Consider the following 96,481-nt stretch of genomic DNA (forward strand, 5'->3'; position numbering starts at 1 on the left):
TTATTAAATGACAAATTAGTTGTAAGCCCAGAAGGTAATGTAACTGCTAAATTTACTGATATATATGCTGGAATATGCAATCCAAGCTTAGTATTAGCACCAAAGGTTTCTGTATCATACAAACCAGTAGATGCATTAAAAGTTGCAGGTTCAGTTGAAGTACCAGTTAACTTTGGAATAAATACATTAGGAGATTTCGGTTACCAAAGCACAAGCATTAAAGGTGCTTTAAACATGAAATATGAATGGAAATAAGTTATCAAACGAGTTTGATATATAATTGTTTTTTCTACCCCCTGGATTAGTCACCAGGGGGTTAAATTTTTATTAATAATCTAATCTTCTATAATATCTTCTAATTTCCATAGGATGTCTTGTTTCTCTTTCCATATAGGCATCTATTCGATTAGTAACACCATGCATAACTAGGTGCGATATATGTTTTCTAAATTTTTCTTTTATTCCTTTTAATTCATAGTTTTTAGTATCAATTATTGTATAATTTTCACATATTCTTGGTAAAAATTTAGCTACTCTTTCTGATAAATATCTATGATTATCTTCACCTATAAATACTGTAACTGGTGTTTCTTTAGTAACAATTTCAAACATTCCATGGAAAAATTCACTAGATCTTATTGACTTTGTTTTTATCCATAGTTGTTCTTCCCAGTAACACATTGCATATGAATATGTAGCACCCCATTGATTACCACTACCTATGAAATAGTGTAAGGGATCATTACAATGTTTTTTAGCAAATTCTTTTGCAAATTCATCTGCTTCTTTTTCAACGTCAACTAGAACTTGTGGTAAATAGTTTTCTAGATTTTCATATAATTCTTCATATTCATTAAACTCATTATTGTTATACATAAATCTATCTGCAATCATGAAAAATTTTAATTGTTCATTTGCCTTATATGTAATTACACTACTACATAATTTGTGAAGTTGTGTATTTTCATTATCAATAAATCCAATTATATTTGATCCAATTTCTTTTATTCTTTTAATTGCTTTTACTAGTTCTTCTGTACTTCCTGTTACTGAAGAAAAAATAACTATGGTTTTATCTGTAATTCTTTTATTAGGTGTAGCTAAGTATTCAGCAGCATTTTCAACAATTACCTCTATACTTGAATACTCTTTCATATGTTCAAATGCTTGCATACTAGATGCCCAAGTACCACCTATGCCTATAAAGCAAATATTGTCGTAGCCTTTTTCACAAGCATTATCCACTATTTTATTTATATCGCTTCTTAATTTTAGTGCTCCTTTAACACTTTCTTTTTGTTTTTCTTCATTAAATTTTAGCAATTTTACCCTCCTTATATTTTGCTTTTTAATACTTTATCGAAATCGTCAAATATTCTTTTTCCAAGATCTATTGATTTTAATTGTGAAATTCTATAGCTTAAAACTTGTATTATCGTTGCCATATATATGCTTACAAACACAGTATTTTTTTCAAAACTAAATGTTTTCATAACATATTTTTCCATATATTCTTGTAACATCTTGCTTCTTATTTCATTACTATCTTCAATATTCAAAAACAATAATATATGGTCTTTATTAGCTTCTAAATATGGTCCATGCATATATTGTTCTAATTCATAACCAATTGATGGAACTCTTACTGTTTCAGTGAATTTAGTTTCAAATTCTTTAGAAATGCCATATAAATCCCCATATGCGATGCAACTAAATCTAGAACATTTTTTTAATTTTTCTCTTTCTTTATCACATAATGAATTAGCTATTTGAATAGCATTTGGTAAATCATTAATTATATCACTTAGTTCCTTCTTATATGCAATTTTATCCACACTATTTGAATTTTCTATTGCCAATAGGTATAGATTTAAGACTGTTGAACTAAATCCTTTTGTAACAAAACCAACTGTTTCTTCTCCCATATTTAAATTCAAAAAATATTCACTTTCTTTTGCTAACTTACAGTTATCATTGCTTGTAATAGTTAAAATTTCTATATTTGTATTAGCTCTAATATATTCATATGCTTCTACGATAGAAGCACTTTTACCACTTTGTGTTATTAAAATTACTAAATCTATTTTTTTATCAATTTTTGAATAATGTACATAATTAAATGGTTCAACAATTGTAATAATAGCATTTAAAGTATTTTGCATAAAATATTTTGTTGCTAGTGCTGCATTTTTTGATGATCCTGTAGCTATTATTAATATATTCTTTTTATTTTGTATATCAATATTTTTAAATTCTTCTAAAATTTTTGATAATACATTTTTTTCTTCTAAGATGTAGTCGTACATTGTCATATTATAGCACCCCTAAAAATGCCATTATTATTCCAAAAATTGCAATTCCTAAAATAATAGATACTGGCTTGAATTTTTTACCTAGTAAGTAATATATTACTCCAAATGCTAATACTTGCGGAATACCTGGCATAATATCATTTAATATATCTTGTAATACAAATGGATTTGTCTTTCCTATTGTTAAAGGTATATTAATATCTATTAAACTTGCGGCCATACTTCCAACTACAAATACACCTAATATTGATGCTCCATATGTTAATTTTGATAAATTACCTGATTTTTCAATATTTTTTAAACTACCTATTCCAAATTTGTATCCTACAAAAGTTAATAAGTATCTTACAATTATATGTGGTATATTGAAGATTAATAGGAATAATATAGGTCCTAATATATTACCTTTAAGTGCTAGTGATGTCCCTATACCTGTAGCTACTAATCTTAATGTTCCCCAAAAGAATGAATCTCCTATACCAGATAAAGGTCCCATAAGTGCTGTTTTTATATTATTTACTGAATTTTCATCTAAGTTATTTTCCTTTTTATTTTCTTCTTCCATAGCTGCACTTATACCTAGCATAAATGTACAAATATGTGGCGTAATATTGAAAAATTCTAGATGTCTTTTTAATGCTTTACTTAATTCTTCTTTTTTTGTATATATTTTTTCTAATACAGGTATTAATGCATATACATATGCTAAGCTCATTTGTCTTTCATAATTCCATGAAAATTCCATTTGAAATGATCTCCAAAATACTCTTTTAAGCTCTTTGTCTGTAATTACTTTATTTTCATTTTCATTAAAAGTCTTCATCTGCTACACCTCCATTATTTGTTGCAATTCCATTTTTATTAATATTTACCATTACAACTGCTATAATAGCCCCTAAAATTGCCATACCTGTTAATGGTATCTTTAAGTACACAGTTATTACAAATCCTAAGAATAGGAATGGTGTTATTTCTTTGTTTAATAGTAATCTTGCAAGCATTGCAAATCCTAATGCAGGCATTATACCTGTTGCTACTGCTAATCCGTGTTTTATAAACTCAGGTATTGCATTAACTAATCCTGATACAGCTTCACTTCCAACTAAATATGATATAGTAACTATTAAACCTAACATTAATGATAGACCAAATCCTGCAAGAAGTTGCATTCTTTCTATACCTCTTACATTTGCTTCTTTTGCATAATCATCTGCCTTATGGTTTAATATTGGTATAAATAATCCTAAATAAACATTTTTCAAAATTAGTGTAAATGTAGCTATAGGTAATGCAAGAAGTAGTGCTGTTTCAACACCTGCTCCTGATGATATTGCAAACGCAACACCTAGTATACCTCCAGTTACTGGATCTGGCGGTATAGATGCTCCAACTGAAAATGAACCTATAAACGCTAATTCTAATGTTGCTCCCATAATAATACCCATCTTTATATCACCTAGTATTAGTCCTGTAATCATTCCAGTTACTAATGGACGTGATATTAGTGATGTTCCTAATGCATATTCGCATTGTGCAACAAAGGCAACTAAGCCTAGTAAAACTGCTGTCATCATATACTTTTATCCTTTCTATATATTTGTTTTTTATCTAATGGTAATTGTCGTATTTCAACTTCTATAGATTTTTCACATAATTTATCTAATAACTCTATTTCCTCTTCTGTTACATTTACAGCTTTAGAAATATTCTGTGTATTTTCAGTTGCTTTCGTACCACCTAAATTTATACTTTTCAAATTACAATTAACTGCAAGTTCATATGCATCCTTTATATTACTTACGATTATAATCAAATCATATTTAGAGGTTACTCCACTATTTATAGCATTAATAGAATCTGTTATGTTCTTTATAACCAACTTACAACCTTCTGGTTTTGCTAATTTTAATGTAGTCTTATACACTTCATCATTAACTACTTTATCGTTTGCAATTAAAATACAATTACTCTGTAAATTTTTAACCCATGAAAACGCTACTTGACCATGTAATAACCTATGATCTACTCTTAGTAGTTGTATCATCAAAAATCCTCCTCACTTTCTTCTAATAATATTTTCTTACATTGTTTTAATTGATTTCTAGCTTCCATTACAGATAACTCTAATAATTCATTACAATTATCATTTTCTTGATCTGATACTAGTTCTATTAATAGTGAAAGATTTATACCTGTTACTAAAAATTTATCAACATCATTTACAAGACTAGATAAGTAATTGTTAACACTGCCACCAAAAATATCTGTGCAAAATACTATTTTCTTATCCTTATACTCTTCAATAATATTTTTAACTGTTTTTTCTAAATTAAATTTTTCATCAACATAACAAGATACTGCAATTAAATTTTCTTGCTTACCTATAAGCATTTCAAGGCTATTCTTTATACCTTCTGCAAATTTACCATGTGTAATTACTACAAATTGTTTATCCATATACGCCTCCTTTACTAGTATCATACTTGATATAAAAATGAAGTCAAATATACTGTTTTTTTCGTTAATTAATTTTTTTAATATCTTCTTTTTACCAATATTCATGGTATACTATGAATAACAAACGAATTTACATATATATTTTTTTCGTTTTATTCAACTAAATTTTGAGGTGTTTTAATTATGAATAATACAAATTACAAAATATTTTTTCCATTTTCTTACATAAAACTTTTTTACAACAGAAAATTTTCTAAAAATGATATTATCCTAAAAAACTATATCATAAAACAAATAATTACGAATCAAGAAAAAGAAATAACTCTTACACAAAAAGAAATAAATAAAATTCTAAAGCTAAATACATATGAAACTGTCGATGAATTTATGGATAAATTTAAAATTAAGCACTACACATTCCACATAGAAACTGATAATACCTATGATGGTTTCTTTAACATTCTAGATGGATTCATAAAAACTAACGATGTTTACAAACTAATAATTTCTTCTACTTTTTTCGATATATTCACAAACCCAACTACAGAATTAAAAGAATATAAGCTAGATACATTATTAAAATTTTCTAATACAAATATTTCTAGTCTTTACAGCTTTCTACAAAATTTTACAAAAGATGGTAAAGTTAGAGTAAACTTACAACAATTAAAATATATTATAGATATTGAAGAAAACAAATATACACGATTTTTTGATTTTGAAAAATTAATTTTAAAACCTTGCATAAATGAAATTGAAAAATATACAAATTTAAAGATTACATATTCTAAATTAAAGCAAAATAATAAAAGAAATGAAAAGGTAATGGGAATACTCTTTAACATTAAAGATTTAACTTCTGAAATTCTAGATAGAAGAATAAATAAAATTGGTGAGTTAATAAAAGTACACTGCAAAAATTATGATATAATTCTAAAATTCATAAAAAAGGAATTAGAAGAAAAAACGTTCAGCTATATTTTAGAAAACACTCAATATGCACTAATGCATCCTAAAAATAATTTTGAGCTTTCTTTAATATCAGCTATAAAATACAATTCCTACAAAAATGAATTCAATAAAAAAGTTCAAAGCTATTTGAATACATATAAAATAATTACATATGAAACATTACTATTAAACAATAAAACAGACTTCTATAATCTCTTCATTAAAGAACTAGGTAAATATGATATAAAGCAACTATCTAAAATTATACCCTTTTTGAAGCAATTATTTGATCTATATGACTATTCTGTTACTCTTCCTTCTAGCATAAAGGAAAATAGATTCTATAACGAAATATTTTTAAGTTTAGATAAAAAAAATGAATTCATATTTAAAGAAGGTGATATGATAATTTTAGGAGAATATAACGGAACATTAAATAGCAATTTTTGTATATTACTAAAAAATTACTCACAAAGTTAAAAAAGTGCTTAATTCGATTTTTGAATATATAATACATTAAATTCGTTAAGTCTAATTGTGGTTAAAAAATAAACTTTTATTTATTTCCAAACCACTTTTTTTTTTTTTTTTTTAGCTAAAATATACTTGACTACTATAGAGATATTAAAAAATCTTTTTAAAAAGGAGAAAAATTATGAAAAAGACATTATTACTAACTAGCTTAGTTGCATCAATGGTTGCAATAGCTGGAACAACTGGATCAGTTGAAGCATATAACGAAAATGAAGCTACATTTGTAAAAGGTGCAAAACCAACTTTCGTAGCAAAGAAAACAGGAGTTAAAACAGAAGTTAAAGTAAATGGAACAGGATTTAGCTTTGGTGGAGAATTTAAAGCCGAAGATTTAGAATTAGGTAATGTTACAAAAGCTAACTACTTAAATCATTCAAGTGTATGGGCTAAATATGAATTACCTGAAATAAAAGGAGTTAAATCATATGTTAAATCAACTGTAAGTCCTAAGTTTGATGAACAAATAAAGACATATGATTTAGCAGGATTACAAACAAAATTATCTAATGCACAATCAGAACTTGCTGAAGCAGAAGCTAATTTTGACAATGTTGCAGATACTGAAGATAATAGTTTAATTCAAGAAGCTTTTAATAAAGTTATTACTGCAAGAAAAAATGTGAAAAATCTTGAAAGTGAAATACAAAATGCTAATAATTTAAAAACAATACCAGCTTATATCGATAAAGGAAGTGCAGAATTAGAAGGACAAGTAAGTTATAAATATAATGAATTTACATTTGGTCTAAATTCAAAGACTAACTTCCCATTGAGTAATGAAGAATATACATATGATGGATCAAAAACTCATAAGTCATCTGTTAAAGATTATGGAAAATTAGTTAAATCAACTCACAAACTATTCGTTGAAAGCGAAGAAGGTAAAGACGTATTCGTTAAAGGATTAAAAGACGTAAAAGCAAACGTTGAAATTAAGCATAACTACGCTAAAACAGTTACAAAAGCTGGAGATAGAGTAGACTATGTTTCAGGTGAAGTATCAGCAAAATATGATGCTGTAAAAAATCTTGAACTTGAAGGTAAAGTTGCATTTAAGAAGAATATATCTGCTGAAAAGATTGGAGAATATGAAGTTTTAGGAACCAAACTATTTAAAGAATCACCAGCTAGATACATACACTCATATGAATTAAAAGGAACATACACAGGTGTTAAACACTTAACATTATCTGCAAAACCTTTTGTTGCTCATGTAAATCTTTATAAAACAGTTACAGCTAACAAATTACAAAGATCTGACGTTGCTTTATACGGTATAGAACTTGGTGCAGAATACAAGATGTTAAATGACAAATTAACATTAACAGGTAAATCATTACTTGCAGGTAAACACGGTAAAACAATAAATGAAGCAGCAATAGCTGATGCTGACAAATTAGTTAAAATAAATGCAGGTGTATTTGTATTTGATACAAATGCTAAATATGACTATAGTGTAACAGATAAATTCACAGTAAGTCCTGAAGCTAATGTTAACTTAAAATTAGATGTATTTAAGTTAGGAAATTCTTTAGTTACTTTACCAGAATTAACACTAACACCAAAAGTATCAGCTGAATACAAACCAACTGACACATTAACATTAAAAGGTAGCGTAGAAGCACCAGTTAAATTTGGAGTAAATGCAATAAGTAAAAAGTTTGAATACAAACAAACACAACTTAAGACAAGCTTAAACTTAAAATATGAATGGAAATAGTTATCAACACGTTTGATATATAATTGTTTTTTCTACCCCTTGGGATTAGTCACCCGAGGGGTTAATTTTTTCTTTTTTTTAGTATCTAAAAAAAGAGGAGTCACATAAAAAATGTAACTCCACTTTTTCTACATATCTTCACCATTTGATTGTATTACTTTATTGTACCAATAGAAACTATCTTTCTTTATTCTTAATAAATCCTTTATATCTTCATTATCTCTATTTACATAGATAAATCCATATCTTTTATCAAATCCTTGGTGTGTTGAAATTAGATCTATTGCAGACCATGTACAATATCCAAATACGTCTACTCCATCATCAACGGCTTTTTTCATGTATTCTATATGTTCTCTTAAATAGTCTATTCTATAGTCATCGTGTACTTTACCATCTTCTAATTTATCATAAGCTCCTAGACCATTTTCAGTAACAATAAGTGGTAGTCTATATCTACCATATATTTCATTTAGTGTAATATAGAATCCTAGTGGGTCTACTTGCCATTTAAATTCAGTAAACTTCAAATACTCATTTACATATGACTTGTAATATCCTTTTTCTAAAAGAACACTGTCTAAGTCTTTTAACTTATCACTTTTTGCATCTGGATCTTCAACAGTGAATGAGTTATAGTAATTAAAGGCTATGAAGTCTGGTTTAGCTGCCTTTAGTATTTCCATATCACCTTTTTTAATATCTAACACATAGTTTTTATCATGTATATACTTTAACGCCATGTTATTATACACTCCAAAGCATGTAGCATCTAGATAAAGCCAATTTCGTATAGCATTACAATATTGACTAGCCAATACATCTTTAGGATTACATGATTTAGGATAAACTACTCCCACATTAAGTGCAGGCCCTATCTTTGCTTTAGGTAACATTTTATGGCATAGTATCATTGCTTTTGCTTGTGCTAAAAGCATATGGTGATTCTTTTGATAAACCATCTTATTTGACTTACCACCATCTATTTGTTCTGAATGAATTATCATAACATTTTGTTCATTTATTGTTAGCCAATATTTAACTTTATCTCCAAAGTGTTCAAACAATATCTTTGCATATTCTTCAAAGTATGATACAATTTCAGGATTTTCCCAACCACCTTTTTTTTCTAATTCATATGGTAAATCAAAATGATACATAGTAACTATTGGTTCTATACCATATTTTAATAGTTCATCTATTAGGTTATTGTAAAAATCAAGACCCTTTTGATTAATTTTTCCAAATCCATTTGGCAATATTCTTGACCATGATATAGAGAATCTATATGCCTTTAATCCTAATTCACTAAAAAGTTTTACATCTTCTTTGTATCTATGATAGTGGTCAGAACATACTTTAAAATCTGGTGTACCTTCTGGTACTTTTTTTACATCTTGTACACTAAGTCCTTTACCATCTTCATTGTATGCACCTTCTACTTGATAAGCACTAGTTGATGATGCCCATAAAAAGTCTTTTTTAAAGCTCATTTTTTTCACCTTTTTCTCCTTGTTCCTTTTTGTATGCTTGTCTATCTAGACTAATTATGAATGGAGCATAAATAGCTACTGAGATAATTATGATAACTACTTGAAGTAATGCTGTTCTTGGACCTCCAGAAATTAATCCTGATATGATAGGTGGTGTTGTCCAAGGTGGATTTACTCCTCCAAACAATGGTACTAGTCCAGATTTTATTGCTAAGTATGAAACAACTGATGAAATAACGGGAACTAATACAAACGGTATGAATAGTATAGGGTTATACACAACTGGAACACCAAATATTACTGGTTCATTAATATTGAATATTGCTGGAATAATACTTAATCTACCTATTTGTTTGTATTGTTCAGACTTAGCTCTAAATAGCATAGTTAACACCATACCTATAGTAATTCCTGATCCTGTAACAGTAACTAATAGGTTATGGAATTGATATGTAACAATATGTCCACCATTTGCTAATGTTAGTGCTTTACCTGCTTTTACAATATCTAAGTTTGTAGATACAGCTGATAACCAAATTCCTGTCATAACTCCACTTACAACATTATTTCCATGTATACCGAACCACCATAGTAATGATACAGTAAATCCTATTACTATTACACCACCTAATGAATCAGTTAGATTCATCAATGGAACTTGTACTAAGTGGTAAACACAATCAATTAAGTCACCATTACTTACAACACGAATTATTGCATAGATTATCATTGATAATGTTAGTATCAAAAAGCTTGGTATTAGTGCTGCAAATGAGTTTTGAACACCCATAGGAACGCTATCTGGCATCTTAATAGTAATTTTCTTATGTATACATAAGCAATATATATATGATGAAATTAAAGATACAATGATAGCAGCTATCATTCCACGAGAGCTTAAAATATTTGCTAATGATAGTACACCTTCAACTTTTTTACCACCATCCATTACAAATTGATCAGATAATATTAAAAAGGCCATTATTGATGTTACTATGTTCCCGATAGGATCTACCTTGTCGTTTTTTGCATAGTAATATGATATAGTCGCAACGCATATTAATGCTAGCACATTAAATGTTGAATTAAAAACTTGATATAGATAAAAACTTATCCCCATATTTGCTAGTGCTTCTTTAATAGGTGTATAAGGGAATTCTGCGATTAATAGGAATACTGACCCAACTACTGTAGCTGATAGTATGGCAGTCATACCATCTTTTAATGCTACTACACCTTTTAAGTTAGAAAACTTATTTACTAATGGGATAACTTTTTTCATGAAAAACTCTTTCACTTTTTAGCCTCCTCTACTAATTTTAATGCTAATTTAAGAACATTTGCCCCGTTCATCATTCCATAATCTTGCATTGGTATAACGGCAACGGGAACACCGTTTGCTACTTTCTTTAAATCATCAAGCATGTATTCTATTTGTGGTCCCAAAAGAGCAACATCTGTATCTTTAACTTCATCTTCAAATTGTGTTGAAGAATATGCAGATATTTCTGCATCTATGTCTTTTTCTTTAGCAACTTGCTTCATTTTATTCATAAGCATTGATGTTGACATACCTACTGCACAAAATAGTTTAATTTTCATATTTTTTCCTCCAATTCTTTTATTTTTTTATATACATCAATAATTTCTATTGCATTATCTTTTAGCATTAATGCCATGCTTAAATGGTCTTGAGCATGAACCATTAATATATTTGTTAAGCTCTTACCTGTCTTAGTTTCTTCTGTTAAAAGTTCATTTTGTATCTCGTGAGCATTTGAAAAGGCTTTATTTGCTTTTTTTATTTCTTCTTTAGCTGTATCAAAATCATATGCCTTTGATGCTTTAATTGCATTCATTGAATGAACTTTCGATTCCCCTGAACACATAATTAACTCCATTGCCTTTTCAGATATTTCTTCATATGTCATTTAGTATCTTCTCCTTCTTTAAGTAAATTCATGAAATTAGAATATGTTGGATTTTTTTGTAATCTTTCTAATTTCTCTTTAGAACAAAACAAATTGAAAATATTAGAATAGATAACTTCACTATATCTATCAAAATCATTTATACAAACTAGAAGCACAATATTTACAAATTTTTTATCCCACTTTATCTTATTATCCAATACTGCAATCGCTACCTTATTAAAATTAAAATCCTTTGTCATTGGATGAGGAATTGCAATATTATTTAAAATCTCTGTAAATCCTAATTTTTCTCTTTCTAATACCTTTTGGTAAATAGGGAAAGTTGTGTTAGTGTGTTTTTTTATCATATTACATAATATTCTTATCACCTCATCTTTAGTAACAGTCTTATCTATATGTACAAAAAGATCTGAAGAGATAAAGAATTTTGCCTTATCATCACCAATGAATAACTTCCTTATTTCATTTATTTCTTTTTCACTTAAGAAACAATTTACCTTATATACTTTTTTACCAACATCAACATCTAATTTCGTTGTTGTGAATAGTAAGTCATACTTATTTAAGTCTATAGATTTTAGTTCCATAACACCTACCGTATGTATACATTCTATATATTCAGAAAAAAGCTTCATGTACATATATTCCAAAAACTTAGAAGTTCCCCTACCTAATGGGCAGATTATTAGGACACGCTTTTTGTTTAATCTCTCATTTTTTTCTATATACATCTCAAATATTACTGCCAAATAGCCTATTTCATCTTCAGCTATATTACAGCCTATCTTTTTACTCAATATATTTGCCATATACAATGCTATATTATATGAAAAAGGCATATTCTCCTTTATTTCATCTAAGATAGGATTAGTAAATGGTATATTAAATCTAAGTCTAATTGCTAATGGCACCAAATGTTTGTATAGATTGTCGTATAGCTCCTCATTTATTTTCAAGCTATATGTTAAATCAATATACTTAATTACCTCATCAATTAATTCATCTATTTCAATCGATCTTTTCTCACTTAACATAAAAGTTCTCTTTGAAAAGAAATGCAAAAGTATATATGAAATTTCATTCTCTGTTAACTTATATTTTGGATAATACTTCTTGTTTAGTGAGGTTATAAAGGAGATGATATTATCTGAATCTTTATATATTATTGAGTCATTTATAAAGGTGGTTAGATACTTACCTTGTTCTATTCTTTTAAAGACTACATATATGGTAATCACTAAGTTTATATATGCAACATCAGAAAACACTAAATTATTATTTTGTATAAATTTCAATACATCTTTAGAAATTAGATTAAATTTTTCAGAAAATATATTCTTATGAAAGATATTTTTATTTAATTTTTCTTCAAAGAATCTTACAATATATCTTCTTATATCTATTTCTTCACCACATATGCTAAGACCATAATATGGTGTTGATTTTAAATCTAACTTATACTTTTTTAAGTTTTGCTTTATACTCTTTATATCACTAGATATTGTCCTATTAGATATATCTAATTCATAACTTAAATCATCAATTTTAATATATTCATTTGTTATTAATTTTGAAATTATGTAATTAGTCCTATCTAAGCTAGTATTTTGTATTTTTTTATTAAATTTATCTGTATAATCTACTTTATTATTTTTTAACCTATAACCAACTCCTTTTTTTACATCTACATCTAGAATATTTCGCATATTATTTATTTTCTTTCTAACCGTTTTGTCAGAAATACCTAATATTTTTGCGAACTCATCGGATGTATGATAATTACCATCTTTTAAGATCTTATAAATTTGTAATTCTACATTCATACTTTCAACTTCCTTTTCTAAAACTAGTATAGCTTTATTTATTTTAAACTCCATAAAGTATATTCTGTTACCCTAACGGTAATTTTTTCATGTAAACAAAAAAGTGCCCCTTGGAGGCACCCATCTAGTCCTTATACACATACTTATTATCCGCACTCACACTTATCTTTATACCCTTATTTTCAAAGTGTTGGCGTATGTTTTCTATTTCGTTTTTATCTTCTAGTTCTATAGCATTGCCTCCGCATGCATCTCTAAAATGTAATTTTGTTTTAATATTTTTTTGAAGTTCCAAAAACTCTTCTATAGTGAAATTCCTATTTCTCATACTTAGTTAACACCTCACAACCTTCTTTTGTAACTACAACATCATCTTCTATTCTAACACCTGCAATGCCTGGTACATATATACCTGGTTCTATAGTAAACACCATATTTTCTTCTAGTATGTCGTCAGTCTTTTCTGAAACATCTGGATATTCATGTACATCAAGTCCTAAACCATGACCTAATCTATGAGTGAAATATTCACCATATCCCGACTCTTTTATTATATCCCTTGCTACCTTATCTACTTCACTGAATTTAACACCAGGTTTTGCAAATTTAATAGCTTCCATATTGGCTTTTTTTACTGTTTCATATATCTTTTCTGCTTCTTTACTAATTTGCCCAAATTTTAAAGTTCTTGTTTCATCTGACGCATAACCTTCATAATATACTCCAAGGTCAAATAATGCTAAATCACCTTTTTGTAATTTAGTCATACCACTTTCTCCATGAGGATCAGCTGCATTTTTACCAAAAAGTACTATTGTATCAAATGACATTGCTTTTGCATATTTTTTCATTTCAAATTCTATTATTGCTTTTAATTCTAGTTCTGTTATACCTTCTTTTAGATTTTCTTTTGCTATACTAATAGCTTTATCAGCTAAGCTTGCAGCTACTCTCATTTTTTCTAACTCAGAACTACTTTTGTACTTTCTCATATCCTTTATATCTTCATCTATTCGTACACATTCTTCTATACCAAATATTTTTGATATTCTTTCTAATCTATCTACAACTAAATGTTCTTTTTCTATACCTACAGCTTTCAATTTACCTACTTTATTCATTAATAGCATATATCCATCTTCTGTATCTAGGTATTTCACAATTTCTATACTCTTGTCTACACTTCTTTTAGCATTTTCATATTCCATAGCTGGAACTAACATACTTACCCTATTTTTTTGTATGACTACCATAAGTAATCTTTCATGTGGGTCACAGCTCATATGTGTTAAATAGTACACATTAGTTGGATTTGTAACTAATATTGCATCTAAATTCTTTTCTTGTAATTTTTCTTGTATTTCCTCTATTTTTTTCATATTATCACCTATTCATATTATATCAAAAATTTGATATAATGAAAATGTATATTTAAAGAAAAAGGAATTAGAAATGAAGAAATTATTAATACTAGACACAAGTGCAATAATGTACAGATCATTTTATGCACTACAAAATTTGATAAACAAAAAAGGTATGCCTACAGGAGCAATATTTGGGTTTGTAAAGCAATTAAATATGGCTATAGAAGAAGTTAATCCCGACTATATTGCTGCTGCATATGACGTAAAAAAAACTACTCTAAAAAGAAGAGAAATTTTTAGTCAATACAAGGAAAATAGATTAACTATGCCAGATGAATTACTTTGTCAAGTTGATATTATTAAAGACATTATTGGATACTTTGGAATAAGATCTTTTTTTAAAGAAGGTTATGAAGCTGATGATGTAATAGCTTCACTAACTGAATTTGCACTAAAAAACTCTATAGAAGTACATATTTATACTGGTGATAAAGACATACAACAATTAGTGACTAAGGATAATAACGTATTCATACATTTACTAGGTAAAAATGAAGTTGTTTCTACCTATGAAGATGTTAAAAATATGCTCTATGTATACCCTAACCAAATACCTGATTTTTTTGGACTTAAAGGCGATAAATCAGATGGTATACCTGGTGTAATGGGTATAGGTGATGTCAGTGGTAAAAATCTAATTGAAAAATATGACACCCTAGAAAATATATATATGAATATTGATGATATTCGTGGCAAATTAAAAGAAAAATTAATTAAAGATAAAGAACTTGCATTTATCTCACGTGATTTAGCAAGAGTAAAAAAAGACATAGACTTTAATATTTCATTATCTGATTTAATTAAAGAAAAAGATGATGTGCAAAAATTAAAGGAAGTCTTTACTGAACTTGAATTAAATACTCTACTTCCTCTAATTAAGGAAGAAGAAATTAAAATTAGTTATACAAAAACAGATTTTAATAATATATTAGAGCTTTGTAAGAATGCTAGTATATTAACAATATACATGGATGAAAACTACTTATCTATTCTTGTAGATGATAAGGTATATATCTGCAAAAATGAAAATGAAGATACCCTATTTTCTACTAAAATTGACTTAAAAAAGATTAATACTACTGCCAAAGTCATCATATTTGATGCTAAAAAGTATATGCATCTTGGTCTTAACTTAGTTAATTACTTTGATATTTTAATAGCTTCTTATGTAATAGATACACAAGATAAGTTTGAAGTTGAATTTATTATCGAAAAATACGCTAATATTCATACTGAACAATTTGACAAAAAAGCTCTAAAAAATATTACTGAAGAAAAATTAGAAGAAAAAAGTGCAAAAGTATGTTATGGGTTGTATAAAAGCTATGCTACCCTAGAAAAAAAATTAAAAGAAATTGATATTAATAATACATATGAAACAATTGAAAAGCCTTTAATTCCTGTCCTATACTCCATGGAAACAAATGGGATAAAAATAGACAAAGGGGCTTTTGAAAAATTAAATTCTAATTTTAGTAAGATTTTAGAAACTGAAAAAGAAGCTATTTACAATCTTAGTGGAGAAGAGTTTAATATAGACTCACCTAGTCAGTTGGCAAATATTTTATTTAATAAGTTAAATATACACGGAGTCAAAAAGACAAAACGTGGTTATTCTACTGATGCAGAAGTTCTTGAAATTTTATCTAAAAGAGGTATAGAAATTGCTGATCATTTAATAGTCTTTAGATACTACAAAAAATTACTTTCTACCTATGTTGAGCCACTACCTTTATACGCTGATAGTAACAATTTGATACATTCTAGCTTTAACGGTACAGGTACTGCTACTGGTAGACTATCATCACAAAATCCTAACCTACAAAATATACCTACTAGAACTACTGAAGGTAATATGATTAGAAACTGCTTTATTGCAAACGAGGGTATGAAATTAGTTTCTTTTGACTACTCACAAATTGAATTAAGAGTATTAGCTGAACTATCTAATGACCAACACTTAGTTGATTCGTATAACAATGATATTGACCTACATACACATACAGCTAAAAAATTATTCCCTAATTGTGAAATCACAAAAGAAATGAGAAATATAGGAAAAGTAATTAATTTTAGTGTGCTATATGGTAAAACACCTTTTGGTTTATCTAAAGAATTAAATATTCCTTTATCTGATGCTAAGCAATATATAGAGACATATTTTAAAACATACGATGGTGTGACAAAGTATCTAGATAGTATTGTAGAATTTTGCAAAAAGAACTTGTATGTAGAAACTCTATTTGGAACTAGAAGATATATCTATGATATACGTTCTAGTAATGCAAAAGTATTTGAAGAAGCAAAGAGAAAGGCAATAAATACCGTTATACAAGGAACTGCAGCTAATATTTTGAAAATTGTAATGATAAAACTACATAAATTAGGGTTTAGAATGTTATTACAAGTACATGATGAATTGATTTTTGAACTACCTTCTAGTGAGGCAGAAAAATTAAGTCTTGAGATTAAAGATATTATGGAAAATACCATAAAATTTACTAAAGTCAAATTAAAGACAAATTACAGTATAAGTGATAAATGGGGTGAATTAAAATAAATGATAAATAAATTTTTTAAAGGTATGAAAAAAGGTCTACCCATAGGAATAGCATATTTTCCATTTGCCTTCACATTTGGATTTATAGCTACAAATGTAGGAATTAATGCATTCAAGTCTGGTGTAATGAGCTTTTTATTATACGCTGGAACTAGTCAAGTATTAATAGTGAAATTATTAGAACAAAACTCTAACATGTTTCAAATTATACTTGCTAGTACTGTAATAAATGTAAGGTATATATTAATAAATATGCCTATATTAAAAAGGCAGGAAAATGAAAGTTTAATAAAAAGATTTATTAATGCCTTCTTCCTAACTGATGAATGTGTTTCATATATGATATTAAACAACATATATGATATACACGAAACAATAGGTTTTGGTTTTTGTGCATACTTATCTTTTGGTATTTCAACAATACTAGGGTCTATATTAGGTAGCTACATGCCACCACTATACACTCAATCACTAAACTTTATACTTTACGCAATATTCCTTTACCTATTGGTACAAGTTTTAATGAATAACTTAAAATATATCTTTGTTGTTATAACAACAATAATATTAAAGTGTATTTTAGTATATATTGGACTTAGTGCATCGCTTTCAATATTATTAAGTATAATATTAGGTGCTTTAATTCCATTACTATTAAAGGAGGAATATTATGGGGAATAAGTTATACATCTTAATAGGTATAATCACAGTAATTACAATATTTTTTAGAATATTACCTATATTCATACGTATACCAGATAACAAAAAAGTAAGTAAATTCTTTGAATTAATGCCTGTATCCATACTTACAGTGCTTGCATTCCCCGATATATTTACTTCTATTGGGACAAAATTAAGTGATATATTAATTTGTCTAGTTGCCATTGCTCTTGTAATATTCATGGCTAAGAAGAGAAAAAGTATGGGATTAACACTATTCTTATCTTTCATTTTGATAATACTACTAAAGGAGGTTTTCGTTGGAAAGTTTTGAAATTAAGAAAAATGTATCAAGCATTTTTTCTGATATTAAAGAGACATTTAAATTAGATGCCAGAAAAGAAGAATTAAAACAATTAGAAAATACTATGATGGAACCTGATTTTTGGGACAGAAAAGACAATCAAGAAATTTTACAGAAAATAAATATAATAAAATCTACTATAGACCATATTAATACAATTATAGAAACACATGATAATATTGAAGTATTAATTGACTTTGTTGAAAGTGGTGATGAAGGTTCAGTAAAAGAATTAGATAATCTATATGAAGAATTTGTAAAAATGACTAAAGATTTTTCTAACACTATGTTACTAGATGGTAAATATGATACATACAATGCTATAGTCAATATTAACGCTGGTGCTGGTGGAACTGAAGCTTGTGATTGGACTAATATGGTGTTTAGAATGTATGAAAGATGGGCTAACAAGAAGGGATTTAAGTGCGAAGTACTTGATTTACTAAATGGTGAAGAAGCTGGTATTAAGTCTATAACCTTCAATGTTAAGGGAGAATATGCCTATGGCTTATTAGCCTGTGAAAAAGGTGTACATAGACTAGTTAGAATATCACCTTTTGATTCTAATGCAAGACGTCACACTTCTTTTACAGCCGTTAATGTCATACCCGAAATTGAAAATGACTTGGATATAGACCTTAACATGAATGATCTTGAAATAGATACATATAGATCTTCTGGTGCTGGTGGGCAACACGTTAATACAACAGATTCTGCTGTACGTATAACTCATAAACCTACAGGACTTGTAGTTACTTGCCAAAATGAAAGATCACAAATAAAGAACAAGGAATCTGCTATGAAGGTCTTAAAAGCTAGATTATTTGAATTAGAACAAGAAAAGAAAAGACAAGAAATGAAGGATATTAAAGGTGAAGAGAATAAGATTGAATGGGGTAGCCAAATTAGATCTTATGTAATGCAACCGTATAAGCTAGTTAAAGATCATAGAACAAAGTATGAAGAAGCAAATGTTGATAAAGTCTTAGATGGCGATATAGATGAATTTATAGGAAGTTATTTAAAATTTAAAAAAATGAGCTAGGCCCAAAGCCTAGCTTATATAGTCATTACCCTCTATTTTTTTACCTAATCTTTCAGGATTTTTAGCCTTATCCATATTATACTTATACATAAATGCTTCATCTATCTTTTTCATATTCTTATCATACACTTCTACAACTACTCTATTATACTCATTATTTTTTAGATTTTTTTCATCATATCCTTCAAGTTCATCCATTTCTTTAAAATCATCCATAACTTCATATAGCTCACCTACTGAATATTCTGTATCGCTATCTAAAAGTGCAGGATATCTCTTATCTTTTAATGTATATAGCTCACCACTAACATAGTAAGTTCCTAAATATTTTGCCTTACCTTCTAAATAATGATGATTATACCCTTTTTTTCTTAATGATCCATAAACAAATAACTTTTCTAACATATTGTACCTCCACTTATCTTTTTATCACTACCATTTTCTATTATCGCTTCTAATGCTAGTGTTAATGCTTTTACTATTGTAGAAATAGACATAGATGGTGTATTAGGTCTACTTATTACTTGTTCTGGTAAAAATGGTATATGTATAAATCCTGATTTCTTATTAGGATATTTTTTGTCTAATAAATATTGTACTCCGTATAGGACATGATTGCATACAAATGTACCTGCTGTATTTGAAATAGATGCTGGTATATTATTTTTTCTAATATTTTCAACTATTGCTTTTATAGGTAAATTTGAAAAGTATGCATTTTCTCCATCGTCATATATTTTAGTATCTATGGGTTGATTCCCTTCATTATCTTTTATTCTATAATCATCTACATTTATACCTACACGTTCAACAGTAATATCTGGTCTACCTCCTGCTTGCCCTATTGATAATATTACATCTGAATTGTATTCCTTTATTGCTTCATCTATCTTTTCAAGTGATTTCATATATACTGTAGGTATTTCTAATTTAATAATTTTAACTCCTTTAATTTCATCTGGTAATTTTTTTACAGACTCTATTGCAGGATTAATTTTATCTTCTCCGAATGGATCAAACCCTGTTACTAATATCTTCATATCTATGTATTCCCCCTTTTAAATTAAAATGCTAATGCAAGTATTAATAATATATGTACTACTATTAGTGCTAATGCTATTGGTAATTGTGCTTTAATAACTCCGTATTTATCCTTCATTTCTAAAATTGATGCTGGCACTATATTAAAATTAGCTGCCATAGGTGTAATTAAAGTTCCACAAAATCCTGCTGTCATTCCTAATGCACCTACTACTGTAGGGTTAGCACCATGGTTAATAACAAAAGGTATACCTATACCCACAGTTATTACTGAAAATGCTGCAAAACCATTACCCATTATCATTGTAAATATTGCCATAGCTATTACATAAACTATTACACCTAAAACTATATTCCCTTGGGGTATAATAGTTGAGACTAAGCTAGATATTACATCTCCTACACCTGCTTTTGTAAATATTGAACCTAAGGCTGCTAAAAGTTGAGGTAATAGTGATGCTGCTCCAACTTGCATTACTAATTTTGTTGTATCCTCTACTGTATCCCCTACATTTGGTTTGAATATTATTAATGCTAAGACTATTGCTATTATTGAACCTCCACCTATACTAATTACTGATGGTATCTTGAATTGTAATAGTAAAAATGAAGCTATACCTATTGCTAATGCTGGTATAAAGATCAAATTTCTAAATTTTTCACTATTAGCCATTCTAAGAGATTCACTAACATTTTTAAATTGTCCCATAGTTAATTTGTTAGTTACTGTTATTATCCCTAGAACGATAAGAAGTATACCTGTATATTCATAAGGAATATATTTACCAAAGATAAAAGTAATAGCTAAAATATTCCAAAATAGGAAGGTAGTAATCTTATTCTTTTCATTTTTTAAGCCTCTAAACCCAGTTAGTATACATACTATTCCACACAGCACATACATTAATTCAGATAAAATAACTTTCATTACTTTTTACCTCCCTTTTGTATCTTTTTATCAAATAATACAAATTGTATTATAGCTAAAATTACTGTAACTATACCTATAGGGATAGAATAAAAGGCTAGGCCCTTAAGTGTTACTTCTATACCTGCTTCTTTTAATGTTCCAAGGATTAATAGTAATCCTGCTGAACCAACAAAGATATTTTGTGCAAAGAAATTAGCGTAATTTTCTACTCCTGCATTTAATCCTTTTAATTCTTCTTTTTCTTTTTCAGTTAATTCTCTTCCAACAGCTGCTTCACTCATAGGTAATATCAATGGACGTATAAATTGTATGTGCCCACCTATTCTAATTGATAATGCTGATGCAATTGTTCTTATAACCATATAGATACTAAGAATTTTACCTGCTGTTGCATTACTTAATTTAGATATTAGTTTTGCACTTCTTTCTTTTAGTCCATTTCTTTCAAGCAATGCTATTACTGGTAATGATATGAAAAATATTGACATAAGTCTATTATCTATAAACGCCTTACCAATTATTCTCAATATCTCTAATATGTTCATTTTGGCTAATAAGCCTGTAACTATTCCTGATAGTAGAACTACTGCTAATACATCTAGCTTCAAACTAAATCCTACTACTATTATTACTATTCCTATAAGGACTAAATAATTCATAGTTATTCCTCCTTTTTATCTAAAAAACATTCTAATAAATATTATTAATTTTAATATTGTGTATACAACACTAAGTTCAATAGAGTCATATATACCATTATTATTAAAATTCCTATATTCACTATATGTTATTCCTATTATCGACAATACATATGTTATTAAATGTAAAATCCCAAATTTAAAAAATGATAAAACTAATATATCTAACGTTATGAAAATGAAGGGTAAAAGTATAAATTTACCTTCTTTAAAGTATAGCTTAATTAAAATATAGCTTAAAAGTATACTAGATAAAATTAATAGTATCTTAAATATATCAAACTTAAATGATAATATATATGTTAGTATGAATAGTATCATAGAAATTTGTATATTTGATTCATTACCTAAATATTTAAATATCTTTATCTTCATCTTCTTCTCCCAATTGTATTCTATCATAAATAGATTTTAGCTTTGATTTTTCTACGTGAGTATAAATTTCTGTAGTAGTTATACCTGCGTGACCTAATATTTCTTGTACAGTTCTAATATCTGCTCCATTTTTCAATAATATTGTAGCAACTGTATGTCTTATCATATGGGGATGTACATGTTTTTGTATATTACACATCTTTGCATGTTTAACTAAGCTTATATAAAAGCCTTGTCTAGTTGTTTTAGGAAAAACTTTAAAATCTCTTTTTCCATTTAAAAGCATTTCTCTTTCTTTGTATATATATTCTTTTAATATTTCTCCCATTTTTGGGTATATTGGTATATATCTATACTTACTACCCTTACCTAGAACTCTAATAAATTTGTATTCACTATCTTCTACATCTTTAATTTCCAAATTAATTATTTCTGATATTCTAGCACCTGTTGCTATTAATAATTCTAGTATAATTCTATCCCTAACATTTTTAGCTTCATGATTGTATGTATCAATTAGTCTTTTTAACTCATCTTCATCTAATATATCAGGAAGTCTTTTTTTCTTTTTCATAGAACGCACAGTATTAGTTGGATCTTTTTGTATATATCTATTGGTGTATAGGAATTTATAGAAAGACTTTAGTGATGATATCTTTCTTTGTGTAGAATTATACTTATATATCCCTTTTATCTTTTCTATATATCCATATATATCATCTTTTTGTATTACATTGTATTTCATATCTACTAATTTAAAAAAAGTCTTTAAATCTGTCCTATAGCTTTCTATAGTGCGTTCTGAACTACCTTTTTCTAGTCTAAGATAATCTAAAAATTCATTTACATATACTAGATTTTCGTTATCCATTCTACTCACTCATCATTTCTTTTACGTGTTCTACTAAGGCACTAGTAATATTATCTCCAGCAACTATTCTTGCAATTTCTTGTACTCTTTGTTCTGAATTTAATTTTTTTATCTTTGTTTCTGAATTTTTCTTGTATATCATAAATTGTTCTCTAGCTTTTGCTGCTATATTAGGTGAATGTGTTACACATATGACTTGAACGTTATTTGATAATTGTTTTAACTTATCAGCTACAAGCTTAACAGTTTGTCCTGAAATACCTGCATCAATTTCATCAAAAACTAAAGTTTCAAGCTTATCAACCCTAGAAAATACTATCTTTAATGCTAACATTATTCTTGATATTTCACCACCAGATGCTATCTTAGCTAATTTTTGATAATCTTGATTCTTATTTGTTCTTATCATAAATTCTACATCATCTATACCTGAGGTATAGAATCCATCTTTGTTTTTAAAGTATATTTTGAATGAAGCTTCCTTCATATTTAGTTCTTTCAACTCAGTATTTACCATTTCTTCTAATTTTTTAGAAAAATCTTTTCTAAACTCGCTTAATTTTTGTGCTTCTTCTATATATTCTTTTATGTATTCTTCTTTTTCTTGTTTAAGCTTTTTTATATTCTCATCTGAATATTCAAAATTAATTAATTTTTCTTCTAAGTCTTTCTTATACTTCAAGATGTCAGTAATACTTCCAGCATACTTAAACTTTAATTTGTTAATTTTATTTAATTTATCATTAATTTCTTCTATATCATCTTCTTCTTCTGGAATATATATTTCAGAATCTACTTCATTTAGTAATTCTCTAGCACTTTCTACTTTTTCTAATAGCTCTTGTATATTTTCATACTCACTTACTCCATGTAGTGGTCTTATACATTCTTTTAAACTAGGCAATATCTTCTCATTTAGATTACCTTGTAATATACTTAGTGCTTCTGTTATTCTACCTATGTCAAAGCTTTTTTTATACTTATACTCTAATTCTTCATCTAATCCTTCGTATAGGTCTAATTCTGAAATTTCATTTATACTAAATTCGTATAAGTCCTTTTTTTCTAAAATAGCTTTCTTTTCTTCTTCTAAGTCTTCAATTTTTTTATTAACATCATGTATCTTATTAACTATGCTTTTTAAATTAATTTTATTAGGTAAAAATTCATCAAGTAAAGACAAATGATATGATCTGTCTAATAGATATTGGTTTTCATGTTGACCAACTATATCAACTACTTGTTTTGTAATACTAGCTAGTGTTGCTAATGTTACTCTTTTGCCATTTATATTTATCTTTGTCTTACCATCTTTTGTAATTTTTCTGTATATTATTAATTCATTATCGCTAAAATCTATATCATCTACAAGTGTTTCTAAATTAGACTTTAAATTATCACTTATTTCAATAACACCCTCAACAGTTAAACTGTCACAATCTTTCATTATGTCATTTACATTAGATCTTTTTCCTAATAGTAAGGATATACCATCTAATACTAGTGACTTCCCTGCTCCAGTTTCACCTGTTATTACTGCGAAATTTGTATCAAACTCCATTTGCACATTCTTTATTATCGCTAAATTATTTATCGTCAACTCTTTTATCATTATATATTTCCTCCAAGAATCTTGAAATCTTATTTATCGAATCTTTTGTTTCTTTAAATATATTAAATAATTGGAAATTATGTTGCATATTCTTATACCCTTTTATTCTTGCATCTACATTATTTTTTATCATGTTATTATACACTAATATTGAATCATCACTCAATATTTCATTTGCACCATAATGTATTAATGTTTTAGGGAAGTTATAGTAATCACCATATACTGGGGAAACATATGGATTTGTTAAATCTTTAACTTCACTTACATATGGATTATTATTTAAATATCTTGGATGCCAACTTACACCGAATAAGACATCATCTTCAAATTTATTAACCCTACTTTTTACCTTATTACTCAAATCTGTAAAAGGTGATAAAAGAACTATACCATCTACTAAAGGTTTATTCTCATCTCTTCTTTTTAAAAGTGTTGATAGTATTAAATTTCCTCCAGAACTATCTCCCATTATTACTACTTTATCATAATGATTTAGTGCATAGTCTATGACATTATTAACTTCTATTGATTGGCTAGGATATTTTTTACCCTTATAGTCTACAAGTAGAATCTCATAATTGCTATTTTTTGTATTTTCGAGTATTCTTTCATTAAATTTAAAATATGTTGACTTTATATACTCAACTCTAAAAGCTCCACCATGTACATAAACTAGTGCATTTTTGCTATCTTTTTTTCTATATCTATAAAAGACGGTATTTCTAAATTTGTATGCATTTATACTATACCCTGGCTTATAGTCTACTGTATTTATTAATTTATCAACTGTATCATATATATCTATAACTTTTTCTTTATTGGTTATGACATTATTAATTAATATATCTGTAATCTTTAATATTGAACAAGATAACAGGGTAAAATTTAGGAAAATTATTAAAAATATTTTCTTTATCACTTATATATCCCTCCTAAAAATTTTGATACATTTTTTAATGCCTCATCTGTCCTATCGAATATACCGAATAATTGGAATACATGAACCATATTATCATATATTTCTAGTTTAGCATCAACCTTATTTTCCTTCATATTTTCATAAACTATTCTTGAATCATCTAGTAAAAGTTCTGTACTTCCACACTGTATTAATGTCTTAGGAAAATTATGATAATCTCCATACACTGGTGAAATATATGGATTAGTTTTATCTTTTACATCTTCTATATATGGATTATTCAATAATAGTTTAGGATAAGTCTTACCAAATAGTACATCCTTTGTGAAATTTTCTTTTCTACTCTTTACCGTATTAGTTAAATCTGTCCATGGTGATAATAGTACTAGTCCATCTGGTAACTTTTTGTGTTCATCTCTTCTTTTTAAAACTTGAGATAATATTAAATTACCTCCTGAACTATCTCCCATTAAAACTATTCTATCATATCTTTTTTGAACATAATCTAGTACATTTTCTAATTCCTTATTTTGTTCAGGATATTTTAACCCCTTATAATCCAACAATATTATTTCATAATCCTTTGGACAATTTTCTAAAATCTTTTCATTCATTGTATAGTAAAAACTATTTATCGTTCTAATGTAAAATGCTCCTCCGTGTACATAAACTAAAACATTTTTACTATCCTTCTTCTTGTAGTTAAAAAATAGTGTATCTTTATACTTATACGGCACCAATGTATAGCCATACTTTTTATCTATTGTTTCAATTAAGCTATATGCATACAATATATTTTTTAAAAATTGATCCTTATCTTGGACTATATCATTACTTAATATATCCAGTGACTTTATAGTCAAACTTGTACATGATGATAAAAGTAATAGCACTAAAAGCATTTTAATTCTTTTCATTTTTTACCTCTCCAATCGAGTTTTTTTCTTAGTATATAGTAAAAATTTTTATCTTTTGGTTCTATTAATTGAACATATTTATCAGAGTATTTCACATTAACTTGGGGGCAAAAATGTGATTTTTGCTTACCATCTATATATATTTTTGCATTTGATTTTACTACTAGATTTTTTTCTGGCAATATTAATGGTCTTGTTCCTAGATATTGAGGTGCTATTGCAACAATATTCATAACCTTTACACTAGGATGTATAATGCTACCACCTGCTGACATTGCATAAGCTGTTGATCCTGTTGGAGTTGAAATGATAAGTCCATCGCCTCTAAATCCACTAATTTCCTTGTCTTCGTCATATAGGACTAATTCTCCAACCCTATCAAATTTAAATGCTATTTCATTTAGTGCATAGTATTTCTTGTCATTTATACTACATTCTAATAAGTATCTCTTACTTAAGTTAAAGTTGTTATCCAATAGCTCTTCTATTCTAGTTCTAAAATACTTACTATCTATGTCAGCCATATATCCAACTCTTCCAAAATTTACAGCTAATATCGGAACCATATACTTTATTGCATATTTTAATGCCCTTAATATTGTTCCATCTCCACCAAATGTTAGTATATACTCTGGATATTCGTCTACAATTTGTATGTCATACTCTTTTAATATTTCTAGTTCTTTTTCTATTTTAATACCATCTTTTTTTACTATTAAAACTTTCATTTTATCCTCTTTATTGTTTCATCTAATACTTCTTTTGCACTGTCAACATAGCCCAAAATTTCTAAAAAGCCATGCCCCATTCCTTTATACTCTATGCACTCTATATTAAACTTATTACAAAAATCATCTATATCTAAGTTAAAATAATCATATTCAGCCTTAACAACTAATATTTTAGGTAATTTAATAAAGTCTTCCTTTTTAATATTTAATAGATTAATATACATAGAATCTTTGTCATACTCTTTGGAGAGATACAACTTTTTCATAGTGTCTATAGAATATTTAAGTTGCATTATACTTGCCTTTGCATAAGTACAAGGTTCTTTTAGGTTATATTCTTTTATACTCCAATTAGCTCTTTTTTCTATTTGTATAACTGGGTAATACATAAAAACATATGAAAATATGTTAGGATTTAATAGCACTACATCTAGTGCCAACATTGCACCTGCACTATCCCCTGATATATATACTGTTGTATAACCATATTTTCCTATATTTTCCCTTATTGTATCATATATTTCGTACATTATATACGGATATTGTTTTGTAGGTGCTAGTGTGTAGTCTATTGATATAACATCTATGTTGGTGTTATTCGCTATGTATTTATTACAATTTTGAATAAAAGTTACATCTCCAGCATAAAAGCCTCCACCATGTATTGAGAATATGACCCTATTTGTCTGACCTTTTGAGTATATATATACATTTTTTTCTTTTCTTACTTGTATATTTGGTGCTAAATCAATGCTACTATACCCTCCTACCATAGAACGTATCTTAGAAACATTTATACCCTCATACACAAATTCTTCATACTCTTTTTTTACTCTATTACTGAATGCCTTAATCATTTTTTCATCAATATCCATTTTTCACCTACTTTTATTAATTATACTATATCCAAAAAAAAAATACTAGAATCATTGTTCTAGTATTTTTTCTATATTATTTTTTCTTTTTTGTTTCTTTCTTTTCATGTGCATTAGTCATATCATACATTTTTTCATATTCTTCTGCACCATAGTAAGCTCTTAGATAAATTTCTTTTAATTCAGAAATTAGTGGGTATCTAGGGTTTGCTGGTGTACATTGGTCATCAAATGCTTCTAATGCCATTTGGTCAACATGTTCTAAGAAGTCTTTTTCAGGTACTCCCCAGTCTCTAATTGTCTTAGGTACTCCAACTCTTTCTTTTAATTCTTCTATGTGTTTAATTAATTTTTCTACTTTTTCTTCTCTAGTTTCTCCACCTAATCCTAAGAAATCAGCTATTTTTGCATATCTATTCTTAGTATCTGGATATCTGTATTGAGGGAATACTCCCATCTTAACTGGAGCATCAGTAGCATTGTACTTAATTACTTCTGTTAATAGCATACCATTACAGATACCATGAGGTATGTGGAATTGTCCACCTAATTTATGTGATAATGAGTGAACTATACCTAGGAATGCATTAGCAAATGCCATACCTGCTATACATGAAGCGTTAGACATCTTTTCTTTAGCCTTAACAGCTTTTACTCCTAATGCAACTGATTCTGGTAAGTATTGGAATACTAATTTAATAGCTTCTAATGAATATGGTTTAGTATATTCAGTAGCCATTATTGATACATATGATTCAATTGCGTGAGTTAATGCGTCAACACCTGAAGCTACTGTTAATCCTCTTGGCATTGTTAACATTAATTCTGGGTCATTTATTGCTACATCTGGTGTTAATTCATAGTCAGCTAATGGATATTTTATTCCAGTTTCATCGTCAGTTATAACTGAGAATGGTGTTACTTCAGATCCTGTACCAGCTGATGTTGCTATAGCTATGAATTTAGCCTTTATACCCATCTTAGGGAATGCAAATATTCTCTTTCTTATATCCATAAATCTCATTGCAAGATCTTTAAATCTAATATCTGGATATTCATAAAGTACCCACATAATCTTAGCAGCGTCCATTGCAGAACCTCCACCTAATGCAATAATTACATCTGGTTGGTATTCTCTTGCTAATTTAGCTCCTTCTCTTGTACAACTTAAAGTAGGATCTACACCAACTTCAGAGAATATTCTGTAATCTATTCCTATTTTTTCTAAAACAGTTGTAATATGGTTTGCATAACCTAGTTCAGCTAAAGTCTTGTCTGTAACTATCATTGCTTTTTTATGTTCACCTTTTAATTCTTCTAGTGCTTGAGGTAAACATCCATACTTAAAGTAAATCTTTTCTGGAACTTTGAACCAAAGCATATTTTCCCTTCTTTCTGCAATAGTTTTAATATTTAATAAGTGCTTAACTCCAACGTTTTCTGATACAGAGTTTCCACCCCATGATCCACAACCTAATGTCAATGATGGTTCTAATTTAAAGTTAAATACGTCTCCTATTGCTCCAAGAGATGCTGGCATATTTATTAATGTTCTTCCAGTTTTCATTCTTCTTCCGAATACTTCAATCTTTTCTTTTTCAGCTGGGTTTACATACATAACTGATGTATGTCCTAATCCACCTAATTCAATTAAAGCTGCTGCTTTTTCTATTGATTCATCGAATCCTTCTGATTTATACATTCCTAAAATTGGTGATAATTTTTCATGTGCTAATTCTTCATCAAATGTTGCTTTTTCTATTTCTGCAATTAATACCTTAGCTAATTTAGGAACTTCGAATCCTGCTAATTTTGCGATTGCATATGCACTCTTACCAACTATTTCTGGGTTTAATGCTCCTGCTACACCATTTTTAAATAATGTCTTTCTTAATTTATTTTTTTCTTCATCAGTTAAGAAGTATGCTCCTCTTAATTGGAATTCACTCTTAACTCTGTCATATATATTCTTATCTACTATTAATGATTGTTCAGATGCACATATTACACCATTATCAAATGTCTTAGATAATAGGATGTAGTTTACAGTCATCTTTATATCACAAGTTTCATCTATTATTACTGGTGTATTTCCAGATCCAACTCCTATAGCTGGTGTACCTGATGAATAAGCACTCTTAACCATTCCAGGACCACCTGTAGCTAAAATTAAGTCTGATTCTGCCATTAATTCTTTAGATAATTCTAGACTAGGTTCATCTATCCATCCAATAATATCATCTGGAGCTCCATATTCTTTAGCAACTTCTAATGCTATTTTAGCTGTGTATATAGTTGCATTTTTTGCTCTTGGGTGTGGTGATATTATTATAGCATTTCTTGTTTTAAGTGCTAATAATACTTTAAATGCTACTGTTGATGTTGGATTTGTTGTAGGTATAACCCCTGCAATTACTCCTATAGGTGTTGCAATTTTCTTAATACCATATGCTTTATCTTCTTCTAAAACTCCACAAGTTTTTTCATCCTTGTATTTATTATAGATGTATTCTGATGCGAAATGATTTTTTATAACCTTATCTTCTACAACTCCCATTCCTGTTTCATCATGTGCAAGTTTTGCTAAAGTTATTCTTTCATCATTAATTTTTTGAGCTACTTTTCTGAAAATCTTATCAACTTTTACTTGATCAAATGTTGAATATATTTCTTGAGCTTTTCTAACTCTACTCATAAGTTCTCTCAAACTTTGAATATCATTAACCATAATTCAAATCCTCCTAGTTAGTTATTTTTTTAACATACTTATTATATTACAAATATCTATTATTGTCAACTTATCAATTAACTTTAAATCTTTCCTTATTTAAAACTGAAATAACAAAACCTATAATTGATAATACAACTGCAAAAAGTAGTATTGCTCTTACTCCACTATTTTCAACTAAATATCCTGTAATTGTTGAACCTATCATAATTGAAAAATTAAATGATGATGATTGTAATGAATTAGCAACTTCAACTCCATTTGTAACTTGATGGGCTGTTGCAGTTTGAAATATACTACTTAATGATCCAAATTCTAGTCCCCATAAGAAGAACAATGTATGTAATACTATTAAATTTCTATTAAAGATAAATACTAGAAATACTACTGCTGTTATTGCAAACAAAATTAGGACCATAAGGTGTAGATGTTTATCAATAAATTTCATAGTTAGAATTACAGAAATTATTGACCCTATCCCTATAAACAACTGTGCTGTTGCAATACTAGGATATGATGTATCTTTTATTAGATTAGTAATAAAGGTGTAGACTCCATAGTTTGCACCTACTCCTAAAAATGTTAGGACAATAACTAAAAATACACCTGGATTTGTAAGCATGGTAAGAATTGAATTACTTTTATCCTTTTTTTCACCTGCTATATCAGGTAATTTTAAATAACATAAAAGAGCTATTAAAAGTAAAGCAATTCCTAATATTAAAAATATTGCTCTATAACTTAAAAGATTACCTATAATAGTCATAATAGGTAATCCAACAGACATTCCTATTGTTATACCCGACATAATTATTGTAACTGCTCTTCCTTCTTCATCCTTATTAACTAATTTTATTCCATAACCTGTTATCATAGGCCAAAGTGTTCCTGCACAAAGTCCACCTAATAGTCTACCGAATAGCATAACATTAAAAGAAGGTGCAAAACCTACAATTAAATTAGAAATAGAAAAACCTATTAGAAGTATAGTTAATAGTTTTTTTCTATTCCACGAAACAGTATATGAAATTAAAGGTATTCCAAAAATAGCAGATGCTAATGCATAGATACCTACTAATCTACCTGTTTCTGATATACCTATACCATACACGCTTCCTATTTGTGGTAAAAAACTAGTTGGCATAAGTTCACATAATATTGCCATTAAAGTTATACACGACATGAGTATAAGTAGTGGCAAACTTTTTTTATTTTTTTCCATAAAAACCCCTATTTTGTATTAAGTAACAAAAGGATTAACAAAAAGTTAATCCTTTACTTATCAAATTTGTTATCAATATATATGCACATAAATACAAACGAACACGAACATATTACCGTTAACATAAGTGCATTCCATTCCATTGGTAATATATTAAAGTACAAAACTACTGAAACAAAAATAAATAAAACAACTCCTAAAATCACTGATATTTTCCCGCAAAGCATATTTATTCTCTTCCAATTCTCTTGATTCTTCATCGAATTTTTAGTTCTTATACCACATGCGTTGTTTATAGGACCATTTGCTATTTTTTTCCAATACGGATATGAAATAATCAACAATATTGGTATTAAGTAATCAATTACTAAAAAGAAGTATTTCATAAATCTCTCCCATCATTTGTTATCGCAACATATTATATTATATTTCACATATATTTTCAACTTGATAGGTTTTTATTTTTCTCTATGTAATTTTGCTGTGAACTTAAATTCTGCCATATCAGGTATTTTATATCCAGATCCCATTGGTTTTGGTATGTATAAATAAGTGAACTTACCGTCTTTTTCTTTATACATTACAGATTTATCATAAGGCCCTACTGGATCAAATTTAACTACTTCATAGTCTTTATCTTCAATCTTTATCTTATTTTCACTTAATTTTGGATATACATGTGAGTGTAGGTATCCATATGTTGAATGGAAAAATTCTCCTTTATCTATATCCATCATTGTAACATTTGCCTTTATTATTAAATCACCTTTTTTAGTTTTAATAATATCAAAATTACCATTTCTATCTGCATAACCATATTTTGTTTTTACTATAAAGATTCTACCCCAACCCCAAACATATGCTACATCTAAGTTTGTATCTTTAGTTTTTGCAATAATTAATTTTAAAGGTAGATTACTTTTATCCTTATATGTCACATATACCTTTTCTGTTCCTTCTTTAAATTCAGGTCTTTTAAAATGTCCATGTGAAAATGAACTTACTGCTAAAGTTACTGTTGCTAGTAAAACTGTTAATATTTTTTTCATATATATATTTACCTCCTATTTTTTCCTATTATATATTACACTTTTTGTATAAGCAATATGCCTCATTCAGTTCCATATTTTTTTATTCCTTATATGTTTGATAATTACTAAAAGCCTTTAATTTCAAATTTTTTTAGTTTTTTTTACATTAAAAATTTTTATGCTTACATTACTTATACTTATACATAAAAGAAATCAAATAACTTTTTAAGTTAATATTGTCAGTGCCTATAGCTTTTCTTTAACAGATTCTTATTTTTCTAATTTATATTTTTTCTAAATCATGATTTTCACTAATCTTGTATTAAAAAAATATATAAGCTATAATACCCATATATTTTTAAAAGCCTAATAGAGAAAGGAGAACTATGAAAAATATTTTAAAATTTTTAGTAAAGCGGATTATTGCCAGCTTTATTACCTTATTATTAATAATAACAATAACATTTGTATTATTACATAAATTACCTGGAGACCCATTTCAAGGTGAAAAAGCTATTCCGCCTCAAATTAAAGCAAATTTGATGGCAAAATACAATCTAGATAAACCTTTATCTACTCAATACAAAACTTACTTAGAACAGTTAAGTAAAGCTGATTTAGGATTATCTATGAAGGAAAGAGGTAGAAGTGTTAACTCAGTAATAAAGGAAAGCTTCCCTGTTTCAGCTGACTTAGGAATAAGAGCTATACTCTTTGGACTTATAGTAGGTATACCTCTTGGAATATTATCAGCATTATTCAGAAACAAACTTATTGACAGATTCTCAATGATTATAGCAGTAATAGGTATATCAGTACCAAGTTTCATAATAGCAGGTCTACTACAACTATATGCTGTAAATATACATAAAGAGATATTGATTAATAAGTTGCATCTACCACTAGGTAGAATATTACTAACTGGTTGGGACAGCCCTGCTAAGAAGATATTACCTGTAATAGCATTAGGACTATTCATAGTAGCAGAAATTGCAAGACTTACTAGAAGTAAAATGATAGAAATTATGGAACAAGACTATATTAAATTAGCAATAGCTAAGGGGGTTAGCCCATTTAAAATAGTAATGACACACGCTTTAAGAAATGCGTTATTACCAATTATTACAATAATATCACCTACAATAGCTGGTGTATTAACAGGTTCATTCGTTATAGAAACAATGTTTGGTATACCTGGACTTGGTAAATATTACATAGGAAGTATAATCGATAGAGACTATACAATGGTATTAGGTGTTACAGTCTTTTATGCAGCATTTTTAATACTTATGATGATAATAATGGATCTAGTTTATGCTTTAGTTGATCCTAAGATAAAAATTGGAGGGGGTAAATAATGGTTAAATATGACAGAGAAAAATATGTAACTACTCCTGAAGATTTCACATTCGTGGGTCCAGACAAGAATAAAAGAGAAGAAATTACTAAACCTAGCCTTACTTACTGGCAAGATGCATGGAGAAGATTTAAAAAGAATAAACTTGCGATGGCATTCTTAGTTTTCTTAGGTTTTGGATTATTCTTAGCCATCTTTGGACAACACATTACAAAATATTCATACTTTGAACAAAATACAAAATTAAGATTTTTAACTCCACTAAAAGGAATAAAATTAGGACATTACCTAGGTACAGATACACTTGGACGTGACTTATTCGCACGTATATCACAAGGTATTAGAGTATCTATGGAATTAGCAATAATAGTAGCTGCTGTCTGTGTTGTTGTAGGTACTATATACGGTTCTATTGCAGCATACTTTGGTGGAATAGTAGATATGTTAATGGTTAGATTTATAGAAATAGTTATAGCTGTACCATCTATGATATACATCATACTTTTAATGGTTGTAATGGGTAACAGTGTTAAGACTATAGTAATTGCATTATCACTAACACGTTGGTTAGGATATGCCCTACTAGTAAGAGGTGAAGTTCTAAAATTAAAAGAAAATGAATATGTTATGGCTTCAACTGCTCTTGGTGCAAGTTTTACTAGAATAATATTCAAGCACTTAATTCCAAATACTTTAAGTGTAATAATAGTTAAACTTACTATGGACATACCATCAATAATATTCTCAGAAGCATTCTTAAGCTTTATAGGTCTAGGAGTTCCTATTCCTCAAGCTTCATTAGGTAACTTAGCAGCAGATGGTTTCAAAGAAATCAACTCACACGTTTACTTATTCTTAATTCCATCAATAGCTATATCACTAATTACTTTATCATTTAATATTATTGGAGACGCATTAAGTGATGCTTTAAATCCAAAGCTTAGAGATTAGAAAGGAACAAAATGGAAGAAAATAATATTTTAGAAGTTAAAAATTTAAGTGTTTCATTTAATACCTATGCTGGTGAAGTTAAAGCACTAAGAGATATTAGCTTTTCAGTAAAAAGGGGAGAAACACTGGCAATCGTTGGTGAATCTGGTAGTGGTAAATCAGTTACTGTACAAACTATAATGAGATTATTACCAACACCTCCTTGTGAAGTTAAACAAGGAGAAATAATATTTGATGGTGTAGACTTATTAAAACTATCACCAAAAGAAATGAGAAAATATAGGGGTGGAAGAATAGGAATGATATTCCAAGACCCTATGACATCACTAAACCCAGTTATTAAAATTGGAAAACAAATAATGGAAGGTATCTTAATACATAAAAAAGTTTCTAAGGCTGAAGCTAAAAAGTTAGCCATTGAAATGTTAAGAAAAGTTGGAATACCTAAACCTGAAGAAAGATTTGAACAATATCCACACCAATTTTCAGGTGGGATGCGTCAAAGAGTTGTAATTGCAATTGCACTAGCATGTGAACCAGATTTACTTATCTGTGATGAACCTACAACAGCTCTAGACGTTACTATACAAGCTCAAATACTTGATTTAATAAATGAATTAAAGAAATCATTGAATATAGCAGTAATACTAATAACTCACGATCTTGGTGTAGTTGCTGAAACTGCAGATAAGGTTATTGTTATGTATGCTGGTGAAAAACTAGAAGAAGCTAGTGTAGATGACTTATTCAATAATCCACTACACTCATATACTTGGGGATTATTAAAATCACTACCAAGATTAGACACTGATTCTAGTACAGAATTATTCTCAATTAATGGTACACCACCTGATTTATTAAACCCACCAAAAGGAGATCCTTTTGCAGCTAGATCTGAATTTTCATTAAAGATAGACTACGAAAGAAAACCACCTTTAGTTGAGGTTACAAAAAACCATTTTGTTAGATGTTGGCACTATACAGATGGTGCTCCTGAAATGAAATTCTTACAAGACGGAAACATATTAATGAAACCTAAGGTTGGAGATCCATATATCATTAAAACAAGTTTTTCAAACTTAAAAATAGCTAATATACAAGGAGGGAAATAATGGAAAAGGTATTTGAAATTAAAAACTTAAAAAAATATTTCCCACTAGAAGGAAAATCAGTATTAAAAGCTGTTGATGATGTTTCTTTAGACATATACAAAGGAGAAGTTTTAAGTCTTGTTGGAGAATCTGGTAGTGGAAAAACAACATTCGGTAGAACGATTTGTAGACTTTATGAAAAAACTTTCGGTAATATTTCTTTATTTGGTAAACCCATTGAAAAGTATTCAAAAAAAGAATTTACTAAAAATGTACAAATGATATTCCAAGATCCTCAAGCTTCACTAAATCCAAGAATGACTGTTGGAGATATTATAGCTGAGGGGATGGATATACATAAGTTATACAAAAACAAAAGTGAAAGACAGGAAAAAATATATTCTTTATTAGAATTAGTTGGTTTAAGTAGAGAACACGCAAACAGATTCCCTCATGAGTTTTCTGGGGGACAACGTCAAAGAATAGGTATAGCAAGAGCATTAGCAGTTAATCCAAAAGTTTTAATCTGTGATGAACCTATATCTGCATTAGATGTTTCTATACAAGCACAAGTTGTAAACTTACTAAAAAAACTACAAAAAGAACGTGAACTAACTCTTATCTTTATTGCGCACGACCTATCAATGGTTAAATACATATCTGATAGAGTTGCAGTTATGTTTAGAGGTAGAATCGTAGAATTAGGTAGTCCTGATGAAGTATATAATAATCCCATACATATTTATACTAAATCACTAATATCAGCTGTTCCTATTCCTGATCCCCATCATGATAGGAAAGCAAACCGTATAAATATGGACGAATCATATTTGAGAAGTCCTGTTGGTACCATGGAAGAATTAAAAAACATTATGCCTAACTCAGGGTTAATTGAGTACAAAAAAGATCATTATGTCGAAAAAGAATACATAGAAAATAACGGAGGTAAATAACTATGAAAAAACTTTTAGCAATATTTGTTTGCTTTTTAACACTGTTTAGTTGTGGGTCGAGCTCTACATCAAATGGTAAATATTTAACACTTAATTTATCAGAAGAAGGTAAAACAATAGACACAGCTTTACAAACAGACGTATCTTCAGGAGATTTACATCAATTTATAAGCGAAGGTTTAACAAAGATTGATCCTAAATCTAAACAACCAATTCCTGGACTTGCTGAAAAATATGAAATCTCAGAAGATGGATTAACATATACATTCCACTTAAGAGATGGAATAAAATGGTCTAACGGAGAAGCTATTACAGCTAATGACTTTAAATTTGCATGGCTTCGTGCTCTAGATCCTAACACAGCTGCACCTTATGCATATATGCTATACCCTATTAAAAATGCTGAAAAATTCAATAACGGTAAAGCAAGCAAAGATGAAGTTGGTATAAAAGTAGTAGATGACAAGACATTAGAAGTTAAACTAGAAGCTGCAACTCCATACTTCTTATCATTAACTGCATTCGTAACATATATGCCAGTAAATGAAAAATTCTTTAATGAATGTGGAGACAAATTCGCACTAGAACCAGATAAATTACTTTACTCTGGACCATTCAAAATGGTATCTTGGACTCATAACTCAGAAATTAAACTAGTTAAGAATGAAAACTACTATGATAAAGACAAGATAAAATTAGATGGTGTTAACATTAAATTTATAGCTAACCCAGCTGCTGCATTAAATGCATTTAAGAATGATGAAATTGACTTTACAGCTTTAACTGCTGAACAATATGATGAATACAAAGATAATCCTAACTTACATAAAGTCTTAATGGCTACAAACTGGTATCTAGAATTCAATCATAAAGAAAAATTCTTAGGTAATACAAATGTAAGAAAAGCTATACTTCTAGCTATAAACAAAGAAGAATTAACACAAACAGTATTTAATGGAATAAATGATCCTGCATATACATTCACACCAAAAGGTGTTGGTATGCCTGGACTTAAAACTAATGACTTTGCAACTGAAATTGGTGTAAGTGCACCTAAATTCAATGCATCTGAAGCAAAAGCTTGCCTTGAAAAAGGATTAAAAGAATTAGGACTTTCTAAAGCTCCAGTTATTTCAATTATACTTAACGATTCTGGATTAAACAAAAAGATTGGTGAATCTATACAAGAATACTTAAGAGTTAACTTAGGTATTGAAGTTAAGATTGAAACTATGGCATTTAAAGAAAGACTTGCTAGAATGGAAAGCGGACAATTTGATATGGTATTAGCTGGTTGGGGTGCTGACTACCAAGACGCAATGACATTCCTTGACTTACTAGAATCTACTAATGGTAATAACCATGGTAAATATTCTAACCCTGAATATGATAAATGTATTAGACTTGCAAAGTCTACACCAAACAAGGAAGAAAGATACTTAGCTATGAAACGTGCTGAAGAAATAATAGCATCTGATATACCTATTGCACTATTATTCCAAGCAAAACACAACTACATAGTAAATGAAAAGCTAAATAACTTCTCATTCTCAGCTATAGGACCTGAATTCCTTATGAATTATGCTGACTTTAAATAGAGGTGAATTTTATGATTAAGAAATTTTTATTATCAATATTTCTTTTTATTACCCTGTTTTCTTGTGGGAGTTCTACTCCCACAGGAAAAGTATTAAATTACAGACTTCCTGAAGAAGGTAAAAGTTTAGACCCGCAATTGTTAACTGATCACACTGGTTGTAACATACACCAATTACTTAGTGAAGGTTTAACTAAACTTGATATGGAAACAAAGCAACCTAAACCAGGTTTAGCAGAAAAATATGAAGTTAGTGCTGACGGTTTAACATGGACTTTCCACTTAAGAGATAATCTTAAATGGTCAAATGGTGATAAATTAACCGCAAATGATTTCAAATATGCATGGTTACGTGCATTAGATCCTAAAACTGCTTCAGAATATGCATTCATACTTTTCCCAATAAAAAATGCTGAAAAATTTAACGACGGAAAATGTAGTAAGGATGAAGTAGGAATAAATGTATTAGACGATAAAACATTAGAAGTTAAACTTGAAAATGTTACACCGTACTTCCCATCATTAACTTCATTTGTAACTTACTTACCTGCAAATGAAAAATTCGTAGAAGAAAAAGGTGAAAAGTACGCATTAGAACCTGAAGATATTTTATCTTCTGGTCCATTTATATTGAAAAAGTGGACACATAACTCTGAAATGTATCTAGAAAAAAATCCTAACTACTATGCAAAAGATAAAATCTCACTTGATGGTGTTAAGATTAAATTCATAATGGATAATGCTGCTGCATTAAATGCATTTAAGAATGATGAAATTGATTTTACTAATATAAGTTCTGAACAATATGACGAATTTAAAGATGACAAGAGATTAAAAGTTCTTCCTCAAGCTCAAATGTACTTCTTAATGTACAACTTCCAAAACAAAGTATTAACTAACTTGAAGATAAGAAAAGCATTTGATCTTGCATTAAATAAGGATGATATAAACAAATCTGCATTCAATGGTTTAAATTCTGTTATATACAACTTTACTCCACACAAAGTTGGTATGCCAGGTAATAAGACAAATGACTTTGGTAGTGAAGTTGGAGATGTTATAGAAAAGTACAATGTAGATAAGGCTAAAGAACTATTTAAAGAAGGTATGAAGGAACTTGGTTTAACTGAATTCCCTAAATTATCTATAATCGTTAATGATATGGACAACAACAAGAAAGTTGCTGAAAATATACAAGAACAACTTAGAACAAATCTTGGTATAGAATTTGATATCCAAGTTATGACATATAAGGAAAGATTATCAAGACAAACTAATGGTGACTTTGATATAGCTCTTACTCGTTGGGGTGCTGACTATCAAGATGCTATGACATTCCTTGATTTATTCATGACTAAGAATGGTAATAACAATGGTAAGTATTCTAATCCAGAATATGATAAATATGTTCAATTAGCTAAAGCTGAACCAGACAAGGCTAAGAGATTTGAATACTTGAAGAAAGTTGAAGAAATAATAGCAAATGATGTACCAATTACTGTACTTTATCAAGTAAATAAATACTATGTTGTAAATGATAGAATTTCAAACTATGCTTTCTCTCCTGTTAATAGTGATATGTTCGCTGAAACGGTGATAAAGTAGATGAGTATTAAGCTTATTGCATTTGATTTAGATGGTACAATTTTTAGTAATACTGTTTCAGAAAAAGTTAAATTAGCTTTTTCTGAACTTGAAAAAAGAAAAATAAAGATACTTCCAATAACAGGAAGATCTCTACATTCTACGCTAGACATACTAGATATGGCTGGTATAAAGAATAACAAGGAATTGTCAGTTTTAACTACAGGAGCTCTTGTACAAGATTTAAACACAAAAGATATAAAAAATAAAAACTTTCTCAAATCATTAGACTTTTTAAAACTGAAAAAATATGAAAACTCGAATATTCATATAAGTGTTTATACTACCAAATTTTTGTACTACACTACTCTAAGTGAAGAGCTCCTAAATGATGCTTATGCTCTAAAAGATCCGCTACGTTTAATAACTGATACAGATTTTGAAGGTGACATATGCAGAATAAATTTTATGGGAAAAGAAGAACATTTAAATGAGTTTAAAAAGCTTTATGTAGATGAACTTTCAAAGGATTATTATGTTGTAAGTAATATACCTACTAGCTTAGAGATACTATCAAAAAAATCTAGTAAGGCTAATGGATTAAAGTTCGTAATGGATTACTATGGCTTTACTAAAGATGAAGTATTAGCAATAGGTGATGGTAATAATGATGTTTCTATGTTTAATGTCATTACAAACTCTGTTGCTATGGGTAATGCTAGTGAATATGTAAAAAAACACGCAAAATATATTACATCCTCTATTGAAAATGACGGTTTCTATGTGATACTAAAAGAATTAGAGATAATATAAATAAAGCTAATCAAGTTAAATCTTGGTTAGCTTTTATTTTACAGTGGCTTTTTTTTAGGGACTCCCACTTTTCTTGGATACTTTTTATCTGTTATCCCCTTTTTTTGTATTTCTATTACAACCCTTTCATCTTTTGAAATGGGTAAATTAAATTTATGTATTGCCTTTACTTCTGATTTTAAAACCTTTAATGCATTCTTTGCTTGTTCTATCTCATCTGCACTTTGTTTTTGTGCTAAAAATCTTCCATTAACCTTTAAAAAAGGAACTTCATATTCTAAAATTATTGATAGATGAGCTACACCTCTACATAAACCTACATCAAATTTTTCTCTATTCTTTTCTATTAGTTCTTCTGCTCTCAAAGTGCTTGTTTTGACATTTTTTAATTCTAAGTCTTCTATTACATTGTTGATAAAGTCAATTTTCTTCTTAACTGAATCAACTAACAAAAACTCTTTATCTGGATTTAGAATGGCTAAAACTAAACCTGGAAACCCAGCACCTGTCCCTATATCTATTATCTTCTTATCTTCTTTTGTTAATAAATCATTTAAAAGCATAGAATCATAAAAATGTTTGTCTATAATCTCATCTTTTTCTCTAATTGCAGTTAAATTCATTACCTTATTCTTTTCCATTAACAATTCAAGATATCTTTTTAATTTTTCATTTAACATTTTAACCTACCATCTAAGTACATAATTAATACTGCAATATCTGCTGGTGTTACACCTAATATATTAGATGCTTGTCCTAGTGTATAAGGTCTTTTTTCTTTTAGTTTTTGTTTTGCTTCTCCTGTAATACCCTTCATATTATCATAATCAAAATCACTAGGTATCTTCCAATTATCAAGCTTCTTTGCTTTTTCTATCATTTGATATGCTTTTTTTATGTAACCTTCATACTTTACTACTACTTCTATTTGATATTCTATATCATCACGAAAATCAAGGTTATACCCTATTCCCATTTCTTTTACTATATTCTTAATATCTTCATAGCTTACCTTAGGTCTTCTTAAAAATTCCTTCAATGTTACACCACTTTTAGTAGTTTCTCCGTATTTTTCAAGTAAATCTCTAAAAGTTGTGTTGCTTATACCCACACTAGTCTTATCTAAGAATTCTACAACATCTTTTACTGTCTTTTCTTTTTCTAATACTTTATTATATTCTTCATCACTAACTAACCCTATATCATGTCCATACTTAGATAAACGTATATCAGCATTATCTTCACGGAGTATAAGTCTGTATTCTGATCTTGCTGTAAACATTCTATATGGTTCTTCTATTCTTTTAGTAATTAAATCATCTATCATAGTTGCTATATATGAACTATTTCTATAAAGTATTAGAGGTTCTTTATTCATTAGTGATAAACTAGCATTAATTCCAGCTATTAGTCCTTGTGCTGCTGCTTCTTCATAACCACTAGTTCCATTTATTTGACCTGCTAAGTATAGACCCTTTACTTTTCTAGTTTCAAGCGTATAATCTAATTCTTGTGCTGAAACAAAGTCATATTCAACAGCATATCCATATCTCATTATCTTTGCATTTTCCATACCTTTTATTGAATTAACCATTTGTTGTTGATAGCTTGCTGGAAAACTTGTAGATAAACCACTAATATATACTTCTGTTGTATCAAAACCTTCTGGTTCTAAGAATAAATGATGTGATGACTTATCACTAAATCTTACTATCTTATCTTCTATAGATGGGCAATATCTAGGCCCTGTACTGTGTATAGTTCCATTATACATAGGTGCTTTATCTAGGTTATTTAATACTATATCATGCATAGTTTGGTTAGTTCTTGTAAGATAACATGATAGTTGTCTTCTTTTTAATACATCTTCATCTTTTGATGAGAATGAATACTTTAAAGGCTTTCCTATTTCACCTGGTTGTTCTTCTAATATATCAAAATTTATTGTTCTTCCATCTATTCTAGGTGAAGTACCTGTTTTAAATCTTCTTACTTCAAGACCTAATTCAACTAATGATTTTGTTAAGTCCTTTGCACTTAACTCTCCCATTCTTCCACCTTCAAGTTTTTTATCACCTATGTATAGCAAACCATTTAAAAATGTTCCAGTTGATAGTATTAATTTTTTAGTTTTAAGTTCCAGACCATTTTTTGTCTTTATACCTGTAACCTTATTACCCTCGTGTAGTATTTCTGTTACTATATCTTGTATTATATCCAAGTTTTCTTGTTTTTCTACAGTCTTTTTCATGTTATTAGCATAAAGTTTTCTATCTGCTTGTGCTCTTAATGATCTTACAGCTGGTCCTTTTTTAGTGTTTAGTATTCTCATTTGGATAAAGCTCTTATCCATATTCTTACCCATTTGTCCACCTAATGCATCAATTTCTTTAACTAAATGACTCTTAGCTGGTCCACCAATAGATGGATTACAACTCATTTCCCCTATATTATCTAAACGTATAGTAAACATCGCTGTTTTAAATCCAAGTCTTGCACAAGCAAGGCTAGCTTCTATACCAGCATGTCCTGCTCCTACAACTATTACATCATATTCTATCATTTCATTAACGCTCCAATACCTTCTGTTTTACCTAATACTACTATTGTATCTTCTTCTTTAAATTTGTATTCTGGTGAAGGAGTAATATTAAATTCTCCTTGTGTTCTGATGGCTATAACATTGGTTGAATACTTATGTCTTAAATTTAGTTCTAATAAAGACTTACCTATGAATATCTTAGGGACTTTAATTTCAAATACTGAATATTCATTTGAGAATTTAAAATACTCTATTACTGTTGGTCTCATTACTGAATATGCTATCTTTTCACCCATTAATTCTTCTGGATAAACAACTTGATCTGCACCTAATTTTTCTAAGACCTTACCTTGTATTTTTGTTTCTGCCTTACATACTATATTCTTAACATCTAATTCTTTTAACATAAGTGTTACTAAGATACTATCTTGTATGTTACTTCCTATACAAACGAATGCAGCATCAAAACTATCTTTAACTATATTCTTCAATGCGTTTTCATCTTTTGCATCTAATGTTATTGCATCTTCTACTATTCCTTCATCTAATATACGTTGTACTGCTTCTTCATTTTCATCTAATGCTAATACAATATTTCCGTTTTCATATAAAGTTTTTGCTATTGCTCTTCCAAATTTACCAAGTCCTATTACTAGATAATTTTTCATCTTAACTCCTAACCTATTAAAATAGTTTCTTCTGAATATTTATACTTTCCTTCTTGCTTTCTCTTTCTTGAAATAGCATATAGGATGGTAAGAGGTCCTACTCTACCTATATACATAGTTATTATCAATATTATTTTCGTAATCACAGATAACTTAGCTGTTAGTCCCATACTTAATCCTACAGTACCAAAAGCTGATACTAATTCAAATAATAGTGGCAAGAATCCCATTTTACTATCAAATATACTCATTAAAAATATCATGAATAATATATATGATAATGATAATATTAGTATAGCACATGCCTTATTAAACGTAGTCCATGATATTCTTCTTCTTCTATATTGTATATCTTCTCTTCCTGTTATAGAGTTTGTTATACCTAATAAAAGAACTCCTAAAGTTGTTGTTTTTAGTCCCCCTCCTGTTGACCCTGGAGAAGCACCTATAAACATTAAAAAGATATATATTATTATCGTAGGTAATGTAATACCACTTAAATTAATAGTTTGAAATCCTGCTGTTCTTAAAGTTATGCTTTGAAAATATGATGCTAATATCTTGTTTTTCAAGCTCAAACTTCCTAATGTCAAACTATTACTATACTCTAGTACAAATGTTAGAACTGTACCTAATATTATTAATATTATTGTCATATTTATCGCTATATGTGTACTATTAGAAATTTTACGTCTTACACCTTTAAATACATTATATATATCAATTATAGCTGCAAATCCTAAACCACCTAGAATGATAAGGGATGTTACACATAGATTTATTAGTAAACTTGATTGATATCCTTCTAGATTATTAGAAAATAGGGCAAATCCTGCATTACAAAAAGCTGATATTGCATGGAATATTGAATAACCAATTGCATCCTTAATAGGCATTTTTCTAACAAATTCAATAAAAAGGATAAGTGCTCCTAAAAATTCTATACTAAATACCACTATAGATACTTGCTTTAGGTATCTAGGTATTTCTGTTAATATATTGTAGTTTATATCCTCACTCACTATCTTTTTGGTATAATATCCCATTTTACTAGATATACTAAGAATAACCATAGATGAAAAAGTTAATACCCCTAATCCACCTAATTGTATTAGTATCATAATAACTATTTTACCGAATACTGTATATGTACTATGTACATCATTTACAACTAATCCTGTTACACATAACGCTGATGTAGCTGTAAATAAACTCTCTAAGAAATTCCCTATGTGTCCATTATTTAATGAAATAGGTAGCATTAAAAGAAATGCCCCTAAAAACATCATAATAATGAAGGATAAAAGTATTAACACATACGGGCTTAATTTTATCTTTTTCATTTTCACTCCACTTTAAAAAACAATAAATGCTCTAAATGAGCATTTATTGTGTTTCAGTCATGTTTAATTGTTTATTTGCAAAATCAAATGCCATTTCTACTCTTACTCTATCTTTAAATTCTTCAAAAGTAGCTGCCTTAAATGGTATTTCTTGAGTTTTTTGTATTATTACATAAGAGTCATTTAAGTCTTTTTCTACTATATCTCCGACTTTCTTACTGAATAATTCATCCATTAATTCTTTTGAATATCCTACTTTTGGTAAGGCAGAATTTCTTTCAAGTAATGTAAATTGTTCTCTTATATCATACTTCTTATACTTATTTGTCTTATCTGTTGTAATCTTTTCCCAAGTTATCTTTCCAGATTTAAGATCATTTTCTACATTTATTACTTCTTTTTTAGCTTCATTCTTAGTTTCATTAGATGCAACTGGTTTTAAAAGAATGTGTTTTAATTTTGCTTTATTTGGATCATCCTTGTCCTTATCTTCTACAAAGATTAGGTGGTATCCATACATTGTCTTAACTGGTCCTATTATTGATCCTTTAGGTGTATCTCTTACAACTTGGAATTCTGGAACTAGTTGTGATACATTTAACCATCCTAACTCTCCACCATTTGCCTTTGAACCTGGATCGCTTGATAATTCTTTTGCCTTTGCAGCAAAATTATTCTTATTCAATGTCTTTAATACTTCTTTTGCTCTTTTTTCTGTTTCTTTATCATCTTTTTCGCTAGACTTGTATGTTATACCTAAAATTTCACCAGATATTGTATTCTTTGTATCATATCTACTCTTATTCTTATCGAACCATGCTTTCATTTCTGCATCACTTGGCTTGTATGTGTCAACTAAGTAGTAGTAATAGTTTTGTAATGCACTTTGTATTCTATTTATTGGTGTTAAACCATCAAGACCCTTAACACCTTTTGAATTTGCAATCTTTTCTTTATCAACTAATTTTTGTATTTCAGTTTTTCTTTGTTCATTTACAAATTGTTCTATACCATCATAATATCCCTTAGGATTTTGTATAGCTTGTGAAGCATAAAAACTTAACATATCTTTTCTAATAACTTTAACATCTGCTACTTCTATTTCTACCTTCTTTAAGTCATTGAACAGATCAATAATTTCTTTATTCTTAGTTGAAATTTTAGACTTATTAAATAACTGTTCCATATTTGAATTGATTAAGAAATCTAGATTTTGTTTGTAGTACATATCTTCTACTTGTCCCTTAACTTCATCAAATTGTCTTGAAGCATATTCAGTGTATTTGAAACGATTATACATATCTTGTAATTGTTTGTCAGTAGGTTTAATTTTTTGTTTAAACTTATCAATTGTTTTTTGATATATTAAAGAATCTTTTATATCTGCTTTTAAATCCTTTATTGTAGATCCTTTTTGTGCTAACATTAATGCTAATGTTTCCTTACCACCATACTTATTTTCTATTTCAGTTAATTTTGCATTAACATCAACTGTACTTACTTCTATTTTCAAATCATGAGACAATACTTTTACCATCGTATTATTTATAACAGAAGCTAAAGCCATTTCATTTACAACTTTATTCGGTATCTTATTATACCCCTTGTTAACATCTAATCCGTTGTTTTTGTATAACTCTTCTATATTTGCATTAAGACTTTTTACTTCTTTTTCATAGTCTTCTTTATATACTTTTTCTCCATCTAATGTGAATAAAACTTGCTTTCTATTATGAAAATATGCTGTTAAATATGTGTATCCAGCGTATGAAGCAGATAAAACTGCTGAAATAATTATTAATACAGTCATTATCTTCATATATTTGCTAAATTTTCTAAGTGCCATCTCGTCCTCCTAAATTGACTCATTATGTTAGTAATTATACCATTTTGTATTTAAAATTGCAATTGAGTGTTATTGTTAATTTATTTATTTTTATCGAATAACCACTGCAACGTTTTTACACAAAATATATATTACATGTTTCATTTTTTTATGCTAAAATATACACAAAGGTGGTGGATTAAATGTTAGATTTTACTGTTTTTGAACAGCTAGCTATTTACTATGAAACTCTTGATACAGAGCAATTTGAGGTGATTTTAAAAAGTTCATATCCTTATCAAAGAATGATATCAGAATATGAATGTGCACTGTTAGAAGTCGAAACAAAACTAAAAGTTTTAAATTTAGAATTTTCTGTAAAAAAGGAAAGTAACCCTATAGAAAGTATAAAAAGCAGGATAAAAACTCCTACTAGTTTTATTAACAAATTAAAAAGACGTAATATCAGTTTAAATAAGCAAGATATTGAAGATAATATATTTGATATTGCAGGTATTAGAGTAATATGTCACTTTGTTGATGATGTATATAGCATAATAGAATCTCTTAAAAATCAATATGATCTTAAAATATTTGAAGAAAAAGATTATATAAAAAATCCAAAACCTAATGGATATAGAAGTTACCATCTGATAGTTGAAGTCCCTGTTTTCCTATACGAACAAATGATATATAGAAAAGTGGAAATACAATTTAGAACCATAGGAATGGACTTCTGGGCTACAACAGAGCATAAGATACGTTATAAAAAGAATATAAAAAATACTGAAAAAATACAAAAAATACTATACGATTGTGCTGTTTTAAGTGCACAATTAGATGATAAAATGAAAACTGTCAGAAATATTATATTAGAGCAAAAAAAGAATGAGGTTTGAACCCCATTCTTTTATTATTTAAAGAAATTTCTTATCTTTTGAAAGAATGATTCTGTTTCTCTGTAATTATCTTTTCCTAATGAAGTGTCCAATTTAGAAACTAGCTTCTTTTGATCTTCGCTTAAATTTACTGGTATTTCTATAGTATAAGTTATTATTTGATTTCCTACACTACCTTTAAATTTAAGACCTTTACCTACCAATACTTTTCTATTTCCATATTGAGTTCCAGCCTTTATTTCAACATTTTCAGTTCCATATAAAGTTGGTATTTGCTTAGTTGTACCTAATATTGCTTCTGTTAGAGTAATTGGCACAGTTAAATATATATTTAAACCCTCTCTTTTGAATATATCGTGTTTTTTCACTTCAACTCTAATATATAGATCGCCACAATCACTATCACGTCCTGCATATGATCCCATTTCTCTTAAAATCATTCTAGTACCATCTTCAATTCCTGATGGTATCTTTATTGTCTTTGAAACCTTTTCTTTCTTTATACCAGTTCCTTGACAATCTGTACATAACTTTTTAGGCACTCTACCTGTACCTGAACATGTACTACATACTACTGTTTGTTTCATATACCCTAGTATAGTCTTTGTAGTCTTTGTTATATGACCTTGTCCTTGACAATTTCCACAAGTTGTCAAATTTCCATTTTCTGCTCCTGTACCTGAACAACTACTACATTTACCATCTCTTGTATATTCAATTTTAACTTCTTTATCATTTACAATGTCTTCTAGTGTTAGTCTAACTCTATACTCTAAATCTCTACCTCTAGATCTAGTGCTAGTGTGAAATCCTGATGTTTGTCCACCACCAAATGCACTTTCGAATATATCAGAGAAATCAAAGCCTCCAAAATTGAATCCACCAGTATTAAAGCCTTCAAATCCACCAGCTCCAGCTGCACCTCCATTTTCAAAGGCAGCTTGACCGTAATTGTCATACATTTGACGTTTCTTATCATCTTTTAAAACTTCATATGCTTCTGATACTTCTCTAAATTTTTCTGTAGCTTCTTCTTTGTTATCGGGATTCAAATCAGGATGATACTTTTTTGATAATTCCCTATATGCTTTTTTGATTTCATCCTGACTTGCATTCTTATTAACACCTAACACTTCATAATAATCTCTTTTAGCCATTTTCTCTCTCTTCTTAGTTTATTATTTCTGGTTCTTCTGGGTCATCAGAAGATTTCTTTTCCCCTTCATTGTTATTAGGAGTTGCATTTTCTTTTGCAGCTTCTTGGTAAACTCTTGTTGCAAATCCTTGTGTTACCTTTGATAATTCATCTATCTTTGCTCTAATTTCTGTTATATCATCAGAATCTTTTACTTTCTTCAATTCTTCAACTGCTTTAGTTATTTCTTCTTTTTCATTTCCTTGAAGTTTAGCTTCATTATCTTTTAACATCTTTTCTGTTGAAATTGTTAATTGATCTGCCATATTTCTTGCTTCTATTAATTCTTTAAACTTCTTATCTTCTTCAGCATTAGCTTCGGCTTCTTTCTTCATTCTTTCTATATCGTCTTTTGATAAGTTTGATGAACCAGATATTGTTATTGAATTTTCTTTTCCAGTTCCCTTATCTTTAGCTGATACGTGAACTATACCATTTGAGTCAATTTCAAATGTAACTTCAATTTGAGGGACTCCACGAGGTGCTGGTAATATTCCTCCTAATGAGAATTCACCTAATTTTTGGTTATCTACTGCTTTAGCTCTTTCACCTTGGTAAACCATAATTCCAACTTCTGGTTGATTATCAACAGCTGTTGAGAATACTTGTGATTTCTTAGTAGGTATAGTAGTATTCTTTTCTATTATCTTTGTAAATACTCCACCTAATGTTTCTATACCTAATGATAATGGTGTTACGTCTAGTAATAGTACACCTTTAACGTCACCCTTTATTACACCTGCTTGTATAGCAGCACCTGCTGCAACAACTTCATCTGGGTTTATACCCTTATTTGGTTCCTTACCGAAGTATGATTTAACCCAATCTTGAACAGCTGGTATTCTTGTTGAACCACCAACAAGTAATATTTCATTAATATCTTTTGTAGTTAAACCTGCATCTTTTAATGCTGTTTGTACTGGACCTTTAGTCATATCAACAAGGTCTTTAGTTAATTCATTAAATGCAGCTCTTGTTAACTTAGTTTCCAAGTGTTTTGGTCCATTAGCATCTACTGTAATGAATGGTAATGAAATTTGTGTTTCAAGTGTAGTTGATAATTTCTTCTTAGCATCTTCTGCAGCATCTTTTAATCTTTGGTATGCCATTTTATCATCTCTTAAATCTATACCATTTTGTTTCTTAAATTCTTCTGCTAACCAGTCTATTATCTTCTTATCGAAGTTATCTCCACCTAAGTGGTTATTACCTGCTGTTGCTAATACTTCTACTACATCGTCCCCTATTTCTAGTACTGATACGTCAAATGTACCACCACCTAAGTCAAATACTAGGACTTTTTCATTAGCTTTCTTGTCTATACCATATGCAAGTGCAGCAGCTGTTGGTTCATTAACTATTCTTTCAACCTTTAATCCTGCTATTTCCCCTGCATCTTTTGTTGCTTGTCTTTGTGCATCTGTAAAGTATGCTGGAACTGTAATAACAGCTTCCTTAACTTCTTCACCTAAGTAGCTTTCAGCATCTTTCTTTAATTTTTGTAATATCTTAGCTGAAATTTCTTGTGGTGTGTATTCCTTACCATGTATATTTACTTTGTAATTTTCACCCATATGTGTTTTTATTGAACTAACTGTTGAATCTGGTTGAGTTATTGCTTGTCTTTTTGCTATTGTACCTACAACAACTTCACCATTTTCTTTAATATTTACTACTGATGGAGTAGTTCTTTCACCATCACTATTTGGTATTATTGTATATGTACCACCATCCATAACGGCTACGCATGAATTAGTTGTACCTAAATCTATTCCTATTACTTTCATAATTTTCCTCCTATTTTTTGTTTATCTTAACCATACTTGGTCTAATAACTTTACCTTTTAATTTGTATCCCTTTTGTAATACTTGTAATATTTCTCCATCTTCTTTTTCATCATCCTTATCCATAGATATTGCATGATGTTGATATGGATCATATACACCTTCGTTGTTTATCTCTTCAACTCCCATTTCTTTTAATTTGGCTACCATATTTTTTACAACCATATTTATACCGTCTAATAAGGCTTTATTACTATCTGTTGCATCAGTAGTTTCTATAGCTTTTTCAAGTATATCAAGATCTGAAAGTTGACTTAAAATTAAATCTTGGCAAGCATATTTTTCAAGTTCTTTAAACTCTCTATCTATACGCTTTTTATAGTTATCAAAGTCTGCAAGCTTTATTGCATATGCTTTCTTCCAATCTTCAATTTCTTTTTTTAATTTTTCTTTTTCATCTTCTTTTGTTTCTTTTGTTTCTTTCGTTTCTTTTTGTTCTTTTGCTTCTTGTTGTTCTTTTTCTTTTTTAGCTTCTTCCATTTTCATCTCCTAACTTGTTAATTTTAGTATAACAGCACTATTTATAGCTTGTTTTAAAATATCTGTTACATAATTCAATAACTTAATATTTTCCTTGTATTCCATACGTTGAGGACCTATTATTCCTATCAATCCTCTTTCACCTTCATATTCATAGATTGAAAATATTATTACCATGTTTTTGAAGGCTTCGATTCCTAATTTAGATCCGAATAATATATTAACTTCATATGGATCATATTTTTCATCATCAACAATATTTTTAAATATATTCTTTAGATTTTGCTTATCTTCTATGAAGTTTATAGTCTCAATTAAGTTATCTGAATGAAGTAAGAGATTAGGTTCATTAGATATACGGAATTTAGAATCGTTTCTATCTGAAAAACCAGTATCTAATTCTCCAACTTTTTCTAAAAAATTCTTCAAATCTTGTAAAGTGTAGCTATAGTTATTTGAAACAATTAAATTATTAACATATCTAGTTGCTTCCTTTAATACCTTTTCACTAGTTATGTTGTATAAGTTAATGTTAGCTGCCTTTACAATATCTAAATCGGTTACAGCTACCACATAAGCTCTTCTATCATTTACATGTATCATGTCTATTTTCTTTATCTTATGCTTTTCAACTGACGGTTCCAATGATACTGCTGTATGCTTAGAAATTTTTGATAATAGCTCAGTAATATTTTCCAATATTAAACCGATCTGCTTACTCTTTAATTTAATATATGAATTGATGTCATTATATCCATCATCTTTTTCATCATCCATAAGTTCATCTATATATGTTCTGTATCCCTTTTCTGTTGGAACTCTACCAGATGATGTATGCATCTTATATATCAAACCCTTATCCTCAAGGTCTGCCATCGCATTCCTTATAGTAGCTGATGAAACACCAATGTCATATTTTTTTTCAATTGTTCTTGATCCAACACTTTCACCTGTTTTAATATAGTGATTTATTATTGTGTTTAGAATCTGTTTTTCTCTTTCATTCATGTTACACCTCTGTTAGCACTCTTTATCCCTTAGTGCTAATTGTATATTACAACATATTTTTCAATATGTCAACAGTTTTTCCAAAAAAAAAAAAAAAAAAAAATAAAAAAAAAATAAAATAAATAAATAAAAAATAAGAACCCATACAGGTTCTTACTTTCTACTTATGGATAAGCTTTCTAACTACTTCTTTTAATTCATTTATTTCTTTTCTCATTTCCTTATTTTCATCTTTTAATTGTTCTATAACCTTATCCTTATTATTTACACTACCAAGCATTACTCCAGCTCCTATACCAAAGGCAAGATTTCCTTTACTATTAACTGCTCCACTTAGTTTATATGTAAAGTTTTGCTTGTCATTTGTTCCACTAAGTCCTACTGCTACTGAATGAGATCCTCCATAGTATCCATATGATGCAGCTAAATTAAACTTTCTATCTCCACTTACTTGTGGTAAGTTTGCCATTGCTACAGCACTTGATACTCCACTTAAAGCTAAATCTGTTTTTTCATTAAGTTTAGAAACTTTTTCATCTACATATGCCTTATCAGCCTTATTTTCCTTAATAGTTTTTAAGTCCTTAATTACAACAACATTATTTTCATTTTCACTAGTTTCTGGTGCTGGTGTTGTATCTGAGCTTACTGTATTGCCATTACCTAATGAACTTGCAATATTAGAAAGTTTATGTAATTCCTTAGCTTTTATGATAACTTCACCTGTGTATTCCTTATTATCTTTTGTATAGTATTTATTATTATACTTATACAAAGGTTTTTTATCTGTAGTAGCATATTCAAATGGTGTAGAATTATCAACATAAGTCTTCAATTCTTTCAATTGTGCTACATTGACAGCATCTGTATCATTATATCCTGCAGCAACATTTGCTATTTGTCTTGTTCCAAATTGAGGATCACCTATTGACACTACACCTAAATTTGCTTTCCATACTCTATCATTAATCATCGCTTTCATTGCTTCTTGTAATTTAGCTTGATCTCTTTGTGCTACTATTTCTCTTAATTTTTCTCTTGTAATTCCCTTATATTTTCCATCTATAGCACTATATGGTCTATATCCATCTTTCTCACTAGCTTCACCTGCTCTAGAACTAGCACCAAGTGCAACACTACCTTCTCCAAAAACTTCAGCACTATATCCTAATGCTGTCCCTTGTTCACCTATTACTTTAGAATTAGTTCCTATTGCTGTTCCATAAGTCCCATATGCTGTTGCATTACTACCAACTGTTGTAGAACCTTTTCCTAAACTCATAGTACCATAACCTAATGCAGTTGTTGTATCATTTAAAGCACTTGAACGAGGTCCAACAGCTGTTGCTGCTTGTCCCTTTGCTTTTGCTGAATTACCAATTGCAACATTTCCATCACTATTAGAATTTTCTACTTCTGCACCGTCTCCTATTACAACACTTCTCATAGAATTTTTTACTTTATTTGAATAACCCAATAAAGTATTATTATTTAAGTAATTACCTGATTTTACAAGTTCATCTTTTATTTTTTTATTATCTTCATCTTTTTTTGCTATTACTTTCTTTATTACATTTTTATTATAAATATCATATGGATCAAAAGCCTTATATAGTATATCTTCATCTTTTGTAAGTTTTCCTTCTTTTACATTTTTAATAATTCCACTTATTAAACTAAAATCGTATTTTACAATTTCATAACTTTTTACACCCATACTTTTTTTTATGGCATTTAGTATTTCACCATCAGATTTTGTTTTATTAGCTTTAACTTGAGCTAAAACATCTTTATAATCTGTAACTAATTTTTCTGAAATTGCTTTCTTTATTTCAGCTTCACTTTTATCTTTATTTTTTATTGCAATATCTAAAAATTCATCATTTACTTCATTGTAATTTCCACCAACTACATTGTCATGACCATTTATCTTATTATTAGCACTTTCTTTTAAAATTAAATTATATGCTCCATCAGTCATTTCATTCCCTGCATACCCAACACTTGCTAACATTGTTAATGCAGCACAAATTAAAATAGTTTTTTTCATCTTTCCCACTTCTTCCTTTATTATTGTTTGGTTATCAGTTATATTTTACATCCCAAAAAAAAAAAAAAAAAGGAACATTTTTTAAATACTTTGTTTATTTCTTAACCTCTTTTTTTCTATTCTTTGTCTTCATTGAATTTGTTTGCCTTGGTTCATAATCATTTTTTAACTAAAAAAAAGCTCCAAAGTTTTTTTCTTCACTTTAGAGCTTGTTTTTTTCTATCTATGTGCAATTACTTCAATTTCTACTAATGCTCCTTTAGGCAAGTCCTTAACTGCAAATGCTGATCTTGCAGGATAAGGTTCATTAAAGTATGTCATATATATTTCATTAACTGGCACAAAATCGTGAATATCAGATAAAAGAACTGTTGTTTTAATTACATTATCCATAGTTAAATTTTCTTTAGCTAAGATATTCTTGATGTTTTCTAATATTCTCTTTGTTTGTGAACTAAGGTCCAATTCTAATTCATTAGTTTCTGGATCTAGTCCTATTTGACCTGAAATATATACATAATCATCTACTACTCTATATGCTGAATATGGTCCTACAGCCTTTGGAATTAAATTGCTCATAATTTTCACCTATTTTCTGTAATTTTCTAAATTACTTGTATATTTTTTACTTTTCAACTTATTAATTGCCTTAACTTCAATTTGTCTAATTCTTTCCCTTGTTACATTGAAGATTTTACCAACTTCTTCTAGAGTCTTAGGAGCTCCATCATCAAGTCCAAATCTATGACGAAGAACTTGTTCTTCCCTTTCATTTAGTGCTTCTTTTAATATACTTTCTAGTTTTTCTCTTAAAAGCACTCTTGATGTAGCATCATATGGGTTCAAGAATTTATCATCCTCAACAAAATCTCCTAATTCACTATCTTCTTCACTACCAACTGGTGTTTCAAGTGAAATAGGATCTTGATTCATTTCTAATATACTTTTAACCTTGTCCATAGGAATACCTAATTTCTTAGATAATTCATCTGGAGTAGGTTCTCTACCTGTTTCTTGTAGTATTATTCTACTTTCCTTTTTTATCTTATTTATTGTTTCTATCATATGCACTGGTATTCTAATAGTTCTTCCTTGATCTGCTATCGCTCTTGTTATAGCTTGTCTTATCCACCATGTTGCATAAGTTGAAAATTTAAATCCTTTTTCATATTCAAATTTTTCAACTGCCTTCATTAGGCCCATATTCCCTTCTTGTATCAAATCAAGTAACTTAAGTCCTCTATTAGTATGTTTTTTAGCAATACTTACAACCAATCTCAAGTTAGATTCTATCAACTTTTGTTTGGCTTGCATATCACCTTCAACAACTTTTTGTGCAAGACTTATTTCTTCCTCGTGTGTTAAAAGGGGTATTTGTCCTATTTCACGAAGATACATTTTTATAGGTTCATCTACATCCATATATTCTGCTATCTTCATGATGTCATCATTTAACATCTTTTGTACTTCAGCATCATCTAGTTTTTCATATGGAACTTCAGAATCTACGTCTTCTATAATAGTAATACCTTCATTTCGTAATTTTTCAACTATTTGGACTATTTTTTCATTCGATATTCTATTTTCAAGAAGATTTTCTATCATATTTTTGCTTATTTCTTTTTTATCACGTGCTTCTTTCAATATTTTTGATATATCTTCTTTTAAACTATTTGTTTTCTTCTCCTTTTGTAGCATGTAATTTCCCCTTTTCATATTCCATATAATTGATATATACTTCTTTAATTTTTGGTAAATCCACGCTTTTTTCTATTTCTTTAACTTGGCTTACAAAAGACATATATTTAGCGTAGTCTTCATCATTCATATTTTCATATCCGTTGTAATAATCTAATATCATTTCTCTTGAATTTTTGATATAATCTAAAACCCATTCTTTGTATAGTAAGATGTAATCTATCTTACTAATATCAGTATACTTTGTTTTTAAGTGAAAAACAATTTCTTTTTCTTCTTCTGAAAATTTAGAGCTATCAAACCCCTTATCTATTATACTTTCATAATAGATATTTTCAAATGAAAATGCGTTGAATAAGCTATACTTTGTTTTGTCGTATAATAAATACAGTATTGTTAGTTCTTCTAATCTTGCTTTTTTACTGATTTTTAAATTACTTTCTTTTGGTTTCTTTATCGATACAAGATTATTACTAACAGCAATTTTACCTAAATTTGATTTTAGTGCCTCTTTTGATATATTAAGTCTTTTTGAAAATCTATCTACAAATTCATCATAATATATCATATTCTTTAATGATGAAAAATACGGCTTCATATCGCCTATTACTTGCATTTTAGTACCAAGTTTGGATATATCTTTTTCTTTCAAGTAATATTCGAATAAAAAATCAAACGCATCTTTGGACTTACTAAGGATATCCACGAAATCATTTTTACCATATTTATGTAAAATTTCATCTGGGTCTTTTCCTAAATTAGAATAATCCATAACCTTAATGTTAAATTCAAATTTATTCAAAATATGTATAGCCCTTTTTTTAGCTTCAAGTCCTGCACTGTCATTGTCATACGCAATTACTATATTATTTGTAAACTTACGTATATATTCTGCTTGTTTTTCTGTTAATGCTGTACCAAGACTTGCAACAACATTCTTTATATTATTCTTATGTAATGCTAGAACATCAAAATATCCTTCTACAAGTATGCATGAGTTGTATTCTTTTATCTTCTTTCCACCATCAAAGACCCCAAAAAGCTCAAAGCTTTTCTTAAATATCTTTGATTCTTTAGAATTTAGATATTTAGCTACATTAGGATTAGATGAAATATCTCTTCCACCAAAACCTATAATATCTCCCTTTACATTTAGAATGGGTATCATTATACGGTTCTTAAATGTATCATAATATCTATTTTCCGAATGTGAAACAATACCAAGTTCTAGTAAATCTTTTACTGCGTCATCATTTTCATACTTTGTATATATACTATCCCATTTATCTAGTGCATAACCAAGCCTATATTCCTTAATATCATTAAGACTATATCCCCTATTTTTTAAATATTCTAGTGCTTCTTTTGAAGCTAATAGATTTTCTTGATATATCTTTGATATTTCTGATAGTAGGTTATAGTATTTTACGTTATATCTCTTCTCACTAGTAATGTTAATATTGACATTGTATTTTCTAGCTAACTCATCTACTGCTTCTAAGTATGTTAAATTATTTATTAACATATAGAACTTTATAGCATCGCCACCTATATTCGAACTAAAATCTTTAAATATTTTTTTACTAGGACTAACCATAAATGATGGTGTGTTTTCACTCTTAAATGGTGATAAACCTTTAAATCCTGCACCAGACTTTTTCAAGTCCACATATTCCGATATTAATTCTACAATATCAATTTTAGATAACAATAACTGCTTATCTGACTCTTTTAACATCTACATTACCTCATGCTATAGTATAATTTGATATTTGCGTTTGTCAATGAAAAATCTTAATTTTCTTCTATTTTTATTTTATCTTCCATTACTTCTTCAAAAACTATATCCATTACTTTTGACTTTGCAACGCCATTTTGTAATTTAATACGTGCTAACTTACCACATGCTATTGCTAATTCATATTTATTTGGAAACTTATTTACTAATTCATCTACTGTTATTTTATGCTTTTTCATATGATTCTTCCTTTATAATATCTATCAATTGCTTTATCGCATCATCTAATTTCTTATTAACTATCACATAGTCATACTCTTTCTCATATGACAATTCTTTTTTAGCATTTTTTAATCTTAATTCTATAATTTCTTCACTATCAGTCTTACGATTTCTAAGTCTTTTTTCTAAAACTTCTTCGTTTTCTGTTCTGCAAAAAATTAAAACTGCATCTTGTTTTCTCTTCTTAGCCTGTATGCCACCTTGTACATCTATTTCAAGTATAATATTATGTCCCTTATTTAAGTTATCTTCTACAACTTTTTCTAAAGTTCCATAATAGTTCCCATGCACAAGTGCATATTCGAAAAATTCGTTATTCTTAATTTTTTCTTCAAATTCTTCTTTGGTTAGGAAATAATAATCACGACCATCAACTTCACCAAGTCGTGGTTTTCTACTAGTTGCAGAAATTGATAAAGGAATATTTAACATATCCCTTACCTTTTTTGTGATTGTTGACTTTCCAGACCCTGAAGGTCCTGAAACTACAAATAATCTACCTTTCACAATAACTCCTAAAGTGGCAGTCAATATTTCTATTGACCGCCTATATTTCATCCTCTGATATTTCTTCTAATTCTTCTACTTTTAAATCGTTATAGTCCTTAAATCCTGTTCCTCCTGGTATCTTCTTACCAATTATTACATTTTCTTTAAGTCCTTCTAATCTATCAACTTTACCTTCTATAGCTGCATTAGCTAATACTTTTGTTGTTTCTTGGAATGAAGATGCAGAGATAAAGCTTTCTGTATTAACAGCTGCTTTAGTTATACCTTGTATAATAGGTTCATATTTAGCAGGTTGTTTACCTTCTTCTATCTTCTTTCTGTTAATATTTTCAATTAACTTCTTATCAACTAATTCTTCTTCTAAGAATAAAGTTGAACCAGATTCAAGTATTCTAACTTTTTGGAACATTTGTTTAACAATAATTTCTATATGCTTATCGTTAACTGTAACTCCTTGTCCTCTATATACACCTTGAACAGCTTCTAGTATAAATTGTTGTGCAGCAACTTCACCTTTAACTCTTAACATATCATGTGGTGATATAGGACCATCAGTAATTTTAGCTCCTTTTTCTATTAACATTTCGTTTGTAACAACTAAACGTTCTCCACCTTGGATCACATATTGTTTAATTTCTTCACCAGTTTCTGGATCAGTTATTATTACAGTACGTGCCCCCTTCTTATTATTCATATCTTCTTTTAGTATTACTCTACCTGCAACATCTGATAATAGAGCTTTACCTTTTGGATTTCTTGCTTCAAATAATTCTTGTACTCTTGGAAGACCACCTGTAATATCCTTTGTACCTTCAGCAGTTTTTACTATTTTTGCAATTATTTCTCCTGAATTTACATGTTCCTTTTCACTGTGCATTATATATGCCCCATATGGAATACTATATTCTGCTAACTTCTTATTTGTCTTTTCATCGTAGATAATAGCTCTTGGGTTTATTTCGTTATTTTCACTAGGCTTAATTGCTAATTTTTCTATAACGTTATACTTAATATCTACATTTTCCTTTATATATATATCTCTATATGAAATTCTACCTGCCTTAGTTGAGATTATTGGTGTTTGGAATGGGTCGAATTCTACTATTACTTCACCCTTCTTAACTCTTTCACCATTTTTAAACATTAATGTTGATCCACTAGGTATTTCATATTTATGTTTTCCTACTATTGCCTTAGCTGTTTGTGTTGCAACAATTTCACGACCATTTTCATCAGTAATCAATTCTAGGTCTACATATTTAATCTTACCACCGTCAATTGCCTTATAGCTTGATTGAACAGCAGCTGCTTGTGCTACCCCTCCTGTATGGAAAGTACGCATTGTAAGTTGGGTACCAGGTTCTCCTATTGATTGCGCTGCAATAACCCCTACTGCTTCACCTTTTAGAATTTCTTTATGGTTAGATAAGTCTATACCATAACATTTTCTACATACCCCTTTATTTTCTAATTTACATGTTAATGGACTTCTTACCATAACTTCTGTAATACCAAGTTCTTTAATCTTTTCATTTAATTCATCTGTAACCATAGTATTGTACTTAGCAACAACTACTCCGTCATGAACTAAGTCTTGTGCTAATCTTCTACCATATATTCTTTCTGCTAATGGTTCGATTACTTCACCTGAATCAACTAAACTAGATACTAATAGTCCTTCACCATGACATCCACAATCATCTTTCTTGATTATTACTTCATGTGAAATATCAACTAGTCTTCTTGTTAAGTATCCTGAATCGGCAGTTCTCAAGGCTCTATCTGAAGCTCCTTTTCTAGCTCCGTGTGATGACATGAAGAAGTCTAATACACTAAGTCCTTCTCTAAAGTTTACTTTTATAGGTTTTTCCATGATTCTTCCTTGTGTATCTGCCATTAGTCCACGCATACCTGCTAGTTGACGCATTTGTGCGATACTACCTCTGGCTCCTGAAGTTGCCATCATGTATACTGGATTAAATTCATCAAGGTTATCCATCATATCCTTTGTAACTTTTTCTGTAACATCTGACCAAATTTCAACAGTTCTTCTGTATCTTTCGTCATTTATTATCTTACCTTGTCTATATTCTTCATCTACTTCTAGAACTTGCTTGTCTGCTTTTTCTAATAGACCCTTCTTTGTTGCTGGTATTTCTAGATCTTCAACACTGACTGTTACCCCTGCTAATGTTCCGTAGTGGTAACCAAATGCCTTAATCTTATCTAATAATTCTGATGTTTTTTGTGCTCCATACTTCTTGTATAGTATTGCGATTAATTTTGCAATTTGTTTTTTACCATAAGTTGCACCATAATCCCTTACTTCTGGAGGTAACATTGTTGTAAACATAACTCTTCCTGGAGTTGTTTCAACTAATTTTCCATCTATTCTTACTTTTGCTACAGCGTGTGTATCAATGTTTCCTGTTTGATATGCAGTTATTAACTGATTCTTATTAGAGAACATTAATCCTTCACCTTTAGCTCCTTTTTTTGTTGTTGTCATATAGTAACATCCCATAACCATATCTTGTGATGGAACAGCTATAGGCTTACCACTTGATGGTGATAATAGGTTACTTGTTGATAACATTAATAGTTTTGCTTCCATTTGTGATTCTGGTGATAATACCAAGTGTATTGCCATTTGGTCACCATCAAAGTCAGCATTAAATGCAGCACAAACTAGAGGATGTAGTCTCATAGCCTTACCTTCTATAAGGATAGGTTCAAATGCTTGTATAGATAGTCTGTGTAGAGTCGGTGCTCTGTTTAGTAAAACTGGGTGATTCTTAATTATTTCTTCTATTAATTCCCATACACATTCATCTTCTTCTTCAACCATTCTCTTTGCTATCTTAATGTTAGAAGCTAATTCTCTTTTTACTAATTCTCTCATTAAGAATGGCTTGTATAGTTCTAAAGCCATCTTCTTAGGTAAACCACATTGATTCATTTTAAGACTTGGTCCTACGACTATAACAGATCTTCCAGAATAGTCAACACGTTTACCTAGTAAGTTTTGTCTAAATCTTCCTTGTTTTCCTTTTAACATTGAAGATAATGACTTTAATTCTCTGTTATTTTGAGATAATATTGCCTTACCTCTTCTACCATTATCTATTAGACAGTCTACTGCTTCTTGTAACATTCTTTTTTCATTTTTTATCATTGTTTCAGGTGCATTAATTTCTAATAGTTTTTTAAGTCTTGCATTTCTATTTATTACACGTCTATATAGATCATTTAAATCTGAAGTTGCAAAACGTCCACCATCTAATTGAACCATAGGTCTTAAATCAGCTGGCATTACTGGTAAAACAGTTAATATCATCCATTCAGGTCTATTTCCTGAATTCTTAAAGTCTCTTATTACCTTTAATCTCTTAACTATCTTCTTTTTCTTTTGTACTGAATTTACACTTTCTAACTCTTCATCTAACTTAGCTTCTGCTTCATCTAGATCTATTTTTTTAAGTAAGTCTTGTACACCTTCAGCACCCATTTTAGCAACAAAATTTTCACGATTTTGAGTTTTAATAAGTTCATATTCTCTACTTTGTATTACTGAACCTGCTGGGTACTCATCATCCCCTTCAATTACTATATATTTTGAGTGGTATAAGACAGCTTCTAGATCTTTAGTAGAAATACCAAGTAATAAGCTCATCTTGTTTGGTGTTCCTTTAGAATACCAAATATGTGCAACTGGTGATGCTAGTTCAATGTGTCCCATTCTTTCACGTCTAACTTTTGATGTTGTAACATCTACACCACATTTTTCACATTTTATACCTTTATGTTTTAGTCTTTTATACTTCCCACATGAACATTCATAATCTTTTGATGGTCCAAATATTTTTTCACAAAAAAGTCCATTTGGTTCTGGTTTTAATGTTCTGTAGTTAATAGTTTCAGCCTTAGTTACTTCTCCATAAGACCATTCTCTAATTTTTTCTGGAGAAGCTAGTTTAATTTGTATGCTGTCAAAATCTTTAATACTCATCTACAATAAGCTCCTTACATATCTACATTATTGTCTAATTCAATCTTTTCACCATCAGCACTGTATAAATTAATATCTAATCCTAGTGATTGGAATTCTTTCATAAGTACTTTGAATGATTCTGGTGCATCAGCCTCAGGCATAGGTTGACCTTTTACAATTGCTTCATAAGTCTTTGTTCTTCCATTAATATCATCAGACTTAACAGTTAGCATTTCTTGTAATACATTTGATGCTCCATATGCTTCTAGTGCCCAAACTTCCATTTCTCCTAATCTTTGTCCACCGAATTGTGCTTTTCCTCCTAATGGTTGTTGAGTTACTAATGAATATGGTCCTATTGCTCTTGCGTGCATTTTATCTTCTACAAGATGGTGTAATTTTAATATGTACATATATCCAACTGTTATTTCACTATCAAATGGTTTACCTGTTCTTCCATCTATTAATTTAACTTTACCTGTCTTATTAAATCCAGCTTTTTCAAGCATTTCTTTTACTTCTTCTTCTGTTGCTCCATCGAATACTGGTGTTGCTATGTGTTTTTTCAATTTACCTAAAGCCATACCTAAGTGTACTTCTAGTACTTGCCCTATATTCATACGTGATGGAACCCCTAATGGATTTAAACAAATATCAACTGGAGTACCATCTTCTAAGTGTGGCATATCTTCTACTGGTAATATTCTTGAAACTATACCTTTGTTACCGTGTCTACCTGATATCTTATCTCCAACTGTTATCTTTCTCTTTTCAGCTACATATATTCTAATTAATTTGTTAACTCCAGCTTTTAAGTCATCACCATTTTCCTTTGATAATTCTAGAACTTCTACTACAGTTCCTTTTACACCATGAGGTAATCTAAGTGATGTATCTCTAACATCTTTTGCCTTATCACCAAATATTGCTCTTAATAATTTTTCTTCTGCAGGTGGTTCTGTTTCACCCTTAGGTGTTACTTTACCAACTAAGATATCATCTGGTTTAACATATGCTCCTACACGGATAATTCCGTTTTCATCAAGATCTCTTATTGCTTCTTCTGATACATTAGGTATTTCTCTTGTAATTTCTTCATCACCTAATTTTGTTGTTCTTGATTCTATATCAAATTCTTCTATGTGTAATGATGTTAAAACATCGTCTTTTCTTAATCTTTCTGAGATTAAAATAGCATCTTCATAGTTGTATCCTTCCCATGGTATAAATGCTATTAATAGGTTTCTACCTAAAGCTAAATCTCCACCACAAGTTGCTGGACCATCTGCTAATATTTGTCCTTTTTCAACTTTTTCATCTATGTCTACTATAGGTTTTTGGTGTAAGCACATAGATTGGTTTGATTTTTCAAAGTTTAATAATCTATATAGGTGTTCTTTACCTTCATTATCTGTTACTATTATCTTCTTAGCATCTACTGCTGTTACAACTCCACTAGTCTTAGAACATATTACAGCTCCAGAGTCTATTGCAACTTTTCTTTCTAGCCCTGTTCCTACTAATGGGGCTTCTGTTTTAAGTAACGGTACTGCTTGTCTTTGCATATTTGATCCCATTAACGCACGGTTGGCATCATCGTGTTCTAAGAATGGTATTAATCCTGCAGAAACAGACACTAATTGTTGTGGAGAAACGTCCATTAAATCAACCTTATGTTTGTCTATAGTAACTATTTCATCATCATATCTACAAACTGGATTAGTTAATAGGTTACCCTTATCATCAACTGGTGTATCGGCTTGTGCTATGAATAATCCTACTTCTTCATCAGCTGCTAAGTATTCTATCTTATTAAAATCTGCAACACCATTTTCAACCTTAACATATGGTGTTTCTATAAACCCATACTTATTAACCTTACCATATGTTGATAATGAGGCTATAAGCCCGATATTAGGACCTTCTGGTGTTTCTATTGGACATATTCTACCATAGTGTGAGTTGTGTACGTCACGAACTTCGAATCCTGCTCTATCTCTTGATAAACCTCCAGGACCTAATGCTGATATTCTTCTTTTATGTGTCAATTCACTTAAAGGATTTGATTGGTCCATGAATTGTGATAATTGTCCACTACCAAAGAATTCTAATATTAATGCATTTAATGGTTTTGTGTTTAATAGGCTTTGTACTGATAATGCTTTAATATCTTGTATAGTAGTCATTTTTTCCTTAGCCATCTTAGCTAATTTAATCATTCCACCTTTAACTTGTATAGCAAGTAATTCTCCTACACCTCTAACACGTCTATTTGATAAGTTATCTATGTCATCAGTTGTTCCTTCACCTCTAATTAACTTTTTAAGATAATTAATAGTTGCAACAACATCTTCTTTCTTTAAGACTACATCTGTATCAGGTAATGATAATTTTAGTCTCTTGTTTATCTTGTATCTACCAACATTAGCTAAATCATATCTTTGAACATTAGTAAACATTGGTATTATCAATTGCTTAGCACTTGTTAATGTTACAAGATCTCCTGGTCTTAATTTTCTATATATTTCTATTACTGCTTCATCTGAATCCACTGTATCATCTATTTGTATTGAGTTTGCTAAAGGTATTTCTTCAAGCTTAACTTCCCAAATATCAATTGAACTTTCTTTTGCTTCTATTAAGCTTTGTATGATACCTTCAGTAATTCTTTGACCTATTTCTACAATAAATTCACCAGTATTACCATCTATCTTATCTTCTCTTGAGAATGAACCTTCTATTCTTGATTTAATAGCACTAAGTGTTTCATCAGTATTATAGTCATACCATTCACTTAAATCTATTGTCTTTTTTTCTAAGAATTCATCTAATATTTCATTGTTATCATGGAAAAATCCAATAGCTTTTAAGAAGACTGTTGCAGGAACTTTCTTTCTTCTGTCAATTTTTACATTTAAAATATCTTTCTTGTCTACTTCAAATTCTAACCAAGTACCTTTATATGGAATTATTTTACCTACAAATAAGTCCTTACCTGTTTGCATATCTACTTCTTTATTAAATGTTATTCCTGGTGCTCTATGTAATTGTGATACTACAACTCTTTCTGCTCCATTGATAATAAATGACCCTTGTTCAGTCATTAATGGTATTTCACCAAAATGCACAAATTCTGATGGTATTTCCCCATCCTTATTTGTCAAATTAAACTTAACTTTTAACAACCCTGAAAAAGTTTTACCTCTTCTTTTACATTCTAGTTCATCATTTAATGGTTCTTCATTATCACGAATTTCATAACTTGAATATCTTAGTTGTATATCCCCATGAGAAATTTCACCAAATATTTCCCTAAAAATGGCTTCCAATCCTTTGACTTCTCTATCTTCTGGTTTAACCTTTGCTTGTAAGAAGTCTTCATAAGAATCCATTTGAAAATCAAGAAATCCAGGCATTTGCCCTCTTTCTTTAATTTTACCGAAACTGTATCTTTCTATCAGTTTACTCATTATTTCCTCCCATAAAAGATGCTTTTTAAAAAAAAATTATTTAAAAATATAAATTAACGAAATTTTTTTGATTTTATTGAAATGCATAAAAGACACTCTACACAATTACTTACGTAGAGTGCCTAAATATATTAATATTATTACTTAACTTCTACAGTTGCTCCAGCTGCTTCTAACTTAGCTTTAATTTCTTCAGCTTCTTCCTTAGAAACACCTTCTTTAATTTTTGAACCTGCAGTTTCAGCTAATTCTTTTGCTTCTTTTAAACCTAATCCTGTGATTCCTCTTACTTCTTTAATTACATTAATCTTTGAAGCTCCTGCTGATTGTAAGATTACATCGAATTCAGTCTTTTCTTCAGCTGATGCTCCTGCTGCTCCTGCTGCTGCAACAGCTACTGGTTGAGCTGATACTCCAAATGTTTCTTCAATTGCTTCTACTACTTCTTTTAATTCTAATACAGACATTGCCTTTAAATCTTCTATAAATTGTTCTTTATTAAATGCCATAAATTTTCCTCCTAATTTTATTTTAATTTATTTTAGTTTTTTTGTTCAGCTACGTTTGTTAATGCAACTGCTAACATACGAACTGGACTTAATAATCCGTAAGCTACTTGAGCTAGTAATTCTTCTCTTGTTGGTAACTTAGCTAATGCTTCTATCATAGCCTTGTCTACTAATCCACCGTCAACATAACCACCTTTAATTTCTAGTTTGTTGATCTTTTTACTGTATTCGTAAACTGTCTTTGATGGAGCTACACCATCTTCATATCCAACTACAAATGAAGTTGTTCCTTCTAGTAAAGTACCATAGTCTGCATCCATTCCAACTTCTTTTAATGCTATTTGTATTAATCTATTTTTTGCTACAAAGTATTCAACATTACTATTTCTAGCAATTCTTCTTAATTCTGTATCTTCATTAACAGATATACCCTTGTAATCAACAAATACGACAGCTTTAGCATCTTTTAGTTTAGAAACTAATTTCTTAACTTCATCTACTTTATATTGTGCTGGCATACTTTTTCACCTCCTATATACGCAAAAAAACCTCTCAAGCCAGAGGTAAAAATATACAAAAATATATCATACTCACCTCGGTAGGATTTACCTTTACACCTACTGTCTTTGGCTTAGTTTTTTCATTTCAAATTATCATAGCACATTTAAGTACCTTTGTCAAATCTTTTTTTAGAGCGACATCTAGAGCGACAAATTAGAGATAAGTCAATGTATAAAGACTTTTTTAGAGCGACATTTCGAGGGACATCTAAAATTTATATTTGTAATAAAGCTAATATATAAAGGATTTTTTCGAGGGACTTCGAGGGACATTTCGAGGGACAAAAAAATTCTTCTATTTCTAGAAGAATCTTTTTAGTGGTTTATAATATAATTAAAAGCTGATAGTGCTGCTTTTGCACCTTCACCCAACGCTATTATTATTTGCTTGTAAGCTACATCAGTACAGTCACCTGCAGCAAATATACCGTCAATGTCTGTTCTATTAACACTATCTATCTCTATTTCACCTATTTTGTTTGTCTTAACTAAGTCTTTAAAATTATCTGTATTAGCTTTTAGTCCTATTTCAACGAATACACCATCTACTTTTAACTCTCTATCTTCATTAGTTTTTCTATCTGTTACTAATATATTAGTTACAAATTGTTCTCCTCTAATTTCCTTTATTGCTGTATTAGTTAGTATCTTTATCTTTTCATTTTCTTTTGCTTTTTCTTGTAAAACTTCATCTGCTTTCAATTCTGGCATAAATTCTACTACTGTAACAGATTTTGCAATATTTGATAAGTCTATGGCTGCTTCTATACCTGAATTTCCACCTCCAGCTACTACTACATCAAGATTTCTGTAAAACGGTCCATCACAAGTTGAACAGTAGTGAACACCTCTACCTTTAAATTCACTTTCACCCTTAACATTTAGTTCTCTATGTTTTGCTCCAGTTGATATAATTACGGTTTTTGTTTTAAATTCTACACCATTATCAGTTACAACTGTCTTTATTTTACCATTTTCAATCTTATTCACTAAATGTCCCTTATAGAAAGGAATTTCATACTCTTTAGCGTGTTTTTCTAATGAATTTACAAATTCTGGTCCTGTTGTAGAAATAGTACCTATAATATTTTCTATACCATTAGTTGTACTTACTTGACCCCCTACAGCATCTGCAATAATTCCAACTTTTAATCCTTTTCTAATTGAATATATCGCTGCTGATATTGCACTTGGTCCTGCACCTATTACAATAACATCATAAACACTATCGCTTCTCATTTCACTAAAATCTTTTTCATTTAAATTAAGACTTAAATCAAACATCAGTCCTCCTTTTTGATTCTTACAATCTTCTTCTTTCCTGCCTTTATTATCATACCATGTGATATTTCTATTACCGCCTTATTATCCTTAACAACATTGTCATTTACTTTAACAGCACCTTGTTCTATAAGTCTTCTTGCTTCACTTGTTGATTTACAAAAGTCAAGTTCTTTAACTAATAGATCTATTATACCCATGCTACTAGCACTAACTTCTTTTGTAGGCAACTCTATATCAAGATTTTTCTTTGAGAATAAGTTTTCAAAATATTCTCTTGCTTTTTTAGCTTCTTCACTAGAGTAATATATCTTAACTAATTCTTCTCCTAATCTTTTCTTTGCTTCCATAGGATGAACTTCTTTTTTAATTCTTTCTATTTCTTCTAAAGGTACTTCTGTTAATTGTTCATAGTAAACGTACATTAAGTCATCAGATATAGACATAATTTTACCAAACATATCATTAGGTGTGTCAGTTATACCAATATAGTTATTAAGTGATTTACTCATTTTTTCTACACCATCTAAACCTACTAGTATAGGCATTAGCATACATACTTGTGGTTCTTTTCCAAAATCTCTTAATAAGTCTCTACCCTTTAAAATGTTGAATTTTTGTTCTGTAGCACCTAATTCAACATCTGCTTCTAAATGTACTGAATCATATGATTGAAGTATAGGATACATGAATTCAACTAATGATACAGGCTTATTCTCCTTAAGTCTTTTTGCAAAGTCTTCACGTGATATCATTTGTGAAACTGTAAATTTAGACATTAAGCTTAAAAAATCTGATAAACTTAGTGATTCTAACCATTCATGGTTATACATTACTGTCATTTTATGTATGTCTAATATATTCCCTATTTGGCTTAGATAAGTTTCAATATTCTTTTCTATTTGTTCCATAGTAAGCATTTTTCTTGTTTCACTCTTACCAGTTGGATCTCCTATTCTTGCTGTAAATGTACCAATTAAGAATATTGGTTCATGTCCTAAATCTTGGAATTGTTTTAACTTTCTAAGTGGTACAGCATGACCTAAATGTAGGTCACTACCAGTTGGATCTATTCCTAATTTAACTTTTAATCCTTTACCTGTTCTAATACTTTTTTCAAGTTTTTTCTTAAACTCTTCTTCATTAATTAATTCTTCACAACCTCTTTTTAGAATGTTAAATTGTCTTTCAACTTCTTTTTGAATTTCTACTTCAGTCATAGTTATCTCCTGTCAATTTTATTTTACATTTTTTATTTATTTTTTTCAAGTAGATTGTATCATATTATATAATTATGTTCAAATATTATGGTATAATTAGTTGAGGTGAAATATGAAAATACTTATTGCTCCAGATTCATTCAAGAACTGTTTAAGTTCACAAAAAATCTGTGAAATTTTTAGAAAAAATTGTATTAATGATGTAATTACTTGTCCCATGGCTGATGGTGGCGAAGGAACTGTAAATACTTTAGTTAATGCAACTAATGGAAGATATATAACAAAAAGTGTGCATGGACCTAATTACAATAAGGTTTATGCAACCTACGGTATTTTAGGTGATAAAAAAACTGCTGTAATAGAAGTTGCTAGTTGTGCTGGCATAGCATTGGTTAAAAAAAGAAATCCTTTTTACACCACTACATATGGTCTTGGAGAATTAATACTAGATGCTCTAGACAAAGGAATACGTGACTTCATAATAGGACTTGGTGGCAGTAGCACTAATGATGCTGGAATAGGTATGCTGCGTGCTTTAGGGATTAAAATGTACAGTACAGATAAAACTGAAATCATACACGCAAAAGATATATGTAAGATATATGAAATAGATAGAACACATTTTGATAAAAGAATTAAAGAATCTAATTTTTTAATAGCTAGTGATGTTACTAATCCTTTTACAGGTATTAATGGAGCCTCATTTGTTTTTGGACCACAAAAGGGTGCAACAAAAAGTATGGCTAAAAAACTAGATGATAATTTCAAACATTTTGAAAAAATTTTAGGAAGAAATTTAGAATTTAAAGGTGCTGGTGCTGCTGGAGGGTTAGGTGCTTGTTTTGTTGTGTTCTTTGATGCAAACTTAGAAAAAGGCATAGATATTGTAAACCGTATCTGCAAATTAGAAGAAAAGATTCAAGATGCCGATATTGTAATTACTGGTGAGGGTAGATCAGATAGTCAAACAAAATTTGGTAAAACACCTTACGGTATCTTATGCCTAGCAAAGAAATACAATAAGCCTGTTTATCTATTCTCTGGTAGAATTATTGACAGTGAAGAACTTTTAGACTTGGGCTTTGATAAATTAGTGGAAATAAGTCCTAAGGATGTGACTATGTCATATGCAATAAGGAATACCAAAAGATTTTTAATTGAAACAATAAAACGCATAGGAATATAATAACTTACCTTGATTTTATGCATTTTTCAATATACAATATTAGTATCTTAATTAGGAGGTTTTCTAAATGAAATTATCTAAAAAAGTATTTGCTTTATTAGCAACTACTATTACTATAGCAAGTTTTGCAGCAGACAAAACTTATACATTGACTGCTAACCAATTAATGGCTAGAGAAAATACTATGAGTACTTATTGGTACCAAACATCTGTTGAAGCTAAAGCTCTATACCTTCAAGGTTACAAGCTTGCAACAAAGAACTTAGCACAAATCATTAAAAAACATCACAAAAAACCTATAGCTATTGTTCTTGATATAGATGAAACTGTATTAGATAATAGTCAATATCAAGCACAAAATATTAAAGATGGTACTGGATTTAGTCCTAAAACTTGGGATGAATGGGTACAATTAGGTAAGGCTAAAGCTGTTCCTGGTGCTAAAGAATTTTTAAGATTTGCTAATAAGAATAAAGTTAAGATCTTCTTTATCTCTGATAGAGATGGTAATCAAGTAGATATTACTAAGAAGAATCTTGAAAATGAAGAAATACCTGTTCAAAGTACAAAAAGTCTATTATTCAAAAATTTAGGTACAAAAGTTGAAAGAATGAATAATGTTAAAACACATTATGATATCGTAATGTTATTCGGAGATAACATCTGTGACTTTGGAGACTTTTCTAAAACTTCAATGGCAGATAGAGAAAAGAAGTTAGAAGAAGTTAAGGCTGAATTTGGTGATAAATTCATTATCTTCCCTAACCCTATGTATGGTTCATTTGAAAGAACTATTTACAAAGAAAAGAATGCAAAAACACCTGAACAACAAATGGAAGTTAAACACAATTTACTTAAGGGATATAAATAAAAATACTAAGGCTTACGCCTTAGTATTTATTTTACAATTTTTTTTAACTCTTCTACCACTTCATTAAATGAATATACTAATTTACCATATTTTAATATTCCACCTAAAACAAAGTGATTCATTCCATATGTTGGTATATCATACTTGTTACTAGATTTTAATCTAATATCTGAATTTATTCCAATTATTATCTTCCCATATGCTATTGCTAAACCAAGTTCAACCATAACTCCAGCATCTTCATTTGTTAAATCAAATATTGCAATATCACAATTTTTTACAGCGTTTGCATCATTTGTGTAAATTTCTTCTGGTGTAGGTAAACTTTGCTTATTTTCATTAAAAGGTTGATCTATTGGATTAAATATATCTAAGTTAGGAAAATTTTCTCTTAAAATTCTCCCTTCTTTTTTTCTTTGTTCTACTTCTGCTTCATTGAATAAAGCACCTGCTAAATATACCTTCATATTATTCACAGCTACATCCACAAGACTTGTTGTCTATTGCTGCTAATCCTGGTAATACTTTTCCTTCTAAGTATTCTAGTGATGCTCCACCACCTGTTGAAATGTGTGAGAACTTGTCGCTGTATCCTAATTGGATTGCAGCTGCTGCTGAATCTCCACCACCTATAATTGTAATTGCATCTTTTAAGTTAGCTATAGCTTCACAAACACCTATTGTTCCCTTAGCATAGTTACTCATTTCAAATACTCCCATAGGTCCATTCCATACAACTGTCTTTGCACCTTCTAATTCTTTCTTGAATAATTCTACAGTCTTTTCCCCTATATCTAATCCCATATCATCAGAAGCTATATCTTCTACTGATACTGTCTTATGAGGTGCATCATTATTAAATTCTTTTGCAACAACTGTATCGATAGGTAATACTAACTTAACACCTTTTGCTTCAGCTTTAGCTAAAATTTCTTTAGCTAAGTCTAGTTTATCTTCTTCTAATAGTGATTTACCTGTATTTAATCCCTTAGCTTTTAGGAATGTAAACATCATTCCACCACCTATTAGTATTTTATCAGCTTTTTCAATTAAGTTTTCTATAACTGCAATCTTGTCAGAAACTTTAGCTCCACCTAAAATTGCAACATAAGGTTTTTTAGGATTATCAACTGCACCACCTAAGAACTTTATTTCCTTTTCCATTAGGTATCCAACAGCTGTATTTCCTTTTAAGTTTTCAGAAATTCCAACATTTGAAGCGTGTGCTCTATGTGCTGTACCAAATGCATCATTTACGAACATATCTCCTAAACTTGCCCAGTATTTACCTAATTCAGGATTATTCTTTGATTCAGCCTTACCATCTAAATCTTCAAATCTTGTGTTTTCAAACATTAAGATTTCACCATTTTTTAAGTTTGAAATTGCATCTTCTAATTCTTTACCTCTTGTTTGTGGAACGAATTTAACTTCTTGTCCTAAAAGTTCTGCTAATCTTTTTGAAACAGGTAATAATGTCTTACTCTTTTTATCTGCTTCTTCTTTTATACGTCCTAAGTGTGAGAATGCAATAACTTTAGCTCCTTTGCTTAAAAGATATTTTAATGTAGGTAATGCTGCTTTTATTCTATTATCATCCTTAATTACACCTTCTTTAATAGGTACATTAAAATCTACTCTTACTAAAACTTTTTTACCTAAAACTTGTAAATCTTCAACAGTTTTCTTTTTCATGATTTCCTCCAAAATAAGGCTTCTGGCATAACATAATGCTAGAAGCCTTCAATAATTTTTATTTTATTAAAGCTTATTTTGATAATTCAACAAAATATTTTAATGTTCTTATTAATTGAGCTGTATATGACATTTCATTATCATACCATGCAACAGTTTTAACTAATTGATGATCTCCTGCTTCAATAACTTTTGTTTGAGTTGCATCAAATATTGATCCAAAGTGGCTTCCAACTATATCTGAAGATACGATTGGTTCTTCATTGTAACCAAATGATTCTGTTGCAGCTTTCTTCATAGCTTCATTAACTTCTTCAACTGTAACTTTTTTCTTTAAAACTGTTACTAATTCTGTTAATGATCCTGTAGGAACTGGTACTCTTTGTGCAGCACCATCTAATTTTCCTGCTAATGAAGGGATAACTAATTTAATAGCTTTTGCTGCACCTGTTGTATTAGGAACAATATTTACAGCTGCTGCTCTTGCACGTCTGAAATCTCCCTTTCTGTGTGGTGCATCTAATGTGTTTTGGTCTCCTGTGTATGCGTGTATAGTTGTCATTGATCCACATTCAATACCAAATACTTTTTCTAATACGTTAGCCATTGGAGCTAAACAGTTAGTTGTACATGAAGCACCTGATATAACAGTTTCAGAACCATCTAAGATTTCGTGGTTTACGTTATATACTACAGTTTTAACACCGTCTCCTTTTGCTGGAGCAGAAATTACAACTTTCTTTGCTCCTGCTTTTATGTGAGCTTCTGCTTTTTCTTTCTTAACAAAGAATCCAGTACATTCTAATACTACGTCTACACCTAATTCTCCCCAAGGTAATTCTTCAGGATTTGCATTAGAGAATGATTTAATTGTTTTACCATTAACAACAAATGCTCCTTCTTCTACTTTAATTTCACCATTGAATTTTCCTTGTGATGAATCGTATTTAAATAAGTGTGCTAACATTGCAGGATCTGTTAAATCGTTTACTGCAACTACGTCAAATTCTGGATCGTTAATCATAAGTCTTAATGCAAGACGTCCTATTCTACCAAATCCATTAATTGCCACTTTTACTGACATAATATATACCTCCTTAAATTTTAAAAACTATGTTATCTTTTTAACGAATACATTATAGCATTTTTGAATCATTTTTTGAATATTTTTTTAATATTTTTTTCATATCATCATACGCTTCTATTGTTATATCCATTTTTTCTTTTGTTCTTGGGTGTATAAATTCTAAGCTATATGAATGTAACATCTGCCTTTTGACATCGTTATTTTCTTTATCGCTGTACAACTTATCACCAAGTATAGGATGACCTATATATGATAAGTGCACCCTTATTTGATGCGTTCTACCTGTAAATAGTTCACACTCTACCAAAGATATATCTTGTTTTTCGTTATATTCTATTGGTATAACCTTGGTCTTTGCATATTGACCTTTTTCATCTATTATTCTTTTTATCTCATTTTCAGGTCTATATATATTCTTTTCTATTATAGTTTCCTTTTCTAGCTTACCTTCTACAATAGCTAAATATTTTTTTCTAACATTACCATAATTTTGTAAAAAAGACTGTGTATAGCTATTTTTAGCTACTATTATCAATCCAGTTGTATCCATATCAAGTCTATTATAGAACCTTGGGACAGTGTTTAAATAGTAAACCACTCCATTAGCTAAAGTTACATCAACTTTTTTTAGAGTAGGATGCGTTATAAGTCCATATGGCTTATTTATTATCAATAAATCTTGATCTTCATAGACTATGTCTAATTTCATTTTTATGGGTTTAATATTTGTCTCTTTTTCTTTTTCAACAACTTTTAATGTCCCACTTGATGGTAATTTTTTAGTTAACCTTACTTGCTTATTATCCAAATATACAAGTACTCTTCTCAAACTTCTTGACGAATAATTTTGAATTTCTCGTAAATATTCAGATATTTTCATTCTGTGTGTACTTCTATCTAGTCTAAATGATTTCATTATAGTAATTTAGGTATAATTAGTATTCCATAAACAGGCCCTGCATGTGTACCAACAGTTGCACCTATTTCTTTCATTGGACTAATAACCGTAACCTTTCTATTTTGTTTGAAGATAGATGTTAACTTGCTAGCTTGTTCTACTTGACTAGAAGTTCCACCTGCTCCTGATAATAGATATATGCTATGTTTTCTAATTCTTTCATTTATTGCTTTTTCTAGATATCTAGTTATACTATTTTCTCCACCTAAAACCTTCTTTTCTACATATAAAGAACCATTGGCTATTGATAGTATAGGCTTCATATTTAATAAGTCCCCTATTGTTTGTGCTGCCTTAGAAATTCTTCCTCCTAGGTATAGGTATTTTAAGCTATCAACAACTATGTATAATTTCATATTATCTCTTAATTTATCAAGATAATTTATAGTATAGTCTATACTTCTTCCATTTCCTATTAACTTAGCTGCTTCTTGTACCATGTATCCTAATTGTACTGAAATAGCTTTAGAGTCGTATATGACAATACTGTCTTCTTTTTTTATCATTTCCCTTGCTAATTTAAGTACATTTTGAGTACCAGATAATTTACTTGATAATGGTATAACTAATATTTTCTTATACCCTCTATTAAATATTTCTGTATATGTATTTACTATATCCTTAGGTGAAGGTTGAGCTGTTCTAAATTGCTTATCTTGATTAACTAATATATCCCAGAATTCTTGTTTTGTAATATTTTCTTCGTCCCTATATTCAACTCCATCACAATCCATTCTAGTCGATAATATTGTAATACCTTTACCTATAACTTCATGTGGACTTAATTCAGATGCTGAGTCTGTAATTATTGCAACATCTGGTTGATTTTTTGGCTTATTATCTATGTAAATATAGTAATCGTAATTTTCTTGCTTACCTTCAATAAACTTAACATTTTCAACTAATTTTGAATTTAATTTATTGAACTTATCACGTATATTTTGATATATTGTATTACCTTCAACAACAGTAATATTTAGTGTATATTCTGTAACTAAATTAGATATTATCTTATCTATAGCTTCTTCTAGTGTCTTAGTTACAAACATTATCTTAGTATTAACTAATACTAAATAATCATCCACCTTTATTTCCATTCCATCTACAACTGTTTCTCTTACAGCTCTTGTAATTTCAACGGAACTATTAATGCTATTTAATTTATCTTTTTCTTCTATTGTTATTTTTGGATATTTCAAATAGAACATACCTTCTAGCATAGTCTTAGTTGGAATTACAATTAGTGGTGTGCTAATTTTTTCCATTGCAAGATTTGCTGCTGCTATTACATTCTTGTTATTTGGTAATACATATACATTGCTATATCCTTCTACCTTACTAACTGCATTTACTATATCGTTAACACTAGGATTTTGACCTTGTCCACCTAATATTACAACATCTGCTCCTAATTCTAGGAACTTATCTTTCAATGCTAGTGTATCAGCTAGGATTACATACGCATCTTTTCTTAAGAACTTCTTCTTATTAACAAATATTTTTGCAAGTCCTTTTTCATCTTTTAGTACATTTTCATTTTGTACTTTCATATTTTCTATTTTAACTTTTTCTAATTCTCCATTTTGTATTGCTTTATCTATTACAATTAATGGTGTATTGGTATGTATATGAACCTTAAATCTCTTACTTGATGCTGCAAATACAGCTGAATCTCCTAATTCTAGTAGTTCAGATTTTAACTGTTCTCTATCAAAGTCTTCCTTTATTTGAATGATAAACTCTGTACAAAACTTATATTTAATTTCTTCTTGATTGTGATTGATATTAAGTATAGTCTTGTCATAGTCGCTTTCAACAACTGATGCTTTAGTTAGTAGCTCTAGCTCTGTTAGTATTTTGCACATACCTACAAAGAAATAGAATAATCCCTTACCTCCTGAATCTACAACTCCTGCTTCTTTTAATTTAGGTAGTAACTCTGGAGTTAACTCAACAGCTTCATTAGCAATTTCTACTATTGCGTCTATAAACTCATTAAAAGTTTCAACATTTCTTACTTCATTTGCCTTTTCAGAAACCATTCTAATAACTGTTAGCATAGTACCCTCAACTGGTGTATCGACTACTTTATATGCTAACTCTTTTGCTGCAATTAATGCATCTGCTACATCGCTAGGACTTAACCTTTTTTTGTCTCTAACACTACTTAAAAATCCTGTTATTATTTGTGATAATATAGTCCCAGAATTTCCCCTTGCACCTATTAAAACAGCATCTTCAACTACATCTGATAAAGTTTTCATATCTGTTTTATCAGTAGTATTTTCCATAATTTCATCTATCATATTCTGAACTGTCATAGACATATTCGTTCCTGTATCGCCATCAGGGACTGGATAAACATTTAATTCATTAAGATATTTCTCATGTCTTTTTATCCATTTTGCTCCACCAATTAAGACTCTACGTAGTCTTTTAGCGTCCATATATTTTATACCCATAGGTTCTTTTATCCTCCTATTATACTTCAAGAATTATTGGTAATACCATTGGTGATCTATCTGTTTTCTTGTATAGATAATCTGATATTTTCTTTCTTAGTATTTGTCTCATCTTTGTTTTATCAGACAAATTCTTTCCTTCTATATTCTTTAATTCTAGTCTTATCATTTCTTTTGCATCACTTAATAATTGTTCTGCATCTTTAACATAAACAAAGCCTTTAGTTACTATTTCAATATTGTAGCCAAACTTACCTGTCTTGTATAAAGGTATATTTGCAACAAATATTCCATCATCTGCCATACTTTGTCTATCTTTTAAAACACTATTACCTATATCACTAATTCTTGATCCATCAATTAATGTTAAGCCTGCTGGTACTTTGTCTTCTACCTTACAACTATCATGTGTTAGTGCTATTTTAAATCCATTTTCAGCTAAAATTACATTTTCAGGTTTAACACCTGTCATTATAGCAGATTCTTTATGTTTTTTTAACATACTGTATTCTCCATGTACTGGCATAAAGAAAGTGGGCTTAATTAAATTCAACATTAATTTTTGTTCTTCTTGACTTGCGTGTCCTGATACATGCACACCAACTGATCTTTCAAACACAACATCAGCTTGTTTTTTTAATAGTTGATTTACATTTCTACTAGTAGCTTTTTCATTACCTGGTATAGGTGTTGATGAAATAATTACAGTATCTGTTTCTCTTAATGTAATATACTTATGTGTGCCATTTGCAATTCTTGATAATGCTGCTAGCGGTTCCCCTTGAGTGCCTGTACAAATTACCATAACCTTATCTTCAGGCATTTTTTCAGCCTGTGTGATATCTATCATAATTCCCTTTGGCACATCTAAATATCCTAATTTTTCACAAATATCGAATATCTTTAGCATACTTCTTCCATCTATAGCTATTTTTCTATCAAATTGTGCTGCTACATTTATTATCTGTTGTATTCTGTGTACGTGTGATGCAAATGCTGCTAATATTACTCTCCCTTTTGCTTTTGAAACTTCTTCTGCAATATTCTTACCCACTGATTTTTCTGATGGTGTATATCCTGGTACCAATGAGTTAGTACTATCAGATAACAACATATCAACACCTTCTTCACCTAATTTTGCAAGCCCTGCAAAATCGAAGCCATCACCCTTTACTGGTGATAAATCTATTTTAAAATCTCCAGTATGAACTATTGTAGCTCCTGGTGTTCTAATACATATTGCACAAGCATCTGCTATACTGTGTGTTATACTTATAAATTCAGCTGTAAAATATTTTGATAATTTTATAACTTTTCTTGGAACAACTGTGTGTGTCTTTGGTTTTTTTATTTCTTTTTTTTCAAACTTTGCCTTAGCTAATGCTAGTGACAACTTTGTTCCATACATATCTATTTGATTACCTAATTTTTGGTATAAGAAGGGTATTGCACCTATGTGATCTTCATGACCATGTGTGATTAATAGGGCTTTTATCTTACTGACATTAGCTTCCAAATACGAAATATTAGGTATTATTAAATCTATTCCTAAATGTTCATCTGATGGGAAAGATAAACCTGCATCTACTATTATCATTTCATCCTTATACATAAATGCCGTCATATTCTTACCAACTTCTTCTAAACCACCTAATGGTATTATATATGTTTTTTCTATCTTTTCATCATCCAATGGACGTTTTTTTCTAGTTCTAAATACTCTCTTTTTTATGGTAGGCATAGAAGTTATTTCTTTTAATTTTTTTGACATTTTAACTTTATTTTCTTCCATTATCTGTTTCTTCTCCTTTCTTATAGAATTTTTCAATAAATGCTCTTGCTTTTTGCCCAGCAGCGACTCCACCATATCCTCCGTTTTCAACTAAACAGACAAATGCTATTTTTGGATTATCAGATGGGAAATATCCTGCTATCCATGAGTGATTTGCTCCTCCACTATTTTGTGCTGTTCCTGTTTTTGCACTTACTTTAACATATGGTAGTCTTAATATCTTAGCTGTACCACTTGGTGAAGAAACTGGCAACTTTAATGCTTCTTGCATTTGCTTTATTGAGTTCATACTTATATCTAATTTTCTCTTTATTCTTGTCTTATTATTTCTTGTATTACCACTTGAATCAACAAATCTATCTACAAGTGTAGGATACAACATAACCCCATTATTTGCTATTGTTTGATATATCATTAATACTTGCATAGGTGTTAGTAATATATATCCTTGTCCTATAGACATATTAATCATATCTCCTGGTAGCCATACTTGTTGTGATTTCTTCTTGTATCTCTTCTTCTTCCATTCTGGTGTTGGAAGTACTCCTTCTTGTTCTCCAGAAATATCTATTCCTGTTCTTTGACCTATACCAAATTCTCTAGCTATTCTAAAGAAATTATCTCTTGGTATTTTCATTATGAAGTTATAGTAATATGTATTTACAGATTGTTCTATTGACTTATAGAAATTAGTATATCCATGTCCATATTGGTGTGAATCTCTAAAAGTTACTTTACCATAAGTAAATGTCCCTGTTGAGTTTACACCTTCTTGTGGACTTATACCTGAATTTAATATTGATAAACCTATAACAGCTTTAAATGTTGATCCTGGTGGGTATAGTCCTGCTATTCCTTTATTAACTAATGGTGTAGCCTTTGAATTAACTAAATTGTTCCAATCGTCTTTATTCATCTTAGAACTTAGTAAATTTGCATCTATTTCTGGTGAACTAACAAAGGTAATTATCTTACCTGTTTTCACATCCATAGCAATAAAGGCCCCAGGATTTGAACTAAATATATCTGTCATATATTGTTGTAAGTCTAAATCTATTGATAAATATACATTATCTCCACCAATAGCATTAGTTTCATCCAACTTTTTAATAATATTACCCTTAACGTCTACTTCAACAAATTCTTGACCATCTGTACCTTTAAGTTGCTTATCATATTGTTTTTCTATACCTTTTTTACCTATTAAATCATCAACTAAATATCCAGCATTTTTTAAAACCTTATACTCTTCTGCTGATATTAGCTTAACGTAACCTAATATATGTGAGGCAAGTTTACCTTTAGGGTAATTTCTTTTATTATACTCAACTATATCTATTCTATCATTTGGCAATTTTTCTACTTCTTTTATTGCAATATCTTGAGGTATATCTTCTACAACGGTTATAACCTTATCGAACCCCATAGTAGGTGTCTTATAGAAAGTTTCTAATATTTCATCAAAACTAGAATTAGATATCTTTGAAATATATGAAATATCAAAAAACATCTCATCTAATTTTGCTTTTTTCTTACTGCTTAGTGTATTATACATACTTTTATTATTACCATTCATTTGTAATAATATATTCTTTTCTTCCAAGCTCATAGTCTTTGTTTGAAGATGTATTATCTTATACCCTGTAACATTATCTGCTAAAATTTGACCATTAACGTCATAAATTTTACCTCTTGCAGCCTTTATTACATTTTCTCTCAAACTATTTTTCATAGCTTTTTCTCTATACATATCCCCATTTAAAATTTGAAGATAGAATAATCTTAAAATTAATAAAAGAAATATACACCCAACTATGAAAAGAAAATATGTTATTCTTTTCCCTTCACCTTCGGTGTCCATTACCCTTCTTGCTTTCATTACCTAAATTTCTCCATAAAATTTATCTAGTTCATAGTAGTCTCTTGCATCCTTAGTAAATACATTTACTAAAATATCTTTTCCATCAATTAAAACCCAGTCGCTATCTGCTTGTCCTTCAATTGAATTAATACTATCCATTGTATCTTTAACAGCATCTACTATTGCATCTACATTTCTTTTTGAACTACCTGTACATATTATTGAATAATCATAAAACGGTGTCTTATTTATTACAGAATAAACTTTAATATCTTCACCTTTTTTGCTTTCAATAGCATCTACAATATTTTTTATTCTTATTTCTATATCTAACATTTTTCTCCTATCTTGAACTTTGTATTATTAGACCTTGCTTTATACTATTATCTTCTTCTAGCTTAGCATCATTTAATATGCTTTGTAGCTTTTTAGCTATTAATATATCTTCCTTGTTGTATTTAATTACAACACCATCTGTAACATTTTCATCTTTTTTAACTACTACCTTATACCCTTCTAGCATATTTTGTAGTTCTGTACTTCCATTTTTTGTAAGTATATTAATAGGGTAATTAACTTTTTCATCATTTCCAGTTATTAGTACTACATCACTATCTGGTTTTAAATTAGGATCATCTAAAACTTTAATATATTTAAAGTTTAAGCTGTTGATAAACTTAGATAATTCTTGATCTGTCAACTTATGGTTTACAATATATGTGAAATTAGAAGGCTTTCCATAGTTTTCAGCATTGTATTGCATCTTCAAGTTATTAACCAAAGCATCCCCTAATTCTTTTGCAAATCCTGGTATACCATTTGCGTTTAATATCTCTACTTTTTTACCTTCTAGAGAAACATTAGGATCTACTTCATCACCATTTTTAACGTCTATTATATCTGTACTTAATTCACTATTAATTAGTCCTTCACCATCTTGACCAGCTAATAAATCAGCAAGTTTTACACTATCAACCATAGTCTTACCATTTACTTTGTATGTAGGTAATTCTGTATAATTACTAGGTTTAGAACCTCTTTGTATATCAGTTATACCATGTGGGAAATACTTTGTTAAATCTACTAAAAGTTTCTTTTCGTCCTTTATTTGCTTACCCATAAAACTGAAGAAATAGTCATCAACCTTAGTATCTTTAGTTAAATATGTACCACTAGGTATTTCAATTACTTCATCATCATAGTACACATAATAACTATTTCCAACTAGAACTAATCTATTCCCTTTATTTGTATCTTCTTTTATTCCACATGAAAATATACTAATTAATGATAATATTAACAAAAACTTTTTCATAATACTCCTTTTTTAATATCCATAAATATGAGCTAAAACTGCAGACACCACTATTGCTGCCGTTTCTGCTCTTAATATTCTATTACCTAAGCTAATCTCAATTGCTCCTTTTTCAGTCAATTTACTACATTCATGTTGTGTAAATCCACCTTCTGGACCAATTATACACAAAACATTTTTATCTTGTTTTGTTACCGCTTCATTTATCTTTATACTCTCACAAGAATTTTCATAAAGATATATTACTTTATCATACAATGAAAAATCAATATCATTTAACTTCATGATATCTAATATTTTTGTTCTTCTTATTGCACGACATTGTTTCATTGATTCTGTAACTATATCTTCCCATTTATCCTTTTTTGTATCTAGTTTTACTACGACTCTTTCAGTCTTTAGAGGTATTATACCTCTAACTCCTATTTCTGTTAATTTTTGTATTAATAGGTTCATCTTATCGTTTTTTATAAGGCCAACTGCGACATCTATATTTATACTTAAATTATATATATCCTCTTCTTTATTTTCTATCCTAGCTAAAACTTCTTTTTTTGATATTTTCAAAAGACTACATAAGTACTGATAAGTTCCATCTGTAACACGGATATTATCACCTACTTTTAGTCTATATACGTTAACCATATGACGTATGTCTTTTTCATTTGTTATACTAACATAATCAACATTAACATCTTTTTTATCTACGACTATACTTAGCATTCATCCACCTTTATTCCCAAATGATTATATGCTTTTTCAGTTACAACACGTCCTCTGTGTGTTCGTTTTATAAGGCCATTTTTTACTAAATATGGCTCATACACTTCTTCTACTGTTCTTTTGTCTTCACCTAAAAGAAGTGACAAAGTTTCTAGTCCAACAGGTCCTCCGTTATAGTTTTCTATTATTTTAATCAATATTCTTCTATCCATAGCATCTAGTCCATATTCATCTATTTCTAGCATATCTAATATCCCTATAACTGACTTTTCATCTATGACGCCGTTACCTTTAATCATAGCATAATCTCTTGCTCTTTTTAATATTCTATTGGCAAGTCTAGGAGTACCTCTACTTCTTTTTGCCATAATATCTATAGCATCATCTTCATAAGGTATTCCTAGTATATTTGCACCTCTTTTAATTATTCTAGATAATTCATCTGTAGTATAGAATTCCATTCTATGTGAAACTCCAAATCTATCACGTAATGGTTTAGATAATTTACCTGCATTGGTAGTTGCCCCAATTAAAGTAAATTTAGGTAAGTCTATACGTATACTTTTAGCACCATGTCCCTTACCTATTAGTATATCTATTTCACCATCCTCCATTGCAGGATAAAGTATTTCTTCTACACTAGTATTTAATCTATGTATTTCATCTATAAATAAAATATCGCCATCTTCTAATGAAGTTAATATTGAAGCAAGATCTCCTGATTTTTCTAAAACAGGCCCTGATGTTATTTTAATATTTCTATTCATTTCATTAGCTACTACATATGCAAGCGATGTCTTACCTAATCCTGGTGGTCCGTATAGAAGTATATGATCTATAGGTTCATTTCTTAATTTTGCAGCTTTGATGTATAGTTTCATAGCTTCTTTTATTTTTTCTTGACCTATATAGTCATCAAAAGTTTTTGGTCTAAGATTGTTTATACTATTATCTTCTATATGTTCTGATAAATCTGTAAATCTATCTTCCATCCTTATTTTCCTCCATTGAAAGTTATAACAATCTTGTATGTTTTAACAGAATTTTCTTGTACCAACAATTTATTCTTGTCTAATTTACCGTATTTTTTTTGTAACATAACACCATAACTATTTAAAATAGGTATTACTGTATTACTTTTTGTCTTATTTTTATCACTATTTCCTGCTTTAACTTTTACATTTCCTATGTTTATAGTTTCGTTTATAGCATTAACTGTTCTTTTTATTTGTTCACTGCTGCTTTTTAATTCATAATTAATATTACTTTTTCTACTAATGGGCTTATTTGAAAAATTAATTATAGATATCTTATCTTGAGTATTTTGCTTATTATTCCCCTCACCCAAAAAGTATGTTATATTAAGTCCTATTGAATTACCATTTTTAAAATATGATTTTAAGTCAGAAACTCCCTCTTCTAATTCTTTTTTGTAAACAGCTTCCAATAGTATATTATCATTTTTTGTATTTATATTAAACTTTGATTCTGCAACATTAGGATTCTTATCCTCATTTATTTTTATCCTATTGTCTGCTGCTAAAAGTGCTACAGACATCATGAAGAAGAGACAAAATATTTTTTTCATATCTCCCTCTCTATATTTCTATAATATTCCCTGTTGTTTTTAGAATATTATTTAATAATGCTAATCTATTGTTCTTCATTTTAACATCTTCAACATTTATCTTAATGTTATTAAAGAAGTTATTAATTACATCCTTATTCTCAAGTAAAATATCTATAGTACTTGAGAAGTCTTTATCTTTTAGGGTTAATAAGACTTCTAATAGAGCTTTTTCTTCTTTTTCTCTTATTAAATCAGAGTCAATTTCTGTAATTTTAACATCTTTTAATATGTTTTTTACTCTTTTTAATACATTTATTAAATCAGTAAACTTATCAGTATTTTCTAATGTCTTTAATTTGTCTAATTTAACTAAAAGATTTTTAAAATTAGTTTCGTTATTTATTACATAACTAACTAAATCTCTATCATACATATCAGATAAAACATTTTCTAATCTTTGTTTAAAGTATGTTTTGTATTCTTCTAATGCCTTAGCATACTTAACTTCCTTATTCCCCTTAAATATATTATATGCCTTATCTATTAATTGTAAATAATCTACATCTAATTTTTTATCTAGTGCTACAAGACAAATACCTTGTGTTGCCCTTCTAATAGCATAAGGGTCTTTTGAACCTGTAGGTTTTAGACCAACACAAAATGCTCCTATACTTGTATCTAGCTTATCAGATATTGAAGCTATAGCCCCTTGTATAGTTTCTGGTAATTTATCTCCTTGGAATCTTGGCATATAGTGTTCTGGTATTGCTTTTGAAACAACTTCATTTTCTCCTGTTTTTTCTGCATAAATACCACCCATCATACCTTGCAATTCTGTAAATTCTTTTTCATTTATTACATTTGAAACTAAATCTGCCTTTGCTAAGTAAATAGTACGCAATGTATCAGAATCTGCATTTAAAAATTTAGCAATTTCAGTTGATCTTTGCATTTTTTCATATATAGTTCCCATATCTTTTTGGAACATTACATTTTTTAACTTTTCTACATTATCACTTAATTTATGCTTCAAGTCTTCATCAAAGAAGAATTTAGAATCTGCAAGTCTTGGTATTATTACTTTTTCATTACCTAACTTAACACTTTCTGAGTACATAGGTGCATTTCTAATTACCACAAAATTATTCGCTAACTTACCATCAGCAAATCTTACAGGGAAGTATCTTTGATGTGTCTTCATAGTTATAGTTATCAAGTCTTCTGGAAGTACAAGATAACTCTTATCAAATGAACCCATTATAGCATAAGGGTATTCAACCAAGTTTACAACTTCTTTTAATAATTTTTCATCTATTTGTGTCTTCTTTTCTTCTGTATCACAATTAGTATGTATTTGGTCAATTATCATTTGTTTTCTTTTATCATGACTTACTATTACATAGTTTTCTTCTAATAGCTTTTCATAAGAATCTATATCATCAATTTGTATTTCTTGACTCTTAAATATTCTCATACCTCTTGTAATGTTCCCAGATTTAACTCCTTCAAATGTAAAGTCTAGCACCTTATTATCTATTAGTGCCACTATCCATTTTATAGGTCTTACAAATCTAAAAGTATTAGAACCCCACTTCATAGTTCTTTCAAATTCTAATGATTTTAAAGCTTTATCCAAAATATCTTTTAATATTTCTTCTGTTCTCTTACCCTTTATATATTTTTTTATCTTAATATATTCACCCTTTGGTGTATTTACTATACTATAGTCATTTTCACCTAAGTTATTTGAAGATAAAAATCCAAGTAATGCCTTTGTTGGCTTTTTGTCTTTTAGTGCAACGCTAGTGCTAGGTCCTATTTTTTCTTCATTTAAATCTTGTTGCATTTCATCCATGCCATTTATTCTTAAAGCTAGTCTTCTTGGAGTACTAAATGATTCTATGCTTTCATAATGAATTCTATTTTCTTTTAATTCTTTTTCAACTTCTTTTTTTAAAGCTTTTTCAGATATATCTACATATCTTGAAGGCAATTCTTCAACACCTAATTCAAATAAAAATTTCATTATTTTTCTCCTTCTTTTAATAGTGGGAAACCTAAGTTTTTTCTATTTTCCACAAATATTTCTGCACATTTCTTTGCTAGATCACGTACTCTTAATATATATGCCATTCTCTCAGTTGTACCTATAGATCCTCTTGCATCTAAGTTATTAAATGTATGTGAACATTTTAATACATAGTCATATGCAGGTAATACTAGCTTATGTTCCAAACAATTATTTGCTTCTTTTTCGTACATATCAAATAGTTTAAAATTCATAGCACTATCACTTACTTCAAAGCTATATTTTGACATTTCATATTCATATTGGAATCTTCTTTCACCATATTTAACTCCATCTGCCCAGTCAAGATCATATACATTGTCTTTGTTTTGTAAATAAAGGGCAATTCTTTCTAACCCGTATGTTATTTCCACTGGTGTTATTTCAACTTCTAGACCTCCAACTTGTTGGAAATATGTGAATTGTGTTATTTCCATACCATCAAGCCATACTTCCCAACCTAGACCCCACGCTCCTAGTGTAGGTGATTCCCAGTTATCTTCAACAAATCTTACATCATGTTCTTTTAAGTCCAAACCTAATGCTTCAAGACTTTTTAAATACAATTCTTGTATATTATCAGGTGATGGTTTCATCAAAACTTGAAATTGATGGTGTTGATACACTCTATTAGGATTTTGTCCATATCTACCGTCTTTAGGTCTTCTTGAAGGTTCAACATAGCAAACCTTCCATGGTTCTGGTCCTAATGACATTAAAAATGTATCAGGATTAAAAGTTCCAGCTCCTGTTTCAACATCATATGGATTAGCTAAAACACAACCTTGTTTTTGCCAATACTTTTGTAATGTTAATATTATATTTTGAAAAGTCATTTTTTCTTTCTCCTTTTTAATATATATGCAATTACTATTAGATATACACCTATGTGTATGTACATATCTGCCACATTAAATATGAAAGACCATATTGTTCTAAAATCTATCATATCTATTACATACCCTCTAAAAAATCTATCAAACATATTGCCTAATGCTCCAGCTACGATAAATAGAACACCTATCTTGGTTAAGTTTGAATATTTACTAAAGTTTTTTAGCTCTGTCACATATACATATATTATTAATATACTACTTACAATAGTAAATGCCCTTATATGCCCTTGAAATATTCCAAATATGCCTCCATGATTTTCAACATAAGTAAAACGTAAAAAATCTCCCATGATTCTAAAAGAATATCCTATTACACCATTTGCTAAACTTCTTATTGCCTGTTTAGTTAACTGATCTATACCTAGCAAAAGGACAACTATTAATGCATATACAATCTCTTCATTATTCTTTTTCATTTAGTTCTCCATTTTGTTTCATTAATCTAAGAACTTCTGCATCTCTAGGTGTTACTTGTCCAAATTCGCTATCTCCTATTTCTGTACTATACTTCCAACATCTTTGACATTTTTCACCTAATGCTCTATCTATTCTTACTGTAACTCCTTCAATTTCTGTATTTTCTAAAGGTGTTGTTTCATATGCTATTTGAGATACTAAGAAGATATCAGATAAATCCCAATCTGAATATTCTTTTACAAATTCATAGTCCTTGTTTTGTATATTTAATACTACTCTAGCATCTAGTGCTAAACCTATTTCACCTTTTTGTCTTCTTTCTTCTATCTTTTTGTTTACTTCTTTTCTTAAAGCAGATAATTTTTCCCATTTAGCTTCTAGTTTGTCATCTATATATTCTTCATGTACTGGTATCCATGATGTTAATAGAACACTTTCACTATCTTTTAATTCTTCTGGCATCTTTTCCCATATTTCTTCAGCTGTAAATGATAAAACTGGAGAAATAGCTCTAACTAATATTTTTAATATTTCTGCTAATACTGTTTGTGCTGATCTTCTCTTTAATGATGTCTTGTATTCGCAGTATAGTCTATCTTTTATTATATCCAAATAGAATGATGACATTTCTATAATACAGAAATATGATATTTCTTGGAAGATGTTATAGAACTCAAAGTTATCATAAAGTTTTTCTAATTTTTTCTTTAATCTTTCTAGTCTATTTAATGCCCATCTATCTATTTCTAACATATCTTTGTAGTCTACTTTGTCTTCATTAATGTTAAAGTCACTAACATTACCTAGTAAGTATCTTGCAGTATTACGTATCTTTCTATATGAGTCTGAAGTTCTATTTAATATATCTTCTGATAATCTTACGTCTTCTCTGTAATCTACTGATGATACCCATAGTCTTAATATATCTGCACCATATTTATTAATTACATCATTAGGAGCTATGGTATTACCTATAGACTTACTCATTTTTCTACCTTGTCCATCATTAACAAAACCATGTGTTAGTATTTGCTTATATGGCTTATCTTTTGTACTAGATATTGATGTTAATAGTGATGATTGGAACCATCCTCTATGTTGGTCTGAACCTTCTAAGTATAGGTCTACTGGTCGTTTGTAACCTCTTTGAACTACAACTGATCTATGAGTTACACCTGAATCAAACCAAACATCTAATATACTTCTTTCTTTTCTTATTTCATCTGCATTCAAGTTATATTTTGCTAATAGTTCTTCTCCTATTAATTCTTTAGCAGAATATTTCCACCAAATATCTGTACCTTCTTTTTCTACCATAGCTATTATTCTATCCATGATGTCACTATGATATATTATTTCATTTTGTTTGTTATAGAAGATTGGTATAGGTACACCCCATACTCTTTGTCTTGAAATAGTCCAGTCTGGTCTTACTTCAAGCATAGATTTTATTCTATTTTTACCCCATTGTGGATAAAATTTAATTTCATCTAAAGCCTTTAATGCATTTTCTCTTATATCGCTATCCATTATGTTTACAAACCATTGTTCTGTTGCTCTAAATATTATTGGCTTCTTACTTCTCCAGTCATGTGGGTATGAGTGTGTTATCTCTTCTACTGATAATATATATCCTGTTTCTAACAAGTCTTGCACTATTTGCTTTTCTGCTTTTTTGTAGAATAATCCTTCATATTTACCTGCTTCATAAGTCATATGACCCTTATCATCTACTGGTGATAATATCCCTAAATTATACTTATTCCCTGCAATAAAGTCATCTGCCCCATGTCCTGGTGCTGTATGTACACAACCTGTACCTGCTTCTAATGTTACGTGATCAGCTAATATTACAAGCCCTGTTCTGTCTATAAACGGATGCTTGTAATGAGTGTTTTCTAATAGGTCTCCTTTAAATTCCTTTATCAATTCATAATCTAATCCCATCTTAGAAAATGCTTGTTTTTCTAATTCTTTTGCAACTACTAGATTACCTTTTTCTGTTTTGTAAACTCCATAAACAAAGTCCTTATTCAATGCAATACCTAAGTTAGCTGGTAATGTCCATGGTGTTGTTGTCCAAATTACTATACTAGCTTTATCTAACCCTATTTTATCTAAACCATCTTTACACATATCCATTTTTACATATATTGCAGGTGATGTAACATTCTTGTACTCAATTTCTGCTTCAGCTAATGCTGTTTCTGTTGTAGGTGACCAATAAACTGGCTTTAGACCTTTATATATATATCCATTTTCATAGATTTCTTTAAATACTCTTAATTCTTCAGCTTCAAATTCAGGTTTTAATGTAATATATGGATTATCAAAATCACCTAAAACACCTAGTCTCACAAAGTCTTTCTTTTGTTTTTCTACTTGTTTTAAGGCATATTTTTTACATTCATTTCTCAAATCAAGTACAGACATAGATGCAACTTTTTCACCTTTTTCTTGAATTATCTTCCATTCTATAGGCAATCCATGTGTATCCCAACCAGGTATATATGGTGCATTATACCCTCTCATTCTCTTGTATTTAAGTATAATATCCTTTAATATCTTGTTAATTGCGTGTCCTACGTGTATATCTCCATTTGCATATGGAGGCCCATCATGTAGGAAAAACACTGGTTTTGTCTTATCTGCTATTGATTTTTCATAAATTTTTGCTTTTTGCCAATCCCTTAACTGTAATCCTTCTCTTTGTGCTAAATTTGCCTTCATCTTAAAGCTTGTCTTAGGTAAATTTAGTGTTTTAGAATAATCTATTTCCATTATTTAACTCCTTTTCTTGATAAAGTTACTCTGTGTCTAACTTTGTCAACACTTAATACTCTTACTTTAATAATCTGACCAACAGTCAATACTTGTGTTGGATCTTTAACAAATTTTTCTGATAATTCTGATATATGTATCATAGCGTCATTTTTTAAACCTATATCAACAAATACTCCAAATTTTGTAGCATTTCTAACTGTACCTTCTAGTATCATACCTTCTTTTAAGTCTTCCATAGTTAATATGTCAGATTTTAGTATAGGCATAGGATAGTTTTCTCTTGGGTCTCTTCTGTCTTTTAATAAGGCTTCATATACGTCTTTTATTGTATCTTTACCATAAGTATCTTCCATAGCTTTTAACACTTTTTTCAAACCAAGATTATTTAACTTTTGACGTATTTCAACATAGTTAGTTCTAAATTCACTAGGGTTAGATTCTACTAACTCTAAAATCTTTTCTGCTAGAGGATATGATTCTGGGTGAATTATTGTATTATCTAGTGGATTAATTGAATCTGGTATTACAACGAATCCTGCCATTTGTTCAAAAGCCTTAGCACCCAATCCTTTTACATTTTTTAATTCTTCTCTTGACTTAAAGTCTCCATGTTCTTTTCTGTACTCCACAATATTTTTAGCTATATTCTTCTTAACACCTGATACATAGCTCAATATTGAAAATGATGCACTATTTAGATTTACTCCAACTCTATTTACAATCTTTTCTATTGTTTCTACTAGTTTTTGTTCTAGTTCCTTTTGATTTACATCATGTTGATACATACCAACACCTATAGATTTTGGATCTATCTTAACTAATTCTGATAATGGATCTTGTATACGTCTTGCAATTGAAATAGTACCACGTACAGTTACATCTAAATCAGGAAATTCTTCATGAGCTAATTTAGATGCTGAATATACAGATGCTCCTGCTTCATTTACTATGACATACTTACATTTAAGTCCTTTAATTGCATCTGCAACAAAGCTTTCAGTTTCACGTGATGCTGTACCATTACCTATTACAATAATATCAACTGAATATTCTTTAATATATTTAAGTAGTTTAACACGTGATTTTTCTAGCATTGCTTCACTGTGTGCACCTTTTACTGGATATATTACATCTGATGTAATGTAGAAACCATCTTTTGAGATTACTGCTAGCTTACATCCTGTTCTAATACCAGGGTCTAATCCTAAAATTGTTTTTTTAAGTATAGGTGGTTGTAATAGTAGTGCTTCAAGGTTAGTTGCAAATATGTTTATTGCCTCTTTATCTGCCCTATCTGTCAATGTACTTCTAACTTCATTTTCTATTGAGGGGAATAGTAATCTATCGTAACTATCGTCTACAACCTTTTGAATTAATTCTTCTTTCATATCAGCATTTGCTTTTTTAAAGAAATGATTATACATATATCTTTTTATCTTCAACTTATCTTGATCTTCAAAATCTATGTTAACTTTCAAGATCTTTTCTTTTTCAGCACGATTAATTGCTAGTATCTTATGTGATGCAATCTTTTTAACAGCTTCACTAAATTCATAATAGTTTGAATATACTAATCTTTCATCTAGACTTCTATTTTTTTCTATTACACTAGCATAGACTATACCAATATTTAATGTTTGTTCTCTTAAATACTCACGTATCTTTACGTTTTCTGATAAGTCTTGTGCTAGTATTAGGTAAGCACCTTCTATTGCTTCTGCTTCATTTAAAACTTCACTAATTATGTACTTACTTGCTTCACTAGAAATTTTAGCTATACTTAAACCATCATATATTTCTTTAGCAAAAGGTTCTAATCCTTTTTCTTTTGCAATATCTGCCTTAGTCTTTTTCTTTTTCTTATAAGGTAAATATATATCTTCAACTTTTTGTAAGACATTAGCTTCTAATATTTCTTTTTTTAGCTCTTCTGTTAATTTACCTTGCTCTTCTATTAAACGAATTACTTCTTCTTTTCTTTTCTCTAAATTCTTCTCATATGTTATTTTATCAATAATATCTCTTATTTGTTCTTCATTCAAGCCACCTGTTACTTCTTTTCTATAACGTGAAATAAAGGGGATTGTTGCTCCTTCATCATATAGCTTAAATGTATCTGAAATGTTTTTTTCATTAATACCTAATATCAATGAAACCTTTTTTACTATCTCGTCCACGACGCCTCCTAAAATGTATACTTTTACAAGATATTGTAGCACATATTTATTTATTTTAAAAGATGGGCAAATTCAAAAAAATACAAGGCTAAATAATTATAGCCTTGCATTTAAACTTTTTAATGTTTATTTAAAATTTGGTTAAGTTTTCTTTCAAGTTCTTTTACCTTTATATCTGTTGCTTTTTGTCTTTCTTCGTATTCTTTTATCTTCTTATTAGCTTCCACCAAATCTTTTTCTACAGATTTCAACTTAGTACTATATTCTGTTGTCAATCTTTCATCTTTATCGCCAAGCATAACTCCAGCTCCAACACCGAACGCAAGATTACCTTTATTGTTTACTGAACCACTTAATTTGTATACAAAGTTACGTTCTTCATTAGTTCCACTAAATCCTACTGCTAATGCGTGTGATCCTCCATAGTATCCATATGCTGCACTTAAATTATGTCTATAGTCAGAATAAGAATTAACTTGAACTAGATTTGCCATTGCTACTGCATTTGCTACTCCACCTAATGCTAATTCAGATTTTTCAAGTGCTACAGTAGACTTCTTATCTACTACTCCTAACGCATCATTATATCTAGATAAGTACTTATTGACTTGTTTATCTGTTACTAATCTATCTTTAGGTTTAGCTATGTTTGAATCTTTAGATAATTTATTAGTTAAATTAGTTATACCATCTGCACTTAAGTTATTTGCATCTGCATCTAACTTCTTAGTAATATCTTGTTTTAAATTAGTAATATCGTTAGTATTGTTATCTACTTTAGTTGTTAATTTATTGATGCTATCTTTATTGTTTTCAACCTCATTTTTTAAATCTCCAATATTAGTATTAATATTACCTAATTTATTAGTAAACATATTGTTTACTGATGTGTTATTAGTTAAATCAAGATCACTTTCTAATTTAGTTTTATTAACTTTTAATGTATAATCAAATTTATTACCTTTAGTAGCAGTTATATAATCATCACCTGTTATTGATAAATCAGCTTTATCTAACTTACCATCTAACTTAGTGTTGATATTAGTAATATCTTGTTTTGTCTTTTTAAGATCTTTAACATCTGTTTTTAATGCAGTAATATCACCAGTATTTGTTGTAACTTGAGTATTAAGAGTAGTATACTTATTATCTAAGTCTGTTTTAACTTCATTTAATTTAGTATATACTGTTCCACCTGTAACAAGTTTAGTATCACCTTCTTTAACTTCACCAGTTCCTAATTTAGTAGTTAAATTAGTTACACCTTTATCACTTAAATTATCTGCATCTACATTTAATTTGTTTGCTAAATCTTGAGTTGATTCTTTAGATAATTGTTTTTTAAATTCAGTCATATAATTATATACAGTTGAACCTTTTACTAATCCATTACTCTTATTATCTATAGTTCCTTTACCCAATGCATTTTCCCAATTAGTTAAATTGAAATCATTATTTAAATTACTTCCATCAAGTAGTGCATATTTATCAAATTTTTCATTTAATTTAGTATTATTAGATAAGTCAATATCATTACCTAATTTAGCTTTATCAAATGTTAGAGTATAATGATTAGGTTTAGCTGTATCATTTGCTACACTAATATAATCATCCCCTTTAACATCTATATCTTCACTACTTAATTTACCATTTACTGTAGTATTAACAGTATCGATTTCTTGTTTTACATAATCTTTTACTGCTTTTTCTGTTGTTAATTTACCTTTAGCTGCATTTTCTGTAATTGCTTCGCTTATTTTTTCTGTTCCTAATTTATTAATCCATTTATCTCTATTTGTTGTTGCATTGTTTTCATCTAAGTTTGAAGCATCTACTTTTGCATATTTATTATCTGCTACACTACTTTGTAATGCTCCATCAATTTTTGTTTTTAATTCATCTGCAAGTGCAACTGTATATTTATTATC

Annotated in this window: 84 protein-coding genes and 1 other annotated feature; of the genes, 17 read left to right on the forward strand and 67 right to left on the reverse strand. The window is 29.2% G+C overall.

Annotated features, from left to right (window positions below):
* Window positions 1-255, forward strand: a 255-nt coding sequence (locus tag IMK15_RS01605) for a hypothetical protein (RefSeq protein WP_192941643.1), incomplete at its 5' end; no start/stop codon positions are given.
* Between the two features lie 72 nt (window positions 256-327).
* On the opposite strand, the gene IMK15_RS01610 is transcribed toward IMK15_RS01605, so the two are convergent.
* Genes IMK15_RS01610 through IMK15_RS01635 form a run of 6 tightly spaced genes read right to left on the reverse strand, consistent with a single transcriptional unit; the run spans window position 328 to window position 4,874 of the window.
* Window positions 328-1,323 carry an SIS domain-containing protein gene (locus IMK15_RS01610; protein WP_192941644.1) on the reverse strand — a complete coding sequence of 332 codons (996 nt, stop codon included), beginning with the start codon at window positions 1,321-1,323 and terminating at the stop codon, window positions 328-330.
* Between the two features lie 11 nt (window positions 1,324-1,334).
* Window positions 1,335-2,312, reverse strand: coding sequence for an SIS domain-containing protein (locus IMK15_RS01615; RefSeq protein ID WP_192941645.1), 978 nt, complete (start codon window positions 2,310-2,312; stop codon window positions 1,335-1,337).
* Between the two features lies 1 nt (window position 2,313).
* Window positions 2,314-3,135, reverse strand: coding sequence for a PTS system mannose/fructose/sorbose family transporter subunit IID (locus IMK15_RS01620; RefSeq protein WP_046329027.1), 822 nt, complete (start codon window positions 3,133-3,135; stop codon window positions 2,314-2,316).
* Window positions 3,122-3,886, reverse strand: coding sequence for a PTS mannose/fructose/sorbose/N-acetylgalactosamine transporter subunit IIC (locus IMK15_RS01625; RefSeq protein ID WP_046329028.1), 765 nt, complete (start codon window positions 3,884-3,886; stop codon window positions 3,122-3,124). Before IMK15_RS01625 ends, IMK15_RS01620 begins: the two co-directional genes overlap by 14 nt.
* The gene (locus tag IMK15_RS01630; RefSeq protein WP_046329029.1) at window positions 3,883-4,356 is read right to left on the reverse strand and encodes a PTS system mannose/fructose/N-acetylgalactosamine-transporter subunit IIB; all 474 of its coding nucleotides are present in this window, start codon (window positions 4,354-4,356) and stop codon (window positions 3,883-3,885) included. Before IMK15_RS01630 ends, IMK15_RS01625 begins: the two co-directional genes overlap by 4 nt.
* Entirely contained in the window at window positions 4,356-4,874 is a 519-nt protein-coding gene (locus tag IMK15_RS01635) for a PTS sugar transporter subunit IIA (RefSeq protein ID WP_084710374.1), read from the reverse strand. The genes IMK15_RS01630 and IMK15_RS01635 overlap by 1 nt, the downstream gene beginning before the upstream one ends.
* A 78-nt stretch (window positions 4,875-4,952) precedes the next feature.
* On the opposite strand from IMK15_RS01635, the gene IMK15_RS01640 reads away from it, so the two are divergent.
* Together IMK15_RS01640 and IMK15_RS01645 are read left to right on the forward strand one after the other, a co-directional pair.
* Window positions 4,953-6,200 carry a replication initiation protein gene (locus tag IMK15_RS01640; RefSeq protein WP_192941646.1) on the forward strand — a complete coding sequence of 416 codons (1,248 nt, stop codon included), beginning with the start codon at window positions 4,953-4,955 and terminating at the stop codon, window positions 6,198-6,200.
* A 175-nt stretch (window positions 6,201-6,375) separates the two neighbouring features.
* On the forward strand, window positions 6,376-7,974 hold the full coding sequence (locus tag IMK15_RS01645) for a hypothetical protein (RefSeq protein ID WP_192941647.1): 1,599 nt from the start codon (window positions 6,376-6,378) through the stop codon (window positions 7,972-7,974).
* 128 nt (window positions 7,975-8,102) lie between these two features.
* On the opposite strand, the gene IMK15_RS01650 is transcribed toward IMK15_RS01645, so the two are convergent.
* The 7 genes from IMK15_RS01650 to IMK15_RS01680 form a co-directional block, all read right to left on the reverse strand.
* Window positions 8,103-9,467, reverse strand: coding sequence for a glycoside hydrolase family 1 protein (locus IMK15_RS01650; protein ID WP_192941648.1), 1,365 nt, complete (start codon window positions 9,465-9,467; stop codon window positions 8,103-8,105).
* Window positions 9,457-10,764 carry a PTS sugar transporter subunit IIC gene (locus tag IMK15_RS01655; RefSeq protein WP_285161966.1) on the reverse strand — a complete coding sequence of 436 codons (1,308 nt, stop codon included), beginning with the start codon at window positions 10,762-10,764 and terminating at the stop codon, window positions 9,457-9,459. The genes IMK15_RS01650 and IMK15_RS01655 overlap by 11 nt, the downstream gene beginning before the upstream one ends.
* The gene (locus IMK15_RS01660) at window positions 10,761-11,069 is read right to left on the reverse strand and encodes a PTS sugar transporter subunit IIB (protein ID WP_192941649.1); all 309 of its coding nucleotides are present in this window, start codon (window positions 11,067-11,069) and stop codon (window positions 10,761-10,763) included. The genes IMK15_RS01655 and IMK15_RS01660 overlap by 4 nt, the downstream gene beginning before the upstream one ends.
* On the reverse strand, window positions 11,066-11,398 hold the full coding sequence (locus IMK15_RS01665) for a PTS lactose/cellobiose transporter subunit IIA (RefSeq protein ID WP_192941650.1): 333 nt from the start codon (window positions 11,396-11,398) through the stop codon (window positions 11,066-11,068). Before IMK15_RS01665 ends, IMK15_RS01660 begins: the two co-directional genes overlap by 4 nt.
* Window positions 11,395-13,278: a BglG family transcription antiterminator gene (locus IMK15_RS01670; RefSeq protein ID WP_192941651.1), complete on the reverse strand. Its 1,884-nt coding sequence runs from the start codon at window positions 13,276-13,278 to the stop codon at window positions 11,395-11,397. The genes IMK15_RS01665 and IMK15_RS01670 overlap by 4 nt, the downstream gene beginning before the upstream one ends.
* A gap of 70 nt (window positions 13,279-13,348) precedes the next feature.
* Entirely contained in the window at window positions 13,349-13,552 is a 204-nt protein-coding gene (locus IMK15_RS01675; protein ID WP_192941652.1) for an RDAC family protein, read from the reverse strand.
* Complete coding sequence (locus IMK15_RS01680; RefSeq protein ID WP_192941653.1) at window positions 13,542-14,603, reverse strand: M24 family metallopeptidase; 1,062 nt, start codon at window positions 14,601-14,603, stop codon at window positions 13,542-13,544. Before IMK15_RS01680 ends, IMK15_RS01675 begins: the two co-directional genes overlap by 11 nt.
* 73 nt (window positions 14,604-14,676) lie before the next feature.
* Between IMK15_RS01680 and polA the strand changes: the two genes are divergently transcribed.
* The 4 genes from polA to prfB are packed head-to-tail and all read left to right on the forward strand — an operon-like array spanning window position 14,677 to window position 19,277.
* Window positions 14,677-17,208: a DNA polymerase I gene (gene polA, locus IMK15_RS01685; protein ID WP_192941654.1), complete on the forward strand. Its 2,532-nt coding sequence runs from the start codon at window positions 14,677-14,679 to the stop codon at window positions 17,206-17,208.
* Complete coding sequence (locus IMK15_RS01690) at window positions 17,209-17,889, forward strand: AzlC family ABC transporter permease (protein ID WP_192941655.1); 681 nt, start codon at window positions 17,209-17,211, stop codon at window positions 17,887-17,889.
* A complete protein-coding gene (locus IMK15_RS01695) occupies window positions 17,879-18,202 on the forward strand; it encodes an AzlD domain-containing protein (RefSeq protein ID WP_192941656.1) in 324 nt (107 codons plus the stop codon). The genes IMK15_RS01690 and IMK15_RS01695 overlap by 11 nt, the downstream gene beginning before the upstream one ends.
* Window positions 18,189-19,277 (forward strand): peptide chain release factor 2, encoded by a 1,089-nt coding sequence (prfB, locus tag IMK15_RS01700; protein WP_192941657.1) that lies wholly within the window; start codon window positions 18,189-18,191, stop codon window positions 19,275-19,277. Before IMK15_RS01695 ends, prfB begins: the two co-directional genes overlap by 14 nt.
* Window positions 19,278-19,286: 9 nt before the next feature.
* Here the strand turns inward: prfB and IMK15_RS01705 are convergent, their stop codons facing one another.
* The 15 genes from IMK15_RS01705 to IMK15_RS01775 all read right to left on the reverse strand — a co-directional run bounded on the left by IMK15_RS01705 (window position 19,287) and on the right by IMK15_RS01775 (window position 33,249).
* Window positions 19,287-19,682: a gamma-glutamylcyclotransferase gene (locus IMK15_RS01705; RefSeq protein WP_192941658.1), complete on the reverse strand. Its 396-nt coding sequence runs from the start codon at window positions 19,680-19,682 to the stop codon at window positions 19,287-19,289.
* Window positions 19,676-20,317, reverse strand: coding sequence for a pyroglutamyl-peptidase I (gene pcp / locus IMK15_RS01710; RefSeq protein ID WP_192941659.1), 642 nt, complete (start codon window positions 20,315-20,317; stop codon window positions 19,676-19,678). The genes IMK15_RS01705 and pcp overlap by 7 nt, the downstream gene beginning before the upstream one ends.
* A gap of 23 nt (window positions 20,318-20,340) precedes the next feature.
* The gene (locus tag IMK15_RS01715; protein WP_192941660.1) at window positions 20,341-21,246 is read right to left on the reverse strand and encodes a DUF979 domain-containing protein; all 906 of its coding nucleotides are present in this window, start codon (window positions 21,244-21,246) and stop codon (window positions 20,341-20,343) included.
* Entirely contained in the window at window positions 21,246-21,908 is a 663-nt protein-coding gene (locus IMK15_RS01720; protein ID WP_046329044.1) for a 5-oxoproline transporter, DUF969 family subunit, read from the reverse strand. Before IMK15_RS01720 ends, IMK15_RS01715 begins: the two co-directional genes overlap by 1 nt.
* Before the next feature lie 15 nt (window positions 21,909-21,923).
* Complete coding sequence (locus tag IMK15_RS01725; protein WP_046329045.1) at window positions 21,924-22,322, reverse strand: hypothetical protein; 399 nt, start codon at window positions 22,320-22,322, stop codon at window positions 21,924-21,926.
* Window positions 22,303-23,193 (reverse strand): tyrosine-type recombinase/integrase, encoded by an 891-nt coding sequence (locus tag IMK15_RS01730; protein ID WP_192941661.1) that lies wholly within the window; start codon window positions 23,191-23,193, stop codon window positions 22,303-22,305. Before IMK15_RS01730 ends, IMK15_RS01725 begins: the two co-directional genes overlap by 20 nt.
* A gap of 1 nt (window position 23,194) precedes the next feature.
* Window positions 23,195-24,805 carry a DNA repair protein RecN gene (gene recN, locus IMK15_RS01735; RefSeq protein WP_192941662.1) on the reverse strand — a complete coding sequence of 537 codons (1,611 nt, stop codon included), beginning with the start codon at window positions 24,803-24,805 and terminating at the stop codon, window positions 23,195-23,197.
* Window positions 24,780-25,727, reverse strand: coding sequence for an alpha/beta hydrolase (locus IMK15_RS01740; protein WP_192941663.1), 948 nt, complete (start codon window positions 25,725-25,727; stop codon window positions 24,780-24,782). The genes recN and IMK15_RS01740 overlap by 26 nt, the downstream gene beginning before the upstream one ends.
* Window positions 25,724-26,644, reverse strand: a complete 921-nt coding sequence (locus IMK15_RS01745) for an alpha/beta hydrolase (RefSeq protein ID WP_192941664.1) — start codon at window positions 26,642-26,644, stop codon at window positions 25,724-25,726. The genes IMK15_RS01740 and IMK15_RS01745 overlap by 4 nt, the downstream gene beginning before the upstream one ends.
* The gene (locus IMK15_RS01750; RefSeq protein WP_046329049.1) at window positions 26,641-27,372 is read right to left on the reverse strand and encodes an NAD(+)/NADH kinase; all 732 of its coding nucleotides are present in this window, start codon (window positions 27,370-27,372) and stop codon (window positions 26,641-26,643) included. The genes IMK15_RS01745 and IMK15_RS01750 overlap by 4 nt, the downstream gene beginning before the upstream one ends.
* The gene (locus IMK15_RS01755) at window positions 27,369-28,250 is read right to left on the reverse strand and encodes an alpha/beta hydrolase fold domain-containing protein (protein ID WP_192941665.1); all 882 of its coding nucleotides are present in this window, start codon (window positions 28,248-28,250) and stop codon (window positions 27,369-27,371) included. Before IMK15_RS01755 ends, IMK15_RS01750 begins: the two co-directional genes overlap by 4 nt.
* Before the next feature lie 76 nt (window positions 28,251-28,326).
* Window positions 28,327-30,978 (reverse strand): bifunctional acetaldehyde-CoA/alcohol dehydrogenase, encoded by a 2,652-nt coding sequence (gene adhE / locus IMK15_RS01760; RefSeq protein ID WP_192941666.1) that lies wholly within the window; start codon window positions 30,976-30,978, stop codon window positions 28,327-28,329.
* Window positions 30,979-31,051: 73 nt separating this feature from the next.
* Window positions 31,052-32,200: an MFS transporter gene (locus IMK15_RS01765; RefSeq protein ID WP_192941667.1), complete on the reverse strand. Its 1,149-nt coding sequence runs from the start codon at window positions 32,198-32,200 to the stop codon at window positions 31,052-31,054.
* A gap of 53 nt (window positions 32,201-32,253) precedes the next feature.
* A complete protein-coding gene (locus IMK15_RS01770) occupies window positions 32,254-32,586 on the reverse strand; it encodes an SdpI family protein (RefSeq protein WP_192941668.1) in 333 nt (110 codons plus the stop codon).
* Between the two features lie 72 nt (window positions 32,587-32,658).
* Window positions 32,659-33,249: a hypothetical protein gene (locus IMK15_RS01775; RefSeq protein WP_192941669.1), complete on the reverse strand. Its 591-nt coding sequence runs from the start codon at window positions 33,247-33,249 to the stop codon at window positions 32,659-32,661.
* Window positions 33,250-33,617: 368 nt separating this feature from the next.
* Here IMK15_RS01775 and IMK15_RS01780 point away from each other — a divergent pair, with 368 nt between their 5' ends.
* Genes IMK15_RS01780 through IMK15_RS01810 form a run of 7 tightly spaced genes read left to right on the forward strand, consistent with a single transcriptional unit; the run spans window position 33,618 to window position 41,577 of the window.
* Window positions 33,618-34,589, forward strand: coding sequence for an ABC transporter permease (locus IMK15_RS01780; protein ID WP_046329055.1), 972 nt, complete (start codon window positions 33,618-33,620; stop codon window positions 34,587-34,589).
* Entirely contained in the window at window positions 34,589-35,539 is a 951-nt protein-coding gene (locus tag IMK15_RS01785) for an ABC transporter permease (RefSeq protein ID WP_046329056.1), read from the forward strand. The genes IMK15_RS01780 and IMK15_RS01785 overlap by 1 nt, the downstream gene beginning before the upstream one ends.
* A gap of 11 nt (window positions 35,540-35,550) precedes the next feature.
* Entirely contained in the window at window positions 35,551-36,651 is a 1,101-nt protein-coding gene (locus tag IMK15_RS01790) for an ABC transporter ATP-binding protein (RefSeq protein WP_192941670.1), read from the forward strand.
* Window positions 36,651-37,583, forward strand: coding sequence for an ABC transporter ATP-binding protein (locus tag IMK15_RS01795; protein WP_226869157.1), 933 nt, complete (start codon window positions 36,651-36,653; stop codon window positions 37,581-37,583). Before IMK15_RS01790 ends, IMK15_RS01795 begins: the two co-directional genes overlap by 1 nt.
* 2 nt (window positions 37,584-37,585) lie before the next feature.
* Window positions 37,586-39,181: a peptide ABC transporter substrate-binding protein gene (locus IMK15_RS01800; protein ID WP_192941671.1), complete on the forward strand. Its 1,596-nt coding sequence runs from the start codon at window positions 37,586-37,588 to the stop codon at window positions 39,179-39,181.
* Window positions 39,182-39,192: 11 nt separating this feature from the next.
* Entirely contained in the window at window positions 39,193-40,785 is a 1,593-nt protein-coding gene (locus IMK15_RS01805) for a peptide ABC transporter substrate-binding protein (protein WP_084710376.1), read from the forward strand.
* The gene (locus IMK15_RS01810; protein WP_192941672.1) at window positions 40,786-41,577 is read left to right on the forward strand and encodes an HAD-IIB family hydrolase; all 792 of its coding nucleotides are present in this window, start codon (window positions 40,786-40,788) and stop codon (window positions 41,575-41,577) included. It abuts the gene before it with no gap.
* Window positions 41,578-41,615: 38 nt separating this feature from the next.
* Here IMK15_RS01810 and rsmG read toward each other — a convergent pair whose 3' ends face one another.
* From rsmG to IMK15_RS01835, 5 genes are read right to left on the reverse strand one after another with little or no spacing between them, the layout of a single operon-like run.
* Window positions 41,616-42,257, reverse strand: coding sequence for a 16S rRNA (guanine(527)-N(7))-methyltransferase RsmG (gene rsmG, locus IMK15_RS01815; protein ID WP_046329061.1), 642 nt, complete (start codon window positions 42,255-42,257; stop codon window positions 41,616-41,618).
* Window positions 42,251-44,140, reverse strand: coding sequence for a tRNA uridine-5-carboxymethylaminomethyl(34) synthesis enzyme MnmG (mnmG, locus tag IMK15_RS01820; RefSeq protein WP_046329062.1), 1,890 nt, complete (start codon window positions 44,138-44,140; stop codon window positions 42,251-42,253). The genes rsmG and mnmG overlap by 7 nt, the downstream gene beginning before the upstream one ends.
* Window positions 44,137-44,787 carry a potassium channel family protein gene (locus tag IMK15_RS01825; protein WP_046329063.1) on the reverse strand — a complete coding sequence of 217 codons (651 nt, stop codon included), beginning with the start codon at window positions 44,785-44,787 and terminating at the stop codon, window positions 44,137-44,139. Before IMK15_RS01825 ends, mnmG begins: the two co-directional genes overlap by 4 nt.
* A gap of 8 nt (window positions 44,788-44,795) precedes the next feature.
* Window positions 44,796-46,130, reverse strand: a complete 1,335-nt coding sequence (locus tag IMK15_RS01830; protein ID WP_192941673.1) for a TrkH family potassium uptake protein — start codon at window positions 46,128-46,130, stop codon at window positions 44,796-44,798.
* A gap of 43 nt (window positions 46,131-46,173) precedes the next feature.
* Complete coding sequence (locus IMK15_RS01835) at window positions 46,174-47,976, reverse strand: peptidylprolyl isomerase (RefSeq protein WP_192941674.1); 1,803 nt, start codon at window positions 47,974-47,976, stop codon at window positions 46,174-46,176.
* 182 nt (window positions 47,977-48,158) lie between these two features.
* On the opposite strand from IMK15_RS01835, the gene IMK15_RS01840 reads away from it, so the two are divergent.
* Complete coding sequence (locus tag IMK15_RS01840; protein ID WP_046329068.1) at window positions 48,159-48,854, forward strand: GTP pyrophosphokinase family protein; 696 nt, start codon at window positions 48,159-48,161, stop codon at window positions 48,852-48,854.
* A gap of 14 nt (window positions 48,855-48,868) precedes the next feature.
* Here IMK15_RS01840 and dnaJ read toward each other — a convergent pair whose 3' ends face one another.
* From dnaJ to tyrS, 16 genes are all read right to left on the reverse strand, one after another.
* Window positions 48,869-50,011 (reverse strand): molecular chaperone DnaJ, encoded by a 1,143-nt coding sequence (dnaJ, locus tag IMK15_RS01845; protein ID WP_192941675.1) that lies wholly within the window; start codon window positions 50,009-50,011, stop codon window positions 48,869-48,871.
* A gap of 13 nt (window positions 50,012-50,024) precedes the next feature.
* Window positions 50,025-51,839: a molecular chaperone DnaK gene (dnaK, locus tag IMK15_RS01850; RefSeq protein ID WP_192941727.1), complete on the reverse strand. Its 1,815-nt coding sequence runs from the start codon at window positions 51,837-51,839 to the stop codon at window positions 50,025-50,027.
* Between the two features lie 7 nt (window positions 51,840-51,846).
* Window positions 51,847-52,374 carry a nucleotide exchange factor GrpE gene (gene grpE / locus IMK15_RS01855; protein ID WP_192941676.1) on the reverse strand — a complete coding sequence of 176 codons (528 nt, stop codon included), beginning with the start codon at window positions 52,372-52,374 and terminating at the stop codon, window positions 51,847-51,849.
* Between the two features lie 9 nt (window positions 52,375-52,383).
* Window positions 52,384-53,382: a heat-inducible transcriptional repressor HrcA gene (gene hrcA / locus IMK15_RS01860; RefSeq protein WP_046329072.1), complete on the reverse strand. Its 999-nt coding sequence runs from the start codon at window positions 53,380-53,382 to the stop codon at window positions 52,384-52,386.
* A gap of 160 nt (window positions 53,383-53,542) precedes the next feature.
* Window positions 53,543-55,432 carry a YadA-like family protein gene (locus tag IMK15_RS01865; protein WP_192941677.1) on the reverse strand — a complete coding sequence of 630 codons (1,890 nt, stop codon included), beginning with the start codon at window positions 55,430-55,432 and terminating at the stop codon, window positions 53,543-53,545.
* 219 nt (window positions 55,433-55,651) lie between these two features.
* Window positions 55,652-56,011: a Rid family detoxifying hydrolase gene (locus tag IMK15_RS01870; RefSeq protein WP_046329074.1), complete on the reverse strand. Its 360-nt coding sequence runs from the start codon at window positions 56,009-56,011 to the stop codon at window positions 55,652-55,654.
* Between the two features lie 9 nt (window positions 56,012-56,020).
* The gene (gene rpoD, locus IMK15_RS01875; RefSeq protein WP_046329075.1) at window positions 56,021-57,130 is read right to left on the reverse strand and encodes an RNA polymerase sigma factor RpoD; all 1,110 of its coding nucleotides are present in this window, start codon (window positions 57,128-57,130) and stop codon (window positions 56,021-56,023) included.
* A complete protein-coding gene (gene dnaG / locus IMK15_RS01880) occupies window positions 57,102-58,868 on the reverse strand; it encodes a DNA primase (protein ID WP_192941678.1) in 1,767 nt (588 codons plus the stop codon). Before dnaG ends, rpoD begins: the two co-directional genes overlap by 29 nt.
* A 56-nt stretch (window positions 58,869-58,924) precedes the next feature.
* Complete coding sequence (locus IMK15_RS01885) at window positions 58,925-59,107, reverse strand: DNA-directed RNA polymerase subunit omega (RefSeq protein WP_046329077.1); 183 nt, start codon at window positions 59,105-59,107, stop codon at window positions 58,925-58,927.
* A complete protein-coding gene (gene gmk, locus IMK15_RS01890; RefSeq protein ID WP_192941728.1) occupies window positions 59,094-59,660 on the reverse strand; it encodes a guanylate kinase in 567 nt (188 codons plus the stop codon). The genes IMK15_RS01885 and gmk overlap by 14 nt, the downstream gene beginning before the upstream one ends.
* Before the next feature lie 37 nt (window positions 59,661-59,697).
* Window positions 59,698-63,669: a DNA-directed RNA polymerase subunit beta' gene (gene rpoC / locus IMK15_RS01895; RefSeq protein WP_192941679.1), complete on the reverse strand. Its 3,972-nt coding sequence runs from the start codon at window positions 63,667-63,669 to the stop codon at window positions 59,698-59,700.
* 14 nt (window positions 63,670-63,683) lie between these two features.
* Window positions 63,684-67,121: a DNA-directed RNA polymerase subunit beta gene (gene rpoB, locus IMK15_RS01900; RefSeq protein ID WP_192941680.1), complete on the reverse strand. Its 3,438-nt coding sequence runs from the start codon at window positions 67,119-67,121 to the stop codon at window positions 63,684-63,686.
* Between the two features lie 140 nt (window positions 67,122-67,261).
* Entirely contained in the window at window positions 67,262-67,630 is a 369-nt protein-coding gene (gene rplL / locus IMK15_RS01905; RefSeq protein ID WP_192941681.1) for a 50S ribosomal protein L7/L12, read from the reverse strand.
* Window positions 67,631-67,662: 32 nt separating this feature from the next.
* A complete protein-coding gene (gene rplJ, locus IMK15_RS01910; protein WP_046329082.1) occupies window positions 67,663-68,148 on the reverse strand; it encodes a 50S ribosomal protein L10 in 486 nt (161 codons plus the stop codon).
* A gap of 15 nt (window positions 68,149-68,163) precedes the next feature.
* Window positions 68,164-68,278 (reverse strand) — a sequence feature (ribosomal protein L10 leader region).
* 227 nt (window positions 68,279-68,505) lie between these two features.
* Window positions 68,506-69,474, reverse strand: coding sequence for an FAD-dependent oxidoreductase (locus tag IMK15_RS01915; protein ID WP_192941682.1), 969 nt, complete (start codon window positions 69,472-69,474; stop codon window positions 68,506-68,508).
* Window positions 69,474-70,691, reverse strand: coding sequence for a tyrosine--tRNA ligase (gene tyrS, locus IMK15_RS01920; protein WP_192941683.1), 1,218 nt, complete (start codon window positions 70,689-70,691; stop codon window positions 69,474-69,476). The genes IMK15_RS01915 and tyrS overlap by 1 nt, the downstream gene beginning before the upstream one ends.
* A gap of 112 nt (window positions 70,692-70,803) precedes the next feature.
* Between tyrS and IMK15_RS01925 the strand changes: the two genes are divergently transcribed.
* Window positions 70,804-71,877, forward strand: a complete 1,074-nt coding sequence (locus IMK15_RS01925) for a glycerate kinase (RefSeq protein ID WP_192941684.1) — start codon at window positions 70,804-70,806, stop codon at window positions 71,875-71,877.
* A 67-nt stretch (window positions 71,878-71,944) separates the two neighbouring features.
* The gene (locus IMK15_RS01930; protein ID WP_192941685.1) at window positions 71,945-72,748 is read left to right on the forward strand and encodes a 5'-nucleotidase, lipoprotein e(P4) family; all 804 of its coding nucleotides are present in this window, start codon (window positions 71,945-71,947) and stop codon (window positions 72,746-72,748) included.
* 26 nt (window positions 72,749-72,774) lie between these two features.
* On the opposite strand, the gene IMK15_RS01935 is transcribed toward IMK15_RS01930, so the two are convergent.
* The 18 genes from IMK15_RS01935 to IMK15_RS02020 all read right to left on the reverse strand — a co-directional run.
* Window positions 72,775-73,215 carry a nucleoside 2-deoxyribosyltransferase gene (locus IMK15_RS01935; RefSeq protein ID WP_192941686.1) on the reverse strand — a complete coding sequence of 147 codons (441 nt, stop codon included), beginning with the start codon at window positions 73,213-73,215 and terminating at the stop codon, window positions 72,775-72,777.
* Window position 73,216: 1 nt separating this feature from the next.
* Window positions 73,217-74,443, reverse strand: coding sequence for a phosphoglycerate kinase (locus IMK15_RS01940; protein ID WP_046329087.1), 1,227 nt, complete (start codon window positions 74,441-74,443; stop codon window positions 73,217-73,219).
* Window positions 74,444-74,516: 73 nt separating this feature from the next.
* Complete coding sequence (gene gap / locus IMK15_RS01945; protein ID WP_046329088.1) at window positions 74,517-75,527, reverse strand: type I glyceraldehyde-3-phosphate dehydrogenase; 1,011 nt, start codon at window positions 75,525-75,527, stop codon at window positions 74,517-74,519.
* 52 nt (window positions 75,528-75,579) lie between these two features.
* The gene (locus IMK15_RS01950) at window positions 75,580-76,446 is read right to left on the reverse strand and encodes an RluA family pseudouridine synthase (RefSeq protein ID WP_192941687.1); all 867 of its coding nucleotides are present in this window, start codon (window positions 76,444-76,446) and stop codon (window positions 75,580-75,582) included.
* The gene (locus IMK15_RS01955) at window positions 76,446-78,950 is read right to left on the reverse strand and encodes a DegV family protein (RefSeq protein ID WP_192941688.1); all 2,505 of its coding nucleotides are present in this window, start codon (window positions 78,948-78,950) and stop codon (window positions 76,446-76,448) included. Before IMK15_RS01955 ends, IMK15_RS01950 begins: the two co-directional genes overlap by 1 nt.
* 19 nt (window positions 78,951-78,969) lie before the next feature.
* Window positions 78,970-80,742 (reverse strand): ribonuclease J, encoded by a 1,773-nt coding sequence (locus tag IMK15_RS01960; protein WP_084710378.1) that lies wholly within the window; start codon window positions 80,740-80,742, stop codon window positions 78,970-78,972.
* A complete protein-coding gene (mrdA, locus tag IMK15_RS01965) occupies window positions 80,729-82,621 on the reverse strand; it encodes a penicillin-binding protein 2 (RefSeq protein WP_226869160.1) in 1,893 nt (630 codons plus the stop codon). The genes IMK15_RS01960 and mrdA overlap by 14 nt, the downstream gene beginning before the upstream one ends.
* Before the next feature lie 3 nt (window positions 82,622-82,624).
* Entirely contained in the window at window positions 82,625-82,939 is a 315-nt protein-coding gene (rsfS, locus tag IMK15_RS01970) for a ribosome silencing factor (RefSeq protein ID WP_046329093.1), read from the reverse strand.
* Between the two features lie 7 nt (window positions 82,940-82,946).
* Window positions 82,947-83,918, reverse strand: coding sequence for a LytR C-terminal domain-containing protein (locus IMK15_RS01975; RefSeq protein WP_192941690.1), 972 nt, complete (start codon window positions 83,916-83,918; stop codon window positions 82,947-82,949).
* Window positions 83,919-83,930: 12 nt separating this feature from the next.
* The gene (locus IMK15_RS01980) at window positions 83,931-84,641 is read right to left on the reverse strand and encodes an RsmE family RNA methyltransferase (protein ID WP_192941691.1); all 711 of its coding nucleotides are present in this window, start codon (window positions 84,639-84,641) and stop codon (window positions 83,931-83,933) included.
* On the reverse strand, window positions 84,635-85,633 hold the full coding sequence (ruvB, locus tag IMK15_RS01985) for a Holliday junction branch migration DNA helicase RuvB (RefSeq protein WP_192941692.1): 999 nt from the start codon (window positions 85,631-85,633) through the stop codon (window positions 84,635-84,637). The genes IMK15_RS01980 and ruvB overlap by 7 nt, the downstream gene beginning before the upstream one ends.
* A gap of 2 nt (window positions 85,634-85,635) precedes the next feature.
* Window positions 85,636-86,229 carry a hypothetical protein gene (locus IMK15_RS01990; RefSeq protein WP_192941693.1) on the reverse strand — a complete coding sequence of 198 codons (594 nt, stop codon included), beginning with the start codon at window positions 86,227-86,229 and terminating at the stop codon, window positions 85,636-85,638.
* Window positions 86,230-86,239: 10 nt separating this feature from the next.
* Window positions 86,240-88,237, reverse strand: a complete 1,998-nt coding sequence (glyS, locus tag IMK15_RS01995; RefSeq protein ID WP_192941694.1) for a glycine--tRNA ligase subunit beta — start codon at window positions 88,235-88,237, stop codon at window positions 86,240-86,242.
* Window positions 88,237-89,115, reverse strand: coding sequence for a glycine--tRNA ligase subunit alpha (glyQ, locus tag IMK15_RS02000; protein WP_046329099.1), 879 nt, complete (start codon window positions 89,113-89,115; stop codon window positions 88,237-88,239). The genes glyS and glyQ overlap by 1 nt, the downstream gene beginning before the upstream one ends.
* A complete protein-coding gene (gene lspA / locus IMK15_RS02005) occupies window positions 89,112-89,591 on the reverse strand; it encodes a signal peptidase II (RefSeq protein WP_226869161.1) in 480 nt (159 codons plus the stop codon). Before lspA ends, glyQ begins: the two co-directional genes overlap by 4 nt.
* Complete coding sequence (gene ileS / locus IMK15_RS02010) at window positions 89,578-92,373, reverse strand: isoleucine--tRNA ligase (RefSeq protein ID WP_192941695.1); 2,796 nt, start codon at window positions 92,371-92,373, stop codon at window positions 89,578-89,580. The genes lspA and ileS overlap by 14 nt, the downstream gene beginning before the upstream one ends.
* Window positions 92,373-94,553 carry a Tex family protein gene (locus tag IMK15_RS02015; protein WP_192941696.1) on the reverse strand — a complete coding sequence of 727 codons (2,181 nt, stop codon included), beginning with the start codon at window positions 94,551-94,553 and terminating at the stop codon, window positions 92,373-92,375. Before IMK15_RS02015 ends, ileS begins: the two co-directional genes overlap by 1 nt.
* 119 nt (window positions 94,554-94,672) lie before the next feature.
* Window positions 94,673-96,481, reverse strand: a 1,809-nt coding sequence (locus IMK15_RS02020; protein ID WP_192941697.1) for a YadA C-terminal domain-containing protein, incomplete at its 5' end; no start/stop codon positions are given.

Source organism: Sneathia sp. DSM 16631, assembly GCF_014892235.1.
In the GTDB taxonomy this organism is placed as follows: Bacteria; Fusobacteriota; Fusobacteriia; order Fusobacteriales; family Leptotrichiaceae; genus Sneathia; species Sneathia vaginalis.

Coding starts and splice junctions, on each gene's coding strand:
- IMK15_RS01615 (WP_192941645.1), bottom strand. CDS start 2,312: ATGACAATGTACGACTACATCTTAGAAGAAAAAAATGTATTATCAAAA.
- IMK15_RS01620 (WP_046329027.1), bottom strand. CDS start 3,135: ATGAAGACTTTTAATGAAAATGAAAATAAAGTAATTACAGACAAAGAG.
- IMK15_RS01625 (WP_046329028.1), bottom strand. CDS start 3,886: ATGATGACAGCAGTTTTACTAGGCTTAGTTGCCTTTGTTGCACAATGC.
- IMK15_RS01630 (WP_046329029.1), bottom strand. CDS start 4,356: ATGATACAACTACTAAGAGTAGATCATAGGTTATTACATGGTCAAGTA.
- IMK15_RS01635 (WP_084710374.1), bottom strand. CDS start 4,874: ATGAATATTGGTAAAAAGAAGATATTAAAAAAATTAATTAACGAAAAA.
- IMK15_RS01640 (WP_192941646.1), top strand. CDS start 4,953: ATGAATAATACAAATTACAAAATATTTTTTCCATTTTCTTACATAAAA.
- IMK15_RS01645 (WP_192941647.1), top strand. CDS start 6,376: ATGAAAAAGACATTATTACTAACTAGCTTAGTTGCATCAATGGTTGCA.
- IMK15_RS01650 (WP_192941648.1), bottom strand. CDS start 9,467: ATGAGCTTTAAAAAAGACTTTTTATGGGCATCATCAACTAGTGCTTAT.
- IMK15_RS01660 (WP_192941649.1), bottom strand. CDS start 11,069: ATGAAAATTAAACTATTTTGTGCAGTAGGTATGTCAACATCAATGCTT.
- IMK15_RS01665 (WP_192941650.1), bottom strand. CDS start 11,398: ATGACATATGAAGAAATATCTGAAAAGGCAATGGAGTTAATTATGTGT.
- IMK15_RS01670 (WP_192941651.1), bottom strand. CDS start 13,278: ATGGAGTTTAAAATAAATAAAGCTATACTAGTTTTAGAAAAGGAAGTT.
- IMK15_RS01675 (WP_192941652.1), bottom strand. CDS start 13,552: ATGAGAAATAGGAATTTCACTATAGAAGAGTTTTTGGAACTTCAAAAA.
- IMK15_RS01680 (WP_192941653.1), bottom strand. CDS start 14,603: ATGAAAAAAATAGAGGAAATACAAGAAAAATTACAAGAAAAGAATTTA.
- polA (WP_192941654.1), top strand. CDS start 14,677: ATGAAGAAATTATTAATACTAGACACAAGTGCAATAATGTACAGATCA.
- IMK15_RS01690 (WP_192941655.1), top strand. CDS start 17,209: ATGATAAATAAATTTTTTAAAGGTATGAAAAAAGGTCTACCCATAGGA.
- IMK15_RS01695 (WP_192941656.1), top strand. CDS start 17,879: ATGGGGAATAAGTTATACATCTTAATAGGTATAATCACAGTAATTACA.
- IMK15_RS01705 (WP_192941658.1), bottom strand. CDS start 19,682: ATGTTAGAAAAGTTATTTGTTTATGGATCATTAAGAAAAAAAGGGTAT.
- pcp (WP_192941659.1), bottom strand. CDS start 20,317: ATGAAGATATTAGTAACAGGGTTTGATCCATTCGGAGAAGATAAAATT.
- IMK15_RS01715 (WP_192941660.1), bottom strand. CDS start 21,246: ATGAAAGTTATTTTATCTGAATTAATGTATGTGCTGTGTGGAATAGTA.
- IMK15_RS01720 (WP_046329044.1), bottom strand. CDS start 21,908: ATGAATTATTTAGTCCTTATAGGAATAGTAATAATAGTAGTAGGATTT.
- IMK15_RS01725 (WP_046329045.1), bottom strand. CDS start 22,322: ATGAAGATAAAGATATTTAAATATTTAGGTAATGAATCAAATATACAA.
- IMK15_RS01730 (WP_192941661.1), bottom strand. CDS start 23,193: ATGGATAACGAAAATCTAGTATATGTAAATGAATTTTTAGATTATCTT.
- recN (WP_192941662.1), bottom strand. CDS start 24,805: ATGATAAAAGAGTTGACGATAAATAATTTAGCGATAATAAAGAATGTG.
- IMK15_RS01745 (WP_192941664.1), bottom strand. CDS start 26,644: ATGAAAAGAATTAAAATGCTTTTAGTGCTATTACTTTTATCATCATGT.
- IMK15_RS01750 (WP_046329049.1), bottom strand. CDS start 27,372: ATGAAAGTTTTAATAGTAAAAAAAGATGGTATTAAAATAGAAAAAGAA.
- IMK15_RS01755 (WP_192941665.1), bottom strand. CDS start 28,250: ATGGATATTGATGAAAAAATGATTAAGGCATTCAGTAATAGAGTAAAA.
- adhE (WP_192941666.1), bottom strand. CDS start 30,978: ATGGTTAATGATATTCAAAGTTTGAGAGAACTTATGAGTAGAGTTAGA.
- IMK15_RS01765 (WP_192941667.1), bottom strand. CDS start 32,200: ATGGAAAAAAATAAAAAAAGTTTGCCACTACTTATACTCATGTCGTGT.
- IMK15_RS01770 (WP_192941668.1), bottom strand. CDS start 32,586: ATGAAATACTTCTTTTTAGTAATTGATTACTTAATACCAATATTGTTG.
- IMK15_RS01775 (WP_192941669.1), bottom strand. CDS start 33,249: ATGAAAAAAATATTAACAGTTTTACTAGCAACAGTAACTTTAGCAGTA.
- IMK15_RS01780 (WP_046329055.1), top strand. CDS start 33,618: ATGAAAAATATTTTAAAATTTTTAGTAAAGCGGATTATTGCCAGCTTT.
- IMK15_RS01785 (WP_046329056.1), top strand. CDS start 34,589: ATGGTTAAATATGACAGAGAAAAATATGTAACTACTCCTGAAGATTTC.
- IMK15_RS01790 (WP_192941670.1), top strand. CDS start 35,551: ATGGAAGAAAATAATATTTTAGAAGTTAAAAATTTAAGTGTTTCATTT.
- IMK15_RS01795 (WP_226869157.1), top strand. CDS start 36,651: ATGGAAAAGGTATTTGAAATTAAAAACTTAAAAAAATATTTCCCACTA.
- IMK15_RS01800 (WP_192941671.1), top strand. CDS start 37,586: ATGAAAAAACTTTTAGCAATATTTGTTTGCTTTTTAACACTGTTTAGT.
- IMK15_RS01805 (WP_084710376.1), top strand. CDS start 39,193: ATGATTAAGAAATTTTTATTATCAATATTTCTTTTTATTACCCTGTTT.
- IMK15_RS01810 (WP_192941672.1), top strand. CDS start 40,786: ATGAGTATTAAGCTTATTGCATTTGATTTAGATGGTACAATTTTTAGT.
- rsmG (WP_046329061.1), bottom strand. CDS start 42,257: ATGTTAAATGAAAAATTAAAAAGATATCTTGAATTGTTAATGGAAAAG.
- mnmG (WP_046329062.1), bottom strand. CDS start 44,140: ATGATAGAATATGATGTAATAGTTGTAGGAGCAGGACATGCTGGTATA.
- IMK15_RS01825 (WP_046329063.1), bottom strand. CDS start 44,787: ATGAAAAATTATCTAGTAATAGGACTTGGTAAATTTGGAAGAGCAATA.
- IMK15_RS01830 (WP_192941673.1), bottom strand. CDS start 46,130: ATGAAAAAGATAAAATTAAGCCCGTATGTGTTAATACTTTTATCCTTC.
- IMK15_RS01835 (WP_192941674.1), bottom strand. CDS start 47,976: ATGGCACTTAGAAAATTTAGCAAATATATGAAGATAATGACTGTATTA.
- IMK15_RS01840 (WP_046329068.1), top strand. CDS start 48,159: ATGTTAGATTTTACTGTTTTTGAACAGCTAGCTATTTACTATGAAACT.
- dnaJ (WP_192941675.1), bottom strand. CDS start 50,011: ATGGCTAAAAGAGATTATTATGAAGTGTTAGGTGTTAATAAGAATGCA.
- grpE (WP_192941676.1), bottom strand. CDS start 52,374: ATGGAAGAAGCTAAAAAAGAAAAAGAACAACAAGAAGCAAAAGAACAA.
- hrcA (WP_046329072.1), bottom strand. CDS start 53,382: ATGAATGAAAGAGAAAAACAGATTCTAAACACAATAATAAATCACTAT.
- IMK15_RS01865 (WP_192941677.1), bottom strand. CDS start 55,432: ATGAAAAAAACTATTTTAATTTGTGCTGCATTAACAATGTTAGCAAGT.
- IMK15_RS01870 (WP_046329074.1), bottom strand. CDS start 56,011: ATGAGCAATTTAATTCCAAAGGCTGTAGGACCATATTCAGCATATAGA.
- rpoD (WP_046329075.1), bottom strand. CDS start 57,130: ATGCTACAAAAGGAGAAGAAAACAAATAGTTTAAAAGAAGATATATCA.
- dnaG (WP_192941678.1), bottom strand. CDS start 58,868: ATGTTAAAAGAGTCAGATAAGCAGTTATTGTTATCTAAAATTGATATT.
- IMK15_RS01885 (WP_046329077.1), bottom strand. CDS start 59,107: ATGAAAAAGCATAAAATAACAGTAGATGAATTAGTAAATAAGTTTCCA.
- rpoC (WP_192941679.1), bottom strand. CDS start 63,669: ATGAGTATTAAAGATTTTGACAGCATACAAATTAAACTAGCTTCTCCA.
- rpoB (WP_192941680.1), bottom strand. CDS start 67,121: ATGAGTAAACTGATAGAAAGATACAGTTTCGGTAAAATTAAAGAAAGA.
- rplL (WP_192941681.1), bottom strand. CDS start 67,630: ATGGCATTTAATAAAGAACAATTTATAGAAGATTTAAAGGCAATGTCT.
- rplJ (WP_046329082.1), bottom strand. CDS start 68,148: ATGCCAGCACAATATAAAGTAGATGAAGTTAAGAAATTAGTTTCTAAA.
- IMK15_RS01915 (WP_192941682.1), bottom strand. CDS start 69,474: ATGTTTGATTTAAGTCTTAATTTAAATGAAAAAGATTTTAGTGAAATG.
- tyrS (WP_192941683.1), bottom strand. CDS start 70,691: ATGACTGAAGTAGAAATTCAAAAAGAAGTTGAAAGACAATTTAACATT.
- IMK15_RS01925 (WP_192941684.1), top strand. CDS start 70,804: ATGAAAATACTTATTGCTCCAGATTCATTCAAGAACTGTTTAAGTTCA.
- IMK15_RS01930 (WP_192941685.1), top strand. CDS start 71,945: ATGAAATTATCTAAAAAAGTATTTGCTTTATTAGCAACTACTATTACT.
- IMK15_RS01935 (WP_192941686.1), bottom strand. CDS start 73,215: ATGAAGGTATATTTAGCAGGTGCTTTATTCAATGAAGCAGAAGTAGAA.
- IMK15_RS01940 (WP_046329087.1), bottom strand. CDS start 74,443: ATGAAAAAGAAAACTGTTGAAGATTTACAAGTTTTAGGTAAAAAAGTT.
- gap (WP_046329088.1), bottom strand. CDS start 75,527: ATGTCAGTAAAAGTGGCAATTAATGGATTTGGTAGAATAGGACGTCTT.
- IMK15_RS01950 (WP_192941687.1), bottom strand. CDS start 76,446: ATGAAATCATTTAGACTAGATAGAAGTACACACAGAATGAAAATATCT.
- IMK15_RS01955 (WP_192941688.1), bottom strand. CDS start 78,950: ATGGGTATAAAATATATGGACGCTAAAAGACTACGTAGAGTCTTAATT.
- IMK15_RS01960 (WP_084710378.1), bottom strand. CDS start 80,742: ATGGAAGAAAATAAAGTTAAAATGTCAAAAAAATTAAAAGAAATAACT.
- mrdA (WP_226869160.1), bottom strand. CDS start 82,621: ATGAAAGCAAGAAGGGTAATGGACACCGAAGGTGAAGGGAAAAGAATA.
- rsfS (WP_046329093.1), bottom strand. CDS start 82,939: ATGTTAGATATAGAAATAAGAATAAAAAATATTGTAGATGCTATTGAA.
- IMK15_RS01975 (WP_192941690.1), bottom strand. CDS start 83,918: ATGAAAAAGTTTTTGTTAATATTATCATTAATTAGTATATTTTCATGT.
- IMK15_RS01980 (WP_192941691.1), bottom strand. CDS start 84,641: ATGCTAAGTATAGTCGTAGATAAAAAAGATGTTAATGTTGATTATGTT.
- ruvB (WP_192941692.1), bottom strand. CDS start 85,633: ATGGAAGATAGATTTACAGATTTATCAGAACATATAGAAGATAATAGT.
- IMK15_RS01990 (WP_192941693.1), bottom strand. CDS start 86,229: ATGAAAAAAATATTTTGTCTCTTCTTCATGATGTCTGTAGCACTTTTA.
- glyS (WP_192941694.1), bottom strand. CDS start 88,237: ATGAAATTTTTATTTGAATTAGGTGTTGAAGAATTGCCTTCAAGATAT.
- glyQ (WP_046329099.1), bottom strand. CDS start 89,115: ATGACTTTTCAAAATATAATATTAACATTACAAAAGTATTGGCAAAAA.
- lspA (WP_226869161.1), bottom strand. CDS start 89,591: ATGAAAAAGAATAATGAAGAGATTGTATATGCATTAATAGTTGTCCTT.
- ileS (WP_192941695.1), bottom strand. CDS start 92,373: ATGGAAATAGATTATTCTAAAACACTAAATTTACCTAAGACAAGCTTT.